Source organism: Paenibacillus sp. Soil787 (assembly GCF_001429545.1).
In the GTDB taxonomy this organism is placed as follows: Bacteria; Bacillota; Bacilli; order Paenibacillales; family NBRC-103111; genus Paenibacillus_E.
The window spans coordinates 76206-167057 of the sequence record NZ_LMSP01000013.1 but is presented as its reverse complement, the minus strand read 5'-3'; the positions used below and the strand labels follow the sequence as shown (position 1 = coordinate 167057).

Genomic DNA, 90852 nt, shown 5'->3' with positions numbered 1-90852 from the left:
AATGATCTTAAGTCAATAGGTTGGACACAACGAATTGCTGTTTCTACCCAGTTATCCGAGCGTAATAGGCCGCTTCAAAACGCATGGGTGATAGATAGCCAAGTGTGCTATGTTTTCTCTTTCGATTGTAGAAAAACTCAATGTACCAATAAATTTCTTGTTGTGCTATTTCTTTGGTAGCAAATTTCTCCTGGTAAATGAGTTCCCGTTTAATATTGGCATGAAAGGCTTCAATGACCGCGTTGTCATAGCAGTTTCCCTTGCGACTCATACTGCAGATCATATTGTAAGTTGTAAGCCTTTTTTGGTAGTCTTCTGAAGCGTATTGGGATCCTCGGTCTGTATGATGAATAAGACCTGGCGCCGGCTGTTCGGCCGCTACAGCTCGATCTAGGGCCTCTAGGACCAATTCGTTAGTCATCCGACTTCGAAGTGACCACCCGACGATTTTTCGACTAAACAGATCCAATACACAGGCTAAATATAATCTGCCTTGGCGTGTCCAAATGTAGGTGATGTCAGTAACCCATACTTTATTCGGAGCAGTCGTTTGAAACTGTTGATTCAGTAAGTTTGCTGCAACCGGCATTTTGTGGTTCGAGTCGGTTGTTTGCACCTTGTATTTCTTGACTGTACAGGAGCGCAGACCCTTTTCTCTCATGATACGTCCCACTAACTTCTCACTGACGGATTTGCCTTCATCTAACAAACATTCTTTGATTCTAGGCGCTCCATAACGAGCCTTGTTGTCATGAAAGTGGTAGGAAATACGCTTTTCCAGTTCTTCACGTCGCTGCTTACGTTCGCTTTTCGGGGAGCTTAACCATCTGTAAAACCCACTCCGGGCTATACCAAACACTTTGCACATCTTCTCGACACGGAATTCGGAGCGGTGTTCCTTGATGAAGTGGAACTTTACTTCCGGTCTTTGCTGAAGTAGTGCATTGCCTTTTTTAAGATAGCGATCTCCTCTTCGAGATCCTTGATGTAAGCATCCTTTTCTTTGATGAGTCGGTCTGATTCACGCAGGTTACCACTACCGATAAAGGGTTCGTCCTCAAACTTACGATGTACTCGTACCCAGTTGCTCAATGTACCCACAGGGATATTCAGTTCTTCCGCCAGTTCAGGTAATGTTTTGTGGTTCTGTTGAATGTACTTTACCGTTTGTTCTTTAAACTCTTTACTGTGACGCTGCCGTCGCTCTCCCATTTTACACACTCACTTTACATTGATATTTTTATTATCATTATATCAATTCGGTGTGTCCATCTATTAGTCTAACTTCATAAACGCGCTTAACCTGGAGCGCCGGAGCAAATAAGCGTGAAAAACGTGCTTATAGCCAGAGCTGTGCGAGCCGAAGCCCGCTAACTGGGTCTGAGTGATTAAGCATCATATCCACAAACTGACAAATTCCTATACAAAAACAAAAAGAGCCTCAATTCCATGAAGATGGAGTTGAGGCTCTTTCCTGTTGTTTCAGGCTCTCTCTTGCTCTCTCTTGCTCTCTCTTGCTCTCTCTTGCCATTTAAATTACCACTCGGCTACCGTACCATCGGTTTGGCGCCAAACTGGGTTTTTCCAATTATGACCAATCACAGCCATCTCTCGTACTTTATCTTCATTGATCTCGATGCCTAGACCAGGAGCAGTCAGATTGGCTACGAAGCCATCTTCATATTTAAACACAGAAGGATCTTTCAAATAATCAAGCAAATCACTGCCTTGATTGTAGTGAATACCGAGACTTTGCTCCTGAATGAAAGCATTCGGAGAGCACGTATCCAGCTGCAGGCAAGCTGCCAAGGCGATAGGGCCTAACGGACAGTGCGGCGCAATTGCAATATCGTAGGCTTCCGCCATCGCGGCGATTTTGCGTGTTTCCAAGATGCCTCCAGCATGGGAAAGATCAGGTTGGATAATGTCCACGATGCCTTGGGCCAGCAGCTCTTTGAAGCCCCAGCGCGTATACATCCGCTCGCCCGTGGCAATCGGACACGAGGTATAACGAGCGATCTCTTTGAGCGCTTCATTATTCTCAGGCAAAACAGGTTCCTCAATGAACATAGGCCGGTAAGGCTCGAGTTCCTTGACGATGATTTTGGCCATCGATTTGTGCACGCGGCCGTGGAAATCGATGCCGATGCCAACGTCTTTGCCGACGGCTTCGCGTACCGCGGCAATGCGCGCAATAGCTTCATCCACTTTGCTGATGGAGTCGATGTAGTGCATTTCCTCAGTGGCGTTCATTTTGACCGCTGTAAATCCAGCCGCGACCTGCTGTTTGGCCGCTTGGCCTACGTCGCTCGGGCGGTCGCCGCCGATCCACGAATAGACGCGCGTCTTGTCGCGGCAAGCGCCGCCAAGCAGATCATAGACGGGCGCATTGTAGAATTTGCCCTTAATGTCCCAGAGCGCTTGCTCAATGCCTGAGATGGCACTGGTCAAGATCGGCCCTCCGCGGTAGAAGCCCCCGCGGTACAGCACTTGAAACATATCCTCGATCCGCATTGGATCCTTGCCAATGATATGATCGCTCATTTCCAACACCGCGGCTGCAACTGTATCCGCCTTGCCCTCTACGACAGGCTCTCCCCATCCCGTAATGCCTTCATCCGTTTCGATTTTCAGAAATAACCATCTTGGCGGCACCTTGAACAGTTCCAGCTTCGTAATTTTCATGATCATCTTCCTCCTCTATCCCCAGTTGAAATTCGCCGGGCGAGACCAAACTCCTCTCACCAATCAGCGATGATTTGTTCGCTACGAATATTGATCTCGGTACTCTTGCGGAGTCATGCCATAATGCTTCTTGAACGCATGGTTAAAGGAATGCGGGCGTTGATAGCCAAGCTGTGTGGCGATTTCATAAATCTTATCCTGACCATTCTTCAGTAGATAAGCGGCTTTATCCATCCGTGCATGATTGACGTAGTCGCTTAAATTTTCACCCGTTTCAAGCTTGTAGATCTTCGAGACATAAACCGGATGCATGTACACATGATCGGCAATCGATTGTAAGGAAACGTCGCTAGCCAGATGCTGATCGATGAAAGACCTGATATCCTTGATTAGCGTTGCACGGCTATCTTGCCTTTCTTGATCCATATCCTCCTTCATGCGCCTCAAAGAGCGGATCGACCATTCACGCAGCTGGTTCACCGTACGAAACGGTATCCCTTCCATCATCCGGTCGTAATCACCGCCAATGAGCTGATGCAGCTGCCGGCCATTCTTATGTGCAATATAAGCAAAAGCGGATGCAATCGAGAAATAAACCTCTAATAGATGTTCTTGAGATTCAGAAAACCTGACTTCCATTTCATCAAAAATCTGAGACAACTTTTCCTCGGTATCTTCCCATCTTGCTGCTTCCAGCAAATGATTGAGCGTTGGCGGCTCATATAGCCTTTGCAAGGCTGACAGTTCGGTCTGAACAGATTCATCGCCAAGCCGCATGAACAGCTCGTGCTCACTCCCGATACGTTTGCGAAAGGCGCTGAGCGAGCTATTGTACAGCGCATTGATTTCGGCCGGGAACTCGCCCCAACTGCTCAGGAGAATGGAAATTTTGCCTTTCAAATAATTGTTCACAGCTGATTGAAGCACGGCAGCCGTGCGTTCCAGCCAAGCGGCATCTTCCTTGTCAGGCAGCTCCTGCTTATGCTTCATCACGAATACCAAATAATCATGAGCATCCTTCGTATGCCAGCTATCGAATTTCTCTGCAAATAATTCATGGGCCATATTGCTAATCGCATATTCCATTAACGATAAATGCCCCGTATCATAATCCAGGAAATTCGATTCCAACCGAACCATCATCATTACGCAAGCATGCCCATAGTAATCAGGGAGCTCTAGAATCTGCATTTTTTCTCGAAGTGAATGCTCCGATATTTGGTGCCCTTGAAGTAAATCATTCAACAAATTCCCTCGAAGCAAAGGGAGGTTTTCCTTGAATGTATACATAAGACGCTGCGTGGAGATGACGGCTTCCCATTCCTTCTGCAGCTTTCCCATCACCCGGCTGACCGTAGCCAGTAAAGCTTGTTCTGTGACCGGCTTGAGCAAATAATCCTCTGAGCCCTGTAGAATCGCTTCTTTGGCATAGTTGAAATCCGAGTATCCGGACAAGAGAATACACTTGGTCTTCGCCCAACGACGGTTGATCTCGGCAATTAATTGCAAGCCGGAGATCCCTGGCATCTGGATGTCCGTAATCACGATATCAATCGACATTTGCCCCAGCAGCTCCAGCGCTTCTTTACCCGAGTAAGCCTTAAAAACCTGCTCAATCCCAATAGATGCCCAGTCAATCGTAGACTGAAGCCGATCCACGACATGCGCTTCATCATCGACAATCAACAGTTGAATCATCGTTTTATCACCTCAATGACTAGATCACTCTCCTGGGAATTATGTTTCCAAGTCAGCACTGCCCTTAAACCACCGTTATTTACGCGTTCAAAAGTAAGTCCGGAGCCTTCCCCGAACTGATAATACAATCGGTGGTGGACATTCCATGTTCCACAGCCAATCTCATCGGACATTGGAGTCTCCAGCTGTTTAAGCAGCTTATCTAATCCCGCTTCATCCAGCCCTACGCCGTTATCTTCGACAATTAGTCGATTCCATCCGTCTTTCTGCTCACCCGTAATCGTGATTAAATCACCCTCTGCGCTGCGCTCAATTCCATGAACAATGGCATTCTCTACTAGCGGCTGCAGAATAAGTCGGGGAACCCGCTCGTTAAGCATCTCTTCCGGCACATTGATCTCATATCTCAACCGGTGTATGCGGAGATTCTGAATCGTTAAATAATGACCTACTAAGTCCAGCTCTTCTTGCAACCGCACGCTTTGATTTTCTACTCTAGTCGTGTAACGGTAAAACTCAGCCAAATTCTGTGACATGGCGACGACCGATTCTTTATCTTCCATCTCTGCTGAATTGATGATGAAGAATAAGGAATTGTACAGAAAATGCGGGTGAATCTGCGATTGCAGCTGCTTCAGAGTGGCTTCACGTGAACGGATTTTCTCGGCATATACATCCTCTATAAGCACTTGAATTTGCTCCGCCATCTCATTAAATCGCTGGATGAGGAAATCAAATTCATTTTTGGCTCTATACGCGATCCTAGCCGATAAATCGCCTCGCTTCACTTGCTGTACACTTTGAATCATCTTGCCAATCGGAATTTGCACGTTGCGATACAGCAAGAAAGAAGCCAGAATACTCATCACAAGCAGCAGAGTAATAGAAACGTAAAACAATTTACGCGTCATCGTAATCGGAGAAAGTATCTTCTCGACAGGTACATAATCCACCAAGTACCAACCCAACTGTTCCGATTTGACAATGCTGATCAAATATTGCTGATTTGCGATTTCAAATTGAACTTGGCCGGTAAGCGGTAAGCCTTGACCAGCCAATCTTTCATGGATTGTATGCGTAATCGACGGATTCGACGAGCTGTTGAAAATCGCCCTATTTTGCCCATCAACCAAAAAAGGATCGCTTCGTTTATCTTGCTTGTACACATCCAGCAGTTGAATCATATTCTGCGCGCTGAACCTTACTTGATACAGCACATTAGCTTGACTGGCAACCTGGGCACGAATCGGCTCACTAATTTCTCTAACGAACGACCCAACCCCGTTATCTCCCTTGCGTTCCTCATACGTCCATGTTCGCTTAATCGGGCTATCCCAAGGCCAAGTATCGGTCCCATTCACGAAAATACTGGAAGACAACACTTGCTTCCCATGTGGAATCGCAATGGTCAGTTCATTCACCCATCCGCTGGAGACACTTTGAAGGCTAAGCTTCTGTATAATCCGTGACTGTTCTTTCAGCATGTCATAATCAGGCGATTCATTCCTGTCGATAAATTCCCTTATGTAAGGGTCGCTGCCGAGAATGACCGGAGACATCGCTAATCGCTCCACGTCCACATCCAACTGATGCATGAAGAATGACAGCTGATTTAAATTCGATGACTGAATCTGGTCTTGAACAACGTTATTCGTTATCCGATTCGTATAGCTGTAGAGCAGCACGATAGGGATAAGAAGTAGGACTAATAGAATGAGAATTTTGCTGAAAATATTAAGTTTATACGGCACGCTGGGCTCACCTTCCATACTTCTGCTAAGCTTCCTAACTTAGAGATAACTATACGAGAGAAGTCATCCAAAGAAAAGGGCAGCGACTGCCCTCGCATTCGTTATGTCTTCGTTATTAGCCTTTGACAGCACCAGCAGAAAGCCCGCTTACCACGTAACGTTGGGACACTAAAGCAATGATCAGAACCGGAAGTGTAATGATGCAGGCTGCTGCCATCAGTGCACCCCAGTTGATTTCGGAATAGGACATAAAGTTGAACACAGCGATCGGTAACGTCTTTGTTTTGTCCCCTGCCAAGATCACCGAGAACATGAAATTGTTCCACGAAAAGATGAAGGAGAGCAGCGATGCTGTAATGACGCCTGGTCCTGAGATAGGCAAAATAATACGCAGAAACACTTGATGATGCGTACATCCATCGATAAGTCCTGATTCTTCGATTTCCGTAGGAAGCGCCTCGAAAAAAGAAATCATAATCCAAATAATAAATGGTAATCCAACGAGCATATGACTAAGAATTAGTGCTGTATATGTGTCTACCAAATGGATCTTGGAGAACAGGATGAACCAAGGAATCAAGAATGTGATTCCCGGAATAATTCTCGCAACTAAGATGAGAAGCCCCAGCTTGTGAAGGTGATGTCTTGCAATCGCATACGCTGCAGGAAGACCTAGAATGAGAGATAATAGCGTTGATCCAGCTGCAACAAGCAAGCTATTCCAAATAAACTTCAGGAAATTGTACTCTTTGAATACACTGACATAGTTATGAAAAGTAGGTTTGAAAAAGAAGATATTGCCTGTCGATAAAATCTGTGATTGTGTCTTAAAAGAAGCCAATAACATCCAGATAAATGGAAAACCAAAGGCGATTAGGACTAGGAACGTTAGCAGCGTCTGTATAAATCTTAAGCCCTTCTTTGGCTTCATGATGAGGTTCCCTCCAATCGTTTGCGCATCCATATCATAAATAAAGTCAGTCCCATCACCAGAGCGAAGAAGATAACAAGTAACGATGAAGCCATACCCAGCTTAAAGTATTGGAAACCGAGCACATAACCATATAAGTTCAATGTCTCTGAAGCAAAATTAGGTCCGCCTTGTGTTGTCGCATAAATAATATCGAACGTCTTGAGCACATCGATTAAGCGAAGCATCGCCGCTACAATGATCGTTGGTTTCAGCAAGGGCAGCGTAATAGAAACAAATTTTCTCCATGCCGTTGCTCCGTCTACATCTGCCGCCTCATAAGGATCCGTTGGCAGTGTAGCTAAGCCCGCCATAATAATGAGAGCAATCATCGGTGTCCATTGCCACACGTCTACGATAACAAGGGAAGGTATAACCTGATTAGGCGAGGCTAGCCAAAGTAAAGGCTTCAAGCCCATCGATTTGAGCATCATATTCGCTACTCCTATGGTCGGCTCATAGATGAGCATCCATACCAAGCCCATAGCTACCGGTGTTGCTACCATGGGCAGCAGGAATACCGTTTTTACGAGGTTTTTGCCTTTGAATTCCCTCGACAGCAGTAAGGCAATCGCGATCCCTAGAATAACTTCAAGTCCAAGGGCCATGATCGTGAAGTAGAACGTCGAACCTGTTGCATGCCAAAAGCGTTCATCTTTGAATAAGGCGATATAATTAGACAACCCTACAAAGAGTGGCGGTGTTGTTGCGGACATGCTCCATTCATAGAAGCTAATTCGGAATGTATAGATGATTGGAAATAACATCATCAACAAGACGAAGATGACCGCCGGAAGCGTATAAATCCATTTTAAATTGCGGTTAAACCAACTATACTGCATGACTTAATTCACCCTTCCTGATGAAATTGTACCCTTCTGCAAAGGGTGAAGAGGGCCACTTGAGATGACCCTCATTTGTTGCTTTCATGTTTTATTTATTTCGTTTTATCTTTATCCATAATCGCTTGCAGAGCTGCATTCGCTTTATCGGCTACCGGCTGAATGTTTGTCTCACCTGTCATCCATTTTTGTACGATTTCACCAACAGCATCACGAGCTTCACCCACACTAATTACCGTCGGACGGTCATGGTCAACACCGTTTTTGGAGCTTTCTTTAATGATAGGAACAAGATCAGCTGGGAAGCCTGTCGTACCTTCTGGTTTATCCCATACCGATGCGCGAGCGCCTGGGTTCCCTTTTTGCTGTGTTTTCATCACGATATCTTTGCTTGTTGCCCATTCAATGAATGCCCAAGTCGCATCTTTGTTACCCGATTTGGCATTCATCGCAAGACCCCAAGATGTAATACTGTAAGGCTTAGAACCTGCTTTACCTGCTGGCATAACAGCAAAACCAACTTTATCAGCAACTTGGGACTTCGCTGGATCTATCGCATTTTGGTACAGCGAGTTCGCATCCGTTAAGAAAGCAACTTTCCCTTGCGCGAAAATACCGAAAGCTTGCGGCCAAGACATATTGAGTACGCCTGGAGGCGCATAATCCTTAAGTAAAGTGCCGTATGTTGTAAATGCTTTGATCGCTTCTGGTGTGTTAATGGCCGCTTTATCGCCATTCGTGAAGTCTGCACCTTCGGAATATAAGAAGGAAGATACTTGCGTAACTAGCGGTGAACGTTGGCCCCTAGCCACAAAGCCGTACATTTCGTTTTTCGGATCATGCAGCTTTTTCACCGCAGCTTGCAGCTCATCTAGTGTTTTAGGTACAGCGATGCCGGCTTTTTGCAGCAAATCTTTACGATAGTACAAAATTTCTTGTTCCGTGATGATCGGAATACCAGCTAACTTCGCATCGACCGTTGTGGAACCAACAGCGGATTTAGCGAAATCGGCGAAGTCATAGTTCTTCGCTTTTTGAGCGTAATCATCGAGCGGTTGAAGCCAACCGTTTTTATAGAATAATTTGCCTTCTTGCAGCGGACGATACATGAAAACGTCTGGTGTCGCCGAACCGGAGGTAAATTGTACGGTTAATTTTTGTGTCAGCTGATCCTCGAAGAAGCTCTCCACGTTAACCTTGATGCCCGTTTCCTTCTCGAAGTCTGGAAGCAAAGGCTTGATCGCCTCCGCCCAAGGATGGTTCGCTGCTACTAAAGAGATCGTCTTTCCTGCAAAAGGCTTCGCATTAGCGGCGGCAGTTGCTCCTGGTGAAGCTGCTGGCTGTTTCGTCGTCTCCGGCGTGCTTCCACACCCTGCAACAACCGTTGCTGCCATGATAACTGTCGTTCCAACACCGACCCATTGTTTCAATGATTTTTTCATCTGATATGTGACCTCCCAAGTAATCTGAAATGTATGTGCTTACATATCTAAGAGTACTTGATTTGTATATTCTGTTGATATAACGAAAATTAAACATCCATAACTACATGTGAAGGGAAAAGGTGGGTGGGGTGGACTGTGATAGATAGATGAAGACCTGTGAACCCTTTTTGGAGCCTAGTGCAACAGAGAGTTGAGACCCTGTGAATCACTGCTGCAACCTACAGCGGATCTCTGCACAACACATCCGATTCCTACGCAACCTACATCTGATATCCTGCTCATCATATCCGATGCCTACTGCGACCTACGTCTGATACCCTGCACACCACATCTGATTCCTTACACAACCTACATCTGATATCCTGCTCATCATATCCGATGCCTACTGCGACCTWCGTCTGATACCCTGCACACCACATCTGATTCCTACACAACCTACATCTGGTATCCTGCTCATCATATCCGATGCGTACTGCGACCTACGTCTGATACCCTGCACACCACATCTGATTCCTACACAACCTACATCTGATATCCTGCTCATCATATCCGATGCGTACTGCGAGCTACGTCTGATACCCTGCACACCACATCTGATTCCCCGCAATCCACATCTGACTCCTGCTTCTCAAGTAGATCATGCATTTTGTGCAGTTAAATTCGCAGAATAGAGCTCTTTTGGGGATTTAGCTGCATATTGTGCAGTAAATTTACCCACAATCAGATGAATCCAGCCAATTTTGATGAATTTGATGCACCTTTTGCATATAAACTAAAAATGATTGAGAATTTTCTCGGATTTGATGTACTTTTTGCAGTTGAGGCAGGGCAGAAGCGATTCTAGTTATGGACAATTAGCCGAAAAGGAGGTCCCATCGGCGAGACGAAACCATGGGCTAGGAGCGTACCAAGGATAAACGACTCCGTCGTCCTTCTGGGACGAGCGCGTTTGTCAAGACTGATGACACTAAGTGTAATAAAACTTATACTTTCTACCTTTCATTCATCGCTGGTGCCTCAACGCGGCATGGAAGTCTTATCTACGCAAAAAGAGGTTGAGCTGCAGTCTTAAACTGCGGCCCAACCTCTTTCGCTGAAAACGTCCCTGCGTCTCCCCCGTAGCTCTTCACGTTGCCTTCGGATGCACCATGTCTTCCGGACGCACGTAGCTGTCAAACTGCTCAGCCGTTAAGTAGCCGCTGCGCACCGCTGATTCCTTCAGCGTCAGCCCTTCTTTGTGGGCTTGCTTCGCGATGCTGGCCGCTTTCTCATACCCGATATACGGATTGAGCGCTGTGACCAGCATAAGGGATTGCTCGAGGTTGCGCTGAATCACCTCGCGATTCGGCTCCATGCCAACGAGACAGTTATCGTTGAAGGAGCGCATGCTATCAGCCAACAGCCGTACGGACTGCAGGAAATTGTGAATGATCACGGGCTTGAACACGTTCAGCTCGAAGTTACCCTGGCTGGCGGCGAAGCCGATGGCCGCATCGTTGCCCATCACCTGGCAAACGACCATCGTCATCGCTTCGCTCTGCGTGGGGTTGACCTTGCCCGGCATGATCGAGCTGCCGGGCTCGTTCTCCGGGATCGTGATTTCACCGATCCCGCAGCGGGGACCGCTCGATAGCCACCGCACATCGTTGGCTATCTTCATCAAGTTCGCCGCCAGCGCCTTCAGCGCGCCGTGGGCGTAAACGATCTGATCATGGCTGGTCAGTGCATGATATTTGTTCTCTGCCGAGACGAAGCGCGTACCCGTCTCGCGAGTCAATGCTTCGGCGACGCGCGCGCCGAACTCAGGATGCGCGTTCAGCCCGGTGCCGACGGCGGTGCCGCCGATCGCCAGCTCGCGCATCGTCTCGACGCTGCTGCGCACCATGCGCGCCGTCTGCTCCAGCATCGCCCACCAGCCGCTGATCTCCTGCCCCAGCGTCAGCGGGGTAGCGTCCTGCAGGTGGGTGCGGCCGATCTTCACGATGTCGGCGAAGGCCGTCATCTTGTTGTGGAGCGTAGCCTGCAAAAGCTCCATCGCAGGCAAAAGCTCCTCCTCCACCGCGATGACGCCAGCGACATGCATCGCGGTTGGGAATGTATCGTTCGAGCTTTGCGAACGATTCACATCATCGTTGGGATGTATGCGTTCCGCGCCATCCCCCAGCAATTCGCTGCCTCGGTGAGCAATCACCTCGTTGACGTTCATGTTCGACTGCGTCCCGCTGCCCGTCTGCCAGACGACGAGCGGGAACTCGTCGTTCCAGCGGCCCTCCACGATTTCATCAGCAGCCTGCGCAATCGCCTCCGCCTTCTCCGGAGTTAACCCGGCAAGCTCGCGGTTCACCTGCGCGGCGGCCTTTTTGAGCAGAGCAAAAGCCCCAATCAACCGCACCGGCATCCGCTCCGTGCCAATCTTGAAATTCTCATAGCTGCGCTGCGTCTGAGCGCCCCACAACTTATCCACAGGTACTCTGATCTCGCCCATCGTATCCTTTTCAACGCGATAATCTTGCGCCATTATGTACCACCTCCTGGTCCTAGCTTTATATGCAGATGCAGATAAAATAAATTAACCCATCTACTTACATCATCAAACACGCAAGCCATAGTTTGCCCACATTATGGAGCAGTATGAGCTATTAACTGGTTTTCACACCTGTAGACGAGCTATAATCAAGGATAAACGACTCCGTCGTCCATCTGGGACGAACGCGTTTGTCAATGTAGATGCGAAGCAATAGTATAAAACTTATACTTTCTTATCTACGAACAAAAACACCTGCCCATGTCAGGTGCAAAGAAGGAGCTCATTTTCATGGAATCCAAACTGGATATTATCGTCAGATCAACGGAAATTGATGTGAATGGACACGTCAATAATGCCAAATATTTGGAGTACCTAGAATGGGGGCGCGAGGAATGGTATGAGCAGTCCCAGCTATCCTATGAAACCTTTGGCGCGATGGGAATTCAAACCGTTACGGTGAACATCACCATCAATTATAAAAAAGAATGCAAACAGGGGGATCAACTAACCGTCACCTGCCGCCCTGACAAAATAGGACGCTCCAGCTATGTGTTAAAGCAAGAGATTTTCAACAAGCAAGGCGAGCTCTGTGCTGATGCGCTTGTCACAAGCGTAACGATGGATAGCACGACGCGTAAAAGCCGAGAAGCGCCGGAGGCGTTACGGAAACATTTTGCATAAAAAAATGCGATCTTACACAGTATCTGTGGATAACTTCTGACCGAGTGTCGTCAGCAGTCCGTCCATGCTTGTCACGTTTTTGGCTTGCCAATAGTCATTCAGCCCTTGCTCGCCTTGTTTCGTCGCCCAATTCTGCAAGGTATTCCGCTCTCCTTCATAGGTATAAAAGGGAACACTGTAACCGCATGATGCTTTAACCTCATGAACTTGGACGACGATGATTTGCCTAGCTCCAGGCAGCAGTGTAAAACGCGGAGATAGTTTCTCCCACGCTGGGGTCCCTGGCAAAACAACTTGCCCCTTTCCATATAGGCGCAGTATCATAGGAGGTCCTTCCACGGCCGTGAACATCAACGTAATTCGTCCATTCTCCTCCACATGCGCACTTGTCTCATTCCCACTCCCCGTCAGGTCCAAATAGGCCACTTCATTCGCTGATAAAATGCGCAGCACATCATGACCCTTCGGAGAAAGATTAACGTGCCCTTCCGCCGATAACGGTGCCGACCCCACAAAGAAGATGTGCTGCTTTGCGATAAATGCTTCATGCTCCGGCAGCAGCGCTTCGAATGATTTCCCCATACGCGAATCATCGCCTTTCCATTTTCTTCTATTATGCTCTCCCTTACGATATTTGTGAAATAGTTAAAATAGACATTCTTTATAGCCTTTACCTATGAATTATAGCTACTGCATTCTAATATCAAATAAATAACCTGTATGTTTACTGGAAAATAGAGACATACTTAGTTAGTCAAAGATAAACGGCCTACGCTGTCCCTTTAGGACTAGCACGTTTGTCAGGGTTGATGCAAAGTAAGATAAGTTGCTAACTTATCCTTACCTATTCAACTGAAACCTAGAGGAGGTGATTTCAAATGTCAACGACCAACAGCAGTGATGATGTGGTGAGCCATGGCATTAATGCCGCACAGGCCAACGCGGAAGATAGCGAATCTAAACAAAAAGTCGAGGAATTAAACTCCTTGCTCCAAGGTACAGCAACTAACTCCAGCGCGAATGAAGAATCGTCCTCACAGGAGTAATTCGCTGCAAATCATTTTAGATGATTAAGAATTAACATCGTTAGATAAGTACAAACAAAATACTGCAAAAAGAGCTTTTCCTGCTGGTCTATCGAGACCGCGGAAGAGCTCTTTTTTGGTATTAAAGGAGGATAGGCTGATGTGCTGAGTGAACCCAGCTGCCAATTCCGACCAATTGGGGCGCTTTAGCTACTTCCTTTTTCCACACTTATGCAGCCCAGCATTCTACCCTTCTACCTCTCTAATCCCCTTGTCCAGCACCACTTCGCCAAACTTCTGCTGATCTATTCCACTTTGCACTACTCACTTCTGCACTCAATTACTTTTCCAATTCCCTAGAACAGCTACATTCCTCCGTTCTTCTATTCCTTACTCCCACTTGTACCGCCCATCTCCCCGTTCCTCTACTCCTCTACCTCTCCGCCTCCACATTCCACTCCTCTCTTCTACACACTTTAACTCCTCCATCTTTCCTCATACAGCTACACTTTCCATCCTTTACATCCCTTACTCCCACTTGTACCGCCTATTCCCCTTTACGCTTCTATTCTACTTCTCTACTCCACATCGAACTACTCATTCTGCGTGCCATATTTTTCCAATTATCTAGCACAACTATATTCCTTCATCCATCTACTTATCCAATCCCACTTGTACCGCTCATTCCTCCCTTCCTACTCTCTACCTCTCTGCGCTCCCCAAATAAGAGCCTCCAGAGACTGCTATTTCTCCGTTTTCATCCCTTTTGATCGAAATAACAGTCTTTAGAGACTCTTATTTTCGAAAAATGGGGACTTAAGTGGATAAATAGGGGAAATAGAAGTCTTTTAGGGCTTCTATTCTTCTGTTTGTTGTATTTTATTCTGCAATAGGAGCCTTTGGAGACTCTTATTCTCCAACATTCCTAAGAACATTGAACCAAACGCCCATGCGCCGAATAAATTGTAGGAAAAATGTAGGGATGGATGATGTAGATGAACGGATTGGATCACCCCGTTAGTATAAAGACGTATCAGGTGCTTCGCGACAAATTACAGCTGCTGTACCCAGCTGTTGAGAAGCAATTGCCTTATTCGGCAGAGCTTGCCATGAATACAGCGATTGTTAATGCCGTTAATAAGCAGCTTCGCGAGCAAGGCTATCCGCAAAATCCTCAGACAGACGTGACTGCTCACTATGAGTTAAAGACGAATGAACGTGGCGTTCTTAGCTTGACTTTATGGAATTACGCTTTTTCTGGCGGAGCCCATGGACTAACGATCCAAAACGCACTGACTTTCAACACAGAAACGGGCAAAGCCTATACGCTCAAAGATCTGTTTAAGCCCGGCAGCGATTACGTTGCCAAGCTTAGTGCCATCATTAAGGCTGAGCTAAAAACGCGGGATATTCCTTTGTTGGTAGAATTTAATGGTATTAAACCAGATCAGGATTTTTATATCGCTGATAAGGCTTTGGTCGTTTATTTTCAAGTATATGAGCTGGCCGCTTATGTCTATGGATTTTTGTATTTTCCTATTTCTATTTATGCCATCCAGGATATCATCGCTGAAGATGGACCGCTGGGTAAAATGCTTTATTAGCGCTAGACGCAGACGATAATTTGTCTGCTGAAGTTGCCTTTATTGACGGTGCAGCGCTCTGCGATGCGAAATCCCGCTTGGACGATGAGCGGATCGATCTGCTCCGTCGTAACGATAACTGCGCGCTTCGCTAATCGGCGGGCGCTTTGGAGCATTTGAAGCTGCTCGTCCTCCGGCAGCTTCGAGCAGAGATTGTACGGCATGTCTAGGATGAGCGCATCATAGCGGACCTGCGGGCTGGTCGTGGTCGGTGACAGTGTCACCTGCTCGCCCACCAAGCCAAGGGTCCGCATATCCGTGATGCTCACCACGTTCGGCATGCCGAAGTGGTCGAGATTCACCCGCGCGCCGCGCACCGCCAGCGGGTTGATGTCGCAGCCCACGATGTCGATCCCCATCGACATCGCCTCCACCAGCACCGTGCCGATGCCGCAGCACGGGTCAATGGCTTTCGTGCCCGCAACAATGGGTACGGCAATGTTCACCACCGCCCGCGCTACGCGCGTACTCAGGGCGGTGGAGTAGTTCTGCGGCTTCTGCTGATGCTGAAGCCACACGGCTTCGCCGTAGCTGCAGTGGCCAAACAACCATCGGCCTCCCAGCTCCGTCACGGCGAACCACTGCTCCGGCCGTCGCATCTCGGCTTTGCCGCGAAGATGCCGGCCTATTTCGCGAGCGACCTCGCGCTGGCGGTCCGTACTGACCGCTGCGTCCGTCTCCGCGAACGCAACCTTGAACGTTGACCCCTGCACGGTCAACGTCTCCACTTGCGAGGCCAGCTCCGGCAAGCTGCCGGCCTCGAACAAAACATCCAGCCGCAGCTTCAAAAACGGGCTGCGGCTAGGCTCCACTGGGCGCGTGCTAACGGCGTAGCGCGCGCCAAGCACTGTCTCTGCGCCCAGTAAGGTGCGCAGCTCTAACTGGCATAGCGCCTGCTCGTCTTCGTGGCAGGCATATACGTATATATGTTCCATGTTTCATCCCTCATTTTACATGTTAAAAGTCTATCTCTTTTCCCTTCATCCCAGCACCTAATACTTCTGCTGCACAAACTGCTGCATCAACTGCTTCATAAACATATCCATCGTCTTACATAGGAACATATCCTTACGATACACAATACCGACATCCTTCTGGGGAATCGGATCTATAATCGGGATGCTCCGAATGCCGCTGCTGCGGGTACTGTCCACATAAGACTGTGGCAAAATAGCTCCGGCTACATTATTTTTGGCCATCTGAAGCAGTGACTCCAAGGTTGAGAGCTCTATCGCGGGCTTCCATTCAAAGCCAGACACCTCACAGCAATCATCCATCATTTGCCGAACATAAAACTTTTTCTGGAGCATAGCGACTGGAAGCTGGGCCAAGTCCGCCAAACGAATAACTTTCGCTTGGGCAAGCGGATGCTTGTCCGAAATAACAAACCGCAGTTGTTCATTGTACAACGGGATGTAATGGAACTGTTCATCTTCATCAGGCAGGAAAACAACCCCCATGTCAAGCTGGTTGCTCAGTAAACGCTCTTTCGTCTCCTCGGTAGCGAGTTCCGTCACAGATAGCTCGATTTTCGGGTAAAGAGCATGGAAAGCAATTATCGTCGCGGTGAGCAAATGATTACCGGAGCAACCAATGCGCAGCCGTCCCCGCTGCATACCTTGGATCTCATTAATGGCCGCCTGAGCTTGATCCAACTCATGGAACATGTTCCTGCTGTGTTTATGAAGGATTTCGCCTGCTTCTGTGACGTAAATCTTTTTACCGATCCGCTGAAAAAGGGGTGATCCTACCCGATGCTCCAACAGACGAATCTGCTGGCTGAGTGTGGGTTGGCTGATGCCAAGCTTTTCCGCTGCCTTCGTGAAGTGAAGTTCTTCGCATACCGCTAAAAAGTATTCCAATAACCGATGCTCCATCTTGGTATGCCTCCGATCATAGTTATTAACTATGATGGTAATTGATTATTCGCAATTGATCAATGATTGTTATTTATCTATAGTAACGATAACAGGTAAGAACATATCTTAAAAGGTGGTTGATGGCGATGTATGGACAGATTCGAATCGAACACAATTTGAGTTGTAAAGCAAAGCCCCGTTTGGAAGAAGACTTAGGGTTTGGCCGTCATTTTACTGATCATATGTTTATGATGGATTTCGAGGAAGGAAAGGGTTGGCATGATCCGCGTATTATCCCTTATGGGCCTATTTCCCATGATCCTTCCGCGATGGTATTTCATTATGGGCAAGCCGTGTTCGAGGGTTTAAAGGCTTTTCGTACGGAAAAGGATGAGATCGTATTATTTCGACCTGACCAAAATGCGCAGCGGCTAAACCGTTCCTCCGACCGGCTGCAAATGCCTCAAATGGACGAGAATTTCGTCGTAGACGCCATTCAAACCCTCGTTCGTGTGGATGCCGAGTGGGTTCCTAGAAAGAAGGAGTCCTCTTTATATATTCGTCCTTTTGTGATAGCTACCGAAGCCGGCTTAGGCGTGCGTGCCTCATCGCGGTATTCGTTCGTAATCATTATGTCGCCGGTCGACTCCTATTATGAGGAAGGGCTTCAGCCCGTTAATCTCCTTGTTGAGAGCCATTATGCCAGGGCCGTTCAAGGTGGCACAGGCAATGCCAAAACAGCTGGCAATTACGCTGCAACGCTCAAAGCACAAGCCCTCGCCAAAGAACACAATTGCGCTCAAGTGCTCTGGCTGGATGCCATCGAGAAAATATATATAGAAGAAGCAGGCAGCATGAATGTCTTTTTCAAAATCAACGGGGAAGTTGTGACCCCTAGCCTTAGCGGCAGTATTCTGGACGGCATCACGCGAAAAAGCATCATTCACCTGCTCAAGGAGTGGGGCATTTCGGTTACAGAGCGGAAAATTTCGATCGATGACCTTGTTCTTGCCTATAAGAACGGAACCCTGGAGGAAGCCTTCGGTACCGGTACGGCTGCCGTCGTGTCCCCTATTGGCAGTCTCCTGTGGAACGGTACGCCTATGGTAATTAACCAAGGTAACATTGGTGATCTGGTTCGTCGGCTTTACGATACGATTACCGGGATTCAATATGGAAGAATCGAGGATTCTTACGGTTGGACGATTTCTTGCTAATCGACTAGCTAAAGCAAAGATAAACGACTCCGTCGTCCTTCAGGGACGAGCGCGTTTGTCAAGGTAGATGCGAAGCAAAAGTATTTATACTTTCTCTACTAAAAAAGACACCTCGCGGGTGTCTTTTTTCATTTGGAAGTTATCGTCCATAGTAGCTCGTTTAGGCGTTTAGATTACTTGAGTAGCTAGCTCTTTTACATCTGACAGCGAGTGTCGGATTACAGGGTATTTCCCAGCCATACACCGTTGATGCAAAAAGTGCAGCAAATTCACTCTATATCGGGATTTTAATGCGAGATCATGCAAAAAATACAGCAAATTCCTCGATCACTCCCCGTTTTCGGCTAAAATGCGGAATTTTGATGCACAAAATACATCATTACTCCTCCAAACAGAAAATACACGATGATTTGATGCATTTTATGCAAGTAGTTGCCCGCCGACTCACCCTTGCCTGAAAAACGTCCAATGTTAGCTCGTTTAGATATTTGATTACTTGGAGCAGCTAGCGCTTTGCAGATAGTGTGTGTGAGCGACAGCCTAGGTAGTCTATCGAAATTACCTATTTTTCACCTTTCCCATCACTCTCTGTTTCCTTCTCTTCCTTCTCTTTGTTCTCCACAAGCTGCCCATCGATGTCGATAACATCCTTGCTGTTCATCACGTCATCACCGAGAAAATCCCTCAGCTTACTCTTCGCTTTGCGCTTTACATCGTCATCGATACTCTTTGCGACAGCTGCCAAAGCAAACCCCAGTGCACTTAAATCATCCACATACCCAACAATAGGCAGCAAGTCCGGCACGAGATCCAGCGGCAGAATGAGGTAGCCCAGCGCGCCGTAGATTTGAACTTTTGCTCTTATCGGTGTTTTCGGACTTTCTAAGGCATAGAAGAGCAGCAGTCCGCTGTAAAGAACTTTGACGCCTGCCTTTTTTGCGCCTTTTTTCAATTTCCACCAGAAGCCGTCGGTTGAGAAATATTTTTGATATTTGGAAGAGTTCATCGTACGATCACTCCAATCATTTTTATATATCCCAGATGATAATCACATGTTGTTATTTCGTTTGTTTGCCTACCTAAGCTCTCTCACTCACTCAGTGAATCTATGTTGATTTTGTCACAGAAGAGCAGCAATTTGCAAGGCGTCTTCAAGTATTTTGGTCAAAAGGGTATGTTCGGTGCTTGGCAAACTCATATGGAAGGCGGAGGGCCAAATTGGGCATCGGATTCCACTCCCCAATCCACCAAACCTCATGAAAGGGAACGACGATGCGTTATTTTGCATAATAGTCGCTATTTTGTTAGTTAAACGGAACGACAAGCCCTTATTTCTCCTCCGCAGGCAGTATTTCAATCAAAAGTGGCAAAATAACGTCTCCATGTTCCCCTTACGCTCAAAAAGGCTGGATATTTGATAAATAGCGCCTCGTGGTTCCGCTTGCTGCTTCCGAGCCTTGCAGGCGTTACCTAAAAGCGCGGCTTCTACTTCTACTTCTACTTCTACTTCTACTTCTACTTCTACTTCTACTTCTACTTCTACTCCTACTTCCGATTTTACTTTCACTTCAACCACAACGACCACAACCTCCTCCTCCACTTTTATTCGACATTGAAATCAGGGGCAAGCTTCCGGTTTGCACAAATGCTATACAAGGATAAACGACTCCGTCGTCCTTCTGGGACGAGCGCGTTTGTCAAAGTAGATGCGAAGCAAAAGTATAAATCTTATACGCTTATCTACTCAAAAAATAGAGCTACTCCCCAAGGAGCAGCTCTATAATGGCTACCAAGCCAAACACACTTAACATAACACCCGATATCCGGTTGATCCAGCGAAAAACTGTAACATGAATGCGATCTCGAAGCAAGCCAATCACCGTGCTTAGCGCAAACCACCATAAGGCGGAGCCTACGAATACACCGATCACCAGGGCAACTGCTGATGCAATGCCTGTCTGTGAACCGCCAATCCCTAAACCAGCAAACGCGCCAAGAAAAGACATAATGGTCATCGGATTCGTAATGGTCAGCATCAGTGTGGAGACGTACGATCTGAAAAGCGTATTGCCTGAGGCTTTGGCGGCATCGGCAGCAGGCTTAGAGCGGAAAGTCCGTACGCCTAAATAACATAGGAACAGGCCACCTACTGCTTGCAGCAGCACCTTTTGGTCAAGCAGGAAACTGGTTATCAGCGTAAGGCCGAAACCGGCGATAAAGCCGTAGAAAGCGTCCGCCGATGCTGCACCCAACCCTGACAAAAAGCCGTGCAATCTGCCTAATGTGATCGTTCTTCGGATACATAAAATACCGATAGGCCCGACCGGTGCAGCGATTGAGAGCCCCAGTAAAATTCCTTTCAATAACGGAATGAGCATCGTGATTACAGTACCTGCTCACCATCATACGTAGCAATCTTCTTGTAAAGATCCGGACGGCGGTCACGGAAAATACCCCACTCGATACGCTGAACTTCCAGCTGATCGAGATCGAATTCGGCAACAAGCACCGTTTCCTCATCACGGCCAGCTTCCTCTATCATATTGCCCTGCGGGCCAGCGATGAATGACGAACCATAGAAGTTGATGCTGGATTCCTCATCTACTTCTTTACCGATTCGATTCGACGCGATAACCGGCATCAAGTTCGACGCGGCGTGGCCGCGCATGCACATTTGCCAGTGATCCTTAGAATCGATCGAACCATCCTGCGGCTCGGAGCCGATAGCGGTTGGGTAGAACAGCAACTCTGCACCCATCAAAGCCATAACCCTTGCAGCTTCCGGGTACCATTGATCCCAACATACGCCTACGCCGATTTTGGCATAGCGTGTTTTCCAAACCTTGAACCCGGTATCGCCGGGGTTAAAATAGAACTTTTCCTCATAACCTGGGCCATCAGGGATATGACTTTTACGATAAAGGCCAAGCACTTCGCCATCAGCGTCGATGACAGCTAACGAATTGTAGCGTGCGTAATTCTTTTTCTCATAAAAGCTTATCGGCAGTACGACCTGAAGCTCTTTGGCAATTTCACGGAAATGTTTGATTGCTTTGTTGTTCTCCAGCTCCGTCGCGTAATGATAGTAGTCGGACTTCTCTTTTTGGCAGAAATACGGTGTCTCAAACAATTCCTGGATCAATATAATTTGAGCGCCCTTCGCGGCTGCTTGGCGAACCAAGGCCTCTGCTTTGCGAATGTTTTCTTCTATATTATCGGAACAGCTCATTTGCGTTGCTGCTGCTGTGACTTTTCTCATTGGAATCACCCTTTCTTGCTAGCTGGCATTTGCTGTGTCGTGCAGTGGACGTTGCCGCCTTCTTTGATGATGGACATGCCGTTAATCGTGCGGATTCTGCGATCCGGGAAAGCTGCGCTTAGAACCTCTTCTGCCTTGCGATCTGTCTCTTCCGCAGTTCCGCCGAACACCGGCAAAATAATGCCGCCGTTTACGAAATAAAAGTTCAAATAGCTTAGCGTCAGACGCTGCTCTTCAAAGAACGTTAGAGGAGGCTGCTCGATCTGAATAATTTCAAAAGAACGTCCTTTGGCATCCGTCGCATGACGCAGAATTTCTAAATTCTCTTGTGTAATCGCATAGTTGGCATCCGATGGATCGTTGCAGACCTGCAAAATGATTTTACCAGGAGCCGCAAAGCAAGCAATATTGTCGACATGACCGTCCGTTTCATCGCCGTCCAGCCCTTTATTCAACCAGATGATCTTCTCGACGTTGGCAAAGTTTTTCACATACTCTTCGATTTGTTCACGACTTAGGTCTGGATTGCGGTTCGTGTTCAGGAGACATTCCTCCGTGGTCAAAAGCGTACCTTCTCCATCCACATGAATGGAGCCGCCTTCCATGACGAGCGGAGCGTCAAAACGTTTCACACTGTGATGCTCCAAAATTTGTGGAGCCACGTTATCATCGAGATCCCACGGCGCATATTTGCCGCCCCATGCGTTGAATTTCCAATTCACAGCTGCGATTTCATGCTGCTCATTCAACAAGAACGTTGGCCCATTATCACGGAACCAAGCATCGTTATGCGGAATAATCAGAAAATCAACGTTCTTCTCGTCGAACATTGCCTTTACATCCTCAGCATCCGCCGGATTCACGATTACCGTCACAGGCTCGAACTCAGCAATAGCCTTGGCCAAATCTGCATAGCCTTTGGATACAACCGCATGATCCTCCGGATAAACCATCGAAGATTGAACGGGCCAAGAAATAAATGTGCGTTCATGTGTTGTCCATTCTGCTGGCATTCTATAGTGTAAATCCTTAGGTTTCATCTCATCCATCTCACTTTATATAAATTTGTTGGCAGCCATATGAAGGGCAAATATTGAAGGCAATTGCACCGTCTTTCATCATATACCAAAAGGAGCTTAGGCTCAATGTACATAGGTTTACAAATTTAGCAATCGTTTAAAAACCAATTTGTTCTGCCCTGCATATTTTGTTTGCTTTTAATGAACATTATATATGGCTTTACCAGCATTACCATGCAACCATTTGAAAGGACGGATCACATTGGCAACTGTTTTACACATCACAGCACATCCCCATGACCACCAAACATCATTCAGTATGGCTGTAGGCAAAGCCTTTATTGATGCCTATCGGGAAGCCAACCCTAATGATGAAGTCATCCAACTGGACTTGTACAGCATTCAAGTGCCTCACATTGATGCCGATGTATTCAGCGGTTGGGGAAAATTACGAGGCGGTCAAGATTTTGCAACTTTGGGCAGAGAAGAACAGACGAAAGTTAGCCGGATTAACGAATTAACGGATCAATTTGTAGCAGCGGATAAATACGTATTCGTCACGCCGATGTGGAATTTTTCTTTTCCACCCCTTATGAAAGCTTATATTGACTCTATTTGCATGGCCGGCAAAACGTTCAAATACACAGAAAACGGCCCAGTAGGCTTAATGCAAGGCAAAAAATCGCTGCATATCCAAGCTAGCGGCGGCGTTTATTCCGAAGGACCATTTGCAGGTTATGAAATGGGGCATCGTTATTTGGGTGTCGTCATGGGCTTTATCGGCATTACTGATTTTCAGGGCCTTTTTGTTGAGGGAATGGCTCAGTCACCCGACAAGGCCGAGCAAATTAAAGCGGAAGCGATTAGCCGTGCGCAAGCATTAGCTAAAACGTTCTAGAACTTGAAAAATCTTGTCGATCTGTATTAACTACGCGTTGGCGGAATAGAGAATTGGTTTGCTTACTTGGGTTCACATACCTCTCGAAAGGGAACGTCGATGCGTTATTTTGCTTGAAAATGGCTATAAGGCTAGCATAGCGGAACCTCAGTGCGTTATTTCCTCTTTGAGAACCGCATTTGAGCCCAGAATGGAAAAATAACGCATCCATCTTCCTTTGAGGCTAAAATAGGCCGATATTCCGGTAAATAACGCATCGTATTTCCCCTTGGCTGTAGCTAGAATCACTAAAAAGCTAAGTAAACCTTTTAGGGTCTACTTAGCTTTTTTGTTACTCCTTCGTCTTTTTGCCGCGATATTGCCCCGTCCGCAATTCCAAGATATAAGCATCCGAATCCGGCATCCGCTCATCCTTCGCTTGCTGGACAGCAAGTTTAATGTCGTAAGGCACTCTCACATGCTGGATATTGAACGCTGCGGGTTGTTGGCTGTGGTAGTTTCCTTCTAAAAGAACATAAGAAGCTTGTGTCAAATCCAGCGGATTCCCTACGCTTCCTGTATTGAAAAGCATTTTACCCCTAAGAACCTGCAAATAGGCGTTGTGAACATCACCATAGCCTGCCACGTCGGCTGGCAAAGGCTCCCCGCACAGGTCCGAAGACTCAAACATCGACATACGGCTTTCCATCGGGTCCCATGGCTGAATACGTTCATATACGCTTCTTGGCGAAGCATGGAATAACCTCACGAACTTCCCGCTCATCCAGAACTCATAGCAAAAAGGCAGCCCTTTCAAATATGTCAACCGTTCGCGTCCAAGCCTATTCTGCGTCCAAAGTAAAACCGGATCTTCGGTAGGATTACCGATGAAATCATCCCAGTTTCCCATAATGACCGTATGGCAAACTTCCCGCACGCGATCAACAACAAGATCCGAATGCGGTCCCTTCCCTACTAAATCCCCTAGACAAATAATCTCTGTAACATGTCGGTGCTGAATGTCCTTCATAACTGCTTCAAATGCAGGCATATTACCATGGATATCTGAAATAATGGCTAGTTTCTCCACCAACCCACCTGCCCTCATGTTAATAGACGTGAAATAGATGTTTCCCTCCCGCTAGCTCTGCCCACTAAAAACGGATACATGAGGTACAATCCAACCACATATAACAGGGCCGCTATATAAACAGGAAGTAAATGAATGAAGTCCAAGTAGCCAATGTGAACATGCACCAGGAGCCCCGCAGCGAATCCGGGAAGACCGCCCCAGAGAAACGTCCACCACAACCAGCTCTCACCTTGGTTGATCCCCCATAAAGCGGAGGCTGTAATCGCTACCGCTAGTGAAAAGAGCGCTCCGCCAAATCCTGCCCGGTCATGAGCAATGAGCGGGATGATGTGATCGTTCCAAGCAGCAAGCTGCTGGACGGTCAGGCCGAGATAGGCTAAATCTGTCGGTACGAACACGGTAGTGATACCGACGAAAGATATCGTCAAGCCTCCGATGGCTAAACCAAATCCGAGTACAACGAAGCAGCATTGCCCCCACTGCGCTCTGCGCCAAACAGCATCATTCAGCATGCCTGGCTTCTTCCGGGAGGGATGATCTTTCAAGCCGCGCAAGGTGAGCAGCAGCATCGGCAGAAGCACGGCCGCTGCTCCGGCATGAAGAGGATCAAAATAACCATAGCCGAGATAAAGGAAAAAGCTGCTGAAACCTACGGCACACGAAGTCATTACGGCCGTTCTCGCCCAGTGAAGCCCGCTTCGCAGGCCATGCCCTGCCAGTTGATAATAAAAGATACCTATCGAAATCATCGTTCCCGCTAACGTAATGCGGTCATGGGACATGAAATGTATAATATGCCCATTAAAGTGGTTTATGACACTCCGGCTCACGCCAAGAAAAGTTTCATCGTAAGGCAAGAGGACACTTGTGGACGCTATGAGCCATGCGAGTACACCACCAATGATCATGCCGATACCCAGCAGGCTCATCCAGCCCCAATTGGCCCAGAATGAAGGCGGCTTGGGCTCAGTTGTTTGCTTGATGCGATCATGAATGATCGCTTCGTTGATTCGCTTGGGCAGTCCCGGCCCCGCGTACACCAGCCCGCTATGCAGCTGGACGCTATTCGCCCCAGCTGCCAACAGCTCTAGAGCATCCTGCGGCTGATGAACGCCGCCGGCCGCGACAATCGTGCTCCGCTCGCCGAGCGACTCGCGGAGCAGCCGAACCTGGCTCAGCTGCGCCCCGAGCGCCTCCGCACCGCCGCCGACGCGTTCGCGGCGGGTGCTCGGCTCGCGCAGCGCTTCGCCGACGACGACACCGCTGAAGCTCGCGGCGGTGTCAGTGAGTTCACGCAGCATCCCGACGGGAGTTGGCTGCGGCAGGTAGAGCAGCAGCGGCTTCCCTGGGGCCGCTGCCAGTGCGAGCTGGCGTACCTCGCAGAGGTACGCTATCGCTTCCTCCGTTGGCCAGCCCTCGGCGAGGCCATCGATGTAGAACCCCGCCGCGTACGGCGCCAGCTTCGAGAGCAGCTCCTGCTGCTCCGGAAGCGCCTCGCGCGGCGAACTGCCCGGCATCGGCCGCAGCCGCACGAAGTGCGGCAGACGATGCCCCGTGCCCTTGCGCAGGCGCTGGACGATCGCGTCTGCGCCGTCATTGACGTAGCCATCGGGGTACACGATGGCTTCCCCCACCGAGTCGCGCTCGACCGGCGCGTCACTGCGCACTTCTCGGACCGTCACAGGTCCGATCTCGATGAAGCCGAACCCGAACTGGGCCAGCGCCTTGTGAGCGGTCCCGTGCGGATCAAGCGTGCCGCTTAGGCCGATAGGACACTGAATCGGCACCCCCGTCAGCTCATCCTCGAGGATCGGCGACAGCTCCATATGCCCCATCGTTTTGATCACGAACGTTCCGCCTGGAACGCGGCTTAATCCGCCTATCGCATGGAGGGTCAAGTTCCGGGCTATGCGCCCCGGCAGTCGAAATAACAACGGACGAAATATCGCGTGATAAGACCAATCAGGCATCGATAGGTACTCCTGTATTTGTTTATTTTAACCAGTATACCGCTATTTCGGCATCATACCTACGTCACAGATTGTTGCTATTCCCTGTGATTATAATCACAGATGCTCACTCGTCTTGTTCACTATACTTAGGGCATCAAGTTAATCTAAGTGAAGTGAGGCGATCCTTTATGTTAACCGAGCAAACCATCCGCGTTATTAAATCCACAGTTCCCGTACTGGAAGTTCACGGTGTAGCGATAACCAAACGTTTCTATGAAAGGCTGTTCACAGCACATCCTGAGCTGCTGAATCTCTTCAATCATGCGAATCAAAAACAAGGCCGGCAGCAAACCGCTCTAGCCAACGCCGTGTATGCGGCAGCCCTGCATATTGATCGGCTCGAGGCCATTTTGCCTGCAGTGAAACAAATTGCCCATAAGCATCGCAGTCTAGGCGTCAAGGCAGAGCATTATCCTATTGTCGGCCAACATTTGCTTGCAGCCATCAAAGAAGTACTGGGGGATGCGGCAACCGACGAAATTCTTCAAGCATGGGCTGAAGCCTATGGGGTTATTGCGGATGCTTTTATCAGTATTGAAGCCGAGATGTATGATACTTCTGCGCAGCAACCGGGTGGTTGGAAGGATTTCAGACCGTTCCGAATCATACGCAAAAACAAAGAAAGCGACGTTATCACTTCCTTCTACCTGGCACCCCAAGATGGGGGCTCACTCGCAGCATTTGAACCGGGGCAGTATGTGAGTATCCGACTTCAGATTCCAGGCGATGAACATACCCATATTCGACAGTACAGCCTTTCGCATGAACCCGGGAAGCCTTATTATCGCATCTCCGTAAAGCGCGAGGATCACAATCCTGCTGTTCCCGCAGGCAAAGCTTCGGTCTATCTGCACAATCAGGTGCAAGAGGGCGATGTACTGTGGTTGTCCGCGCCTGCTGGCGATTTTACACTGGATCAAAAGGATACTCGGCCTGTCGTACTTATCAGCGGCGGTGTTGGGCTGACGCCAATGGTCAGCATGCTCCATACCCTTACAACCACGTCGCCGAATCGTCACGTTACCTTTATCCATGCGGCTCAAAACGGTCAACATCACGCACTGCGTAAGGAAGTTGAAGAACTCGCCATGCAGCAACCGCAGGTGACTGTTGCCTGGTGCTATGAGCAGCCGACAGAAGCCGATGCAGCCGAGCAAGCTTTTCATAAAAAGGGATATATCGATTTGCCATGGCTCCAAAACATCGTACCGACTGTGGATGCTAGCTTCTATTTCTGCGGACCTGTACCGTTTATGAAAGCCGTGAACCAAGCGCTCCGTGAATGGGGTGTTCCCGATTCGGACCGCCACTACGAATTTTTTGGTCCTGCGGGCACTCTGTAAACGGAAAGCCGATTGGAATGGTTTTGCATAGTACTCGCCATGTTGACGATTCCTATTTGGAAATGAAAAAAGAGCCCTGCATAGTGGGGCTCTCCTACATTTTGCTATCATAGATTTGCATACTTATGGCGACTCGAGTTTCATTGACCCGCTCTTCTTCATGCTACCTGGTGCACGACTACCAGAGTCGCTGCAATCAAAGTAATCACAAAGGCCGGTATCGCACTTCCAACAGGATGCTTGACTCTGAAATGTGAAAGGCATGCCACCAGCATCGTAATGCCAATCCAAATGCCTGCCCATACGGCAGTTATCGGATTCCAGTATCCGATAACAAGTCCGGCTGCCCCGGCTAGTTGAACAAGCCCAGTAACAACTCGAAACCATTGCGGCAGTTTAATCGACTCGAACATTTCAACAAAATTTTTCGCACCTGCCAGCTTGCTTCCGCCGCCAAAGGCCATGGAGACGAGCAGAAAACTTTGCAAAATAACAAAAATGATACTCATAAAGCTCATCCTCCTTTTACAACTAGGCCAATACCTTTCCAAGCTCGCCGCACCATTTACCCCAGCCATACCTAGCGCCTTCGAGACCTTGAACATTGGCGAATCCGGTTTGTTCGAGATGAAGGTTAACCTTTCCGTCCCCTAAATCCTGCAGCGTCCAGGTGACCGTGTGCTTCTCCCCTCCGCTGGCCCAAGTATAGGACACCCGGTTTGGTGCGTCCACGATAAGCACTTCTCCGTCAATAATGCCATCCCAATATTCGGACGGCTGAGTGCGAAACTGAAACCGGTGTCCTACGACAGGCTCAAAATCATTATCCATCGCCTGACCATTGTGGATGTTGACCACCCACTTGGCAAGCTTGCTTGAATCGGTTAAGGCGGACCAAAGTTTCTCGATCGATGTCGTGTACTGAAAATCCAAGGATAATGCTAAACTCATTCTTCTTCCTCCTCTAATAGTTGCTTCAAGCGCAACATATTCGTACTCCAGAACTTTCCGTAGAAAGCCACCCAATCTTGAATTTCTCTGAGTGGATAGGCGTTTAGTCTAAATCGCGTTTCTCTGCCGACTTTTCGGTCAAGTACCAGTCCGGCTTCTTTAAGGATTGTCAAATGCTTGGATACCGCTGTACGGCCCATTGGAAACTGTGCCGTTAATTCATGAAGCGGTATCTCCTCTACTTCTGCTAACAGACGAATTAGTCGGCGCCTGGTCGGATCTGCAATCGCGTCAAAAACATCTCGCAACTGGTTGTTTTCGCTCACAACACCCTCTCCTATGTTCTTTGTCGATCCTCTGATAGGACACTATTTGGTGACTCTTTGAGTATATGACACCATTCGGTGTCTTGTCAACAACATTTTTAAACTACGCATGAAAACGGTCAGTCAGCTATGTGTGTCAAACTATTGATATTATGCCATTTGGCTCCTTGACTATGTGTTAAAAAGCCTCAGCGAGATAATGCCGAGGCTTTATGATCATGAATCAGTTTTGTTGGGTGTCAGGGTGGCCGGCGGCGTACTTTGGCCCATCGGCCAACAAAACCAGTCGTCGAAAATAATTGAAAATAGAGATAATGCTTTCTTAAGTTAAAGGAAGCATCAGACCATCTGCATTAATGACGGTTAGAATGATGATTAACACAGTAAAAACGATGGCCGCTGCGGTTTTACTGATTGGATCTTTGACCCTGAAATGCGCGAGACACGCCAATAACATAGTGACTCCAAGCCAAATGCCAGCCCATGCCACCGCCCCTACATACCAGTAGCCGATGATGAGTATTGCTGCTCCGACTAACTGAACGATACCTGTGACGACACGAAACCACTGCGGTAGTCCAAGATTCTTGAAAATATCAGCCCAGTATTTGGCCCCTGCGATCTTGGCGCCTCCTGAAAAGGCATAGTATAAGACTAGCAAACTTTGAAGAACGATGGAAAATATAGTCATTAGGACTTCCTCCCTTTATTTTAAGCACCATAAATTTCGTATTATCATTCTGCCAACATCTTTTCGGCCTGCCCACCCATTCTCACCTAATTGATTACTGGCGGCCTTTTGTAAGGATTCGGAAAGTGATGCCGAATTTATCCGTAACATTGCCGTAAGCGGGGCTGAAGAAACTAGCTTGAAGCGGATCGTTCACTTGACCATCTTCCTTCAATGCTTCAAAATATTTGGTAGCTTTATCCTTATCGTTGGTTTGAACAACGATGGTGATTTGTGTTCCCTTCTCGTAGGTGCTTCCTGTGATATGATCTGTAATCTGTAGTTCAGAATCGCCGATTTTCAAGATAGCGTAATTAACCCAGTCCTTCTTTTCCGGAGGCAGTGGAGCTTTGGGATCTTCCGGCATGTCACCGAATCGCAGCATATAGGCGACCTTGGCATCCAGTGCCTTCACGTAAAAATTTATTGCTTCCTGGGCACTTCCGTTCATTTCAAGAAAAGGTATCAAACAAATACTCACAATAATCATCTCCTCAGTTTAAATGTTCTTTCAGGGACCCCTCGCTATTCTTCCTGTGATCCGGTTTCCCTTGTCACTTACTATGTCGTAAGTCAGCGAGGAAACGTGACGGATACGGTGAAAATTTTTTTAGGATAAGAAAATGCAGATTTCGTACATCTCCGTTGTCACGTTTGCCCAGTTTCGTACGACATATAAGAAAAAGGAACCGAAGAAAGGAATGTGATGTATGAACGATCATAATTGGCTTGTGGGACAATTCGAGGCGCATCGAAATCACCTGCAAACGGTGGCTTACCGGATGCTCGGATCTTTAAGCGAAGCGGATGATGCTGTACAGGAGTCATGGATTCGTCTTAGCCGCACCGATACTAGAGAGGTCAAGAATATGGGGGGATGGCTGACAACGATAGTCTCTAGGGTGTGTTTGGATATGCTGCGAACTCGTAAATCGCGGCGTGAGGAGCTTACGCTGGCTAATGTACCTGAACCAGTTAATAGCCATCAGGACGAAAGCAATCCTGAGCACGAAACATTGTTGGCCGACTCTGTTGGTCTTGCGATGCTGATGGTCCTTGGAAATTTGAATCCCGCCGAACGCATCTCATTCGTATTGCACGATATTTTCGCCTTATCTTTCTCGGAGATCGCCCCGATCATAGGGCGTAACGAGGTTGCAGCCAGACAACTTGCGAGCCGTGCACGCCGTCGGGTTCAGGGAGCGAAAGAGACTGCGGATTCAGAGGAGTTCAAGCGAAAACGGGAGCTTGTAGATGCTTTCCTAGCTGCGTCGCGTTCTGGAGATTTTGAGAAGCTTCTTGCGGTATTAGATCCCGATGTTGTGCTCCGACAAGACCCTGCATTTCCTCCGGTCGCAGCATGGCCAATTGTTCACGGTGCGGAAGCTGTGGCCAAGGGCTTCGCTGGTCGCGCTCAGGGTGCACGGCCAATGCTCGTGAACGGATCTGTAGGCGTGATTGTTGCTCCTCGCGGTCAAATGCTTTTCGTACTCGAACTCAAAATTGTGGATGGCAAGATCACCGAGATCGAAATGATTGCCGATCAAGCGCGCGTTCGCCAGCTCGACTTAGCAGAAATGAAGGATGGATAGGTCAGCTTTGAAGACCAGTTACAATAACATTAAATATGAACTTTATATCATAAAATAAAAAAGCCGTAATATAAGCGGCTTTTAATGGGATAATATTCTTGTCACCGAAGCGTGCTCAAGAATATTCATATATTAAGTTACTGGATCATCTCATCTGTTCGACCGCATGAGCGATGAACCTTGAGCATATAAAGCGCTATTATCGAGTTGATCTCTTATTGAAGAAAGGAATCATTTCTAAGCCAAGACCCACCTTCATCAGTGCTTCGGTAACACATCGTTGCAGCTCGAAGTGCTCCCTTTGCCGCTTCCTCTACTGTATTATAACGGTTCTCCATTGTAACAAGAGGCCCGGCATTGTCTGCGCCTCTATAATAATGACTGAGCTCATAAAAGTAACTGCTCTCCCGATTTTTAAGAATGTTAATTCCAATATATATGCCATCTATTCTTGCTTTTAAACATTGTACGACTTCATGAACGGATTCAATATCTGCATGGACATTCTCGAGCTCAGATAAATTTAACATGCTTTATGCCTCCATATCATCGTTCATAAATAGATAATCGATCCACTTCAAAATCAAGGTACCAAGGATAGTTTATCCAGAATACTGAAATCGATTCAATTCAGATGTCTGATGAAAAAATATAGTTCCGCATCACCTTAGAATTTTATTTAACCACACTTATCTTTAGGAAATATCCTTCTTGTACTATCGTTCCCCCGTAATGAAAGTTCGGCTAGATTTAATTCTGCCTATTAGATACCAAGATAAATTTGGTCTACTTAACCATCCCATATAAATTATCTGGATCGTAACGGAACGTCGATCACTTATATTGAGAAATCTGCGCTAGAAATCGAGTTGAAAGGAACGTGAGTGCGCTAATTGATCAAAGGAGCGATTCGAAGGCAAAAAACTGCGAAATAACGTATCGTCGTTCCTCTTCCCCTTGATTTCGGCGTTTTTCGACAAATTAGAGCATCGTAGTTCCCTCAGCAAATTCTGGCTACCTTAGCTCGTACAGCTGCTGCTCGATGTTACCTACCCGACCGTTCGGGAATCGAATTACTGTGGACCATAAGCACCAGAAACATTCCTTCAATACGGTTCAATAGGCCGTCAACAAAAGCTATATCGTATGAAAAGAAAATAAACCAGCAAACTCAAGGGTCTGCTGGTTAAGTACGCTAATTAATCATTTAGTTACAAAATTCTCTTGCCAAGAAGCGATTTTTGCGCTTCTTTTTTGTTTTTCGATTAGTTTTCCATTCTCAAGAAAAAGCACTCGATCACAAAGCGGCAGTACTCGTTCATCATGCGTAACCATAACCGCGCTCTTTCGCTGATCCTTTACTTGCTTCGCGATCATGCTCACTATATCGTGCCCTCGTGAGGCATCTAAGCTTGCTGTTGGTTCATCTGCGAATAGGACAGCTGGATCATTCATTAAGGCTCTTGCGATAGCTACCCGTTGACGCTCCCCCCCTGAGAGTTTCTCAGGATATGCGGTTCGACGATGAGATAATCCCATTTTATCGAGTAACTCTTTTGCTCGTTTGGTTGCCATCGCCTTTTCCATCCCTGCAAGCTTGGTTACCAAAACCAGTTGTTCTTCAACTTTCAAGTACGGAATCAAGTTGGCGCTTTGAAAAATAAATCCGATTTTTTGAAGTCGTAGATCAGATAGTGCTTGTTTGTCTTTACCGATAATGGATTCTCCATCGAGTAGAACATGCCCACTCGTAGGTTCAAGAAGTGCTCCTGCTATGGACAGAAATGTACTTTTGCCCGAGCCTGAAGGGCCCATTACCGCGACTAGTTCACCTTCGGCCACCTCAAGGTTTAGCTTATCCAAAATCGTTCTTTCCGTACCGCCATCCTCAAAAGTCCGTGTAATCTCCTGTAATACGAGTCTGTTTTTCATGCTGCTGTCCTCCCAATCGCATCCAAAGCGTCAATTTTGGCGACTTTCCACACCGAAAATAGCGAACCGGCCAAAGACATTGTTATAAAAGACATGCAAGTAAACGCCAAGGTGGAAAAGCCTAATTGAAATGGCATGGAACTTGGCAATACGGCCTCAAACAATTGAACCAACAGGACGCTAAGAACCAAACTGCCAACCGATAAGACCAACACCTGCAGCGTGACACTTCTAGCTAGATAGGCCGTACGTGTACCGATGGCTTTCAATATACCAAATTGACTGGTTTTCTGAATCGTGATGACATAAAAGAATACAGCCAGGACAAAGGCAGAGATTACAAATAAGAATACAATCATCATCATAAGCGAGCCTTGCTCTTCTTTGTAACCAGGAATCCCAGATACTGCTTCAGACTTCGTTATCACTTCCGTATTGGGCAGCGCGGACTGAAGCTCCTTAACTTTTTCTTTCGAGGCTTTAATGGCGACTGCATTGTAAACTTTACTGTCTGCTGCTGATTCATTTCCTTGACGTGTAAGTGTCTGCGCTTGAAGATTAAGCCAGTCCTGCTTTTTTAGAAAGACAGCCGGAGCGTGACTGAATGACTCGTTTTTTACAAAACCGCTTACAGTCCATTTTGTTCCCGAAGCTTGATCTACAATGATTGAGCCAATTTTGACTCCAGAGTTAGACAGCTTTTGATCAACAAGAACATGTCCTTTTGTCTGATCCGAGATGGGTGAACCTTCTGTTACTGTTGGCGCCAGCCAGCTACCGAGATTAACGGCGAGCAAAGCAACATCAATCTTTCCAGTATCTCCTGATGGAACAACCGTTGTCATTTTCAGACCTAGTGGCTCTGCATTCTCTTTCCCTACTAGTAAGCCAGCCTTTTCAAACTGATTCTGATCGACCTGGGATCGGGTGAAACGGTGATTAGCGTCCTGTCCTAAGACAAAATGTGTTGCAGCCATATTCTTAACAGAAGCGGCATTGTCATACGCAAGCCCCTGTGCAAGCCCGGTGACAAACAGAACAAGAAATGCAACAAGCACCATAATTGTAGCGATTAACGAATACCGTGCCTTAGCAAACCTCATTTCTCGAATAGCTAGATACATTGTGCTTCCCTCCTTCGTAATGACTAAAGTATAGGAAGCGAATATGAACGGAAAATGAATAACAGGTTACAGCTGAGGTAGTGTCATGGTGAAGAGTGTTCCGTCAGACGAACTGCCTGTTTACTCGCGGCTGAGCAGCCTCTTTTTCAACCAGTCATATTCGTTACCTCTTCGTCAGGCCTTTGATCGCGGTCTTCGCAACACTCGGATGATAGTTGATGATTTCACCAGCTTCTCCTGCATGTAAGCCGAAGAATGCTTAAAACCGCTCTCCACCCAATGGAATATAAGCCCTAGCAACGCGTGCCGCCTTTTACAGATTGTAATCCCTTTCAAAATTTCATTCACAAATTAGGAGCAGGTCGCCGCGGCGCCTGCTCCTATCCATACAAGTTAGTCTCTCTATTGGCAGCTTTTTTCTTACTAATGTTCGGTAATCGTACTCAACTTTGTAAATTCATCTTCAATATTATTCATTAATTCGACCAGTTTTATTTGTGCATCAATCTGTACCAACGCATCTGAAGCTTCGTCCAACTGTTTGACAAGCGTATTGTAAACATTGATTTGAAGCTTATTCTCCGTTACTTCAATGTTATCTAATTGTTTTTCCAGAGATAAGGGAATCGTTGGTGAGGTTTTATTTATAAATGGAAAGCTCTAAGATTAGCCCAGTAATCGGATAGACCCACAATAATTTATTCGGATTACTCAAAAAGCTTTATCTATGTTGGATTATTTGCAAAATCTCTTTTTGAGGAGTCTCACCTGATGATTATTGGGCTATAGTTTTCGTTAGTGAAGCAAAAAGACCTGCATTCGAGTTAATGGGGATTATCCCTCAGTAGACGATTCACGGTCTCCCGGCGAAGCCCAATGAACTGACCGATTTCCTCCTGTGTTAGCAGGTCTGTCAGCTTCGACGTTCCCAAATAATGTTGGAACCAGCTTTCGAGCTTCATCAGCTTGACAGCGGGAGTCACTTCCGTCAATTGGTCGATTCGCTGCTGCATCATGCGCAGTTTATCCTGTAATTGCCGCGCAATCGTACGGAACTGCTCCGGACTGCGCTCCAACTCCTCGTACCACTGCGAAGCAGGAAGCACTTCTATGTCACAAGTGACAAGCGCTATTGCAGTACCGTAGTAAGGGCTTGGAGTAATGAGCGAATGATGGGGAATTGTCTCGCCTGGCACAATGATATTCACAAGTGTCGTATTTCCGTCCTCATGAGCACGAACAATTTTTAAGAGGCCGGTTTGGAGCTGGTACAGTGGACCCGTGTCTCCTTGGCGGAATAGGATTTCTCCTTTGTGCATTTTCATTTATATTCTCCTTCTTATGAAAAAAAAGCGACAGCATTCACCTGCTGATCGCTTTTTGTTTATGATTGCTAGCTGCTAACCAGCTAGCTACATCTCTTTTTTTAACGGCTCCAGCTTCGTGCGAAGCGGCGTAAGTGCCACTGACATTCTGGAAAACCAATTCAACTGCTCCACCTTGCCAATGAGCCAAACGGATCCCACCAGCCCGAGGAGAGAAACGAAGACAGCTGCAGGCAGCGCCCAGAATGAGACGGAATGAGCAAAATAGGGAATGAACGAAACGGATAGAATCGGGGCCGCGTTCCATTTGAACCACTGAATAAGAGAGATGGTAAGTATAGCTGTTATGAAAAATGATATGGCGCCGTGGCTTATCGCATACATGGTGCTGCCTAATGTCACGGCTATGATAGCACCCATCGTGATGCGTCCAATGTCCTTAATTTGGTCCACCCGGTGCATAAAAAGAAAGCAGAATGCCCCAAGCGTCGGATAAAAAACCATCTTCATTGATGGGAAATGGTAAGAAGCCCAGTAAGCTACCATGAGGTAGCAGCACATCATTAGTGAACGTAGAAACATCGTTGGTTCCCGTCCTTTGATCTCGAATTTTTGGCACTTTTCTCATTGTACAAAAGTGCCATCCTTCGGTCAACCATATGGAAGGAATCCCCTCTAGCTTAATTCCGATCAACCGAAACTGTTGTCTCCACGAAAAATGTGGCCACCGCAAAAGATGCCGCCCCGAGCACTGTCGACCGATCGCTCAGCTCGCTGAACGCTACTTTCAGCTGCTTGCGCGGATGCGGCAGTGAACGCTTCTCAAGCAAAGCCAGCAGCGGCTTCATCAGCCATCTCTCGGCACTTGCTAAACGGCCGCCGAGAATAATATATTCAGGATTATATCCGTTGATAATATTAACTACGCCTATACCGAGATAATAACCAAGGCGCTCAAAAAGCGCAATCACCGTCGGATCTCCAGCTTCGGCCTTGCTAAGCAAAGCCTCCAGATCCACAGCGTCATCGTTTAACTCGCGGCGCGCCTGCGTGAGGAGCGCGTGCTCCGACGCATACAACTCCCAACAGCCCAAGCTGCCGCAGCTGCACTTGGGCCCGTCGTGCTGGATCGAGATGTGCCCGATCTCACCAGAGAAGCCGGTCGCTCCGCGGTACAGCTCGCCCTTAATGATGATCCCAGCACCGATCCCGATGCCGATCGACACATACACCAGATTCGCCGTGTCTTTACCGGCTCCGAATTGTTTCTCCCCCACAGCTCCTGCGTTCGCTTCGTTATCAATAACAACCGGAATGTTGAACGTCTCCTCGATTTGCTGCTGCAAAGGCACGTTCTCCCAGCCCAGATTCGGCGCGAACAGCAGGTTGCCGCTCTCGTCACAAATACCCGGCACTCCGATGCCGATTCCTATAATACCGTAGACGCTCTCCGGCGCGCTTTCGATCATCCCGCGGATGGTCGTTGTCAACAGCTCGACGACCTTTTCGACAGAAGCATTGTCATGCTGCACTCTTACTTCGCGGATGATCTTACCGCTTAAATCCGTCAGCACCGCGAGAATATCAGTAACCCCAAGGTCTACCCCGATGGCATAACCAGCCGTCCCATTAAAAAGCAGCATCATCGGCTTGCGCCCGCCGCTTGATTCTCCAACACCAATCTCTTCGACGACGCTGCTCTCGATCAATTCGTTCACAAGACTTGACACCGTCGCTTTGGTCAGCCCTGTAATTTCTGCAATCCGTGCGCGGGAAATTGGAGAATTCGTGCGTATATGGTGTAGTACGATGGATTTATTTATTTTTTTCACAAGATTCAAATCGCCTGTTTGCCTCATGTTTGCCCCCACACTGCTCTAATGGCTTTGTCGCTCTTTTCTAATGAACTGATTTTAACATGAAAGACATTTTCATGCATTAACTAAGTTTGTTTAATGAATTTACAAACTATTCATTTGGTGCTATGATGACTGCATAAGCATTTATTCCTTAATTTATGGAGGCTGAATTCATGAGCTACTTTGACAACATTCAACCGATTAAGTACGAAGGCCGCACATCGACGAACCCGCTTTCTTTTAAATTTTATAACCCCGATCAAGTTATTTTAGGCAAAACCATGCGTGAACATATGCGTTTTGCAATCGCTTACTGGCACTCTTTTTCCGCTAATGGCTCCGATCCTTTTGGCAGTGGCACAGCGATTCGCGCTTGGGATCAATATTCCGGCCTTGAGCTGGCCAAAGCTCGCGTTGACGCTTGCTTTGAGCTGCTGAACATTCTGGATGTCGACTACTTCGCTTTCCATGACCGCGATATCGCGCCTGAGGGCAGCACGCTGCAAGAAACGAACAAGAATCTCGACGAGATCGTTGCCCTGATCAAGGATAAAATGTCTTCCAGCGGCAAGAAACTGCTCTGGAATACAGCTAATATGTTCACTAACCCGCGCTTCGTTCACGGCGCTGCTACGACAAATAATGCTGACGTATTTGCTTACGCTGCTGCCCAAGTGAAGAAAGCCTTAGATCATGCCAAAGAGCTAGGCTCGGAAAACTACGTTTTCTGGGGCGGACGCGAAGGCTACGAGACTTTGCTTAACACGGACCTCGGCCTGGAGCTTGATAACCTTGCTCGCTTCCTGCATATGGCGGTTGATTATGCCAAAGAAATCGGCTACGACGGTCAATTCCTGATCGAGCCTAAGCCCAAAGAGCCATCCAAGCACCAATACGACTTCGATGCGGCGACGACGCTATCTTTCTTGCAAAAATACGACTTGCTGCCGTATTTCAAATTAAACCTGGAAGCGAACCATGCCACGCTTGCTGGTCATACCTTTGAGCACGAGCTTCGCGTCGCACGCATCAACGGCGTTCTTGGTTCCATTGATGCGAACCAAGGTGATCTGCTGCTCGGCTGGGATACCGACGAGTTCCCAACTGACTTGTACTCGACGACACTCGCGATGTACGAAATCCTACTGAACGAAGGCGGCATCGGCCGCGGCGGTGTGAACTTCGACGCCAAGGTTCGCCGTACTTCCTTCGAGCCTATCGATGTCGTCTACTCCCACATCGCAGGCATGGACGCCTTCGCTCGCGGCTTGCAAGTCGCTGCCAAAATGATCGAAGACCGCGTATTCGATAACATCCTCGACACGCGCTATGCTTCCTTCAAGTCCGGCATCGGCGCCGACATCGTGTCCGGCAAAGCCAACTTCAAGTCACTTGAAGCTTACGCGCTTGAGAACAACAGCACCATTGTGAATCAATCCGGCCGTTTGGAATTGATTAAGGCGACGGTTAACCAGTATCTAATTAATACTTAATTCGTGAAAAAAGCCCGTTTAAGCCATTTTTTTGGCTTAGCGGGCTTTTTGGTTTGTCCGACGGCTTGTGCAGATAACGCAGCTTCTCTGTAACGATGTTTTCCATCGCTAACGTATAGGGAACGCGGAAATTTGCCTCCTTAACGATATAAAACACGCTAAAGTCGAGGAGAATGAGCAATTGGGGACAGGAACCTCATCTTAGCCCACGTAAAAATGGAAAAGATCTCTGATCGAAGCGATCAGAGACCCACAATGCTGTAATCACAAGCCTACTTTTCTTAGGCCACCTTTTTATGAAAAATGAAGTTCACAGCTTCCATCCTAACGACGATGTCCAGAGCGGCAATTTGTTCATATGCTGCAAGCAGCTTCTCGTGCTTCGGACATCTTAAGCTGAAGCACAAGTGCATCATTGGGGTATTCGCGGTATTCCCTAATACGAGGGAGGATTCGCTCCCTGGCATCATCTTCAGATTGGTGACTTGGATACCCTGTTCCCCAAAACGGGAGGTAACCAAGCTGAGGAAGCCGGGATGTTCATTGATCATGATCTCTATTTCGTGAGTTCGGCGATGCCTTAGGAAATGCTTTTCCCACTTATTCAGGAGATACAGACTGATGAGTACTAAAAAGGTGCATACCGTCGCCCCGGTAATAAAGCCTGCACCTACGCTTAAACCGATAGCCGCTACCAGCCAAACGGAAGCAGCGGTAGTCAACCCTTTAATAACACTGCCGTTTCGTAATATCGCGCCTGCGCCAAGAAAGCCGATGCCGCTGACAACCTGTGCAGCCAAACGTGACGGGTCTATGCGGACGTTGGGTTCATTTACAAAGTCAGAGAATCCGTACTCCGACAACAGCATGATGGTGGCGGAGCCTAAACAAACTAAAATGTGAGTACGAAAGCCTGCCGCATGATTGTTCAATTCCCGTTCAAGACCGATCAAACCGCCCAGAACGACCGCCAACACCATTCTTATGATCAAATCCAAATGACTAATTTGCCACACACTGCTTACAGTCGTCATCGATGTGTCACTTCAAGCGGCTGCGACAGCCATTGCTTCAGCTTCACAACTTCCGTCCCAGCCAGCATCATAATGCCAACCCCGTGGTTGTCATTGGTTACGGTGAGCAGGTCCTTTTTATAATAATCAGCGGTAAACGCATACCGCGAACCGCTGCAAACGCCATGCACGTTGCCCTGAGCGTCGATGGCCAGACGGGTCAAACCGTCCCATGCTTTCAACGAAGCATTGATGAATCTACCTGGATCCTTGAGCCAGCCGAATCGCACGCCTCTCGCAAAGGCATAGGCGAACATCGCGGTACACGAAGCTTCCTGATAGGCGTCGGGATCGTTCAACACTTGATGCCACAGCCCGCTTTCAGCTTGCAGACCGGCATATCCCGCGCAAAGCTCATTAAAGAAATGCACTAACTCCGGGCGAGCCTCATGCTCTGCGGGTAGAACCTCCAGCACCTCTGTCAGCGAGAAGAGTGTCCATCCATTTCCACGGCCCCAAGGAATGCCGGTAGCCATGCCGTATTTGAAATCAAATACATGCGACATAATGCGCTGATCCGGCATGTACAAATACTTGCGGAATAATAGAAATTGCTTCGCTGCTTCATCCAGTGCCTCGCTGCTGCTGGTTATCCCCGCATAGCGGCATAAGAACGGGGTGCTCATGTAGAGGTCATCAGCCCACATCGTATTCTCTGAATATTCATCCTGACATATCCGATAAAAGGCCCCGTCTTCCTTGCGCTCCAGCCGCTCGAGCATGAAGTCGGCAATTCGCTGCGCAATCGGCAAAAAGCCTGGATCCTTAACTTCTTCAAAAGCTTCAAGCATAGCGGAGCCGAAGGAGCCGCAATTATCCAGCATTTTCATCATGACTAATTGTTGATTGATCGCCGGGAACCCGTACTTCTCACGATCCCATAAGGAGTATTCGAACATGTCAGTACAGCTTTGAACATGTCCTAGGGCATAACGGATAATATCCGGCCGCTCCAGCAACCGACCTGCTTGCAGCAGCCCATAAATGGTCACGCCAAGCGGATAATCCCAGCGGGCATAATTCGTCACGTTGCCGACAGTCCATTTATTGCTCAGCATAGCATTCTCGTAATACGGGCGCAGCCAAGCATCAGGACCATCCAAACGCCAATACGTTTTGTCGCTCCCACCCTGCAAGTCCGATTGCTGAGCATAGATGCGATCAGTTCTTACTAAATCCTCATAGGTTAGCTCAATGCTTGAATCCAGTGGCCCTAGGTAGAACCACGGATCCGTAGAACCATGAACCTTCTGAGGAGCGCTCAAGGGGACAACCTCTCCCTTAACATAGGCATGCAGCGTAAAGCCCCACGCGTTATCTCCACAAATACTGCGAATCAACAGATCATGTTTGCCAAAAGAAACCGGCACCTCCACCTGAAAGCTGCCTTCTTTCGCAAGATCCAATACCTGCTTCCCTTCCAGCCAAACGGTTAACGGACCTGCCGTATGACCCTTCAACAGGCAGGGTTCTTCACCAGAGCCCATCTTGTCCAACTTGGTCCAAGCGTACGCTTGCTTACCGCACTGTAAGCCGAATAAGCGCTCGCAGACAGGCTTCGCAAGCTCGCCTTCACCCCACTCACAGGTCGGCAGCCAGATCACCCCGTACTCTTTCTCTGACGCCAAACCATCTGGCAGCGGACTGCCCTCGAATACATCTGTGTCGACCGGAGCAGAGTACACCCATCCCGCCTGACCACTTCTTTCGGCAAACGGGGTAAGCACATTCAGAATCCGTACCTTGGCTTCATCCGATCCGAACAAACAGCCAAAGCCCGCCGCCGTATGCTTAGCTTTGATAAAAAGTCGGTTCCAACCTTTCACAAAGTTCAAATTAAGCTTCACGCTGGCATCTGGCTTAATTTCATCTATTACGTTGGAGCGATAAGCACGCTCGTCATTGAAATAGAACTCAATCGGCCCCAAACAGCGGAACAACACATCCAGATTTCGTTCGCCATCACTCCATACTAAACCATATGCATACGAAAATTGGCCGGGTCTTGCTTCGGGAAATCTCCGTCCCAGATTCAAATCAAACATCCCATCCTTATTTTGCAAAACGCCAGATCGGTAAAAGGTCCTGAAAGCAAAAGGAACGGGCGGATTAGCCCCAATGTAGCGGTCCGCAAGCACCTTCAATGTTCGGTTATCGTCGTCTCCTAAGCGAGACTGTATACTCTCTTGTTCACTAAAATAAGTCGTCATATCGGCCTTCCTTTCTACAGTAGGCGAACCGTAAATGTCCGGTCGAACGGCGTCACCAAGTTCACATGGACGTATTTGCAACCGGTCGGATGTTGATCTTCACGGAGCACAGGCAGCAAATGCTCGTAAGCGCCTGTTGAAATCTCAATCGCATCTTCATCCACCGCATATTTCATAGAGCCACTTTTCAAGAAATATTTTCCTGCCTCGGCTTGGGCGAAATCATCGCCGCTAATCGTCCCCTCATCTCCAAAAATAAAGGATAACTGCGTGAACACATCTTCTCGCTCATCGGTAAGGATACGAATCGTCCATTCTGCGTCTCCTTGTGTAATTTCTGCTTGATACTCAAGAGTTTGCAGATGTGTCATCGGCCGATGCTGATGCGGAAGCAAGTACCAAGGACGGAGTGTCGCTCTCTCCGCTGACTCCGGCAGAAATTGACGCGGAATCGGTCCGTTATATCCTTTTTCCAATACGATTCCTAGCTTATAGACGCCCTCCTCAGCAGTTAGATGTGCGAACTTCACTATCCCAGGTGAGAAGGATGTAGATAACTTAATGCCGAGCAGCCTTACTTTGCCATGGCGAAGGGAGAAGAATGACGGTGTCTGCGGCATAATCGTGACGCTCTGATCAAGCTCCCGAATGCGTACAAGCGGTGCGCCGAAAGTTAGGTGCATGCTGCTGTGCTCGATTTTCATATGGTGGCCCACGCCATCGATTTGCGTCAAATGCTCATTGATGGGGTGATGCTCATTTATCATTTTGACATAACGATCAGGCAGCGGTGTGCGTTCCAAATCGGAAATATCTGCATCAGGATACAGCAGTAAGCCCAGAAGTGCATTGTTGTTCACTGCTTCCGTCCCCTTAATAAAGGTACCTGCATAGTCCGACATCGCAGCGAACAAAGGATCTTTATCATGCGCAGCCATTAAGCGATAAATCAAGAAATAAGTCGCCATATCGAACATCTGCCCGAAATCCTGGCGTCCGGAATAATCGGTTACCACCTCACCGGATGGATGGATCAAATACACCATCATGTGCAGATTGCGACGCACACATTCTAGTAATTCTGGGCGGTTAAGTACACGACCCGTATGGTATAAGGCAATATCGCTGACGGCATTATAGATGCCATTGCTGCGCTCCGTCCATTCACCGTCATGGGTGATATCCATCCCTTCTGCCAACCATTCTTCCGCTCTAGCTATCAGCTCAGGCATTTGGAAAATCTCATACAGCAGCGAAAGTGCTGCTGTAATAACCCAGCGATGGTTCGGTGTATGACATCCGCCTGTCAGCATAGCAGGGATCGTACGCTCCAGAAAAAGCCTCAGTTTAGCGGATGCAGGCTTCACAGCCGCCCAGTCATGCGTCTCAAGCAGTTGATAAATTTGAGTAATTCCGCCTACGACAAAGGCTGTATCTGGAGGGGAATTATAATTGGTTGAACCTAACGATATCGTACCGTCGGCATGTTGGCGGTTCAAAATAAAATCCGCTGCTTTGTCGAAAGCGGCCAAGAGTTTCTCATCATGATAATAACCTGAATCTGGATTAACGATTGCCGAAGCCCATACAGCCAAAACGCTCGGCGTACTGAGGTGATTGACACGCGCAATGCCCGTTTCGTCGATGATACCGCCGTAATATTTGGATGTAGGATCAAGCACCTGCCGCTGCAGCGTATCTGCTGTATGTTCGTCATAAATGTGTACCAACTGTTTATAAGCAGCGTCCATGCTGATAACCTTTTAACCTTTCATAGCTGTAATTTTACTTGTAATAAGCCTGTGACTTTCGTCAATTTCGTCCGGCTGGCAAACAGCCTTCAGTTCATACACCTTGACTTTGGCAAAATCAATTGCCTCCAAAAAATGATCAAAATATTGCAGATCTTTACTATGCACATAAGGACACCAGTGATCGGACAGCTCTAACGTTTCATGGATGTGTACGCCATAAATATAGCGCTTCACTTCCTGCAGCTCCTTGAGATTATCGTACAGGCCCATCCGATCCATCATCATGGCATGGCCGATGTCGTACCATAAGTAAACCGGACCGCCCTTCAGATTTTCGCAAATCGTTTTCGCCTCCATTAAGGTCGGCATCTGATACGATCTTGAACGTGTTTCGATGCCAATGGCTACAGACCATCCTTGTTTGGCTGCATGCTCGCTTACTTCCTCCAGACTGTCTTGAATCCGCTGGGTATAGAGCGGGCTCAACCGCTCCCGTCTTTCGGACATATCCTTCCACAGCTTTTGATATTCCGGTGAATCCTTCCCGTGATCCCTGTAAAGCTTTTTCAAATCCAAATCGATGTTGTATTCGAAAGGCACCTCGCCTGGATGTACGACAACAGCCTTCGCTCCATAGCGGTTTGCATATTCCATAGACCGGATCAACAGCTCCACGGATCGCTTGCGCTTCACCTCATCATCGAAACCGAGCATAACAGAGTCCGTATCGTAATCCTTATCATTGATGAAAGGAAACACATTGTGGACACTGGATACGCCAATTTCCCCTTTTTCGATCATCGGCTCAATCGTCTTCATCATTTCTTCCGTCACGTTATAATTCAGTTCAACATTGCGAAAGCCGAGCTCCTTGATCTCCTCTATCATGTTCCTTCCAATCGAATGCTTCTTAATATTCCAGCAGGTAGAAAATGAGTATTCCCCTTTATCCAGCATGTCTGTTCCTCCTTAGAACTTTGTTGTCATCATTTCCTTCTAATGAAGAAAAGCCAGATTACCCTTATTTCTTTGCAGGGAATGATCTGGCCTTTCCTCAGGGAAAGTCTCTTTATTCCGCCAGGTCACTCAGCCTGCATACAGCACCTGAGCGTGCCGATAAAGTCGAAGCTTCCATTAAACGGGTCAAATCAAGGGCTATTTGTATATTTTCAGAAGCCGTCGTTCCAATTCGAATATGTGATACCCATTGTTCAAAGGGAGAAGGGAGATTGGCTGGCAGATCTGTGACCTCTTGCCACCCTGCTGCAGCTTCACCTTCCAGCTTATGGCCTCGGACTAACAACTTGTCATCGGTTCTGCTATACATAAGGCTGCCTTCCGTTCCTTGCACCTCAATATCAAATTGGGAGTAGTTATTCACGAATCCCGCTTCAACAATGCCTATAGCCCCATTAGGATAACGTAAAGTCGCTACCGCACTATCCTCTACCTCTCGCTCTGTGATATAGCCGAAGCTTGCACTAACACTTTCCGGTAAACCCAGGAATAGGCGTGTCAAGTACATCGGATGGCAGCCAAGGTCCATTAATGCTCCTCCCCCGCACTCCTCTAAATGGAAGAAATGAGATGGGAGTGAACCATTCGGATTTTTCTCTGTTCGCAAAGCGCCGTTGTGAGCAAGCCGAATACGAACCGTCGTAACAGTGCCAAGCTGACCACCCTGAATGAAGTTATGTGCAGCTTGTGTGAACCAGGTATATAGCCGGGGGAGAGAAACCGTTAGCTTGACCCTAGCTGTCTCAACCGCAGCCAATATCTCCTTACATTCCTTCGTCGTGGTAGCTATAACTTTCTCTGTGAAGATATGCTTACCCGCTTTGGCTGCTGCGATGATAACATCCCGGTGCCGATTCGTCGGCGTACCCACAATAACGGCATCAATATCCGGATTGGCCAAAAGCGCATGCAGATCCTCATAAAAGCTAACGCCATGCTCCTCTGCCTTTTGCCTTCCTCGTTCGGGAACTTCATCCCATACAGCCACGATTTCGGTACCCGGGTGCTCGGCGGCTAGGCGTGCATAATCTTTGGCATGCACATGCCAAAAGCTCAACATCGCTACTCTAATCATGAAAGAATGGCCCTCATTTCCGGTTATTTTAGTCAAAATAAACCGCTTTTCCCGTTCTATTGGATTCATAAATGGCTTCAAGAATTTCAGAAACCACACACGATTGTTCTGGCGTTACAATAGGATCCTTATCGTTCATCACAGCGTCAATCCACATACGGATTTCTTTATCCTGCATACTCTCTTTTTTGCCATTGTAGAAGTCTGCGCCTTTGGCTTCGAACTGAAGTTGATTGACGTATAAGCGACTGTGGTTCTCACCATTTATGCGTAAACCATCCTGCATGTCGGCTCCGCCTTCTGTACCGCAAAGCGTACATTTCGCTTCCTTCGTATCCAATGTATTTAAGGCCCAACTCGCCTCCACCATCACAGTCGCGCCGTTTTTCATCACGATCATCGCAAAGGCGGAGTCTTCCACTTTGAATTTCTCAGGATCCCAAGGACCCCAGGAATTAGCGGCATTTTCTTTCCGGGAAAGCTTATGATAAGCGGTGCCAAGCACCACCTTGGGTTCGTAGTTATTCATCATCCACAGCGTTAAATCGAGCGCATGTGTACCGATGTCGATCAGCGGACCTCCGCCTTGTTTGTCTTCATCCAGAAATACACCCCAAGTAGGAACACCACGTCTGCGAACAGCATGCGCCTTGGCAAAATAGATCTCGCCCAGATCGCCGTCTTCGATCACCCTTTTCAAATACTGACTGTCCGCACGGAAGCGGTTGTTGTAGCCAATAGTTAGCTTCTTACCTGTGCGCTTAGCCACCTCAACCATACGGCGAGCATCGGCGGCGGTTTTGGCCATCGGCTTTTCACACATGACGTGTTTGCCTGCTTCCATAGCTGCGATCGAAATCTCTGCATGCGTATCATTTGGGGTACAGATATGAACGACCTCAATGGAAGGGTCCGCGAGAAGTTCATTATAGTTTTCAAACACTTTTGCTCCGGGAGCACCAAACTTCTCGGCCGCTTGCTGGGCATGTTTAAGAGATATATCAAAAAAACCAACCACTTCGACTTGTTCTATCTTGCTTAGGCTGGGCAAATGCTTACCTGTTGCAATACCGCCGCAGCCAATGATGGCGACTTTCACCTTGTTCATTCCTATTTCCCCCCATGATGTGATTCCATTTATCCGATGTTGCCAAAATGAATGGAGCTGGACATCCAGCGTTGTCTGCATGGCAGGCAAAACGCATATCCATGTCCAGCTCCTTCTTCCTAATCCATTACTTCACTTGCTCCATTTGCTGTTTGGCGATTGCCATAACATCCTTAGCAAGGAACGCTTTATCTTTATTTTCCGAATACCATTTGTTCATGAAATCTTCGAGCTGCTTGCCACCTGCTTTATCCCAAGCCGCTTGAGCGTCTTTAATTGCTTGTTCAGGGCTGTACTTGCTTCCGCTAATGATTGCCTTAACGAAGAGGTCGCCTTTTTCTTTAAGAATCGTTGTATTAATGACTTGAAGATCTGCACTATACACCGGCATATGTTCCCCTACCGTGAGCCCAGGATATCCTCTTTGCGTATCGAAATACATCTTCTGAACTTCTTTATACATGTCCATGGCAGCCTTCTGCGCAGGCACTTCCGGATTAAAGCCGCTCAAAACAAAACTGCATTTATCTTGTCCCGATGAGTAGAACATTTCATAGTCCAATGCGTAGCCTACCTCATTCTTGTTCTTGGCCGGATCTATCGCCTGCGGGCAGCCATTAGCTGCTTTCTTCCAGTGAGTGCCTTCGTCACCATTAATCACTTTCAAAGCCGTCTCCGGTTTCATCATAAAGTCAAGATAACGGCCAACAGCTTCAGGATCTTTCGCCTTGGCGTTAATGACTGTCGTCATTTGAACCGGATTATCGATTGCCCCTGTGAATGTCCCGAGTGGTGATTTCGGATAGCCTAACGGAGCCACATCCGCATCGGCCACATTTTTCTTTAACGTAGGAAGGTCGTTCATTGCAAAGTCATACCAACCGCCTGAGAATCTCACGTAAATACCGATTTTGCCATTTAGAAAGTCTTGCTTAGCCTTTGCACCATCTTTGTCATTGATATAATCTTTGTCAATAAGGCCCTCATCGTAGAGCTGCTTTTTGAAGGTTAGGGAAGCAAGCTCATTATCCCACTGACGGATAATTTTGCCATCTTTAACTCCCCAAGCCAACAAGTCTTTCGAAGAGCCTTCACCAAACATCTCATTGATCGCTTGTTCCGAATAGGTACTCATGTTAAGCCCATAGGTATCTTTCTTACCGTTGCCGTCAGGATCTTTCTCTGCAAATGCTTTAGCCACAGCCAATAATTCCTCAGTTGTTGTAGGCATTGATAGATTCAGCTTTTTCAACCAATCTGTACGAATGAGCAAGAGATGTTGAGGTGTAGCTTCTTTTACTTTACCGATTTCATACAACTTCCCGTCTGGTTTTGTACCCGCTTTCTTCAACTGCGGATATTGGGTCAGTAATTTTTGATATTCAGGCATGAATTTTAAAATGTCATCGATAGGCAGCAGCTGCTTTTGATCATACAGACTGCCACGAAACGGTGTATTATACTCGCTAACAATATCCGGAGCGGAACCGGAAGCAAACAATACATTTAATTTTTTAGTTGAATCGCTGCGGAGGATGGGAACGTATTTCACATTTTCCGGTCCGTTCTGGTTAATCCATTTGGTCCAGCGATTTTCTTCATACGACCCTTCCGATGCAGGAACTGCACCGCGGTCATACATGGTTACGGTTACATCGCTGCGTTTAACTGCCGCTTTCTCACCCGATTTGGTCGTTGCTGCCGGTGTTGCCGTTTCCTTCTTGTCGCTGCTGCAACCAACCAACGTTGCCCCTAACGCTACAACACTTACTGTCATACCAACCCACAGTTTCTTGTTTTTCATGTGCATTTTTCCCCCAATAATTTTATTGTGAAGTTTTGTTAAACGGGAACACCTTTCTCATCAACCCTTAACAGATCCAAGCATAACGCCCTTCACAAAGTACTTTTGCAGGAAGGGATAAACCACCAGCATAGGAACTACCATGACAACGACCCCGACTGCTTTAACCATCTCCGTAGCGACTGCCGCCTGCTCTTCACTATTTAGAGAAGGAGAATTCAGAAGATCGTTTTGTTGCAGCATCGCCTGGACGATGACGGTCAAATTCTGCAATTCGCTCTTGTTGATATACATTAGCACGTTCATGAAAGAATTCCAGAAGCCAATCCCGTAGAACAGAGCCAACGTAGCCAACATGGGCAGTGATAGTGGAAGTATGATACGGATGAGAAGCGAGGTATCGTTACATCCATCAATTCGCGCAGCTTCCTGTACTTCATAAGGAATATTTTCAAAGTAGCTTCGCATTAGCAGCATATTATAGGTACTAATGAATCCGCTTAGCCATAAGGCCCAATAGGAGTCGATCAGATGCATGTTCTTAATAACCAGATAAGTTGGAATTAACCCCCCCGAGAACAGCATCGTAAACACCATGCCAAGAACAAGATAGCGACGGCCTATCAGATACGATCTGGACAACGGGTATGCAGCTAATATGGTACCTAACAGACTCAGTGCCACACCGACTAGTGTAATGATGATGCTATTTTTAAAAGCGTTAAAAGCTGGGCTGGCTATGAAGAAAATTTTATAAGCCGTGAACTGCAGCCCTATTGGCCAGAAGAAGACATGTCCTGAATCCACGGACGAACGATCGCTAAGCGACAGCGCCACAATATGAATAAACGGCAGAATACACGTTAAGGCAATTAATCCGAGCACGACGTAATTGGCAGCGTAGAATATATTTTCGCCTTTTGTCGCTTTCATGCTACCCCTCCTTTCATTTGTGCTGAGCTTATGTTACCCCTGTTTAGAATAAAGCTTGGTCAAACTTTTTAGCGATTCGGTTAGCGATCAGCACAAGACTGCAGCTAATGATGGATTCGAAGAATCCCATTGCCGTAGTTAAGCTAAATTGTGAACTACCTAGGCCCATTTTATAAATGTAGGTGCTAATGACTTCCGATACGTCCGATACCGCGGCGTTCTGCAAGTTGTATACTTGGTCAAAGCCAACCTCCATCACCTTTCCCATCGCTAATATAAGCAATAGGATAATGGTGTGCCGAATACCTGGAAGAGTAACGTGCCACATTTGCCTCCACTTCGTAGCCCCATCCATGCCGGCGGATTCATAAAGGGAAGGGTCAATGGTCGTAAGGGCAGCCAAGTAAATAATAGTGCTAAACCCCATTTCTTTCCACACGCCTGATCCAACAAATATAGTGACCCAAGATTTCGACTCGTATAAGAAGGTAATCGGTTCCATGTTGAACAACTTAAGCACCTTATTAATTGAACCGTAGTCTGTTGCAAATAAAGACAATACGATACCAGAAACGATGATCCAAGAGAAAAAATGCGGCAAATAGATAATCGTTTGTACCCATCTTTTAAACCACGACCTTCTTACTTCATTGAGCAAAATGGCCAGAAAGATGGGAATCGGAAATCCGAAAATTAAACTCAAAAGACTGAGCCAGAACGTGTTCCAAATGATTTGAAGTGTATTGGAGCTAGAAAACAAAAGTTTAAAATACTTTAGTCCCACCCATGGGCTGCCCAAAATCCCATCCGAAAAATTGTAGTTTTTGAAAGCGATCACAAGTCCGCCCATAGGCCAATATTTGAACAAAATGTAGTATGCAATGACAGGGACAAGCATGATAAAAAGCGGAATGTTTTGTTTCAGTCTTCTTCTTCGTCTCAGCTGTAAAGCTTTCTGCTCACTTGTCGTTAGGGGGAGTCTAGGAGCTTCATTGATATTTCCGTTCAAGGCTGCTTCACTCCTTACTTCGATGTAATATACCTATAATAAAAGTTTTGATCAAAAAAACCCTTAAAAAATTATAGAAAAATCTATAAATTCATTGGGTATGAGTCAAATTACGATAGCCTCTTTAAGCATGAGGAGGTTTGGTAACTTTCGCTCCACTCGAGCTCCTGAGACGCCTCTTTTTGCCTTCTCAGGATTCAACATGCTACTTTACTTAGAGTATCGGAAAATGTATTTTTGACCTCTCACAAGAAAAAGACTCATTTCATATACGGACACATATTTAATTCCAGCTGCACGGTTATAGTGCCACTGCGTTCCCATCCTTTCGTATTCGTTACCAGAAAAGGCACCGCTTCTGTACCGTAACCGGAAAGTACAGACGTATCCACCCGTTGTGCCAACCAAAAAAGGCCAACCAGATATATCTGGCTGACCTGATCATACGAAAAGTTGCTATCCCTAAGGCTCGCGGAACGTCGATTCGTTATTTTGGGAAATCTGCACTAAAAATCGAATAAAAGGAACGTGCGTGCGCTATTTGATCAAAATGAGCGATCTGGAGGCAAAAACAACGAAATAACGCATCGTCGTTCCTCTTCCTCATGAATTCGGGCGTTTTTCCCAATTAGCGCATCGACGTTCCCTCAGCAAATTCTGGTTACCATTGGATAGTAAAATAAAGGTAGATGGCATATCATCCCAAAATGACTTTTGGGACAGCAGCCTAATGAGCTTCATATAAGCTAATCACAAACCGTTGGAGCCGCAGTTGATTGCCTAACAATCAGCTCGGGACGCATCACGACACGTTGCTTGGCTTTCGATTCTTTCTTCAATTCTTGGATCAGTAAATCCACGACCATTTTCCCCATCGGCTCGATCGGCTGAGCGACAGTCGTAAGCGGTGGATCTGTGACTGAAGCCAGAATCGTGTTATCGAAACCGATCACGGACAGATCCTCTGGCACGCGTAGGCGAAGCTGTTTAGCCGCCTGAAGCGCACCAATAGCGAGCAAATCATTACAACAAAACAGCGCAGTCGGCCGATCAGAACCCGATTGTCCCAACAGTTCAAGCGCCTCACGCTTTCCATCCGCTACAACGTAGCGGCAGTTGCGTACGCTGTTTTCCGGGAGTTGAACTCCCGCTTCTTCCAGCTTGCTCTTGAAGCCACGGACCCTTTCACGGCTGCTGCTTACTTTCGAGTGCTCAGCCAGAATGGCCATGCGCCGATGACCCAAATCGAGTAAATGCGTTGCTGATAACGCCCCTCCGACAAAGTCATCCACGACGACCGTATGAACGTCGAGATCAGGCATTTCCCTCGCGATCATTGCTATGGGGATCGCTCTCTCCATCAATGGAGTCAGCATGTCTTTATTGTCCATCCCCGTACCAATGATCATGGCATCCACCCTTTTTTGCTGGAGCAAATTCAGATATCGCTCCACCCGTTCATCTTTATTGTCGCTGCTGCAAATGACCAAACTATAGCCCATATGATGGCCTTGGTCCTCTACTGCTCGAGCAATTTCCGCAAAAAAGGGATTGGAAATATCGGGCACAAGCAGACCTAAGGTATAGGTCTTTTTACCAGTCAGCGCCGACGCGATAACGCTAGGCTGATAATTGAGCCGCTCCATAATCTTTATGATTTCACCGCGCCGTTCTTCGCTTATTTTTCCTTTGCCGTTCATGACCTGCGAGACCGCCGCAATGGACACGCCGGCCTCTCTTGCCACATCATAGATGGTTGCCTTCATCCTACTACCCCATTTTTCTTGAAGGATACTTTTTTTTCTTCCATTATGAAGGGGCTGACGGGAACTTGCAAACCGGCTTACGCTTCGCGCGGCTTCGTCATAATCCAAGCATGCTCCGGATCATTATGAAACTTCCATGTTCGCGTAGGTCCCGCCATAACATTCAGGTAATACACATCATAGCCTGGAGGCGCCGAAACAGGGTGATAGCCACGCGGAACGAGCACGGTTTCGCCATTCTTAACAATCAGCGTCTCATCGAGCGACCGATCGTCCGTGTACACACGTTGAACCGCAAAGCCATGCCCCGGATCGACGCGATAATAATACGTCTCTTCCAGAAACGATTCGTCCGGAAGCGCATCGCGATCATGCTTATGGGGCGGGTAGCTCGACCAGTGCCCATTCGGTGTGAAGACTTCAACCACAAGCAAGCTATCCGCTGGCTCCTGCTCTGGCAAAATGTTATGAATTTGGCGCTCTATATTGCCATAACCACGCGTTTCTACCCCTACCTGATCAGGTGCAATCAGACGTGCCTTATGGTTGCCAGCGCCAGGAGCGGAGCAAACAGCAAGCTCTACTGCTGTCAGCGCGGTGACCTCGTAGCGATCATTATTTGGTACATAGACGGAATATGGCGGTATTTTCTCAAATACGCTCATCCGCTGCCCAATATTTTTCCACTCTGCTTGCTTGGTAGCCACATCGGCTTTACCAGTGAGCAGAACTAGACAAACTTCCAGCCCCGCTGTCTCACGGCTCAAAGATTGCCCCTCCGCAAGCTGTACAACTTCGAAACCAACATACTTCCATCCTGCTGATTCTGGAGTCACCTTCAAAAGGCTGCCTTCCTCATTCGGGGTGGAGGCAGGCGTTACAATCAGTTTGGATCTGTTCATGTTAACGTCTCCCTCCCTTACTGAGATACAGAGGTCTGTTTAAGCAAATCTAACGCCTCGCTCACTTTCACCGGCCGGCCCAAACGGGAAGACAGCTTAGCAGCTAACGCGATCCGCTCCGCCTGCATACCGTCATAGCCACTCACTGGCACAGGCTTATCATTCAAAAGACAATCGATGAAAATCTGTGTTTCTTCCATATAGGCAGCTTGATAGCGTTCTAGGAAGAAATGCAGCGGCTTTTCGCTAACAACAGCGTCCGCTGTACTGATTACAGCCGTATTAGGGTGATCGTTGGCAACCGTTACGCTACCTTTGGAGCCGAACACTTCAACCCGTTGGTCATAGCCGTATACCGCTTGGCGGCTGTTATCAATAACACCGAGAGCACCGTTCTGGAACCGCAGCGTTACGATTGCGGTATCGACATCGCCGTGCTCGGCGAAAACCGGGTTAATGAGCACATTGCCCTGCGCATACACTTCCTCAACCTCGCTTCCCGCTACATAGCGAGCCATGTCGAAGTCATGGATCATCATATCCATGAATATGCCGCCCGACACCTTGATGTAATCAGGGTGTGGCGGATTCGGATCACGGGACGTGATTTTCACAATATGCGGATCGCCAATTGTTCCTCCTTGAACAACCTCGCGAACCCGCTTGAAGTTGTGGTCAAATCTGCGATTGAAGCCGATCTGCAGTTTCACACCTGCCTGATTAACCGCTGCAATAGCCGCTTCCGTTTGCGTGATATCCATGCAGATTGGTTTCTCGCAGAAAATATGTTTACCCGCCAGTGCAGCCAGTTGAATGAGCGGGACATGCGTATCCGTGGATGAGCAAATAAAGATGGCGTCGATGTCAGGGTTATCAATTAGCTCATGGCTGTCTTTGGTAACTGTCTTAATCTGACGCGAAGCAGCCCATGCTTCTAAGTCAGGACCGGCAAATAAATCACTCACCGCAAGGATTTCAACCTCGGGTATCCGAAGCAAATTGTCTGCGTGGATTTTACCAATTCTGCCGGCACCAATAATACCAATTTTAATTTTTTTCATCATGCTTTCCCTCCTGCTTTGCCCGCACTCCCGAACAATTGAATTTTAGCTCTAACGGAGGCGATGATCGCTTCCCGTGCCGGCACTAAATAGTTCCTTGGATCGTATGCTTCCGGATGTTCATTCAAGAACGAACGGATAGCGGCTGTACAAGCGATTTGATTATCGGTATTCACGTTGATTTTGGCTGTACCGCAAGCGATCGCTTGACGAATCTCTTCATCTGGCAGACCGCTTCCGCCATGAAGCACCAGCGGCAGTCCAGTCAGCGTTCTAATTTCCGCCATTCGATCGAAACCGAGCTTTGGCTGTCCCCGATAAGGACCGTGAACGGATCCAAGGGCTGGAGCTAAACAATCGATCCCCGTCTCCCTCACTAAACGAACGCAGTCCTCAGCAACAGCGTACATGCCTTCGGCTTCGTCTACGGCTAAATCATCCTCGCGTCCGGTAATCCGGCCCAGCTCCGACTCCACCGATACACCCAGCACATGCGCCGCTTGTGTCACCTGACGAGTGACTTCGATATTGTGTTCCAGCGTATGATGAGAAGCATCGATCATGACCGAGGTAAATCCGGCATGGATCGCACGGATACATAGGTCATAGCTGGTTCCGTGATCTAGATGAAGAGCTACTGGGACGGTTATCCCATAGTGCTCAATCAGCGATTTCACCATGCCTACAATACAGGGCAGTCCGCCCATATACGGGATATAAGCTTCACTAACGCCTAGAATGACAGGCGCTTGTTCCTGCTGAGCAGCCTGTAGGATCGCTTGTGTAAATTCTAGGTTATTCAAATTAAACTGCCCGACCGCATATTTTCCTGCCAAAGCCTGCTGCAGCATCTCTTTCATTGAAACGAGCGTCATGAAGTTCTCCTCTCCTGTCGATAAGGTCTAACCCGCTGTTACCAGCGAGCAGTGACCATTTTCTTCCGCGTATAGAACTCCACGCCGTCCGTCCCATTCGCATGCAAATCGCCGTAGAACGATTTTTTCCAGCCAGAGAAAGGGAAGAAAGCCATAGGCGCAGGAACGCCTAGGTTAATGCCGAGCATACCGGCATCGATATTTTCACGGAATTGGCGTACATTGCTGCCATCCTTTGTGAAGAGACATGCGCCATTAGCAAAATCGGAACGATTGGAGAGCTCGATCGCTTCCTCAAGAGTAGCCACTCTAACGATGGAGAGAACAGGTGCAAAAATCTCGTCCTCCCAAATTTTCATGCCGCACTCCACTTGGTCAAAGATCGTAGGTCCCACGAAATAACCTTGCCCCTCAGAAGCAGCGTCCTTACGTCCATCGCGGACCAGAAGCGCTCCTTCGGTTTCACCGATTTCAATATATTTAAGCGTTCTTTCTTTATGCTGACCACGGATGACAGGCCCTAAGAAAATGCCTTCCTCCAAACCATTGCCAATCGTAATCTTATCAGCAGCTTCAAGCAGCTTGCCCACAAGCGTATCGCCAACTTCTCCAACCGCCACCACGACGGAACAAGCCATACAGCGCTCGCCTGCAGAACCAAAGGCTGCATTGACGATTTCTTTCACAGCAATGTTCAAATCGGCATCCGGCATAACGATCGAGTGGTTTTTAGCGCCTGCGAGCGCTTGAACGCGTTTGCCATTGGCAGAAGCAGTTTTGTAGATATATTCGGCAACTGGCTGGGAGCCAACGAACGAAATGGCTTTAACTTCCTTATGTTCAAGCAGGCCATTGACCACGTCATGCGCACCATGAACGATATTAAGCACGCCAGCTGGTAAGCCCGCTTCATGGAACAGCTCAGCCAAGCGGTTTGCCAGATGAGGTGTGCGCTCAGACGGCTTCAGCACGAATGTATTGCCGCAGGCAATCGCCAGCGGGAACATCCAGCAAGGCACCATCATCGGGAAGTTGAACGGTGTGATACCGCCGATAACACCGATTGGATAACGGTACATGCCGGATTCAATATTGGACGCGATATCTGGAAGCTGTTTGCCCATCATGAGCGATGGAGCCCCAGCGGCGAATTCTACGCACTCGATGCCGCGAAGCACTTCTCCGTAAGCTTCATTGTAGCTTTTGCCGTTTTCTTGCGTAACGATTCGAGCCAGCTCATCCCAATGCTCAACCAGAAGCTGTTGGTATTTGAATAGTACGCGAGCCCTGCGTGGTACAGGTGTGCGGCTCCAGGTTTGGAAAGCTTCTTGTGCCGTACGAACCGCATGATCCACATCATCTTTCGTAGAGATTGGAATATGAGCAAGAATTTCTTCTGTTGCAGGGTTATATACCGGTTCTGTTTGTGTGGATGTTGAAGCGATCCATTCGCCGCCGATCCAGTTTTTCAATGTTGTTGTCATATGTGGACTCTCCTTTAGTGGTTCGAATTAGTTATGATGCTGTAATTTCACCGCGGTTGCAGCGCTCGATATAGTCATTTACTTGATCGGTTGTCGGCATCGCATCAGAGCAACTGTGACTGGAGATCACGATAGAAGCTGCGGCACTGCCGTATTCCATACTTTTCTCAATCGTCCAACCTTGCATGATGCCATAAATAAAGCCAGCCGCATAAGAATCGCCCGCACCAAACGTCTTGACCACCTTAGCAGGAAAGCTCATGGCACGATGACCAACACCGTCTGGCGTATAAGCGATGGAGCCTTCCTTGCCATGTTTGATAATGACAATCTTGGCCGAGTAATCGAACCATTTCGCAGCCGTGATACGATCATTTTTCTCCGCATTGTTCTCAAAGCGCTCCATCATATCGAATTCTTCGCGAGTACCCAGAATAATGTCACATTTCTCAGCCGCCAAATTGTAGTAAACAGCTGTCTCTTCCGAAGTTGTCCATGTGTATGGACGGTAATCCAGATCAAAAATGATGACGACCCCATGCTTCTTCGCGTATTCCAGTGCCTGAAAGACAGCTTCGCGGGACGGGCTTTGCGCAAGTGCTGTACCAGAAATAAGCAAAACCTTCGATTCAGCAATCAGCGATTCTTGCACTTCGGACGGTGTTAGCAGCAGATCAGCCACATTGTCGCGATACATAAGGATGCTGCATTCCGTTGGGCTTTTAATTTCTGTAAAAGCTAGTCCCGTAACCGCGCCTGTATGATCAGTCACGACATTCGTTGTTTCGATGTTGTTCCGTTCTAAATAATCAGCGATGAAACGTCCCATTTGATCGTTGGCGATTTTGCCAACAAAGGCCGTTTTCATGCCCAATCTTGCCATGCCAATCGTAATGTTAGCGGGTGAACCCCCTACATATTTGGTAAACGTCATGGTCTCTTCCATGGGACGATTAATTTCATTCGCATTCAAATCTATGCATAGTCTGCCAATGGCTACAAAATCGAGCGGCTTCGACTGCGGAAAGGAAACATAAGTCATCGGATCGTTACCTTCTTTCTTGTGGAATGAGGGATTCTATATGTTGAAGTGCTTGCTTCGCGTATTCGTAAGGGTTGTGTGCAGCCGGATCCTGCTCGCCTTCCAACATCGCCCATCCCGCATAACCTTGTGCCAGCAGCTCCTCAAAAATAGGTGCAAACTCGATACAGCCATCACCCGGAACGGTGAACACCCCTTTGCGGATACAAGTCACGAAGTCGACCTGCTCGGCGCGAGCTTCGTCTAACACGGCTTGCCGAATATCCTTCAAGTGGATATAAGCGATCCGCTTCTCATGCTTGCGCAGCACAGTGAGTGGATCCGCCCCGCCATAATAGGCATGACCGGTATCAAAGAGCAGGTGTACAAGCGAAGGATCCGTGAGCTCCATCAGCTTATCGATTTCCTCCGGACTTTCAACAACCGTTCCGCCATGATGGTGATACGTCAGCTTCAGACCGTACTCCTGCGCGATGGCTCCCGCAAGGTTCAGTCCTTCGGCTAAGCTTTGCCAGCCGGCTTCGTCCAGACGAAGCACTTCCTTCTCGTTCGGGGAGCGGCGCGGGTCAAAGTGGAGCGAACCCCCAACTTCCGCTGTGCTGATGACCGTACTGCCCATTTCTTTGAGAAATTCGGCATGCTTCCTGTAGGCTTTCAGCTCCTCATCCCTGTACGTAGGATCAGAGAATAGCACGGATTTCCACTGTGACACGAGGCCTATCCCCCGCTTATCCAGCTCCTGCTTCAGCACCGCAATATCGGTCGGATATTTACGGCCCATCTCGGTACCTTTTAGCCCCAACGCCTGAATATCATCTAAAATTTGCTCATATGTGGTATCCGCGCCATGTTCTTTGACGTCTTCTCCCACCCAATTAATTGGATGAATACCTAGCTTAAATGGCAGATCTTTCATAGATATGTTCTCTCCCCTTTATCGTTAAATGGGTCTCGCCGCTTGTATGTTTTTCTTCATTTCTTCGTGTGCTGCAATTACTTTCTCGCTCTCGGAAACTTCTGGAACACCTACCTGCCACCAGGATTCATAACCCTGTGTGTTAGTTCCCGGAACAACAGGAATTTCGATCAGCGTCGTGACCGTTTCTTCCTTCGCTTTAAGCAGCGCTTCCTTGAGTTCTTCCGGTGTGCTTGCTTTGTACGCCTTTGCGCCTAAGCTGCGAGCATGCGCTGCGAAATCGATCGGCATATATCCTCCTGTCAACTTGCCCGTAGCGGCTTCACGATACCGGAACTCATTCCCGAAGCCGTCGCTGCCGTGGCCCCTTTGCAGATTATGGATGCATTGGAAACCATGATTATCGAACAGCAGCACCGTAAATTTCCGGCCTTCTTGGAGGCTTGTAACCAACTCAGAGTGCAGCATCAGGTAGCTTCCATCACCGACCACGGCATAGACCTCGCGATTCGGCTCCGCCAATGCTGCCCCGAAAGCGCCGCTAACTTCATAACCCATACAGGAGAAGCCGTATTCCATATGATAGGTTTTAGGCTCCGAAGATCGCCATAAACGGTGTAAATCCCCCGGCAGGCTCCCCGCTGCGCAAACAATGACAGCTGAAGGATCAATCGTTTGATTAATGACCCCAAGCGCGCGAGTTTGGGCAAAGCCCTCTGCACTTTCCGCATTGTATAAACGGTCAACCTCGCCATCCCACTCCGCTTTCAAAGAAGCTATGTAACCGTTCTCGTAACCGCTAACATAGCGCTGAGCCGTCATAGCATCTTTCAGAGCACTTAACGCTTCCTTCGCATCAGCGGTAATACCTATCCCGCTCAATTTTGAAGAATCAAACCCACTTACATTTATATTAATAAACTGCACCTTCGGATTCGCAAAAGCCGATTTAGATGCCGTTGTAAAGTCGGAATACCGCGTCCCTACGCCGATAATCAGGTCCGCTTGCTTCGCCAGCACATTCGCTGCGAGTGCGCCCGTAACACCAATAGCACCAACATTCAGCGGGTGGTTCCAAGGCAACGAGCTTTTACCAGCCTGCGTTTCTGCTACAGGAATCCCAAAGGCAGCTGCAAATTCCATTAATTCTTTCGTCGCATCCGCATAAAGGACTCCGCCGCCTGCAATAATCAACGGACGCTGTTTGCCTGCCAGGCAGGCCACAGCGCGATTCACTGCTTCTCTTGCTGGTGGACGTCTATCTAGATAATGGACTTTCTTATCGAAAAAGGCTTCCGGATAATCGTACGCCTCTGCCTGCACATCTTGAGGCAAAGCTAATGTAACCGCTCCTGTTTCTGCAGGGTCTGTTAACACCCGCATCGCCTGTACAGCCGCGCTCATCAACTGCTCGGGCCGAACAATCCGGTCCCAATATTTACTGACCGATTTGAAGGGATCTGTAGCTGACACGGTATAATCGCCCACAACCTCAAGCTGCTGAAGCACTGGATCCGGCTGTCTTGAGGCAAAATTGTCACCTGGCAGCAGCAGCACCGGAATCCGGTTGACTGTCGCTGTTGCCGCGGCGGTCACCATATTCAGAGCACCGGGTCCAATCGATGTCGTGCAGGCATAGATTTGCCGACGGTTTTGCTGCTTGGCGTAAGCCGCCGCGGCATGAACCATCCCCTGCTCATTCTTGCCTTGTATATAAGTAAGGTCTCCTGCGCTCCGTTCCAAGGCTTCTCCAAGTCCTGTCACATTGCCATGACCGAAAATCCCCATGACACCACGTACAAACTTGGTCTCTTGTCCATCCACAGACACATACTGTTGGTCCAGAAAACGCAGCAGCGCTTGTGCCATCGTTAGTCGAATCGTACTCATGACCATCTTCCTTTCACGATAAAGGTTAAGCGCTTAATCTCACAAGGTTAAGCGCTTAATCCGATAGTACAACATATTGTTTTCGACCGCAATGCCTTTTACAAAAAAAACTCATGGACGAAGAAATGGGAGTGGCAAAGTACCATCATTAAGCTCTTAACCTTATGATGTCGCTCTGCCATTCCTATATTCCTTGGGAGACATTTGGAACTGCTGTTTGAAGACATTCGTAAAATAGTTCGGCTCATCAAACCCGATTGCGGAAGCGATCTCGAATATTCTCATATCGGTATTTCGGAGCAGCAAAGCCGCCTTATCCATACGGAAACGGGTAACGAAGCGCGTAAAGCTTTCCCCTGTTGCTTTCTTAAATACGACGCTGAAATAGCTTGGATTTAAATGAATATGCGAGGCCACATCGGTCAAGCGGCATTCTTCATTGTAGTGCTCTTCAATGTACTTGACGGCTCTCTCGATCAGATTGTCACTTTTGGCCGCTTGCCAGTTGTTAAATTGCTGCAGGAAGCTCTTCACTTGCTCGGCAGCCCATTGAAGGACTTCCTCTGAGGTCCAATGCGTCTGCGGCATTTCGTTAGGAATCCTGGCTAGCGCATTGTTATCGCCCGAATCAAATTGCTTCTGTATTGTTCCAAGCAAAGCAATGGAGAGAGATAACGCCCCTATTCGCATTTCCTCTGGCGATGTAAGAGACAGCTCGGCCAGCACTCGATCCAAAAGTAGCTGAAGACTGTCCTCCTGACCGACCAGAATGGCAGACATCAGTTGAACTTCCATTTCTCTAACCTTCGCTTGGTTCAGCGATAGCATGATCCCGGAACCTGTCTCACTACCAATCTCAGGAAGGCTGTTAACAGGTCCATAGACAATCCCTTTGGTCAAGTTATACAAATCCGCTAACTCATTAGCAGAAGGGCCGATCCCCATGGAAATCATATGCAAGCGAATTTTCAAATATTCGATGGAAGCATTTTGAATGGCTTCTTGCAAGCTCTCTTCGACACCATGTTGTGCCGAAACCAGTACAAAGCTGTCATGCTCCACCAATAGAAGCTGAGCCTCCAGCCCCGCTCCATTCAGCAGCTCTAGGGCGATATTGGAGAACGCAAATTGCATAAGACTCATGTCGCTTTTCCCATACGCTTTATTTGCCAAATCCTCACTGTTCATTTGCAGAAGCCACAGCTCCCTACCAGCCAAGCCCTCCGTTAGCCTTGCTGCTACGCTCTTCTCATAAGGCAAGTCCAATAAAGCCGCTCGAAGCTCCTGATCTTGCTGAAGCCTCAGCTGCACTTGCTGCTTTTGCTGCTGCGCGTATTTAACATAGAACCGCTCGGATGCCTTATTCATCACCTGACGAACATCCTGTTCCGTACATGGCTTGATCAGAATATCCAGCGCACCATGCCGAACGGCAGCTTGTGCATACTCGAAATTCTTGTATCCCGTCAAAATGATGACAAGCATGTCAGGATGGCTCTGTCGCAAATGGCCTACGAATTCAATCCCGTCCATGACGGGCATTCGAATATCGGTCAACACCAAATCAGGCTTAAGCTCATCCAGCAGCGCTAAGGCATCCTGCCCATTGCTTGCTTCGCCAACCACTTCCCAGCCCAATTCTCTGCCCTCTAACATCTTTATCAGCCCTTTTCGAAAATTCGGCTGATCTTCCACAATCAATACTTTCCCGATTCTCATGCTGCTGAACCTCCTGTCCCGACATCATTTACAAAAGGCAAAACTAAGCGCATAGTGGTGCCGCTTTCAATCACGCTATTGATTTCCAAACGATAAGGCGTACCATACACCAGCTCGATTCTCCTTACAACACTGCGAACCCCGAGACTTTCTCGCCCATCTGAACGCTGCGGCAAAGATGAGCCCTCGAAGCCCAGTATTTGCGAAATGGCCACTTCATCCATACCGCAGCCATTATCCGTTACTTCAATCTCCAGGAAGCCATCCCGGCTGCTCGCTTTAATCAACAGCACTTTATGCGACACTTTGTTGCGAAAGGCATGCATAAACACATTTTCTACCAATGGTTGGAGAAGAGACCGCATTACCTGGCCGTTCAGAACGTCATCATCCGCTTGAATAATCGTCTCCAAGTCCGTTTCAAAGAGCTCCTTCTGCACCTTCAAATAGTTACGAATCTGCTGAAATTCTTCCCTCACGGTGGTCAGCGTACGCACAGGCATCAATGAATACTTGAGCATCTCCGATATAGCCGCGATCAAGGCCGCCGTTTCGGTCTCATCTTGCAGATAAAGCTTCCAATAAATTTCGTTAAACATATTATGCAGAAAATGTGGATTCAGTTGGGCTTGCAGCGCTTTAAGCTCCGCTTCCTTCTCACTCAATTGCGTCAAATACACTTCCTTAATCAGCCTTCCGACTTGTTCGGCCATTGCGTTGAAGCTCTCTCCGATATAAGCAAGCTCATCTTTGGTTCTAATCTCGATGCGCGTATCGAAATCGCCAGATCTTACCTTGCGCAGACCCTGCAGCAAATCCTTGAGCGGCCGCAGCAGATTGCCCGTGGAAAGTATAATCAACACACTGGTGAGAAGAACGCTGATCAGGCCAGAGATTACGATTTTCTGAAATAAATCTCGATTCTTGCTTTGAATGGCCGTAAGCGAAGTTCCGCTGACCAGCTTGAAGGAAGTCACTTTCGACTGTGCTTGAACGAACAGATGGTTATCCAATAGCTGAGTTTGATTCAAATTTTTCAGCCGTTCCCGTTTATCTACCGAGCTCTCCGGCGAATTGCTAAATAACAGCTCATTATTCTTGTTGAACAAATAGACTTCGCCCTCTCCATTCTTCGTCAGTTCCTTGAGAGAACCCGAGAAGAACGACTCGTCAAAAGCCATCACGAGCACGCCATACGTGTTCAAAGCACTATTTTTCATCCACCGGGCCACAATGATTGTATTTCTAAACCCGCTTGGTTCAATAGAGGATGGCAACGGCATGCTAATCCATACGAGGTCCCCGTAGGTGTCGTTGATTTTGGATTGAATTGTGCTGAATACGCTCTCACTCGGGATATTAATGGCCGAGGTGGTATAGCTGAAATAAGAAGGATTCCCTTTGAGATCATATAAATACATGCCAGTAATGTACGGCGCATCCGATTTGATCTGGAAAATCTGATCTTCGATTTGCTTTTTATTGTAATACAATTTAAATGGATCGGAATCTTCGCTCGAATTGATCCGCGTGATGACCTTTTCGATTTCAGGATTAAATACGACCGTTTGTGAGACCCGTACAACCTCCTGAACTTTCAGGTCCATCTTCGCCAGTGCCTCTTCATTCGTACTAGAAAACTGCTTACTGATTTCTTCCTCAAATAGTGACAAATTATAGCGATACGTTAAATAGCCCGTTACGCCGAAGGCCAGCAAAATGATAACGGATAGGCTGAGAATCAGTTTTACCCTGAAGCTGCGGTTAATGCTTAGTATAAGTTGACTCCATGATCTCATCTGATTTACCCCTATATCTTCGTATTGACCAATCCCTTGACGACATTATAGCAACATCGTTCGTGTTCCTGCTATCCCTTTAGTCATATTGGCAAAAATGAACAAACTGGATCTCACAAGCCATGTAATATTTGAATGACATTGGAGAAAATCCAATGAAATATCATCACGGGCTTTGGACATCCGACTTTGATTGGAGAAAATCCAATGGAAACCAACATTTTCCACGAATATTAACGTTTTGAGGCCATTCGATTGGAAATAATCCAATGTTTGCTATCATTGTTAGGCCTGAATAGGAAAATCAGTGGATAAAATCCAATGGTTCACCATTCATGTTCACTCATTCGTTCCCAGCTCCTTCTACCCCTCTTATCCACAGTCAGCGGCCTGCATAATTCCCCGGCGGACCAATTCTAGCACACAGCTAATGAAACCAACCGGAAATAGACGTTTAACGGGCGTATATGCCGCTAACTGCCTATTTGGTGCGATGATTCCGAGCTTACGGACTTCAGCGCCGTTATTCGGCTTCAATCTATCTTATTTTCATCATTTGAAGGAGATTAAGGGCTATCGAGTCCATTAGATGTTCAAATTCACTCTTTTTCGGAGATTAACGTCATTCCAGTCCTTTAGCCGGGAAAGATAAATCTGGAGTTAGATTTCGCACCCATTTCCTTACTCAACAGCTGTATGTTAATGGGGCCGTTGCAGACAAGGATAAACGCCTTCGTCGTCCTTCTGGGACGAGCGCGTTTATCAAGACTGATGACGCGAAGTGTAATAAAACTTATACTTTCTGCCCTGAAAATTAAAAATTTTCATTCATCAGTGGTGCCGCAACGCGTCTATCTACTGAAAAAAAGCTTAGTTCATCGATCATGAACTAAGCTTCTTGGCAAAGTGCTGTGACTACAGCTCTTCGAATTTATTTTCTAATTTATTTTCAACCGGCTGCAGGAGCTCATCATCGTTGTTGTCACGTACCGTTTTCTGAAGAACAAAGGAAGACATCGTCAGGAACAAAGCCGTAACAGCGTAATAACCTTTGACAGAAAGCAGCTGCTCCAAGTTAATAATCCCAATAAACATACCCAGAAGCGCTAGAGCGAACGAGCTCCATGCCAAGAAAGTGAAAGCCGATGTATTGCGTTTGCGTGAACCGTAGCCATCCTCCAAATGGTCACGAATGACCTTCTGTAAGACAAAAGCCGACATCGTGAGGAATAACGCGCACACTGCGAAATAACCTTTAACACTCAGTGATTCTTCCAACGTATAAATCCCGATGAACATCGCCAGGAATGCCCCAATGAAGGATGTCCATGCCATAAAAGTAAATGCCGCCGTATTCCGTCTCCGTTGATCCATCATCTCCGTAAGCCCCCTGTGGTTGCTGCCGCAACGCTTTAATGTCTTGCTCTTGTTACTTAGTATAGGAGAAATTTTCCATCCCAGATAGTACTATTTACCAATAGTACCCAATTGCTTCGGCATACTAATGCGCGGCTTACATGGTTATTATGCGGAGCTAAACGCATTACACCGCTCAAGACGTATATGCTTAATCATTCGTTTGCTTGGTACGTGTAAAGTTGTACGTTGTGCAACATTTTGCAAGCTAATCCACGTTATCCATGTAAATGTTGCAAAAAATGCAACAATCCCAGCCGAAAATGGCTCTATAGCCTATAAAAAGACTGAATTGTTGTACGACATACAACATCTTTAGCTCATACAGAAGAAATCAAGGAAATTGTTGTACGTTGTACTACTTGGCTGCTTAATTCCCCCTTTCACCCAGACAGACAAGACAAACAAAACAAGCCAAGAAAACAAACAACAAGCACCAAGAACGCATAGCTACTTACTGAATGATTACGCATTGCGCCACAATCTCACTCAACTCAGCAAATTGCATGCTAAACAGGGGGAAGTTTCCGCCTCCCCCTTAACCCCAAAACATCAAAAATAACCCGCTCAAGCATTAACTCGGCACGGGTCTATCCTATCCTGGTTTCTGCACAGCAGAAATTCATTCACAAATAGCTACTCCAAAGGCATGATGCTCCCAGAAAACATCCTGAATTTGCTTGGTTTCCTCTTTATCGCAAGCGACGAGCACAACAACTTCTGTCATTTTGTTTCGGGATGGGAGATTCGTTTTCGCTTTCTTCTTTTTTTTATAGGCAATATCAATGAAGACCCCGATGGTGAAGCCCACAGCTGCGCCGATAACGCCCCAAAGAATGGCCCCTCCTTTTAAAATAAAGCCATAGGTAGAGCCAACTACCGTGAGCGCTGTTGCCAGGGCTATCCCAGCATCAAATAGACTAACGCCATCAGAGTGATGGATCGTGTCGAACATCTTCGGTTTGTTGGATCTCGCCTGCAAAGAAACAGCATAGATATGTTCCTTGGGAATACCCGCCTCTTCAAGAGCAGTAATCGCCAGCTCCAAATAGATCGAGTGTTCAAATGATGCTATTACATGCATGGTGTAACCCTCATTTTCGAAGCGGAGATTTAGGAAATGGAAATTGGCGATGTTGATAGTTCTCTTGGAGCATGCAAACCTGCTCGTGATCAAACAGTTTGTTATATTCTACTGTATTTACATAAGCATCGTAGACGGAAAAACCATAAAAAGAGGGTAAAAATATAAGCCAATGCATTTTCACTACACGAGCCGACTGTGCTAAGTCCCACATGAGTAAATAGTGAATTCCTTCGAGTAAATGAGACATATAGGAAAGTGAAATCCAGGTCACAAGTATAAAAAAAGCATTGATAATCCGATGGGAATAAAGCTGTCCCATTCCCGGCATTAACAAGGACCAGACCATCGCCAGCCATGGCGAGCGCTTATCTAGATAGTTAATTTCCATACCGGACATTTTAAAACAATCAATCGGGGCATTCTCCCTTTTAGCTAAAATAAATTGATGATTCATATCCACGGTGGTTCGATAGCTGTCGTAGATTGCAAATAAATAAACAGGCACATACAATGACATCCACCTAATATTCAGCACCTCATTGGCCCGCTCGAATTGACCTGTGAAGGTGTATACGATCGCTTCGTTCAAATGCATCTGGGAATTAATGAGCATTTCCCATCCAATAAGGATAAAGCCGCGAATATATTTGGATAGCAATAAATGACCAAAGCCCGGAAAGGCAGCGGCCCACCATACAATAATGAAGGGATTGCGCAAATGCAATTGGGTTATGCCTAATACAGTGACGAACGCAATTTGACGGCGTGGCTTGGTTCTCATGTGCAGCATCCTTACGAGTCAATTTCCAATAATGCTATTATCTTCTTTCGAATGTAAGATATACATTTCGGATTTGACAATTGATTTATAGTACCGTATAGTGCTATTTATGAAAAAGCAAAAGAAATTAACCAACCGTGATCTTGTGATTCAAGTGGCAACAGACTTGTTCCTGACAAAAGGCTACTTAGCAACCAGCATGGACGAAATCGTTGCCGTGAGCAAAGTATCCAAAACGAACATTTATTATTATTTCAAAAGCAAAGAAGACCTGTTGGGCGCAATTCTTGAACAACTAATACACACCTATAACGATATGATTCAGAAGACTGTGTCACGTTCAGAATTAAGTGTGCAGGAGCGCTTCACTGCTCTGCTGCAAGTGCTGACAGGGCTTGAATGGACTTCTTTAGGCGGATGCCCGTTTCTCACCCTGTACACACAGATGCCGCAGGATGCAGATGTACTTCGGGAAAAAGTGAGGGCTTTTTTCAGGGAGCAAATGCTTACGGTGGAAGCCCTGCTCATCGAGGGTGTTCATAACAAGGAGTTTTCAGCCACCCTGCCGACAAAAGCCACGGCTCAATTGATCGTTTCGACGATTGAAGGCGGGCTGTTCCTGCAGCATGCAAGCCAAGATCCAGCCATGCTCAGTCAAACTCTTTCTACTTTAGCCTTGTTGCTAAAGTAATTTTTTTAATCACGATCAGTACTATTTAGTACTAATAAAATGGAGGGCAGGCAATTATGATGACACATATTTTCATCACAGGCGGTACAGGGTTCATAGGGGAGCCCAGGATCGGATGTACCAACTGCCGGAGCGCTTTCGCTCCGCGCGCACGATGGAGATAGCGGCTGTTCACCACTTCCCTATCTCGCATCCTGCGCTGACCGTTCAGCTCCTGAGGTGAGGCAGCAAAGTCTATAATCGCAAAAACTCGATTCTACCTGCCGCATCGCGGCATGGATGTCAATCGAGTTCTTTGCTTTTTCCCTGTATTCATTTTCCTGCGGTCATTTCCCTACAGTCATTTTCCTGCAGTCATTTTCCAGTAGACATACACCCATCCCCTTCCCTTCGAATAAGGTAAAGAAACAAGTAGGCTCGGAATTCACGCCTTTGCTTACGAAGAAAGGGAGGAACCCCTATGCAAATCCACGTTATCCAGAAGGGACAGACGTTATACCGCCTTTCGCAAATGTATGGAGTGTCGGTGGATACGATCGCAACAGTCAATGAGATGACCCCCAGCCAATCCCTGGTCATCGGACAGGCATTGGTCATTCCGATTGTTGGCTCGTACTACTGGGTACAGCCCGGTGAAGGGCTTTATCTGATTGCCCAAAAGTTGGGAATTGACCTGCATACCCTTGCCTCCGTCAATGGACTAACCATGTATCAATCTTTACCTGTTGGCTTTCGCCTCTATATTCCGCCAACCCCGCGTAAACAGGCAGAAGTGAATGCCTATTTAGAGCCTCGCGGGACTGACGTCTCGCCCGTCCTCATTCAATCCGCCAAGGAAGCAGCTCCTCATCTTACGTACTTAGCTCCATTCAGCTTCCGTATTAAAAGGGACGGCACCCTCCAAGCCCCGCAGCTGGACGATCTTCACGGGATAGCCTCACAGAATGGTGTCACCTTGATGATGGTTGTGACCAATCTCGAACATGATCAATTCAGCGCTGAGCTCGGACATATCATCCTCACGGACGAAACCGTTCAGAATCATCTGCTTCAGAACATTAAAAGCACCGCCAAACAATATGGATTCCGCGATATTCATTTCGACATTGAGCACTTGTTCCCCGATGACCGCGATGCCTACAATCGCTTTCTTCGTAAAGCCGCGGCACAAATTCATCAAGAAGGTTATTTGATGTCTACGGCGCTCGCGCCGAAAACAAGCGCCGCTCAAGCTGGCGCATGGTACTCTGCGCATGATTATAAAGCGCATGGCCAAATCGCCGATTTCGTCGTCATCATGACGTACGAATGGGGCTACAGCGGCGGCCCCCCCATGGCCGTTTCTCCCATCGGTCCCGTACGCAAAGTACTGGAGTACGCCATAAGCGAGATGCCCGCTTCCAAAGTCATGATGGGCCAAAATCTGTACGGCTACGATTGGACGCTGCCCTATGTCCACGGCGGCGCCTTTGCTAAGGCCGTCTCTCCGCAAGCGGCTATTGATCTGGCCCGTAAGCATAATGCGCAGATCCTGTATGATTACACGGCGCAAGCCCCGCACTTCAACTACTGGGATGATGCTGGCAAGGAGCACACCGTCTGGTTCGAGGACGCACGCTCTATTCAAGCAAAATTCCGCTTATTAAAAGAGCTTGGCTTACGAGGTATTAGTTACTGGAAGCTTGGTCTTAAATTCCCGCAAAACTGGCTTCTTCTTGAGGAAAATTTTAAAATCGTGAAGCGAACTTAACATCCGCTGGAAGCGAGTCGCAAATACAGAAGGGGGCTGTCCCAAAAAAACCATTTTGGGACGTTATACCCCTCTCCCCTTTACTTACTAAGTTATGGTAACCAGAGTTTGCCCGAGGGAACGTCGATCCGCTATTTGGACGAAAAGCACCTGAAATCATGAGGAAGAGGAACAACGATGCGTTATTTATCGTTTTTGTGCCTCCGGATTGTTCATTTTGATCAAATAGCGCTCTTACGTTCCTTTATTTCGATTTCTATCACAGATTTCACAAAATAACGAATCGACGTTCCCCTAACTAGAGTTCTGGCGAGACTATCCCTTACAATCGACAGAAAACAAAAATGAGAAGGCAAGAATAACCTTGCCACCTCATTTTTTTGTTTTCTGTACCCCTTTCTCATTTTCACAAAAAAATGCATATGTTCTTGCTCTTAGGGGAATATATCCATACCTGCACTTACAGAACCAATTCAACAAGTCTTGGAGGTATGGATCATGGTTTCCAGATTTATTAAGCTGGGTATGATTTCTTTTTTGTCAATCTCGGCTCTCCTTGGGGCACATCACTATCGTATGCATTCCCCTGATCAGCAAATGATTTCGCAAGTCGATAGTTGGGAAGCCGCCAAACAAGGCTCACCGACTTTCTTTGACACGAATCCTTTCGGCATGCCTAGCGCGGATGGAAATTTGCGTACAATGGGCAGTATGAATAGTCATTCGGCTGCATATGGGCTTACTCCGCCAACGTCGATGAAGGCTCTAAAGGTCCATACCCAGGCAGTTAGCGGGGCCAAAGACAAAGCCTCGCCCTGGTGGAATTACGCAGGTTTGCTTGGTTTACTCGGGCTGCTCGGACTCGGCAATCGTTCCCGGACTTCTTAGTGTGTAATGTGAAGGTTCGTTAAAGAAGCCTTGTTCCCGGTTTAAGGGGAAGGCTTTTTTTTGTTTCATTAAATTGTTTGCAGACATTTGTTTGGACGTACATTAAACTAAAAGCAGTTATTCGTTTGAAAGGAGCTTTTCATGGATCGTGAACAGCAAATTTTAGCACTTATACGTCAAAATCCATTTATTTCTCAAATTGAAATAGCCAGTGCCATCGGCATTTCCCGATCTGCTGTTGCCGGCTATATTGCTGCGTTGACCAAGAAAGGTACGATCCGAGGCCGCGCCTATGTCACCTCTGATGAGCAAACCGTCATGTGTATCGGCGGCGCGAACCTAGACAGTAAAGCTGCCAGCAAGATGACCATTCGACTGGGCTCCTCGAATCCGGTAACGGTCACCGAGTCTTGCGGAGGTGTTGCGCGCAATATCGCGGACACACTCGCTGGTTTATCCTGCAAGACAGCACTCCTAACCGTTGTCGGTGACGATAAGGCTGGTCAGTGGGTGCTTGAGGAAACACGAAAGCGCGGTGTCGATGTCAGCCAAACGATTGTCTTGCAGGGAGAGAACACAGGAACTTACACGGCGCTGCTCGATGCCACGGGCGAGATGTTTTTGGCTTTTGCCAACATGGAAATTTACGATAAATGCATACCCCAGCTTTTGATGGACAAATGGTCCCATATTGCCGCTTCACAGCTCATCATTGCTGATACGAATTTGCCTGCGGATACGCTCCAAGAATTAATTGAGCGCTGTAAAGAAGAAGGCATCACGCTATTCATTGACCCTGTCTCTTCCGAAAAAGCGAAAAAGCTCCCGCAGGAGCTTCATGGTGTTACCGCGATCTTCCCTAACCTTGAAGAAGCCTGTCAGCTTGCTGGTGCCTCGGTAGAAATAATAGATCAAGATTACGACAAACTGGCTAGAGCTATTCAGGCACGGGGCGTGAAACACGTATTCATTACACTCGGCAGCACGGGTGTTATGTATGTTGGCGAGGAAGGCGAGCAGCTTTTCCCTCCTATTCCTACCAAAGTCGTGGAAGTAACCGGCGCAGGCGACGCTCTCGTTGCTGGTATCGCTTATGGTGTGATGCATCAGCATACCTATATGGACGCCTGCACCTATGGTCTCGCTGCGTCACATATTACGCTTCAAACCGATCAATCCGCAGCCAGTGAGCTAACTGAAGAACGGCTGTTACAAACTATACAATCGATAACTAAAGGAGACTGAACCTTATTATGAACACATCCTACCTGACATTTACCGACGAAGTGAAAGATGCTCTCGCGAACAATAAACCAATCGTAGCCTTGGAAACAACGATTATTTCCCACGGGATGCCTTATCCGCAGAACATTGAAATGGCTAAAAAGTGTGAGCAAATCATCCGCGACAACGGCGCTGTTCCAGCAACGATTGGCATTATGGATGGCAAAATCAAGATCGGCTTGAACGAGCAGGAGCTTGAGGCTTTTGCGACAACGGCCAATGTAGAAAAAGTCAGCCGTCGTGACTTCCCTTACATCCTGTCATCCGGCAAAATCGGTGCGACAACCGTAGCCGCAACGATGATCGGTGCGGCGCTTGCCGGCATCGAAGTGTTCGCTACAGGCGGTATCGGCGGTGTTCACCGCGAAGGTGAAGTGACAATGGACGTTTCCGCCGACTTGACGGAGCTGGCTCAAACGAACGTCGCTGTCGTCTGCGCAGGCGTGAAGTCAATCCTCGATATCGGCCGTACGCTCGAGTATTTGGAAACCCACGGCGTTCCCGTGGTTGGTTTCCAAACGAGCGAGTTCCCGTCCTTCTACGCCCGCGAAAGCGGCTACGGCGTAGACTTCCGCCTCGATGAGGCAGCCGAGGTCGCGGCCATGCTACGCACCAAGTGGGAGCTGGGCCTAGCCGGCGGCGCCATCATCGCCAATCCGGTTCCCGCGGAATCCGCGATGAACCATCACGAGATCGAAGGCGTCATCCAGCAAGCGCTGGCTGAGGCCAAAGATCAGAACGTGACCGGCAAGAAGGTCACGCCTTTCCTGCTAGCGCGCATCAAACAGCTGACCGAAGGCCGCAGCTTGGAGACGAACATCGCGCTCGTTTACCACAATGCGCAAACGGCCGCGCAGGTTGCGGTTGCCCTTAAGAACTAAAGGTCGAGTCCATCTGACCTCGACTTATCAAAAAAAAACGAGCCCCAGAAGTTCTGGCGGCTCGTTTTTTAACGTTTTATGTTCGATAAATATTTATACTTTCACGCTCACCCATGTCGTCTTATGTGCGAACGGCATCCGTTGCGCCTTAGGAGGAGCCATGTCTGGATAGCCGATGTAGATGAATCCGACCAGCTCCTCTTTTCCCACAAGACTGAACACCTCACGCATCTTCGGATGATAGGTAGGTGCACCCGTCCGCCATATCGTTCCTAGGCCTAATGCGTGCGCGGTAAGCAGCATATTTTGCACAGCGGCATGTGCGGCTGCATATTCCTCGATCTCCGGAACTACAGGCTTCTCTGAGGGTGTAACGGCCACGGCAATTACAACAGGAGCGCGGAACGCTTTCTTCTCCTGAGCGCTTTTCAGCTTGTTTAACTCCTCCTCAGAAAGCGCCGGATCCGCTTCTGCAGCGGCAACCTCGGCGAAACCACGGCCTAACAAACTTCTGCCTTCACCGGTCATAACCCAGAACCTCCACGGTTCTGTATGACAATGATTAGGCGCCCATATGCCTGCTTCAAGGATTTCTTCGATTAGTTGTTTGTCGATAGGATCCTGTTTGACCTTCCCGATACTGCGGCGCTGACGAATCGCTTCTTTTATATCCATGAATCCCACTCCTCTCCTATTTGCTTATGCTATCTCTATTGTTGCACGACCCAAGCTCCCTCTGCAAACCTGCAGTGGAAGCATCGTCCTTTTAGCTATGAGCTACTCCCTAGGCCTCGGTTGAATCATGCTTTCAATGCATTTTCCCCTTTTCATCTAAAAGCAGAAAACAAAACACCAACAAAACATGACCACTTACCGAATCGACTGATTGTTCTCTTCGGATGCTGCATCGAAATGAACATTCTAGAAAGCCCAATACCTATGTATGAGACATATTTATCTTTTTAGCGTGTGAAAACAATCGAAGTTACCTTCATTGTTTTGGGTGTTCCTCATGCGCATTTACGCATCATCTAAAGCTTTTTCATTTTCTCATTTTTCACTTTCATTTTTCATTTTCACTTTCATTTATCGCTTTCACTTTTCATTTTTTACTTTCATTTATCGTTCTCGTTTTTCATTCCATCTATCATTCTCATCCTATCATTCTCATTGCACTTGTCTGCACTTACTTAGCACTCCCCCACCGAGGCTGCCAAGAATTTGACAATGACGCACTCTATCATGCAAGGTATAGTTATAGCAACAGAACATGAACGATAGTTTGCTAGTTTCAAAATTATAATTAACCCTTGGGAGGCACTATGAAATCCACGAAACTCACGATGTTCGCGACGGCCGCAATGGCTTTCTCTTTATTTGCTTCAACTGCACTTTCTCTTCCAGCTTCCGCTGCAGCCAAAACAAGTGCTGATTTTACAGATTTGGCCGGTAGTGATGCCGCGCTGAAAGCTAAGATTGATGCGATGATTGCAGCTGGTGTTTTTGAAGGCGTCTCGGACAGCACATTTGGCATTACGCAAAATATGACTCGTGCTCAATTTGCCAAAGTAGCCACATTGATTTACAACATCACTGTTGATCCTACGGTTAAGGTGTCCAGTTTCTCTGATGTTCAGGCCAATGATACAGCGAATGGCTGGGCCATCCCTTATATTGAAGCAGCCAAAAAAGCCGGCCTCATAGACGGCGTAACCGACACAACTTTCCTTCCCGGCGATTCGGTAACGACAGCTCAGCTGGATATTGTCCTGCTTAAAGGTTTGGGCAAAAAGGTTTCCATGACAGGCTTACCTTGGTACGCAGATGCTGTGAAACAAGCAACAGATCTTGGCATTCACCCTACTGGAAAATCTGGCAACCAGCCTGCCAATCGTGCTGACCTTGTTCTAAGCTCCTATACAGCTCAGCAAGTTTTCGGGAATCAAACACGCATTTCGATCACAAAAACGCAAGCCTCATCTTCCGACAATAAAAAGGTTCAAGTTACCTTCAATAAAAAGGTAGATGCCAGCAAAGCAACCCTCACTTTGAAAAATGGTTCAACCGTAGTCCCTACGACAACAGAGTGGGCTAGCGATAGCCAATCGGCAACACTATCGACTACTATTGCGCTCGCTGCAGGTGATTACACGGTTACGCTTGGCGGACTCGATGCTTCCACTGTCCAAACAACAACTGGCAGCTTTAGCGTTACAGCCTCTAGCACAGGGAAAGTTTCGATTAACGGCACCTACACATTAGCTGGTGTGCTTGATAGCGGTCTAACAGATGCAGCAACGGGATTAAACGGTCTCGTTAACAAAGCAACAGCTGAAGACCCAACACAAAGTAAATTAGCTAAAGAAATTGAAATTAAAGTGACATCGGCTAGTGGAGATCCTATTGCAATCCCTGGGGTTGTTCAATCCGTTCATTCCTCTGATTCTAGCATCGCTAAAGTAGGTCTTACCTCAGACCATCATGCTTATGTTCTAGGCAACAAGCCGGGAACTGCAGACATTAGTGTTATTGTCCAAATTGGAAATGGCGATGCCAAGCAATTGCACGTAACTGTCACGGTTAAGAGCGATGCGATCACTACCGAGGAAATAAAAGCTGGACAAACTTCCATTGCGAAGACGGTAACAGGAAGCGTTTATACCTTCAATGCTTATACGGAAATGGATCTTTCCATTACTGATAACTACGGTATTAAGTATAAAAGCGCGGACATTAGTGGCTATAATTTCGCATTAGGCACCCTTTTCATCACGAATGATATTAATGGAAATGCCGGAACAGCTGTAGGAACCGTAGCGGTTGACGCGGTTGGAAACGTTACTGTGACTGGTAATGTGACTTCCTTCGAAATAACCGCAGTAACTCCAACAGGTGAAAAAGCAACAAGTTTCGTGACGCTTAACTGATAATAGGACCAAGGATAAACGACTCCGTCGTCCTTCAGGGACGAGCGCAATTGTCAAGGTAGATGCGAAGCACTGCCAAGCGCAAAAAAGACAGTCAGGGACAAAACTCCCCTGACTGTCTTTTTAATTATGGCTTAAACGCCAGCAATGCCTCTCTAACCTCGGCCGCCGTGTCCATCTCCAAAATCCTTTCTACTAAAGCCGCGCAATCGCTGCGGTTCAAATCTGTAATCACTTTCTTCACCTTAGAAAGCGAGGAAGCCGCCATACTCCATTCATGCAGACCTAAGCCGAGCAAAAGCGGTGCAGCAATCGGGTCACCTGCCATGCTGCCGCACATTCCACTCCATTTGCTTACAGCATTAGAAGCATCGATGACCGTCTTGATCAGTCGAATGACGGCAGGATGGAAATAATCGTATAAATAAGCTACCTTCTCATTCATACGATCGACAGCAACCGTGTACTGCACAAGATCGTTCGTCCCGATACTGAAGAAGTCTACTTCCTTGGCAAATCTGGAAGCAAGCAATGCTGCTGACGGAATTTCAATCATTATTCCCAATTCTACAGAATCCGCATAAGGGATTCCTTCTTGGCTAAGCTGTTCGCGAGTCTGCTCATAGATTTTTTTCGCCTGACGCCACTCTTCCATGCCCGAAATCATCGGAAACATAATTTTCACATCACCGTGAACCCCCGCTCGCAAAATCGCACGAAGCTGGGTTATAAGCAGTTCCTTACGGTCTAGACAAAGTCGAATAGCTCGATAGCCAAGAAAGGGATTCATCTCCTTCGGCAAATCCAGATAAGGAAGCTCCTTATCGCCGCCAATATCGAGCGTACGAATAACAACAGGACGTCCCTTCATTGCTTCTGCTACTTGCCGGTAAGCCTTATATTGGGTTTCCTCGTCAGGCATCTGGGATTGCCCCATAAATAAAAACTCCGTGCGGTATAGCCCCACCGCTTCAGCCCCTTGGCTCAGCAGGCTTGCCGACTCTTCGACCGTGCCGATATTCGCAGCCAGTTCCACACGGAAGCCGTCCTTCGTGACAGCATCCCGTTCCACGTAGGCCAGCAGCTCGGCCTTCTCGGCTTCATCACGCTGCATGAGAGCGTAGTAGGATTCTTTGGTTGACGCCGATGGGTTTAAGATACAGTTACCGGTCGAGCCATCAATAAGAAGCTCGTCACCATGCTGAATCTGATCCACCCCATCCCCTAACCCCAGGATTGCTGCAATCCCTAAGGAATTGGCCAAAATAGCGGTGTGGGATGTCTTGCCGCCTATACGAGTGACAAATCCGAGCACCAAATTTTTGTCCAATTGAACCGTATCAGAAGGTGTCAGATCATCCGCTACGAGAATAACAGGCTCTCCGATATCGGAAAGCTGTGTTCCTTTGCGTTCACATAGCTGAGCGAACATCCTGTTTCCTACATCGCGGACATCTGCCGCGCGCTCCCGCATATATTCATTCTTCATGCTTTCGAACAGAGCAGCAATCTGCGTGACCACTTGGTGAATCGCACTTTCCGCTGTCCACTGCTCGCCCGCGATTAATTTCTCCATGGGTGGATAAAAGGTTGGATCTTGCAGAAAGCTGATCTGCCCTTTCAGAATTACAGCCTTCTCTTCCCCAAGCGTAAGCTGCGCCTTCTCAATCAGAACTTGCAGTTCAGCCTGACAAGCAGATTTGGCTTCCCGAAGCCGTGCAACCTCGGCATCGACATCTTGCGTTTTCTTTTTCTCTACGTCCGTTAGCTGCACTGGCGCGTACACGAATGCTTTACCTGTGCGAATGCCGGCGGAAACTCCTAGTCCCTGCAGTACTCTCTCCGTCATGCTAGCATCTCCTATCCCTCAAGCTGCTATAAGCAGCTCTTATACTTCTCCAAAGCCGCTTTCCACCAATTCAGCCAAAGCATCTAGCGCCGCTTGTTCATCCGTTCCTTCGGTTATCAGTGTAATAACCGACCCCTTCTCCAACCCAAGCGTCATAAGACCAAGAATACTTTTCCCGTCGATGATCGCGACATTAGGCTCATTCTTATATTCAAGCTTTACAGTTGATTGAAAAGATGCCGCTTTTTCCGTAAAAAGCTGGGCAGGGCGAATATGAAAGCCGGAATCGTTCCGGATTGTAAGTTCTTTTGTAAGCATGACTTGCACATCTCCTCTTAAATGGTTTCCAAAATCGTTATCAATTGCTGCGCTTCGGTCACTTTCATCAAGCTTTCACGGAACTCCTCATTAATCAGCTTACGGGAGAGCGCGATCAAAATTTGCAGATGCTCATTGCCTGCAGCGGCCTCCGGTACGGCAATCATGAAGACGATGCGCACAGGCTGGTCATCTAACGATTTCCAATCAAGGGGCTGTGTCAACTTGGCAAAAGCAACGCCCGGCTTGCTGACTCCGTTCGACTTCCCGTGAGGAATAGCAACACCAAAGCCTATTCCTGTCGAGCCAGTCTCTTCCCGCTTCAAAACCGCCTCCAGATATGCTTCTTTATCCGTAATACAACCAGCGGCTGCAAGTCCGTCGATCATGGATTGCATGCATTGTTCTTTGCTTGTTGCTTCCAATGGGATCAAAATACTTTGCTCATTCAGCAGTTCTTTAATATTCATTATTGTATCCTCCCTAAATATAAAGGGGGAAGAAATTCCCCCTGCTTGATTTGTTTTAGTTGGTGTAAAGATTTAGTCTTTTACAGGCTTCTTTAATATATTCAGCATGATGGCTGTAACAACAGTTCCTGCTACGATAGCTAAAGCATATAAACCCAGATGGCCGACAGCATTCGGAATCGGCAGAACGAAAATCCCTCCATGAGGCGCGCGCAGCGTAGCGCCGAACAGCATGGATAAAGCGCCTGTTAAAGCAGAACCGACCATGATCGAAGGGATCACGCGGAACGGATCGCCTGCGGCAAACGGAATGGCACCTTCCGTGATAAACGAAATTCCCAGAACAGAAGCTGCTTTACCGGCATCCCGCTCCTCCTTCGTAAATTTCTTCGGAGCAAGTATCGTTGCCAGCCACAAACCTAGCGGAGGTGTCATACCAGCAGCCATTACCGCTGCCATCGGGCCGTATACACTGCTGGCCAACAAACCTACAGCGAACGTATACGCCGCTTTATTCACAGGGCCGCCCATATCGAACGCCATCATCGCTCCAAGTAGAACACCTAGCAATACGGCATTCGTGGATCCGAGCGATTTGAGCCATACTGTCAAACCATCCATAATTGCTTTTACTGGCTCGCCAATCACGTATATCATTAGAAGTCCAGTAATTCCGGTAGCCAGTAAAGGAATAATTAGAATAGGTTTCAAGCCTTCAAAATTCTTAGGCATCTTGATATAATCTTTCAAAAGCTTCGCGACATAACCCGCAAGAAATCCGGCAATGATGCCGCCAAGGAAACCTGCTCCCATTTTTGAAGCGAGCATCCCGCCAACAAGACCCGGCGCCAAGCCCGGCTTTTCCGCAATAGAGAAGGCGATGAATCCCGCCAAGATCGGTACCATCAAAGCAAAAGCTGCTCCGCCGCCAATGTCCATTAAAGCAGCGGCAAATGTACCCTGTTCTTTAAAAGCCTCAATTCCGAAAATAAAAGAAAGTGCAATGAGCAATCCGCCGGCGACAACCAAAGGAAGCATGTTTGAAACGCCTGTCATCAAATGCTTATAGGCTCCGGTTCGTGAAGCGCTGCGCTGAGATTTCGACTGCTCAACTTGCTTCAGATAATCATCAGCAGAGGCCGCTTCCTTGTTCAACGCTTCATCGAGAAGGCCTGCCGGATTTTTGATCGCCTGCGCCACAGGGACTTTAACAACCGGTTTTCCAGCGAAACGGGATTCTAATACATCCGTGTCCGCAGCTACAATAATAGCATGAGCCTCGGCAATCTCCTGCTCGGTAAACTCGTTTTCTACACCGACAGCTCCTCTAGTTTCTACTTTAATCGGAATACCCTTTTCTCTAGCTGCTTTTGCTAAGGACTCAGCGGCCATGTACGTATGTGCGACACCGGTTGGACAAGCAGTAACTGCAAGAATCTTTTTCATAGACGCCTCCGCCTTTAATTTGTATTTGTTGTTTTTGAAATAGACCATATATTTACACTGCCTAGTTTTTCTTTCACTTCAGCAAGTGTACAAACCTGTGTTCCCGGCTTCAAAGCCGTTACAGTTCCTGCAGTTGAGCTCCATCTCGCAGCTTCTTCCAGTGACATGCCATTCAGCATGCAATAAATGAGCGCGGCTACCATGGAATCCCCAGCCCCTACGGTACTTAGAGGAGTAATTGGAGCAGGTTTGGCGCGAATGGCCTCCGTCTCCGTTACAAGAATCGAGCCCTCTCCACCTAAAGAAACCGCCACACAAGCAATTCCTTTAGCGATTAATCTTCTCGCCGCATCGATAATCTCTTCATCCGACTGGAAGGACTCTCCGAAGAACGACTCCAGTTCATGAATGTTCGGCTTAATCGCGTAAGGAACAGCCTCAATACCATGGACGAAAGGTTCGCCATCGGCATCCAATACGGTCCGAACACCTGCCTCATTGGCAATTTGGATAAGTGTTTTATAGAAATCACCCGGTATTCCCTTTGGCAAACTGCCCCCCAGGACAACTAACGATACGTGACGAATATCGTTTCTGAAACGATCAAGAAATTGACTTAACACGTCTTCGTCTACCGTAAATCCTGGCTCATTCAACTCCGTTGTTTCCCGGGTATGTTCCACATACAGCTTCAGGTTCGTTCTCGTTTCACCCTTGGCCTGAACAAACCAATTCGGTATGCCTAGACTCGAAAGTGTATCCGTCAGTACATTCCCTTGGCGCCCTGCACACAAGCCCCAAGCCGTCACATCAACGGAAAAATTCTTCAGTACTTTGGCAACATTGATGCCCTTTCCTCCAGCATCCATTCGCCATTCTTTAATCCGGTTCAATCCGCCAAGAACAAAATCCTCCACCGTTACCGTTTTGTCCAAGGCCGGATTGAGTGTAATCGTTAAGACAGGCAGCTTCATGACTTCCTCCCACCCGTTTGTACGATGGTAACGGTAACCCCAGCCGTATCTAGCTCTTTTAGCGCATTGTCCGATATACCGTCATCCGTCAGAAGCTGGTCAATCTCGGTTAATGCCGCAACCTTAGCAAAAGATACTCTTCCATATTTGCTATGGTCCATGAGTAAAATTACCTGCTTGGTTGAACGGAAGAAAGCCCGTTTGGTCGAAGCCTCCAACATATTCGGTGTTGTTAATCCAATGACGGGATCTAGACCATTGATTGCCACGAAGGCTTTATCAACATGTACGGTTTCCAACGCCTTCTCGGCTAACGGACCTACCATTGCCAGCGTTTCATGACGCAAGGTGCCGCCTGTAAGAATCAAATCGATTCCTGTATTGGCAGACAATTCTTGAGCTACTGCAACGGAATTGGTTACCACCGTAAGATTTTTGAATGTTTTCAATTCCTTAGCCAAATAATAAGTTGTAGTTCCCGAATCGAGTAGGATAGAATCGCCTTCCCGAACCATAGTCGCGGCTTCTTTGGCTATCAGCTCCTTTTGTAAACGATAGCGATCTTCTTTTTCCACAAAAGTAGGCTCTGAATTGTCGCTGACAAAAGCTACAGCTCCTCCATGCGTGCGGCGAAGCTTGCCTTCTTCCTCGAGAATCTTCAGATCTCTTCGAACTGTTGATTCAGAAACCTGATAATGCTGCGCCAGCTCCTGAACGGAGGCACGCTCTCTTTCTTGTACGTAATCGGCGATCTTCTGCTGACGTTCTTCCTCAAACAGTATCACGATCCCCCCCTATTCCAACTAGTAACTTGCTCATATAAAGTCATTTAATTGATTGTTTGTTCTCATTCATGATTATATGTGATCGATATTTATTTGTAAAGCGCTTTCCAGCGGTAATTTCTTTCATATTAGTCATATTTGATCACAACAGAATAAGCTGCCGCGCACAAGGATAAACGACTCCATCGTCCTTCTGGGACGAGCGAGTTTGTCAAGACTGATGACGCGAAGTGTATAAAACTTATACTTTTCTAATGAAAAACCCACCCTCAAAGGGTGGGTTTTAGAAGCTTCTATGATGAGGTCACTTTCGCTTTTCTCCGGGTTCGGGCTGAAAACGTCCAATTCACGAAAAAAATACCGATAAGGATGAGTGATCCCCCTACATACACGAACCATTCTATGACTTCACCAAGCAGCAGCCACCCTGACAAAACACCGAAGAACGGGGCGAGGAATAAAAAGGCGCTCGTTTTACCGGGATCCCCTTGTTTCAATAAGAAGAACCAAGAGGCGAATTGCACGATGGAGGCCATGATTGCAAGCCATAATAGAATCAATACGGCGGATACTCCTAGGATTAGCTTCGGAGTTTCCATGGTCAGACTCATAACAAGGAGAAGGAGACCGCCGAACAGCATTTGGTAAGAGGTTAGGACCCACACATCGAAGCTGCCTCCCCATTTCTTAATGAGCAGTGTGGAGATAGCCCACGAAATTGCAGAGCCCATCCCAAGCAGCGTACCCGTTTGCAACTGCATGTGAACACCCAGCGTGATAAACACGCCAGCACAGCCGATCACGACTCCGATCCATTGGGAAATTCGGTATTTCGCGCCTAGAAACAGCGTTCCCAGCACGATGACGAGCAGTGGGTTGGTGAAAGTCAAAATCGAAGACTCCCCAGCGGTAATCGTGCGTAAGCTTAGAAAAATACAGCCCATGACGCCAGCTGTTTGGAACAGCCCCACGCTCATGATTTTGCTCCAGTCTCGAAGATCACCTGGACGCGGCCTTTTTCTCACAAACATAGCCATAATTAGTCCTGCCAACGTAAAGCGACAGCCTACCAATAGAAGAGGTGAGAAATAGGTCAAACCCATTTTACCGACAGCGAAGGAAGATCCCATCAGTGATGTTGTGACAACAACCATTAATCCAAATAAATAGCGATTCATAATATCCTCCCATAAGGCTGCATAAACTTTCAGGATGACTGTTTTCTTCACACTCAAATTTTGTTTATGATCGAAGCAGATTGTAAAACTCACCTTTATATATGGATTATAAACTGAATTGATTTCGTTTTGTATCGAAGTATGATTGTATGAAGCGGTAATACATAAATTTCAGGAACCACACCAGCCCCCATCGACATATAGTGGTGTAGCGTATTTTCTGGCATAAAACTCTAAAGGAGATCATCCATGAATTATCCTGCTTCCAATTACACATACACATACCCCTACTCACCCTATGATCGTTACCCTATTCCTGCTGCTTACTACCCTGCTTACTGGGCTTGGGATCGTGATTATCCGCATGTGGATACGAAGGTACTCTCACATTCGGCTGCAACCTCTCAGAGCCTCCTTCGAGACGCCTCTCTCTTAATCCAAAAGCTGGCAGACCCAGCTATAGCTGGCCAATTGATGAGCAATGCCCAGCAAGGCAATCAGAAAGAAGTGGATCGGATTATCCATACTTTTGGCATTGAATCCATCATATTGACTAAATTTACACCAAGCGTTGTTCATTTCACTATCGATCCTCGCGTCCCCGAGAAACAGTGCTGTGAAGTGGTATTGTCCCTTAAATGGGGTAAATGACAAAAACAAAGAGCAATCGAAACCAATATGTTCGTTGGTTTCGATTGCTCTTCATAGTTCTTATCGGACGTCCGCTGCGTTCAACAATGGCCATACTTTCCCCAGCCAATTAGCTAGAAGGACGAGCACAATCCAATAAAGGATATAGTAAACATCTAGAATCGAATAGGATGATACATAATAATAAGTCCGTTTTTTTTGTGAGGAAAAACGCTTCGCTTCCATCGCCACAGCCGTCCGGTGGGCGCGGCGTATGCTTTGGGCGAGCAGCGGGATGGCATACATTCGCAGCGTCGTATACCATCCGATGATGGGATTACGCTTCTTCTTGCCCCGCACCTTCAGCGCATAACGAAGAGTTTGGAATTCTTCGAGCATGAGCGGCAGCATGCGCAGCGCGGCGAGGAAGCTATATGCGTATTTCGGCGCGACTTTCCACTGCTGCATCATGGCATATAATAGGGCAACCGGCCGTGTGGTTAAGCTGAACATGAGCCCAACCGCGGCGACCTGAAGGCCCCGAAAGCCCAGATGGATGCCGCGGTAGAAGCTTTCTTCAGTGATTCGGATGAAGCCCAGCTGATACCACAGCGTTTCTCCGCTGCCGAACATCATCATCCCCGTGGAAGAGGATAGGAAGATCAACATGAACGGTGATGCATATAACAGCAGCCGTTTCATCGGATGGCCTGTGAACAAGAAGAGCGGCACCAGTGCGCCCAAGGTCAAGTACATCATGGCATTCAGATTATGCGTGAACACCACAACAATAAACAGAAGAATGGACAGGATGAGCTTTACACCAGGATTCACCCGGTGCAGCCAGGTTTCACGATACGCGAATGTTATTTGCATAGCACCGTAGCTCCTTCCGGAGCATGTGAGTCGAAGGCTGCCAGCTTCCCAGCTGGCCATTCCTTCACATGCCCATCTTCAACCTGCCAAACGCGCGTGGCGCAGCGTTTCACAATCTCCGGATCGTGCGTGACCATCACGATCGCGGTTCCGCTCGCCCGCAGCCGCTCCAGCTGCTGCAAGATGCGCAGCGTGCCGCGCGCATCAAGCCCGAAGGTGGGCTCATCCAGCAGCAGAATGCGGGGGCCGCGCACAAGCGCGGATGCCACGCTTAAGCGCCGCTTCTGACCCATCGACAGCTGGAACGGGTGTCTCTTGCGCAGCGCGAGCAGGTCGTATTCCCTAAGCAGCAACTCGATTGCTGCCCACTGCACGTCCCGCCCCTGCTCCGCCTCCGGCAAGGAGTAGGCCAGCTCTTCCTCCACCGAATTCGTGACGAATTGGAATTCGGGGTTCTGGAACACAAAGCCGACTTGCTCCGCAAGCTGCTCGACTTTGCCGCCTTTAACCCCCTCGATCCAGCAGCTGCCATGGGTCGGAATGAGCCGCATGATTGCTAGCAGCAGCGAGCTTTTGCCAGCGCCGTTGGCGCCGACAACCGTAATCCAGTCGCCCGGATAGACGCTCAAGTTATCCACAGAGGTCTTGATCTGCCCTCCGCGCAGCCCTACATAATCGCGTAGAGTCATGACCGGTGCCGCAGTCTGAAGGACGGAGGTTGTTTTTAACTCAAACTTATTATCGTCCCAAACCCCAGGGTACCAAATCCCGTACTCGATCATTTGCTGTTTGTAAGCTTTGAACACCTCTCGAGGCGGACCATCCGCCAAAAGTCCGCCATCTGGTGACATAACGATCAAGCGGTCGATGAATCCCAGGATGCCTCTTATTTTATGCTCCACGATAACCAGTGTCTTCTCAGCACTAATCCTTCGGACCGTTTCCCATACCTGCTCAGTGCCCTCTTCATCCAGAAGCGCTGTAGGCTCGTCAAGGAACAGCACTTCCGGCTCAAGGGCGAGTACACTCGCAATAGCCAGCCGCTGTTTCATCCCTTGCGACAGATTTCTAATCAAGATATGGCTGTCTTCCAGTTGTAGTCCCACCAACTCCAGATAATACGCGATACGGGCAGGCATCTCCTCACGGGGGACTTGTAAATTTTCCAAGACGAACGCAATTTCCTCATCCACATACGGCATGCAGAACTGTGTCTCCGGATCTTGAAAAACATAGCCTGAGCGGCTTGGAGTGTGAATGCCATCTGACTTGAGCGGAATCTCTACAATGTCAGGCACAATTCCGCTTAGCACTTGAAGCAGGGTTGATTTGCCACAGCCGCTCGGTCCCAGTAGCAATACCTTTTCCCCGGGCTTAATCGAAAAGGAAACCCCCTGAAATAACAGGGGGGCGTCTTCTCCGGGATATTTTAACCTTAGATTCGTAACGCTCATTCCTTCGCTCATCACGTTACCCCAATGCGTCGTAATCTTTCTTCGAAACAGGACGAACTAGACTGAGCACACCGGTACGAGCCAATGCGCCCGCTAAGTAGTATGCGAATACGCCGGCGATCAAAGCGCTGCCTAAGAGACGAAGTCCAATAAACAGACAGTAGTTCCAGAACGTGAGTTGATCAATATAGCCATAGTAATTATCTACGAGCAAGGATAAAACTGAAGATGCGAATGAGGCTAAGATTGTCACGCCAACATTGGCACGGCGGTACAGGAAAAGGGCAAAAATGAGTTCAGCGCCAAGCCCCTGCAGCAACCCATAAACAAGCGTCGATACACCCCATGAACCGCCAAAAAGCGCTTCTATCGTCGCTGCAGCTACTTCAGCCAATAAAGCAACGCCGGGTTTACGAATAACGAGAAATGCGAAGGTTGCTGCCATAAACCACATGCCATAGCTCAACTGCTCCGCGTGAAGTCCAAAAGGTTTCAAAATATCGTACATCGGCCCCCATACGCGATAAATCACCCCAAACACCGCTGCGATCACAATGGTGACCAAAATATCCGTCAATTTCAAACCTTTTGCTGCTGTTTCTTTTTGTGTCATCTGCTTGTTCGACTCCTTTTCATTTATAGATGTGTAAAATGAGATAGGCGAACACGAAAAAAAGCCCACCGGGTAGCGGCAGGCATAAAATTAGTGCTAAACAAGGCACTTATTCTCTACGCTGGCATTACCCAGATCAGATTAACGGTCAGTGGCATAGGGCCACTATCTCAGCCTGACTTCATCAAGCACCCGTGTTGCTATTCATTTGGCTTAACTGTAGCGGATTTCCAACTTTTTGGCAATCCTTTTTTTGGGGATGGATGTTCCAGGCATTTCTGTTCTTCTATTTCAAATGATAAGAGCATGATCTTTACGCAGAAATTGACTTCTAGCCAACAGTATAACTACAATATGTAGTGTGATATTTAAAAATTTATCTAAAGGGAGATTAATTATAATGGATCATTCGACCATGCAGCACGGACCTGATTTTATGGCCATTTTGCTCTACATAGGATTGGCTATTTTTGTTTTGTCGGTTATTGGCTATGTGTTGGCCGCGAAAGCTCACAAACAGAACTCTAGTCGATTGAAAAAGGTGGAGAAACAGGCTCTGAAAAAAAAGCAAAAGACCTGGCTGCTTCTTTCTCACACGCTCGTTATTATCGCGATATGCTGTGTGGGAACCTCTCTTATTCAGCAAAATTCCAGCAAATACAGTATAGAAAAACTGAATTTTAATGCTCCTATTCAGGTCGTGACAGATAAAGATTACGGACGAGGACATGCTGAGGGTACACTATCCTATGAAATGAAAATCCCGACCTCCGGTATACACAGTCCACATGACTTAAAGTTCGGCTTTTATAAGGAAAGACCCTCCTATGAAATGCTTGTTCATAATTTAGAGCACGGCGATATCATTATTCATTACCACCCGGATGCTCCCAAAGAACTACTGGATCGACTCGATTATTTGACGCATTTCAAGAAAGCCGGCGCTGGTGTGCTAGCTGTACCGAATCCAGATGTACCTAGCGATCAGGAGGTCGTCGTGACAGCATGGACGAAAACGATGCAGCTCGCAAAGTTTGACGAAGCAAGTGTCGGTACGTTCATTTACCAGAACATTGATAAAGGACCTGAACAAATTCCTTCCGAAGTACGCCGCGGCGGCGGTACGATGTAAGTAAATACTACTTGCGAATCGTTTCCCGGTCGGATACTAAATCCGTTGGCACTAAGCCGGTTAGACGCCTGAATACACGGTAAAAATAAGACGGGTCATTGTACCCGATGAACTCGGAGATTTCGGTCACTGACAGCGCTGAATGTTTAAGCATGTAGATGCCTGTCTTGATCCTTATCGCATGAACGAATTCGCTGATCGTTTGACCTGTTACTTTGCGAAAAAGCGCCGCCGTATAGTTCGGAGATCGGCTTATGCACGCGGCAAGCTCGTCTTTGGTCACGTGCTCACGATAGTGGTTCTGAATATAGCCTTTCATCTGCTCCACTAGCTGCGCAGTAGCAGTCGATGTCGTATCTTGGTCCCATTCTCTATGGAGATAGACGAACAGCTCTTTGAGCAGCGCTTCACACAGCGTTAGGTAATAGGAGTGCTTATCTTGCCACTGCTGATGGATTAGGCGCAAACGATCGACAATCAGCTCATATTTACCCGTTGATCGGCTAGTATAATGCGGAAGCTGGAGGAGCGGAAACAGCTCCTGTGCTCTATCAGCGGTAAATTGAACAACATACTTTTCATGGATCTGGGTCGGTACACTTCTTCCATAAAAGGGGGTTTTGCTAGGAATGAGCAACCATTGCCCTTTCTCAACTACCTGCTTCTTTTCATTGATCCAATATACACTTCGGCCATAGGTAACAAGAACGAGCGTCCAATTGGGGCATCCCTCCAGTTCTTCCTTGTACCAATTGCTGCTCTTGTCATACGTAAAGGCTATCACCTGCATAACGTCGCCTTCCTTCATACTATAGTACATATATCATACTATAGTTCATAGAATTTCGGCTCATTTAGACATATAATGAAGCCAAAATTCATTCGTCACTATCGAAAGGAAGTCCTAACCACCATGCGTAAAACAAAAATCATTTGTACCATGGGACCCGCTTGTGATTCCGTCCCTACTCTTAAAGAATTAATTCGCGCGGGCATGAGCGTCGCCAGATTGAATATGGCTCATGGCGATTTAGATGAGCATCGGGGACGTATTCAGCGCGTACGTCAAGCAGCTGCTGAGCTTGGTGTCATCATCCCTATCCTAATGGATATTAAAGGACCGGAAATCCGCATCGGTCAATTGAAGGATGCTTCCTACGATTTGCAAAGCGGCGATCACATCGTGCTTACGACTGAACAAATTATCGGCGATTCCAGCCGTGTTTCTGTGAATTACCCTGGCCTTCCGCAGGATGTTAAGCCGGGAAATCTTATTCTTATCGATGACGGCTCTATCGAGCTCAGAGTAGAAATGATTGACGGTACCGAAGTTACTTGCAGCGTCTTGAACCAAAGTGTCTTGAAGCAGCGTAAAGGCGTTAATTTGCCGGGCGTACGTACCTCCCTACCCGGTGTAACTGAGCGTGATGTCATGCATATTAAGTTCGGCGTTGAAGAAAATATTTCCATCATCGCGATGTCTTTCGTGCGTAACGGAAACGATGTTAGAGAAGTTCGCGCGATTTTAGAACAGCATGGCGCAGCGTTTACGCCGATTATATCGAAGATTGAGAACGAAGAAGGCATGACGAATTTCGCTTCGATCCTTGAGGCTTCCGACGGCATCATGGTTGCGCGGGGCGATCTAGGCGTTGAGATTCCGACGGAGGAAGTTCCGATTGCGCAGAAAGACATGATTCGCGCTTGTAATTTAGCAGGCAAGCCTGTAATTACGGCGACGCAAATGTTGGATTCCATGCAGCGCAATCCTCGTCCAACACGCGCTGAAGTGAGTGACGTGGCGAATGCCGTGCTCGACGGCAGTGACGTTGTCATGCTTTCCGGCGAAACAGCTGCAGGCAAGTATCCGATCGAGTCCGTGACGATGATGGCGACGATCGCCGAGCGCGTCGAGCAAACCATGGAGCGCAGCTCCTTGATCGATGCGCAGCTTCAGTCGAACAACGAAGTGACTGAAGTGCTATGCCAAGCAGTCGTATCCTCTGCGAACAAGCTGCACGCTGCAGCCATCTTGACGCCTACAGAGAGCGGCTTCACTGCTCGGATGATCGCAAAGTACCGTCCGGAAGCGCCGATTATCGCGGTGACGTCCAATGAATATGCGATCAACTACCTAAGCATGGTGCAGGGCGTTATCCCGGTCCTTGGCGAATTCTGCGACTCCACGGACGCGATGATCCGCTCTGCCATTGGCCAAGCTGAGACACTCGGCTACGTGAAGAAGGGCGATCTCACCGTTGTCTCGGCCGGTATCCCAGTAGGGAAATCAGGCACAACTAACCTGTTGAAGGTTGAACGGGTTTAGAGTAAACCCTAGAAGCGTCAGCTGCTCCTTTAGCAGTAAACCCTAGAAACGTCAGCTGCTCCTTTGCCATTTATATGCGTAATTTTAAAAAGACACCTTTTGGGTGTCTTTTTTGAGATAATAGAAAGTATAAGTTTCGAAGTAGAGCTTGAGGGTACACCCTTTCTAATTTTTTTGGGAAACGTAGCTGCTGGCTTTATTTCGGCGTATCAATTGGAGTTATCGGTTCTACCCGGCACTACACTATGCTCGCGGAACATAGAGACCTTATTTTGCTCAAAACCGCATATTTCCAGTTTTCGCGGAACTAGGGAGCGCTATTTCCTGTATTCGTGCTGTAAAAGCCGTGAAAACACCAAAATAGCGTCGCTAGATCGGAAG

Annotated in this window: 80 protein-coding genes, 2 pseudogenes and 1 riboswitch; of the genes and pseudogenes, 17 read left to right on the top strand and 65 right to left on the bottom strand. The window is 47.6% G+C overall.

All coding sequences use genetic code 11. The annotated features are described in order from the left end of the window. Positions 1-43: 43 nt before the first annotated feature. The 8 genes and pseudogenes from ASG93_RS16485 to fumC form a co-directional block, all read right to left on the bottom strand. Positions 44-1212 (bottom strand): annotated as a pseudogene (locus ASG93_RS16485) (IS3 family transposase). A 324-nt stretch (positions 1213-1536) separates the two neighbouring features. Next, complete coding sequence (gene dgoD, locus ASG93_RS16475; protein WP_056833643.1) at positions 1537-2685, bottom strand: galactonate dehydratase; 1149 nt, start codon at positions 2683-2685, stop codon at positions 1537-1539. An 81-nt stretch (positions 2686-2766) separates the two neighbouring features. Then, complete coding sequence (locus ASG93_RS16470) at positions 2767-4383, bottom strand: response regulator (RefSeq protein ID WP_056833642.1); 1617 nt, start codon at positions 4381-4383, stop codon at positions 2767-2769. Then, positions 4380-6134, bottom strand: a complete 1755-nt coding sequence (locus ASG93_RS16465; protein WP_235550866.1) for a sensor histidine kinase — start codon at positions 6132-6134, stop codon at positions 4380-4382. The genes ASG93_RS16470 and ASG93_RS16465 overlap by 4 nt, the downstream gene beginning before the upstream one ends. Positions 6135-6249: 115 nt before the next feature. Then, positions 6250-7065 carry a carbohydrate ABC transporter permease gene (locus tag ASG93_RS16460; RefSeq protein WP_056833640.1) on the bottom strand — a complete coding sequence of 272 codons (816 nt, stop codon included), beginning with the start codon at positions 7063-7065 and terminating at the stop codon, positions 6250-6252. Further along, complete coding sequence (locus ASG93_RS16455; RefSeq protein ID WP_056833639.1) at positions 7062-7946, bottom strand: carbohydrate ABC transporter permease; 885 nt, start codon at positions 7944-7946, stop codon at positions 7062-7064. The genes ASG93_RS16460 and ASG93_RS16455 overlap by 4 nt, the downstream gene beginning before the upstream one ends. A gap of 95 nt (positions 7947-8041) precedes the next feature. Further along, positions 8042-9388: an ABC transporter substrate-binding protein gene (locus tag ASG93_RS16450; RefSeq protein ID WP_056833638.1), complete on the bottom strand. Its 1347-nt coding sequence runs from the start codon at positions 9386-9388 to the stop codon at positions 8042-8044. Between the two features lie 1129 nt (positions 9389-10517). Continuing rightward, entirely contained in the window at positions 10518-11909 is a 1392-nt protein-coding gene (fumC, locus tag ASG93_RS16445) for a class II fumarate hydratase (RefSeq protein ID WP_056833637.1), read from the bottom strand. A 297-nt stretch (positions 11910-12206) separates the two neighbouring features. Between fumC and ASG93_RS16440 the strand changes: the two genes are divergently transcribed. Continuing rightward, positions 12207-12599, top strand: a complete 393-nt coding sequence (locus ASG93_RS16440; RefSeq protein ID WP_056833636.1) for an acyl-CoA thioesterase — start codon at positions 12207-12209, stop codon at positions 12597-12599. A gap of 12 nt (positions 12600-12611) precedes the next feature. Here ASG93_RS16440 and ASG93_RS16435 read toward each other — a convergent pair whose 3' ends face one another. Beyond that, entirely contained in the window at positions 12612-13181 is a 570-nt protein-coding gene (locus ASG93_RS16435) for a pyridoxamine 5'-phosphate oxidase family protein (protein ID WP_056833635.1), read from the bottom strand. A gap of 296 nt (positions 13182-13477) precedes the next feature. On the opposite strand from ASG93_RS16435, the gene ASG93_RS35140 reads away from it, so the two are divergent. Both ASG93_RS35140 and ASG93_RS16430 read left to right on the top strand, forming a co-directional pair. Next, positions 13478-13645, top strand: a complete 168-nt coding sequence (locus ASG93_RS35140; RefSeq protein ID WP_156410927.1) for a hypothetical protein — start codon at positions 13478-13480, stop codon at positions 13643-13645. 974 nt (positions 13646-14619) lie between these two features. After that, positions 14620-15228: a DUF3298 and DUF4163 domain-containing protein gene (locus ASG93_RS16430; RefSeq protein ID WP_056833634.1), complete on the top strand. Its 609-nt coding sequence runs from the start codon at positions 14620-14622 to the stop codon at positions 15226-15228. Between the two features lie 2 nt (positions 15229-15230). Here ASG93_RS16430 and ASG93_RS16425 read toward each other — a convergent pair whose 3' ends face one another. Further along, on the bottom strand, positions 15231-16202 hold the full coding sequence (locus ASG93_RS16425; RefSeq protein WP_056833633.1) for a TRM11 family SAM-dependent methyltransferase: 972 nt from the start codon (positions 16200-16202) through the stop codon (positions 15231-15233). A 57-nt stretch (positions 16203-16259) separates the two neighbouring features. Beyond that, a complete protein-coding gene (locus tag ASG93_RS16420) occupies positions 16260-17144 on the bottom strand; it encodes a LysR family transcriptional regulator (RefSeq protein ID WP_056833632.1) in 885 nt (294 codons plus the stop codon). A 128-nt stretch (positions 17145-17272) separates the two neighbouring features. Here ASG93_RS16420 and ASG93_RS16415 point away from each other — a divergent pair, with 128 nt between their 5' ends. Beyond that, entirely contained in the window at positions 17273-18343 is a 1071-nt protein-coding gene (locus ASG93_RS16415; RefSeq protein WP_056833631.1) for a branched-chain amino acid aminotransferase, read from the top strand. A gap of 562 nt (positions 18344-18905) precedes the next feature. Here the strand turns inward: ASG93_RS16415 and ASG93_RS16410 are convergent. The 5 genes from ASG93_RS16410 to ASG93_RS16385 all read right to left on the bottom strand — a co-directional run bounded on the left by ASG93_RS16410 (position 18906) and on the right by ASG93_RS16385 (position 22642). After that, a complete protein-coding gene (locus tag ASG93_RS16410) occupies positions 18906-19349 on the bottom strand; it encodes a YkvA family protein (protein ID WP_056833630.1) in 444 nt (147 codons plus the stop codon). Between the two features lie 351 nt (positions 19350-19700). After that, complete coding sequence (locus tag ASG93_RS16400; protein WP_156410926.1) at positions 19701-19919, bottom strand: hypothetical protein; 219 nt, start codon at positions 19917-19919, stop codon at positions 19701-19703. 181 nt (positions 19920-20100) lie between these two features. Next, complete coding sequence (locus tag ASG93_RS16395) at positions 20101-20721, bottom strand: LysE/ArgO family amino acid transporter (protein ID WP_056833627.1); 621 nt, start codon at positions 20719-20721, stop codon at positions 20101-20103. Between the two features lie 5 nt (positions 20722-20726). Next, entirely contained in the window at positions 20727-21602 is an 876-nt protein-coding gene (gene aguB, locus ASG93_RS16390) for an N-carbamoylputrescine amidase (protein ID WP_056833626.1), read from the bottom strand. Between the two features lie 5 nt (positions 21603-21607). Continuing rightward, complete coding sequence (locus tag ASG93_RS16385; RefSeq protein WP_056833625.1) at positions 21608-22642, bottom strand: agmatine/peptidylarginine deiminase; 1035 nt, start codon at positions 22640-22642, stop codon at positions 21608-21610. A gap of 241 nt (positions 22643-22883) precedes the next feature. On the opposite strand from ASG93_RS16385, the gene ASG93_RS16380 reads away from it, so the two are divergent. Continuing rightward, entirely contained in the window at positions 22884-23519 is a 636-nt protein-coding gene (locus ASG93_RS16380; RefSeq protein WP_056833624.1) for an FMN-dependent NADH-azoreductase, read from the top strand. A gap of 331 nt (positions 23520-23850) precedes the next feature. Here the strand turns inward: ASG93_RS16380 and ASG93_RS16375 are convergent, their stop codons facing one another. Both ASG93_RS16375 and ASG93_RS16370 read right to left on the bottom strand, forming a co-directional pair. Continuing rightward, positions 23851-24588, bottom strand: a complete 738-nt coding sequence (locus ASG93_RS16375) for a metallophosphoesterase family protein (protein WP_056833657.1) — start codon at positions 24586-24588, stop codon at positions 23851-23853. 14 nt (positions 24589-24602) lie between these two features. Beyond that, positions 24603-26108 carry a hypothetical protein gene (locus ASG93_RS16370; RefSeq protein WP_235550865.1) on the bottom strand — a complete coding sequence of 502 codons (1506 nt, stop codon included), beginning with the start codon at positions 26106-26108 and terminating at the stop codon, positions 24603-24605. Between the two features lie 608 nt (positions 26109-26716). Here ASG93_RS16370 and hmpA point away from each other — a divergent pair. Further along, positions 26717-27946: an NO-inducible flavohemoprotein gene (hmpA, locus tag ASG93_RS16365; protein ID WP_414858873.1), complete on the top strand. Its 1230-nt coding sequence runs from the start codon at positions 26717-26719 to the stop codon at positions 27944-27946. A gap of 158 nt (positions 27947-28104) precedes the next feature. Here the strand turns inward: hmpA and ASG93_RS16360 are convergent, their stop codons facing one another. The 5 genes from ASG93_RS16360 to ASG93_RS16340 all read right to left on the bottom strand — a co-directional run bounded on the left by ASG93_RS16360 (position 28105) and on the right by ASG93_RS16340 (position 30443). Further along, positions 28105-28455, bottom strand: coding sequence for a DoxX family protein (locus ASG93_RS16360; protein ID WP_056833621.1), 351 nt, complete (start codon positions 28453-28455; stop codon positions 28105-28107). A gap of 22 nt (positions 28456-28477) precedes the next feature. Beyond that, positions 28478-28897: an SRPBCC family protein gene (locus ASG93_RS16355; protein WP_056833620.1), complete on the bottom strand. Its 420-nt coding sequence runs from the start codon at positions 28895-28897 to the stop codon at positions 28478-28480. Further along, entirely contained in the window at positions 28894-29223 is a 330-nt protein-coding gene (locus ASG93_RS16350) for an ArsR/SmtB family transcription factor (RefSeq protein ID WP_056833619.1), read from the bottom strand. Before ASG93_RS16350 ends, ASG93_RS16355 begins: the two co-directional genes overlap by 4 nt. A 322-nt stretch (positions 29224-29545) precedes the next feature. Next, positions 29546-29914, bottom strand: coding sequence for a DoxX family protein (locus ASG93_RS16345; protein WP_056833618.1), 369 nt, complete (start codon positions 29912-29914; stop codon positions 29546-29548). A 94-nt stretch (positions 29915-30008) separates the two neighbouring features. Then, positions 30009-30443, bottom strand: coding sequence for a VOC family protein (locus ASG93_RS16340; RefSeq protein ID WP_321166687.1), 435 nt, complete (start codon positions 30441-30443; stop codon positions 30009-30011). 220 nt (positions 30444-30663) lie between these two features. Between ASG93_RS16340 and ASG93_RS16335 the strand changes: the two genes are divergently transcribed. Continuing rightward, positions 30664-31545, top strand: coding sequence for a sigma-70 family RNA polymerase sigma factor (locus ASG93_RS16335; RefSeq protein ID WP_056833616.1), 882 nt, complete (start codon positions 30664-30666; stop codon positions 31543-31545). A gap of 215 nt (positions 31546-31760) precedes the next feature. Here the strand turns inward: ASG93_RS16335 and ASG93_RS16330 are convergent, their stop codons facing one another. The 6 genes from ASG93_RS16330 to ASG93_RS16300 all read right to left on the bottom strand — a co-directional run bounded on the left by ASG93_RS16330 (position 31761) and on the right by ASG93_RS16300 (position 37785). Beyond that, a complete protein-coding gene (locus ASG93_RS16330) occupies positions 31761-32075 on the bottom strand; it encodes a hypothetical protein (protein ID WP_056833615.1) in 315 nt (104 codons plus the stop codon). 673 nt (positions 32076-32748) lie between these two features. Further along, positions 32749-33477 carry an ABC transporter ATP-binding protein gene (locus ASG93_RS16325; RefSeq protein WP_056833614.1) on the bottom strand — a complete coding sequence of 243 codons (729 nt, stop codon included), beginning with the start codon at positions 33475-33477 and terminating at the stop codon, positions 32749-32751. Then, positions 33474-34601, bottom strand: coding sequence for an ABC transporter permease (locus tag ASG93_RS16320; RefSeq protein WP_056833613.1), 1128 nt, complete (start codon positions 34599-34601; stop codon positions 33474-33476). The genes ASG93_RS16325 and ASG93_RS16320 overlap by 4 nt, the downstream gene beginning before the upstream one ends. Positions 34602-35425: 824 nt before the next feature. Then, on the bottom strand, positions 35426-35926 hold the full coding sequence (locus ASG93_RS16315; RefSeq protein ID WP_056833612.1) for a Crp/Fnr family transcriptional regulator: 501 nt from the start codon (positions 35924-35926) through the stop codon (positions 35426-35428). An 87-nt stretch (positions 35927-36013) separates the two neighbouring features. Beyond that, complete coding sequence (locus tag ASG93_RS16310; RefSeq protein WP_156410925.1) at positions 36014-36508, bottom strand: hypothetical protein; 495 nt, start codon at positions 36506-36508, stop codon at positions 36014-36016. Between the two features lie 98 nt (positions 36509-36606). After that, positions 36607-37785 (bottom strand): ROK family transcriptional regulator, encoded by a 1179-nt coding sequence (locus ASG93_RS16300; protein ID WP_056833609.1) that lies wholly within the window; start codon positions 37783-37785, stop codon positions 36607-36609. A 173-nt stretch (positions 37786-37958) separates the two neighbouring features. Here ASG93_RS16300 and xylA point away from each other — a divergent pair, with 173 nt between their 5' ends. Next, positions 37959-39278, top strand: coding sequence for a xylose isomerase (gene xylA, locus ASG93_RS16295; protein ID WP_056833608.1), 1320 nt, complete (start codon positions 37959-37961; stop codon positions 39276-39278). Positions 39279-39559: 281 nt separating this feature from the next. Here the strand turns inward: xylA and ASG93_RS16290 are convergent, their stop codons facing one another. The 24 genes and pseudogenes from ASG93_RS16290 to ASG93_RS35920 form a co-directional block, all read right to left on the bottom strand. Next, positions 39560-40312, bottom strand: a complete 753-nt coding sequence (locus ASG93_RS16290; protein ID WP_056833607.1) for an MgtC/SapB family protein — start codon at positions 40310-40312, stop codon at positions 39560-39562. Next, a complete protein-coding gene (locus ASG93_RS16285; RefSeq protein WP_056833606.1) occupies positions 40309-42561 on the bottom strand; it encodes a glycoside hydrolase family 105 protein in 2253 nt (750 codons plus the stop codon). The genes ASG93_RS16290 and ASG93_RS16285 overlap by 4 nt, the downstream gene beginning before the upstream one ends. Before the next feature lie 14 nt (positions 42562-42575). Beyond that, positions 42576-44312 (bottom strand): hypothetical protein, encoded by a 1737-nt coding sequence (locus ASG93_RS16280; RefSeq protein WP_056833605.1) that lies wholly within the window; start codon positions 44310-44312, stop codon positions 42576-42578. 12 nt (positions 44313-44324) lie between these two features. Then, the gene (locus ASG93_RS16275; protein ID WP_056833604.1) at positions 44325-45272 is read right to left on the bottom strand and encodes a sugar phosphate isomerase/epimerase family protein; all 948 of its coding nucleotides are present in this window, start codon (positions 45270-45272) and stop codon (positions 44325-44327) included. A 112-nt stretch (positions 45273-45384) separates the two neighbouring features. Next, positions 45385-46407, bottom strand: a complete 1023-nt coding sequence (locus tag ASG93_RS16270) for a Gfo/Idh/MocA family protein (protein ID WP_056833603.1) — start codon at positions 46405-46407, stop codon at positions 45385-45387. A 28-nt stretch (positions 46408-46435) separates the two neighbouring features. Continuing rightward, positions 46436-47515, bottom strand: a complete 1080-nt coding sequence (locus tag ASG93_RS16265) for a Gfo/Idh/MocA family protein (protein ID WP_056833602.1) — start codon at positions 47513-47515, stop codon at positions 46436-46438. 127 nt (positions 47516-47642) lie between these two features. Then, positions 47643-49319 carry an extracellular solute-binding protein gene (locus tag ASG93_RS16260; protein WP_063891889.1) on the bottom strand — a complete coding sequence of 559 codons (1677 nt, stop codon included), beginning with the start codon at positions 49317-49319 and terminating at the stop codon, positions 47643-47645. Positions 49320-49379: 60 nt separating this feature from the next. Further along, positions 49380-50252, bottom strand: a complete 873-nt coding sequence (locus ASG93_RS16255) for a carbohydrate ABC transporter permease (protein WP_056833600.1) — start codon at positions 50250-50252, stop codon at positions 49380-49382. A gap of 43 nt (positions 50253-50295) precedes the next feature. Then, positions 50296-51150 (bottom strand): ABC transporter permease, encoded by an 855-nt coding sequence (locus ASG93_RS16250; RefSeq protein ID WP_082614929.1) that lies wholly within the window; start codon positions 51148-51150, stop codon positions 50296-50298. 371 nt (positions 51151-51521) lie between these two features. Continuing rightward, entirely contained in the window at positions 51522-51665 is a 144-nt protein-coding gene (locus tag ASG93_RS35135; protein WP_156410924.1) for a hypothetical protein, read from the bottom strand. Between the two features lie 342 nt (positions 51666-52007). Continuing rightward, entirely contained in the window at positions 52008-53027 is a 1020-nt protein-coding gene (locus tag ASG93_RS16245; RefSeq protein ID WP_056833599.1) for a LacI family DNA-binding transcriptional regulator, read from the bottom strand. A gap of 77 nt (positions 53028-53104) precedes the next feature. Continuing rightward, positions 53105-53929: a 5-deoxy-glucuronate isomerase gene (gene iolB / locus ASG93_RS16240; RefSeq protein ID WP_056833598.1), complete on the bottom strand. Its 825-nt coding sequence runs from the start codon at positions 53927-53929 to the stop codon at positions 53105-53107. A 17-nt stretch (positions 53930-53946) separates the two neighbouring features. Next, positions 53947-54990, bottom strand: coding sequence for an inositol 2-dehydrogenase (gene iolG, locus ASG93_RS16235; RefSeq protein WP_056833655.1), 1044 nt, complete (start codon positions 54988-54990; stop codon positions 53947-53949). Then, positions 54990-55865 carry a class II fructose-1,6-bisphosphate aldolase gene (gene fba / locus ASG93_RS16230; RefSeq protein WP_056833597.1) on the bottom strand — a complete coding sequence of 292 codons (876 nt, stop codon included), beginning with the start codon at positions 55863-55865 and terminating at the stop codon, positions 54990-54992. Before fba ends, iolG begins: the two co-directional genes overlap by 1 nt. A 38-nt stretch (positions 55866-55903) precedes the next feature. Beyond that, complete coding sequence (locus ASG93_RS16225; protein ID WP_056833596.1) at positions 55904-57349, bottom strand: CoA-acylating methylmalonate-semialdehyde dehydrogenase; 1446 nt, start codon at positions 57347-57349, stop codon at positions 55904-55906. 31 nt (positions 57350-57380) lie between these two features. After that, positions 57381-58391, bottom strand: a complete 1011-nt coding sequence (gene iolC / locus ASG93_RS16220; RefSeq protein ID WP_056833595.1) for a 5-dehydro-2-deoxygluconokinase — start codon at positions 58389-58391, stop codon at positions 57381-57383. 7 nt (positions 58392-58398) lie between these two features. After that, positions 58399-59307, bottom strand: a complete 909-nt coding sequence (gene iolE, locus ASG93_RS16215) for a myo-inosose-2 dehydratase (RefSeq protein ID WP_056833594.1) — start codon at positions 59305-59307, stop codon at positions 58399-58401. 24 nt (positions 59308-59331) lie between these two features. Continuing rightward, positions 59332-61197, bottom strand: coding sequence for a 3D-(3,5/4)-trihydroxycyclohexane-1,2-dione acylhydrolase (decyclizing) (gene iolD, locus ASG93_RS16210; protein WP_056833593.1), 1866 nt, complete (start codon positions 61195-61197; stop codon positions 59332-59334). Positions 61198-61359: 162 nt separating this feature from the next. After that, positions 61360-62916, bottom strand: coding sequence for a response regulator (locus ASG93_RS16205; protein WP_056833592.1), 1557 nt, complete (start codon positions 62914-62916; stop codon positions 61360-61362). Beyond that, positions 62913-64715: a sensor histidine kinase gene (locus ASG93_RS16200; protein ID WP_056833591.1), complete on the bottom strand. Its 1803-nt coding sequence runs from the start codon at positions 64713-64715 to the stop codon at positions 62913-62915. The genes ASG93_RS16205 and ASG93_RS16200 overlap by 4 nt, the downstream gene beginning before the upstream one ends. A 915-nt stretch (positions 64716-65630) precedes the next feature. Next, positions 65631-65846 (bottom strand): YiaA/YiaB family inner membrane protein, encoded by a 216-nt coding sequence (locus ASG93_RS16195; protein WP_268796025.1) that lies wholly within the window; start codon positions 65844-65846, stop codon positions 65631-65633. A 42-nt stretch (positions 65847-65888) separates the two neighbouring features. Beyond that, positions 65889-66089 (bottom strand): annotated as a pseudogene (locus tag ASG93_RS36805) (YiaA/YiaB family inner membrane protein); the annotation flags it as partial. 664 nt (positions 66090-66753) lie between these two features. Then, positions 66754-67215, bottom strand: a complete 462-nt coding sequence (locus ASG93_RS35925; RefSeq protein ID WP_056833590.1) for a hypothetical protein — start codon at positions 67213-67215, stop codon at positions 66754-66756. A gap of 10 nt (positions 67216-67225) precedes the next feature. Next, positions 67226-67999 carry a hypothetical protein gene (locus tag ASG93_RS35920; RefSeq protein ID WP_235550864.1) on the bottom strand — a complete coding sequence of 258 codons (774 nt, stop codon included), beginning with the start codon at positions 67997-67999 and terminating at the stop codon, positions 67226-67228. Positions 68000-68108: 109 nt separating this feature from the next. On the opposite strand from ASG93_RS35920, the gene ASG93_RS16180 reads away from it, so the two are divergent. From ASG93_RS16180 to ASG93_RS16155, 5 genes are all read left to right on the top strand, one after another. Beyond that, positions 68109-68690 carry a TetR/AcrR family transcriptional regulator gene (locus ASG93_RS16180; protein WP_056833588.1) on the top strand — a complete coding sequence of 194 codons (582 nt, stop codon included), beginning with the start codon at positions 68109-68111 and terminating at the stop codon, positions 68688-68690. A gap of 460 nt (positions 68691-69150) precedes the next feature. Further along, a complete protein-coding gene (locus ASG93_RS16175; protein WP_056833587.1) occupies positions 69151-70440 on the top strand; it encodes a glycosyl hydrolase family 18 protein in 1290 nt (429 codons plus the stop codon). Between the two features lie 498 nt (positions 70441-70938). Continuing rightward, complete coding sequence (locus ASG93_RS16165; protein ID WP_056833585.1) at positions 70939-71328, top strand: hypothetical protein; 390 nt, start codon at positions 70939-70941, stop codon at positions 71326-71328. A gap of 141 nt (positions 71329-71469) precedes the next feature. Continuing rightward, positions 71470-72573, top strand: coding sequence for a carbohydrate kinase (locus tag ASG93_RS16160; RefSeq protein ID WP_056833584.1), 1104 nt, complete (start codon positions 71470-71472; stop codon positions 72571-72573). Positions 72574-72581: 8 nt separating this feature from the next. Further along, positions 72582-73493, top strand: a complete 912-nt coding sequence (locus ASG93_RS16155; RefSeq protein ID WP_056833583.1) for a pseudouridine-5'-phosphate glycosidase — start codon at positions 72582-72584, stop codon at positions 73491-73493. Positions 73494-73586: 93 nt separating this feature from the next. Here ASG93_RS16155 and ASG93_RS16150 read toward each other — a convergent pair whose 3' ends face one another. After that, positions 73587-74168 (bottom strand): nitroreductase, encoded by a 582-nt coding sequence (locus ASG93_RS16150; protein WP_056833582.1) that lies wholly within the window; start codon positions 74166-74168, stop codon positions 73587-73589. 647 nt (positions 74169-74815) lie between these two features. Between ASG93_RS16150 and ASG93_RS16145 the strand changes: the two genes are divergently transcribed. Then, a complete protein-coding gene (locus ASG93_RS16145; RefSeq protein WP_056833581.1) occupies positions 74816-76420 on the top strand; it encodes an S-layer homology domain-containing protein in 1605 nt (534 codons plus the stop codon). Between the two features lie 127 nt (positions 76421-76547). On the opposite strand, the gene ptsP is transcribed toward ASG93_RS16145, so the two are convergent. From ptsP to ASG93_RS16110, 7 genes are all read right to left on the bottom strand, one after another. Then, on the bottom strand, positions 76548-78269 hold the full coding sequence (gene ptsP / locus ASG93_RS16140; RefSeq protein ID WP_056833580.1) for a phosphoenolpyruvate--protein phosphotransferase: 1722 nt from the start codon (positions 78267-78269) through the stop codon (positions 76548-76550). A gap of 39 nt (positions 78270-78308) precedes the next feature. Further along, on the bottom strand, positions 78309-78587 hold the full coding sequence (locus tag ASG93_RS16135; protein ID WP_056833579.1) for an HPr family phosphocarrier protein: 279 nt from the start codon (positions 78585-78587) through the stop codon (positions 78309-78311). A gap of 17 nt (positions 78588-78604) precedes the next feature. Continuing rightward, on the bottom strand, positions 78605-79057 hold the full coding sequence (locus ASG93_RS16130) for a PTS sugar transporter subunit IIA (protein ID WP_056833578.1): 453 nt from the start codon (positions 79055-79057) through the stop codon (positions 78605-78607). A gap of 72 nt (positions 79058-79129) precedes the next feature. Then, positions 79130-80503 carry a PTS fructose transporter subunit IIC gene (locus ASG93_RS16125; RefSeq protein WP_056833577.1) on the bottom strand — a complete coding sequence of 458 codons (1374 nt, stop codon included), beginning with the start codon at positions 80501-80503 and terminating at the stop codon, positions 79130-79132. Positions 80504-80517: 14 nt separating this feature from the next. Further along, entirely contained in the window at positions 80518-81477 is a 960-nt protein-coding gene (pfkB, locus tag ASG93_RS16120; RefSeq protein WP_056833576.1) for a 1-phosphofructokinase, read from the bottom strand. After that, the gene (locus ASG93_RS16115) at positions 81474-82262 is read right to left on the bottom strand and encodes a DeoR/GlpR family DNA-binding transcription regulator (RefSeq protein WP_321166686.1); all 789 of its coding nucleotides are present in this window, start codon (positions 82260-82262) and stop codon (positions 81474-81476) included. Before ASG93_RS16115 ends, pfkB begins: the two co-directional genes overlap by 4 nt. Positions 82263-82555: 293 nt before the next feature. After that, entirely contained in the window at positions 82556-83440 is an 885-nt protein-coding gene (locus tag ASG93_RS16110) for a DMT family transporter (RefSeq protein WP_056833575.1), read from the bottom strand. 249 nt (positions 83441-83689) lie between these two features. Here ASG93_RS16110 and ASG93_RS16105 point away from each other — a divergent pair, with 249 nt between their 5' ends. Continuing rightward, the gene (locus tag ASG93_RS16105; protein WP_056833574.1) at positions 83690-84091 is read left to right on the top strand and encodes a hypothetical protein; all 402 of its coding nucleotides are present in this window, start codon (positions 83690-83692) and stop codon (positions 84089-84091) included. Positions 84092-84151: 60 nt separating this feature from the next. Here ASG93_RS16105 and ASG93_RS16100 read toward each other — a convergent pair whose 3' ends face one another. From ASG93_RS16100 to ASG93_RS16090, 3 genes are read right to left on the bottom strand one after another with little or no spacing between them, the layout of a single operon-like run. Continuing rightward, positions 84152-84946: an energy-coupling factor transporter transmembrane component T family protein gene (locus ASG93_RS16100; RefSeq protein ID WP_056833573.1), complete on the bottom strand. Its 795-nt coding sequence runs from the start codon at positions 84944-84946 to the stop codon at positions 84152-84154. Then, on the bottom strand, positions 84937-86412 hold the full coding sequence (locus ASG93_RS16095) for an ABC transporter ATP-binding protein (RefSeq protein WP_056833572.1): 1476 nt from the start codon (positions 86410-86412) through the stop codon (positions 84937-84939). Before ASG93_RS16095 ends, ASG93_RS16100 begins: the two co-directional genes overlap by 10 nt. Positions 86413-86416: 4 nt before the next feature. Continuing rightward, entirely contained in the window at positions 86417-87013 is a 597-nt protein-coding gene (locus tag ASG93_RS16090; protein ID WP_056833571.1) for an ECF transporter S component, read from the bottom strand. 96 nt (positions 87014-87109) lie between these two features. Further along, positions 87110-87219, bottom strand: a riboswitch (TPP riboswitch). A 194-nt stretch (positions 87220-87413) separates the two neighbouring features. Here ASG93_RS16090 and ASG93_RS16085 point away from each other — a divergent pair. Further along, on the top strand, positions 87414-88145 hold the full coding sequence (locus ASG93_RS16085) for a DUF3105 domain-containing protein (RefSeq protein WP_056833570.1): 732 nt from the start codon (positions 87414-87416) through the stop codon (positions 88143-88145). Positions 88146-88152: 7 nt separating this feature from the next. Here the strand turns inward: ASG93_RS16085 and ASG93_RS16080 are convergent, their stop codons facing one another. Then, a complete protein-coding gene (locus ASG93_RS16080; RefSeq protein ID WP_056833569.1) occupies positions 88153-88935 on the bottom strand; it encodes a helix-turn-helix transcriptional regulator in 783 nt (260 codons plus the stop codon). A 123-nt stretch (positions 88936-89058) separates the two neighbouring features. Here ASG93_RS16080 and pyk point away from each other — a divergent pair, with 123 nt between their 5' ends. Further along, positions 89059-90471, top strand: coding sequence for a pyruvate kinase (gene pyk, locus ASG93_RS16075; protein WP_056833568.1), 1413 nt, complete (start codon positions 89059-89061; stop codon positions 90469-90471). Positions 90472-90852: the final 381 nt, after the last annotated feature.

Coding starts and splice junctions, on each gene's coding strand:
- ASG93_RS16100 (WP_056833573.1), bottom strand. CDS start 84,946: ATGCAAATAACATTCGCGTATCGTGAAACCTGGCTGCACCGGGTGAAT.
- ASG93_RS16110 (WP_056833575.1), bottom strand. CDS start 83,440: ATGAATCGCTATTTATTTGGATTAATGGTTGTTGTCACAACATCACTG.
- ASG93_RS16145 (WP_056833581.1), top strand. CDS start 74,816: ATGAAATCCACGAAACTCACGATGTTCGCGACGGCCGCAATGGCTTTC.
- ASG93_RS16415 (WP_056833631.1), top strand. CDS start 17,273: ATGTATGGACAGATTCGAATCGAACACAATTTGAGTTGTAAAGCAAAG.
- ASG93_RS16130 (WP_056833578.1), bottom strand. CDS start 79,057: ATGAATATTAAAGAACTGCTGAATGAGCAAAGTATTTTGATCCCATTG.
- pyk (WP_056833568.1), top strand. CDS start 89,059: ATGCGTAAAACAAAAATCATTTGTACCATGGGACCCGCTTGTGATTCC.
- dgoD (WP_056833643.1), bottom strand. CDS start 2,685: ATGAAAATTACGAAGCTGGAACTGTTCAAGGTGCCGCCAAGATGGTTA.
- iolD (WP_056833593.1), bottom strand. CDS start 61,197: ATGAGTACGATTCGACTAACGATGGCACAAGCGCTGCTGCGTTTTCTG.
- ASG93_RS16460 (WP_056833640.1), bottom strand. CDS start 7,065: ATGAAGCCAAAGAAGGGCTTAAGATTTATACAGACGCTGCTAACGTTC.
- ASG93_RS16085 (WP_056833570.1), top strand. CDS start 87,414: ATGGATCATTCGACCATGCAGCACGGACCTGATTTTATGGCCATTTTG.
- ASG93_RS16455 (WP_056833639.1), bottom strand. CDS start 7,946: ATGCAGTATAGTTGGTTTAACCGCAATTTAAAATGGATTTATACGCTT.
- ASG93_RS16450 (WP_056833638.1), bottom strand. CDS start 9,388: ATGAAAAAATCATTGAAACAATGGGTCGGTGTTGGAACGACAGTTATC.
- ASG93_RS16320 (WP_056833613.1), bottom strand. CDS start 34,601: ATGTATCTAGCTATTCGAGAAATGAGGTTTGCTAAGGCACGGTATTCG.
- pfkB (WP_056833576.1), bottom strand. CDS start 81,477: ATGAAGCTGCCTGTCTTAACGATTACACTCAATCCGGCCTTGGACAAA.
- ASG93_RS16180 (WP_056833588.1), top strand. CDS start 68,109: ATGAAAAAGCAAAAGAAATTAACCAACCGTGATCTTGTGATTCAAGTG.
- ASG93_RS35920 (WP_235550864.1), bottom strand. CDS start 67,999: ATGAGAACCAAGCCACGCCGTCAAATTGCGTTCGTCACTGTATTAGGC.
- ASG93_RS16425 (WP_056833633.1), bottom strand. CDS start 16,202: ATGGAACATATATACGTATATGCCTGCCACGAAGACGAGCAGGCGCTA.
- ASG93_RS16325 (WP_056833614.1), bottom strand. CDS start 33,477: ATGAAAAACAGACTCGTATTACAGGAGATTACACGGACTTTTGAGGAT.
- ASG93_RS16260 (WP_063891889.1), bottom strand. CDS start 49,319: ATGAAAAACAAGAAACTGTGGGTTGGTATGACAGTAAGTGTTGTAGCG.
- aguB (WP_056833626.1), bottom strand. CDS start 21,602: ATGAGAAAAGTCACAGCAGCAGCAACGCAAATGAGCTGTTCCGATAAT.
- ASG93_RS16440 (WP_056833636.1), top strand. CDS start 12,207: ATGGAATCCAAACTGGATATTATCGTCAGATCAACGGAAATTGATGTG.
- ASG93_RS16335 (WP_056833616.1), top strand. CDS start 30,664: ATGAACGATCATAATTGGCTTGTGGGACAATTCGAGGCGCATCGAAAT.
- ASG93_RS16470 (WP_056833642.1), bottom strand. CDS start 4,383: ATGATTCAACTGTTGATTGTCGATGATGAAGCGCATGTCGTGGATCGG.
- ASG93_RS16125 (WP_056833577.1), bottom strand. CDS start 80,503: ATGAAAAAGATTCTTGCAGTTACTGCTTGTCCAACCGGTGTCGCACAT.
- ASG93_RS16265 (WP_056833602.1), bottom strand. CDS start 47,515: ATGAACAAGGTGAAAGTCGCCATCATTGGCTGCGGCGGTATTGCAACA.
- iolE (WP_056833594.1), bottom strand. CDS start 59,307: ATGAAAGATCTGCCATTTAAGCTAGGTATTCATCCAATTAATTGGGTG.
- ASG93_RS16345 (WP_056833618.1), bottom strand. CDS start 29,914: ATGACTATATTTTCCATCGTTCTTCAAAGTTTGCTAGTCTTATACTAT.
- ASG93_RS16290 (WP_056833607.1), bottom strand. CDS start 40,312: ATGACGACTGTAAGCAGTGTGTGGCAAATTAGTCATTTGGATTTGATC.
- ASG93_RS16420 (WP_056833632.1), bottom strand. CDS start 17,144: ATGGAGCATCGGTTATTGGAATACTTTTTAGCGGTATGCGAAGAACTT.
- ASG93_RS16395 (WP_056833627.1), bottom strand. CDS start 20,721: ATGCTCATTCCGTTATTGAAAGGAATTTTACTGGGGCTCTCAATCGCT.
- iolC (WP_056833595.1), bottom strand. CDS start 58,391: ATGACTTATGTTTCCTTTCCGCAGTCGAAGCCGCTCGATTTTGTAGCC.
- ASG93_RS16340 (WP_321166687.1), bottom strand. CDS start 30,443: ATGATTATTGTGAGTATTTGTTTGATACCTTTTCTTGAAATGAACGGA.
- ASG93_RS16410 (WP_056833630.1), bottom strand. CDS start 19,349: ATGAACTCTTCCAAATATCAAAAATATTTCTCAACCGACGGCTTCTGG.
- ASG93_RS16300 (WP_056833609.1), bottom strand. CDS start 37,785: ATGAGGCAAACAGGCGATTTGAATCTTGTGAAAAAAATAAATAAATCC.
- ASG93_RS16105 (WP_056833574.1), top strand. CDS start 83,690: ATGAATTATCCTGCTTCCAATTACACATACACATACCCCTACTCACCC.
- ASG93_RS16360 (WP_056833621.1), bottom strand. CDS start 28,455: ATGAGTATCATTTTTGTTATTTTGCAAAGTTTTCTGCTCGTCTCCATG.
- ASG93_RS16370 (WP_235550865.1), bottom strand. CDS start 26,108: ATGCCGGGCAGTTCGCCGCGCGAGGCGCTTCCGGAGCAGCAGGAGCTG.
- ASG93_RS16090 (WP_056833571.1), bottom strand. CDS start 87,013: ATGACACAAAAAGAAACAGCAGCAAAAGGTTTGAAATTGACGGATATT.
- fumC (WP_056833637.1), bottom strand. CDS start 11,909: ATGGCGCAAGATTATCGCGTTGAAAAGGATACGATGGGCGAGATCAGA.
- ASG93_RS35140 (WP_156410927.1), top strand. CDS start 13,478: ATGTCAACGACCAACAGCAGTGATGATGTGGTGAGCCATGGCATTAAT.
- ASG93_RS16310 (WP_156410925.1), bottom strand. CDS start 36,508: ATGTTTCTACGTTCACTAATGATGTGCTGCTACCTCATGGTAGCTTAC.
- ASG93_RS16160 (WP_056833584.1), top strand. CDS start 71,470: ATGGATCGTGAACAGCAAATTTTAGCACTTATACGTCAAAATCCATTT.
- ASG93_RS16080 (WP_056833569.1), bottom strand. CDS start 88,935: ATGCAGGTGATAGCCTTTACGTATGACAAGAGCAGCAATTGGTACAAG.
- ASG93_RS16155 (WP_056833583.1), top strand. CDS start 72,582: ATGAACACATCCTACCTGACATTTACCGACGAAGTGAAAGATGCTCTC.
- fba (WP_056833597.1), bottom strand. CDS start 55,865: ATGACGCTCGTTTCAATGAAAGAGATGCTGCAGCAGGCTTTGGCAGGA.
- ASG93_RS16150 (WP_056833582.1), bottom strand. CDS start 74,168: ATGGATATAAAAGAAGCGATTCGTCAGCGCCGCAGTATCGGGAAGGTC.
- ASG93_RS16205 (WP_056833592.1), bottom strand. CDS start 62,916: ATGAGAATCGGGAAAGTATTGATTGTGGAAGATCAGCCGAATTTTCGA.
- ASG93_RS16245 (WP_056833599.1), bottom strand. CDS start 53,027: ATGAAGGCAACCATCTATGATGTGGCAAGAGAGGCCGGCGTGTCCATT.
- xylA (WP_056833608.1), top strand. CDS start 37,959: ATGAGCTACTTTGACAACATTCAACCGATTAAGTACGAAGGCCGCACA.
- ASG93_RS16175 (WP_056833587.1), top strand. CDS start 69,151: ATGCAAATCCACGTTATCCAGAAGGGACAGACGTTATACCGCCTTTCG.
- ASG93_RS16315 (WP_056833612.1), bottom strand. CDS start 35,926: ATGAAAATGCACAAAGGAGAAATCCTATTCCGCCAAGGAGACACGGGT.
- ASG93_RS16135 (WP_056833579.1), bottom strand. CDS start 78,587: ATGCTTACAAAAGAACTTACAATCCGGAACGATTCCGGCTTTCATATT.
- ASG93_RS16355 (WP_056833620.1), bottom strand. CDS start 28,897: ATGAGTTTAGCATTATCCTTGGATTTTCAGTACACGACATCGATCGAG.
- ASG93_RS16200 (WP_056833591.1), bottom strand. CDS start 64,715: ATGAGATCATGGAGTCAACTTATACTAAGCATTAACCGCAGCTTCAGG.
- ASG93_RS16435 (WP_056833635.1), bottom strand. CDS start 13,181: ATGGGGAAATCATTCGAAGCGCTGCTGCCGGAGCATGAAGCATTTATC.
- ASG93_RS16255 (WP_056833600.1), bottom strand. CDS start 50,252: ATGAAAGCGACAAAAGGCGAAAATATATTCTACGCTGCCAATTACGTC.
- ASG93_RS16285 (WP_056833606.1), bottom strand. CDS start 42,561: ATGACGACTTATTTTAGTGAACAAGAGAGTATACAGTCTCGCTTAGGA.
- ASG93_RS35925 (WP_056833590.1), bottom strand. CDS start 67,215: ATGCATGTAATAGCATCATTTGAACACTCGATCTATTTGGAGCTGGCG.
- ASG93_RS16430 (WP_056833634.1), top strand. CDS start 14,620: ATGAACGGATTGGATCACCCCGTTAGTATAAAGACGTATCAGGTGCTT.
- ASG93_RS16330 (WP_056833615.1), bottom strand. CDS start 32,075: ATGTTAAATTTATCTGAGCTCGAGAATGTCCATGCAGATATTGAATCC.
- ASG93_RS16225 (WP_056833596.1), bottom strand. CDS start 57,349: ATGACAACAACATTGAAAAACTGGATCGGCGGCGAATGGATCGCTTCA.
- ASG93_RS16250 (WP_082614929.1), bottom strand. CDS start 51,150: ATGCTTGTCCCTGTCATTGCATACTACATTTTGTTCAAATATTGGCCT.
- ASG93_RS16165 (WP_056833585.1), top strand. CDS start 70,939: ATGGTTTCCAGATTTATTAAGCTGGGTATGATTTCTTTTTTGTCAATC.
- ptsP (WP_056833580.1), bottom strand. CDS start 78,269: ATGACGGAGAGAGTACTGCAGGGACTAGGAGTTTCCGCCGGCATTCGC.
- ASG93_RS16280 (WP_056833605.1), bottom strand. CDS start 44,312: ATGGACGCTGCTTATAAACAGTTGGTACACATTTATGACGAACATACA.
- ASG93_RS16275 (WP_056833604.1), bottom strand. CDS start 45,272: ATGCTGGATAAAGGGGAATACTCATTTTCTACCTGCTGGAATATTAAG.
- iolG (WP_056833655.1), bottom strand. CDS start 54,990: ATGAAAAAAATTAAAATTGGTATTATTGGTGCCGGCAGAATTGGTAAA.
- ASG93_RS16385 (WP_056833625.1), bottom strand. CDS start 22,642: ATGAAACCTAAGGATTTACACTATAGAATGCCAGCAGAATGGACAACA.
- iolB (WP_056833598.1), bottom strand. CDS start 53,929: ATGAACAGATCCAAACTGATTGTAACGCCTGCCTCCACCCCGAATGAG.
- ASG93_RS16095 (WP_056833572.1), bottom strand. CDS start 86,412: ATGAGCGAAGGAATGAGCGTTACGAATCTAAGGTTAAAATATCCCGGA.
- ASG93_RS16270 (WP_056833603.1), bottom strand. CDS start 46,407: ATGATTAGAGTAGCGATGTTGAGCTTTTGGCATGTGCATGCCAAAGAT.